We start from the raw sequence: 112,811 nt of genomic DNA on the forward strand, positions 1-112,811 counted from the left end.
GCACCGCTACCCGGGGTCCATGGCCAAGCGGATCCAGGAGCTGTGCCACTACCTCGTCGAGCACTACCACGGCGACCCCGAGGCCCTCTGGCGGGACGTCGACAGCGGCCGGGAACTACTGCGCCGGCTGGAGGAACTGCCCGGGTTCGGCAAGCAGAAGGCGCAGATCTTCCTCGCGCTGCTCGGCAAGCAGCTCGGCGTACGCCCCGAGGGCTGGCGGGAGGCGGCGGGACCGTACGGCGAGCCGGAGTCCTTCCGTTCCGTCGCCGACATCACCGGACCCGAGTCGCTGGCCAAGGTGCGGGCACACAAACAGGAGGTGAAGGCGGCGGCCAAGGCGGCGAAGGCGGCGAAGCCATCCGGGAAGTGACGGGACGGCCGCGGCCGTCCCGACCCGGGCGTCAGGACCCGGGCGTCAGGACCCTGGTGGCGCGACCCGGCCGTCCCCGACCCGGCCGTCAGCCGAGTGGCGCGTCTCCGGTGGCGGCACGCCGGGGGCCGGTCCAAGCATGGACCATGAGCGAGCCACCCAGCGGCGGCCCATGGGGCCCGGAGTACGACGACCGCCGCGTCCACGCCGCACGGGACCCCCACCCGCACGCCCCGCCACCGCACGACGAGCGAACGCTGGAGGGTCCCCTGCACCTTCTCTCCCGTGCCGCCTGGCAGGCCGTCCTGGTCACCGGCGCCGTCTCCCTGGTGCTGGGCATCGTGGTGCTGGTCTGGCCCGGTCCCTCGCTGGTCGTGGCGGGCGTCCTGTTCGGCCTCTATCTCCTCGTGGCCGGAGTGCTGCAACTGGTCTCCGCCTTCGGCACCCACCGGGCGACCTCGCTGCGGGTGCTCGCCTTCGCCAGCGGCATCCTCTTCATCCTGCTGGGTCTGTTCTGCTTCCGCGGCGCCATGCAGTCGATCCTGCTGCTGGCCCTGTGGATCGGCGTGGGCTGGCTCATCCGTGGGATCACGCTGACGATCGCCGCCGTGCACGACCGGACGGCACCCGCCCGGGGCTGGCAGATCTTCCTCGGGGTCCTCACCTTCGCCGCGGGCATCGTCCTGATCGACGCACCGCTGGAGTCGGTGGCCGTGCTCACCGTGCTCGCCGGCTGCTGGCTCGTCGTGGTCGGCGTCGTCGAGATCGTCACGGCCTTCCGCGTCCGCAGCCACGCCGCGCGGGTCCCGCGCACGCTGTGAGCCGTGAACGGCACCCGCCCACGCTCCCGCCCCCGCGCAGCGTCAACCCGGCGCCCATCCGGTACGCCGTGCGGGCGGTTCTCACGGCCGACGCGATGAACGGCCGCCCTGGCACGGGGAGGTGACCCCCCATGAGCACCGCATCGCACGCCCGCCGCGCCGCGCGCCGGAGTGCCTGCCTGCGGGTGCTCGTGCCGCTGTTCGTGCTGCCGCTCGCGCTGCTGGTCCCGGGCGTGCACGCCGAGGCACACGCGGCGCCCGTCACCGTGATGGCCGGCCAGGCGGGCGGGACCTCCGCCGAACAGGACGTCCTCGACGCGGGGCTGCGGCCCCCGGCCCGGGACGGCCGGCGTGCCGTCGTGCCGCCGCGGCCCGCGCCGCTGTCCGACCCGGCGCCCGCGCCGGCGGGCCGGCAGGCCGCCGCCCCGGCGCAGTGCGCCCCACACGGTCGGCACACCCTGCGCTCCATGGTCCTGCGCTGCTGACGGAAAGCGGCCCGCCCCGGTCCACTCGTCGGCACGATCCAAGGAACCACAGCCATGCCCAGCGACCCGTACGCGGTCCTGCGCACTCTCCTGCGCGCCGAGGCCGTCCGCCGCAGCACGCCCGAAACCCGCCCGTGGGAAGCCCGCCGCCCCGAGCCCGGTGAACCCCGGCCGTCCGCACCCGGAGAGCCCGAACGCGGCTGAACCGGAGGGACGGCAGCCGAACCCCGAAGGAAGCGGATCCGGGTGCCCACGGAGCGGGCCGGGGGACCCCGGACACACCGCTGCTCACGGTCCGGGGTCTCCGTACGCCGAGTCGCGGCCCACAGCCTGTGCACAAGGCGCCGGGGCCGGCGAGGCCTCCTCGGGGTGGATTCACCGTCGCTCATCCAGCCCCTGTTCAGCACCTCTTCCCGATTCGCCCTGGTTTGCTGCTGCATTTCCAACGTCGTACTCCGGCGGCGAGGCTGCGCCCGGAAGGTCCTGACCGGTAGGCTTTCCGTGTGATCTTCAAGCGCATCGGAAACGGCCGGCCGTACCCCGACCACGGCCGGGAAAGCACCCGGCAGTGGGCGGACGTCGCGCCGCGCCCGGTCCGCCTCGATCAGCTCGTGACCACCAAGCAGCAGCTCGACCTGGAGACCCTGCTCGCGGAGGACTCGACCTTCTACGGCGACCTCTTCGCGCATGTCGTGAAGTGGCAGGGCGATCTGTACCTGGAGGACGGCCTGCACCGCGCGGTACGGGCGGCGCTCCAGCAGCGCCAGGTCCTGCACGCCCGCGTGCTCGAGCTGGACTGAGCGCCGCGGGACGCCGCTGTTCGGCAACGGCTTGGACCTTTCGGGTTCTGCTGAGCGGTCTCCGATGATCATCTAGTAGGAAACACCGCTCGGTCGCACTACGCTGCGCCCATGAGCATGCTGACTCCCCCCGGCATGGGCGGGCAGTACAAGATCACGGGGCACAAGTACCCGCGGATGCGCAGGCCACGGCGACGCGGCAGGCTCGTGTTCCTGACCGTCGCGTCCGTCGCCGTGCTCGGTGTGATCGGCTGGGGGACGCTGCAGCTCATCGACGTCTTCACCGGCGGCGGCAAGAAGGCCGTGGCGGCCGGCACCAAGGGCGACTGCACCTCCAAGGCGGCGGGCCTCGCGTCCGCGCCGAGCCCCTCGGCGACGAGCCTGGCGCGGACGCTGCCCAAGCCGGGGCAGGTCACCGTGAACGTCCTGAACGCCACGACCCGCAAGGGGCTGGCCCAGCAGACCGCGGACGAGCTGAAGAAACGCGGCTTCCACATCGGCCAGGTGGGCAACGCGACCAAGGCGTTCGACAAGAAGGTCAAGGGCTCCGGGGTGCTGCTCGGCCCCGCCTCGTCGCTGAACACCTCGCTGCCCGTCCTCGCCACCCAGCTCACGGGGGCCGATCTCCGTACGGACACCCGCAGGGGCACGGACGTGGATCTGATCATCGGCACCGGTTTCAAGGGACTGAACCAGCAGGCGGCCGCCAACGACGCCCTGACGGCCCTGAGTGCCCCGCGGCCGAGCGCCACGACGATCAAGAAGCGGTGCTGAGGGGGCCGAAGCCCCACCTCGGGCCGTTGAAGCCCCACCGAGGGCCTGCTGGGGACCGCTGAGGACCTGCTGAGGGCCTGCTGGGGACCGCTGAGGACCTGCTGAGGACCTGCCGAACGCAAGGAAGGCGCTCAGCCCCCGCAGAGGGGCGGCCGGGCGCCTCCGTCACTTCGCCTACTCGGCGGCCCCGTACATCCGGTCGCCCGCGTCTCCGAGGCCCGGGACGATGTAGCCGTGCTCGTTGAGGCGCTCGTCGACCGATGCCGTCACGACCGTCACCGGGGTACCGGCCAGATGGCGCTCCATGACCTCGACGCCCTCGGGGGCGGCCAGCAGCACGACCGCGGTCACGTCGTCGGCGCCGCGCCGGATCAGCTCCTGGATCGCCGCGACCAGCGTGCCGCCGGTGGCGAGCATCGGGTCGAGGACGTACACCTGACGGCCGGAGAGGTCCTCCGGCATTCGGGTGGCGTAGGTCGAGGCCTGCAGCGTCTCCTCGTTGCGGATCATGCCCAGGAAGCCCACCTCGGCGGTCGGCAGCAGCCGGACCATGCCGTCCAGCATGCCGAGCCCGGCCCGCAGGATCGGCACCACCAGCGGGCGCGGGTGGGAGAGCTTGACGCCGGTGGTCTGCGCGACCGGCGTGGTGATGTCGACCTGTTCCGTGCGCACGTCCCGCGTCGCCTCGTAGGCGAGCAGCGTGACCAGCTCGTCGGCGAGCCGACGGAAGGTCGCGGAGTCGGTGCGCCGGTCGCGCAGCGTGGTGAGCTTGTGGGCGACCAGGGGGTGGTCGACGACATGGAGACGCATGTGCCAACAGTAACCGGGCCCCGAGTCCGCCCGCCCACCTCCCACCGCCTTTCCCGCGGCACCGCCGCCGGCCCCCGCACCCCGCACTGATCTGGCATCAAACCCGCCGTCCGAGGGAAAGTGGGAGGGACGGAACTGGGGTGGTGAACCAATGCCTGACCGGGAATCCCGCGCACCACGCGAGGATCCGTCGCCGCACGAGCAGCCGGAGACCGCGAACACGGCGGACACACCGGAGAACGAGAGCGAGACCCGTGGCGAGACCGAGCGGCGCCGTCGCCGGGCCCGGTTCCTGCGCGAACTCGCCGAGGCCCGTGAGCTGCGGGACCGCGTCCAGCCCCGGCGGGCCAAGGCCGCCCGGCTGCGGCACGCGATGCGCATGCGCACCTTCCGCTGGTAGGGCCCCACGGGGGAAGACCGACCCCCCGAGCGGACGTTGTCGAGGTGGGGGTGCGTGGCCGCCGGGCAAAGCCGCGTACGATCCGCAGGTGGCGGCAACGAGTGCGCTGGTGAGTCCTTCACGGACGTGCGATCAAAACTGCCGGACACAGGGAGCCGAAGACGTCCCCTGAACGCCTTGTTTCTGCCACGATTCCGAGTGGGTGGGGCTCGGAGCCCAGCTCTCTCCGCCCAGAACCTCCGCCGGGGGGACCCCCAACCGGCACGCCTAAGACCAGTGGGAGAGTCACGGTGTACTTCGCCGCACTGCTCGCGCGCACCGAAGACGGGTGGGAAGCGAGCGACACAGAGCTCGACGACGTGGAGACGCTGTCCGACCTGGCCGATCTGGCCCGGGAGGCCTCGCCCGACGACGACACGGTGCTCGTCCTCCTCGAGCAGGAGGACGCGTGGTTCGGCGTCGTCCGCGTGGACGGCGAGGACGACCCTCGCATCTACGTCTCGGACGCCGCCGCCGCTGCCCGCAGTTCGTACGGCGAGATCCTGCTCACCGACGAACTGCTCGGCCGGGAGCCCGGGGACGACGGCCCCGACCTGGACTCCCTCGACCTCGACGGCACGGAGGACGGCGAACCCGCGTCCGCCGGGGACGACGAGGAGGAGTCACCTTCCGCCGAGACCATCACACACGGCCCCCTGGGCGACGGCGAGATCCTCGACGACCTGGGCGTCAGCGCCAAGGAGCTGCGCGCCCTGGACGCGGAGGACGCGCTGAGCGCGATCGCCGAGGCCCTGGGCGCCTCGGAGGTGCTGGAGACCGTCCGCTGACCCCGCCCGACACGCCCGGCACACCAGGCAGCCCCGGCAGACCCGGCGCGCCCGAACCGCCGCCGGTTCCGGCCCGATCGCCGGACCCGGCCGACCCCCCGGGCCCGCCACCGACCCCGTCCCCGGACCCGGTGCGAGACCGGTGGCGGGCCGCGATGCGGCTCGCGCTGGACGAGGCCGGGCAGGCCGTGCGGGGCGGGGACGTGCCCGTCGGCGCCGTCGTGCTGGCCGGCGACGGTACGACCGTGCTCGGAGCCGGGCACAACGAGCGCGAGGCCGCCGGAGACCCCACCGCGCACGCGGAGGTGCTCGCGATCCGGCGGGCCGCGGCCGAGGTCGGCCAGTGGCGGCTGTCCGGCTGCACGCTGGTCGTCACGCTGGAGCCGTGCACGATGTGCGCGGGCGCCGCCGTCCTCTCCCGCCTGGACCGGGTGGTCTACGGCGCCCGGGACGAGAAGGCGGGCGCCGCCGGCTCGCTGTGGGACGTCGTACGGGACCGGCGGCTCAACCACCGGCCCGAGGTGATCGAGGGCGTGCTCGCCGGCGAGTGCGCCGCGCTGCTCACCGACTTCTTCCGCACCCGCTGACCCGGCCGGCCACGCCGCCGCCGAGGCCACGGAAACGGATTTCGGACCTCGGCCCACGTGCTGTAAGGTCTCCCTCGGTAGCGTGTCCGAGCGGCCGAAGGAGCTCGCCTCGAAAGCGAGTGTGGCGCAAGTCACCGAGGGTTCAAATCCCTCCGCTACCGCTGAAGAAGGGCCCCGTCCGACGGACGGGGCCCTTCGTGTGATCGGCCCTTCGTGCGATCATCGACAGCGCTCGGCTCGGAGTACCCGCGCCAGGCGGTCGACGACAGGGCAGTCAGCGACGCAGCAATCAGTGACAGGAGGAGACCGCGATGGCGGTGAACGCCAAGAAGATCGCCGTCTACGCGCTCGTGGTCTTCGTGCTGTATGTGATCATCACGGACCCGGCCAAGGCGGCCGCCTACGTCCAGATAGGGTTCGAGGGCATATCGGACGCCGCAAAGGCCATCGGCGACTTCATGACATGGGTCGCCAACGGAGGAAAATGATGATCCGCCACCTGGTCCTCTTCAAGCTCAACGAGGGTGTCGAGCGCGACGATCCGCGGGTCGTGGAGGGCGTCCGGGCCTTCCGCGCCCTGGGCGGCCGGATCGACGAGCTGAGCTTCTGGGAGTGCGGCTGGAACATCAGCGAGCGGCCCATCGCCCACGACTTCGCGATCAACTCCGCGGTCGAGGACGCCGACGCCCTGAAGCGCTACCTGGAGCACCCGGCCCACCAGGCGGGCGTCGCACTGTGGCGGGAGTTCGCCACCTGGGTGATCGCCGACTACGAGTTCTGATCCCTTCCGCCGTACGGCCGTACGCCGGGCCCCGCACCGCCAGGGTGTGGGGCCTTTTGGCATTTTATGGTCAGTTTCATACCTCAACACGTGCATATGCGGTGCTTGAACACGATGCACCTGTCTTGTGATGCTATGACCGCTTTTGACGGATGAGTTGATCGATGAAGAGGTGGCGTTGACCGTGTCGGCCAGTACTGCGCCGCCCCAGGAAGAGGCTCAACCCGTTCAGCCCCCGGCTCCGGAGAAGCGGCGCGGCGCCGACACCCGGGCCCTCACACAGGTGCTCTTCGCCCAGCTGAAGGAGCTCGAACCGGGCACGCCCGAGCACTCCCGCGTACGCGGGGCGCTCATCGAGGCCAACCTCCCGCTCGTGCGCTACGCGGCCGCCCGCTTCCGCTCCCGCAACGAGCCGATGGAGGACGTCGTCCAGGTCGGCACCATCGGGCTGATCAACGCCATCGACCGCTTCGACCCCGACCGGGGCGTGCAGTTCCCGACCTTCGCGATGCCCACGGTCGTCGGGGAGATCAAGCGCTACTTCCGCGACAACGTCCGCACCGTCCACGTCCCGCGCCGGCTGCACGAGCTGTGGGTGCAGGTCAACGGCGCCACCGAGGACCTGACGACCGCCTTCGGACGCTCCCCCACGACCGCCGAGATCGCCGAGCGGCTGCGCATCACCGAGGACGAGGTGCTGTCCTGCATCGAGGCGGGGCGGTCGTACCACGCGACCTCGCTGGAGGCGGCCCAGGAGGGCGACGGCCTGCCCGGCCTCCTCGACCGGCTCGGCTACGAGGACCCGGCCCTCGACGGAGTCGAGCACCGCGACCTGGTCCGCCACCTCCTCGTCCAACTGCCGGAGCGGGAACAGAGAATCCTGCTGCTGCGCTACTACAGCAATCTCACCCAGTCGCAGATCAGTGCGGAACTCGGCGTCTCGCAGATGCATGTCTCCCGGCTACTCGCACGTAGCTTTCAGCGGCTGCGATCCGCAAACAGGATCGAGGCGTAACCGTCACGAGCGAATCGCTCACCAGGGAGGATGCCGACACCTCCAGGATGAAAAGCCGTCAGACCCCTTCTTTCCAGGGCGGATTCGTGTCCTGCATGTCGACATGTCACTACAGCGTGTTGCCGACATGTGACATTCTTCCGGAAGCGCGTTTGCCGCGGCTTCGGCTCCGGTATTCAGGTGAAGGCTGAACTCTCCTCGCCGGAGAGCATCGGCCGCGACCGTCCCGCGACCCAGAGGGGGTGGCATGTCCGCAGATCAGGGCAGCTCCGAGGTGCTGACGCTCACCAAGAGCGAGACCCCTGCCAAGGAGCTCGAGGCGCTCGACGCGCTCGACGTGCTCGACGACGTTGCGGCCCTCGCGGCCGCTGAGGCCCCGGCTCTCCCGGCCGCGCCTGCCCCAGCCCTGCCGGCCTCGGAGGTCATCGACACCCGCACCCTGTCCCGCTCCCTGTTCCTGCGGCTCGCCGCACTCGGCGAGGAAAGCCCCGAACGTGGCTACGTCCGGGACACCCTGATCGAGCTCAACCTCCCCCTGGTCCGCTACGCGGCCGCCCGCTTCCGCTCCCGCAACGAGCCGATGGAGGACATCGTCCAGGTCGGCACCATCGGCCTGATCAAGGCGATCGACCGCTTCGACTGCGAGCGGGGCGTGGAGTTCCCGACCTTCGCGATGCCCACGGTCGTCGGCGAGATCAAGCGCTTCTTCCGCGACACGTCGTGGTCGGTGCGGGTGCCCAGGCGCCTGCAGGAGCTGCGCCTGGCGCTGACGAAGGCCAGCGACGAGCTGTCGCAGAAGCTGGACCGGTCGCCCACGGTTGCCGAACTCGCCGCCGTGCTGGGTGTGTCGGAGGAGGACGTGGTCGACGGCCTCGCGGTCGGCAACGCGTACACCGCCTCCTCCCTCGACTCCCCGGCCCCCGAGGACGACGGCGGCGAGGGCTCCCTGGCCGACCGCCTCGGCTACGAGGACACGGCACTGGAGGGCGTGGAGTACCGCGAGTCGCTCAAGCCGCTGCTCGCCAAGCTCCCGCCCCGTGAGCGGCGCATCATCATGCTCCGCTTCTTCGCCAACATGACCCAGTCGCAGATCGGCGAGGAGGTCGGCATCTCGCAGATGCACGTCTCCCGGCTGCTGACCCGCACCCTGGCCCAGCTGCGGGAGGGCCTCATCTCGGACTGAACCTCTTCGGGAGGCTTCCTATTTGACGGGGTGTCATACACCATGGCGCGATGCCATGGGTGACATCAACTCGTGGCCGTCGAGGCGCCGTTGTGGCCGCCTCGGCGGCCGCCGTGTGCATGGGCACGATCCTGGCCGCATGCGGGGCCGACGGCCCGGGCGGCGGATACGTCGCGGTGGGAGCGGCCGGCGGTTCGCCCCGGACGCCGGGTACCGCGGCACCGACGGAGGACGTCACGCTGGTACCGCTGGACGGCGCCGGCGCCGGCGCCGGCGAATCCGGCGACTCGGGCGGCTACACCCGTTCCGACGGCTCGGGCGGACCGGGCAACGCGGGGAGCTCAGCGGGTCCGGGTCCGGGTCCGGGCAACGCGCCAGGGCAGCCGGGGAGTCAGGGGGGCGGCGATCCCGGCGGGACCGGGACCGGGACCGGCATCGGGACCGGGACTGGGACTGGGAACGGGACCACGGCCGGCGGATCCTCCGGTGCACCGGACTCCGGCGGCCGGACATCTCCGGGCAGCGGCAGTTCGCACGCCCCGTCCGCCCCCTCGCCCCCCTCCGGCGGCAGTGGTCGTACGACACCCCCGGCGCCCCCGGCACCCCCCGCTCCCGCTCCCGCTCCCGCCGAACTGAGCGCCGGCGACCCCGTCCGGCAGGCCACGGACCGGCGGTGGTGCGAGAAGGTGACCGTGGCCTTCCGCAACTTCGGTGGCACGGCGGTGCGTTCGGGCACCGTGACCCTCGGGACGCACATCATCGGCGCGCTAGGGATCGACTGGGCCACGGTCGAGTCGACCGAGGAGCTTCCGGCTCCGATCGGAGCCGGCACGCGGAAGGACGGGAGCTGGACGGTGTGTGTGGATGCGTGGCAGGTGCCACTGGGCATGCACATCGAGACGCGGGACGTCTCGGTCCAGTGGAAGTAGTCCGGCCGGCGCCGCGACCTACTTGAGCGCGAGCCAGGCGACGGCCGCGACGACCGCCACCGCGATCACGATGCCGACGATCAGGCCGGTCCGCGGGCCGGAGGGAGCCTCCTGCTGCCTGCCCTGGGGGGCCGCCTCGTCGACGAACGCGCGGAACATCTGGGTGCTGCCGGCGGGGTCGTAGTTGCCCTGGGGGCCCTGGGTGTTAGCCATGGCCCGAGACCCTAGCGAAAAGGCGGGGGCTGCCCAACCCGGGGTCCGGTTGCCGTGGTCCGGGACGCGGCGGGAGTTGGCCCGGAAACACCTTTGGCTGACCGGTTCGAGTCGCCCCACCTGCGAATTTACGCATGTCAACACTTGCCTTTGCCAGGTTTTTGCACCGTCGCACCCTCGATCTATTTGCCTGCAGCAACCAACCGCCTCTATGGTTGCCCCAAGCAACGAATACGGGAGGTGTGATGGCTGGGCAGGCGCAGTACGAAGAGCTGGCGCGTCAGCTCAGTGCCGTCGGGGCCGTGAAGCGGGACATGGGGCGGATACTGCCGCACGACTGCCCGGCCGGTTCGGCCGCCGTGCTGACCCTGCTCGGCCGCCACGGCGACATGCGCATGAGCAAGCTCGCGGAGCTGCTCGCCGTGGACATGTCGGTCACCAGCCGGCATGTCGCGCACGTCGCCGCACGCGGCTGGATCGAGCGGCTGCCGGACCCCGCGGACAAGCGCTCGCGCATCCTGCGCCTGACGCCCGCGGGCGTGGCCCAGCTGGACGAGCTGTCCCGGCGGACCACCCAGCTGCTCGCCGAGCGGCTGAGCGACTGGACCGACGACGAGGTCGGTCAGCTCATCCGGCTGATGACGCGCCTGCGCGCCAGCTTCGGCGACTGCCGGTCCGCCCCGGCCCGGCACCCCGCACCCGTAGTCGAAGAGACCACCCGTACACCCGCAAGCACGTAAGAAAAGGAAGCCCATGGCAACGACCACACCAGCCGGTGTGCGGGCTCACGCCAAGCACGGGGGAGGCTCCCCGGGCGGTGCACCGATGACGCACCGGCAGATCATGGAGGCCCTGTCCGGGCTGCTGCTCGGCATGTTCGTGGCGATCCTGTCGTCCACGATCGTCTCCAACGCGCTGCCGCACATCATCGGCGACCTCGGTGGCGGCCAGTCCGCCTACACCTGGGTGGTCACCGCCGCCCTGCTGTCGATGACCGCGGCCACTCCCCTGTGGGGCAAGCTCGCCGACCTGTACAGCAAGAAGGCGCTCGTCCAGATAGCCCTCGTCATCTACGTCGTCGCGTCGATGGCCGCCGGGCTCTCGCAGAACCCCGGCATGCTGATCGCCTGCCGTGTGGTCCAGGGCATCGGCGTCGGCGGTCTGTCCGCCCTGGCGCAGATCGTCATGGCGGCGATGATCTCCCCGCGTGAGCGCGGGCGTTACTCCGGTTACCTCGGCGCCACGTTCGCCGTCGCCACCGTCGGCGGCCCGCTGCTCGGCGGTGTCATCACCGACACCTCCTGGCTGGGCTGGCGCTGGTGCTTCTACGTCGGTGTGCCGTTCGCGGTGATCGCGCTGATCGTGCTGCAGAAGACCCTGCACCTGCCCGTGGTGAAGCGGGACGCGAAGGTCGACTGGGGCGGCGCGTTCCTCATCTCCGCCGCCGTGTCGGTGCTGCTGATCTGGGTCACCTTCGCCGGTGACAAGTACGACTGGCTGTCCTGGCAGACCTACACCATGGTCGCCGGCTCGGTCGTCCTCGGACTGCTGTTCGTGCTGGTCGAGGCCAAGGCCGCGGAGCCGATCATCCCGCTGCGGCTGTTCCGCAACCGCACCATCACGCTGGCGTCGCTGGCCTCGCTGTTCGTCGGTGTCGCGATGTTCACCGGCACGGTGTTCTTCAGCCAGTACTTCCAGCTGGCCCGCGACAAGTCCCCGACGATGTCGGGTGTCATGACGATCCCGATGATCGGCGGTCTGTTCGTCTCCTCCACCGTCTCCGGTCAGTTCATCACCCGCACCGGGCGCTGGAAGGCGTGGCTGGTCAGCGGTGGTGTGCTGGTGACGGCCGGGCTGGGCCTGCTGGGCGGCATCCGGTACGACACGCCGTACTGGAAGCTGGCGGTCTTCATGGCCCTGCTGGGTCTCGGCATCGGCATGATGATGCAGAACCTGGTGCTGTGCACGCAGAACCAGGTCGACCCCTCCGACCTCGGCTCGGCCAGCTCCACGGTCACCTTCTTCCGTTCCCTCGGCGGTGCGGTCGGTGTCTCCGCGCTGGGCGCGGTGATGGTCAACCGGATCACCGACTACGTCAAGGACGGCCTGGCCGACCTCGGCCCGAGGTACGCACGGCTCGCGTCCGGTGCGGGCTCCGGCACCGACAGCATCCCGGACATGAACAAGCTGCCGAGGCCGCTGCGCACGGTCATGGAGAGCGCCTACGGCCACGGCATCGCCGACATCTTCCTGATCGCCGGCGCGCTGGCCGCGGTCGCCTTCCTGATCACGCTGTTCATCAAGGAGGTGCCGCTGCGCACCAGGGGCGGCCTGGCGCAGGCCGGCGAGGGCGCGTCCGCGCCGGTGGACCCGGCGGCGGCTCCGGCCGTCGCCGAGGCGCACGTCCCGGCCCCGGCCGCCGTGGTGGCCGCCTTCTCCCCGGCCGGCCCGGCCGGGGAGAAGGTGCCGAGCTGGGCGGTGGCCACCACCACCCAGGCGGGTGCCGAGGGCATGCAGAGGCCGGCCGCCCTCGCCACGGTGGCGCCCGGTGAGGCCGCTGCCGACGCAGGTGGCGGGATTCCGGTGCACGGCTTCGTCCGGGGCGCCGAGGGCGCCCCGGTGCCGCGGGCCGCGGTCACGCTGATCTCGCTGGCGGGCCGCCACCTGGGACGTTCGGTCGCGCAGGCCGACGGCGCCTACGCGGTGGACGCGCCGGGTGTGGGGTCGTACGTCCTGATCGCCGCCGCCGACGGCTTCCAGCCGCAGGCGTCCACGGTCGTGGTGAACGGCGAGCCGGTCGCGTACGACATCCTGCTCAGCGGCACCAGCGGGCTGAGCGGCGTGGTCCGGGCGAGCGAGTCCGGACTGCCGGTGAAGGACGCGATGGTGATCGTCACCGATGTGCGCGGTGACCTGCTGGCCACCGGGACCACCGGGGAGAGCGGCGAGTTCGCCTTCGCCGAGCTGGTGCCGGGCGCGGTGACCGTGGCGGTGAACGCCGCCGGGTACCGGCCGCGGGCGCTGCCGGTCGAGGTGGGCGGCACCGGGGTCACCCGGGTCGAGATCGACCTCGACTCCGGCGCCCGGCTCCTGGGCGTCGTCCGCGCTCCGCACGGGCCCCTCGCGGACGCCCGGGTGACGCTGGTCGACGCGGCGGGCAACGTGGTCGCAACGACCACCACCGGCACGGACGGCGCGTACGCCTTCACCGACCTGAACGCCGGCGAGTACACCGTCATCGCGACGGGCTACCCGCCGGTGGCGACGGCCCTGACGGTCACCGGCCGCGGCGTCGACGGCCACGACATCGAACTCGCCCATCCCGGCGAGTAGTTCGAACCCCGGCCCGTGCGGGGCGCGCTCCGAGCGGCGGTGCGCCCCGCACGGGCCGGTTCCATGCGACCGATTTGTAAGCCTCTGCATGCGAGTGAGCCATGGGGACGCGCCGGTGGCGAGGGGCCCCGGAGGCGAACGAGCAATGGGAAAAGGGAGAAAACGGGATGGGATTGACCGCGAGGATCCGCACCCGGGACGGATGGGCCGTGTCGCACGCGGTCGTCACGGTGACCGACATGGCTGGCACTCAGGTGCTGCGCGCGGAGGCGGACCACGAGGGCAGCGTGCGGGACACGACGGAGCTGGCGCCGGGGGCGTACACCGTCATCGTCACCGCCGTGGGTTACGCGCCCGCCGCCGCCGGCGCCATCGTGACCGCGAGCGGCCGGGCGGAGGTGGGCACGGTGACGCTGGCCCGGCAGGGCGGCACCGAGCTGCCGCCGCCGGGGCCGTGGACGATCGACCCGGCGCACTCCTCGGTCGCCGCCCTCGCCCAGCACCTGGGCATCTCCAGCGTGCACGGACGGTTCACGGAGTTCGCGGGCACGATCGAGATCGCCCCGGACGACGTCACCAAGTCCCGGGTGGCGGCGGTGATCCGCGCCGCCTCCATCGACACGGGCAACGGCATGCGCGACGGCCATCTGAAGTCCCCCGACTTCCTGGACGTCGAGAGCCACCCGGAGATCACCTACCGCTCCACGGGAGTGACGGCCGCCGGCGCGGACCGCTGGACCGTCCACGGCGAGCTGGGCATGCACGGTGTGCTCCGCCCGGTCGACCTGGACCTCGCCTACCTGGGCACCGGGGCCGACCCCTGGGGCGGCACCCGCGCCGCCTTCCGTGCGACGACGGAACTGCGCCGGGAGGACTTCGCCATGAACTACAACCAGGTCCTGCAGGCCGGTATCGCCGCGATCGGCACGACCCTGAAGGTGGAGCTGGACATCCAAGCCGTGCAGGGCGAGTACCCGTCGGCCGTCTGACGGCGGGCACCCTCCGTTCGCACACGTCCGGCGCCCGTCCCGGGGCTCATGAGGTTGGTTGCCTCTGTCCCCGGTTCGCCGATCGGCTCCCCACCCCTCATCCCCCACCCCTCATCCGGTGCTGTTCGCGTCGACGATGCGGCGGGCCAGATCCCGCAGTTTCACGTTCTCCCGCTGCGAGGCGCGCACCAGGCTGTCGAATGCCTCCGCCGCGTCGATGTTCATGCGCTCCATCAGGATGCCGGTGGCCTGGCCGATCAGGTCCCGGGTGCGCATCGCCTCGGTGAGCTGCTCGCGCACGGTCGCCGACTCCAGGGCGAGGCTGACGTGCGCGGTGAACAGCCGGCCGATCCGGGTGGCGGCCTCGTCGAAGGCGCGCGGCTTGCGGGCGTAGGCGGTGAGCACGGTCAGCCGCCGCTTGTCGGCGCGCAGCCGCAGCGCGAGCGCCGAGCGCAGACCCAGTCCGGCGAGCGTCTCGCCGCCGTCCTCGGCCTCGCTGTCCGCCATGCGCACCACGGGTGCCTGCCACAGGTGCTCCCAGTACGGCGGCTTGTCACGGCTCACGCCCGGCCCCTCGGCGGTGCGTACGACCTCGTCGGTCCAGGCGACCGTACGGCGGTGGCTGCCGCGTTCCAGCACGGAGATGCCCGCGTGCTCGGCGCCCGGCAGCAGCCGCACGGCGAGCCGCACCGCGGCCCCCATGGTGCTGTGCGGGGTGACCGTGTCGTGCAGTTGCTGCGCCGCCGCCGTCAGTGCTTCGGCCAGCTCGAAGCCCCCCGGAAAAAGGGGCAATTCAGAAAAGTCGGACGCAGGCACCACGAACCTCTTCGGCATGCACGGCGCTGAGCCATGCGCAGGAGAGCTCCGCAGCACATTCCCGACTGCGAGCACAGGACGAACAGAACCTTATCTCGTCCCTGCGCGGGGGTTCCGCCTGGTCGACGGTCGGCTTCCGCCCTATGAACCGGCGTGCGGAGATGGTGCAATGGAGCCGGACGGATCAGGAAGCGGCCTTGCTGAGACCGGATGGACCGCTGCCTTCTGTCAGGTGAGTGCCTCCCGGAAGGGCGGGCACAGGCAGGGTCGGCCGCCGTACGGCCCCGGGGCCCGGGCAGCCCCTGGGCCGCGGGCATGGCACCGCGGGCCAGGACCCGCAACGCCTGGGGGTACCACCCAGGCCGTCAAGGCACTGCGGAAGGGATGCGCGGGTCACCGTCGTCGTGCTGGGCGACGAGTGGAACGGCGGCCGCGGGTGCGATCGGCGGCACGGCCGAGGCCGTCGACGCGCCGGACTGCGTGGAGCCGCTCGTCGAGTCCGGGCGGGCGGGTCAGCCGCGCTCGACCATCGCCTCGATGCCGGCGACCAGCAGGTCCAGGGCGAAGGCGAAGTCCCGGTCCAGCATCTCCGCGACCGTGTCCCCGCCCCGGGCCGCCATCAGGTTCACGGACTCCCGCAGCCCCTGAGCCGCGTCCGGGGCCCGCCTCGCGGCGCGCATCGCATGCCGGAAGTAGTCGTCCGGGGCCATGCCCGCGTCGGCGCAGCGGGCGACGAAGTGGCCCTCGATCGTGCCGTAGCCGTAGACGAACTGGAAGACGGCGGAGATCGCCCCGGTCAGGCCGCGCTCGGGCAGTCCGGTGCGGCGGACGACCCGCTGCACCGTGCCGGAGAAGGCCAGCGCGTTCGGGCCGATGTTGAGGAACGTCCCGGCCAGCGGCGACAGCCAGGGGTGGCGCACCAGCAGCGCCCGGTACTCGGTGGCGAGCCGGCGCAGCTGCTCGCGCCAGTCCGCGCCGGCGTCCGCTGCGTCCGGCAGCCGCAGCTCGCCGAAGGCGGCGTCGAGGGCGAGTTCGAGCAGGTCGTCCTTGGTGTCCACGTACCAGTACACGGACATCGCGGTGACGTTCAGCTCGGCGGCGAGCCGGCGCATGGAGAACCCGGCCAGGCCCTCGGCGTCCAGCAGCCGCACCGTGACCTCGGTGATCCGCTCCCGGTCCAGCCCCGACGGCTGTCCGCCGCCGCGCCCGCCCCGGCGCGCCTTGCCCTCCAGCCAGACGCTGGTACGCGCCGCGCCCCTGGGTCCCCGGGCTCCCTGGGCTGCCTTCACCATGGCGCACCTTCCTCGACTTCCGAACGGGCGGTCCCACCGAGCGGGCCGTGAGGAGCGCGAGGGGCACGGAGCTGCACCGACGCGGGCCCGGCGGCCACCACCACCGAGTCTGCCCGCTCCGCCCCGCGCGGCAACAAGGACAGGCAGGAGCGGTGACCCCAAGGCCACCGCTCCTGCCTCGTCGGCGACGCGTCGGCGACGCGTCAGCTGTCACCCGCCGTCGTCGTCTTCTGCGTGAGGTCGTAGAAGGTCGCCGAACCGACCGTCACCTTCTTGAAGTTCTTCTCGACCCACGAGGTGATCCGGGAGGCGGTGCCGCCGCCGCTGCCGCCCATGCGGCCGCCACCCATGCCGCCGCCGGCGATGAAGTAGTGGACCCTTCCCTGGGCCACGTACTTCTGGAACTGGGCCGGCGTCGGGGACGGGTCGGTGCCGTTGAAGCCGCCGATGGCCATGACCGGTTCGCCGGTGGCGAGCTGGTAGCCGGCCGCGTTCTGGGAACCGATGGACGCGGCGGCCCAGGTGTACTCGGACGCGTCCTGCTCCAGCAGCTTCCTGGCCGCGGAGGAGACGGCGACGCCGTTGAGCAGGCCGCCCACGCCACCGCCGGCACCGCCAGTGCGGCCACCGTCGCCCTGCGCCATGCCTCCCCCGGCACCGGGGAAGCCGTTGCCGTTCGGCCGGCCCCGACCGTTCTGGTTGTTCTGGCCCGGCACACCGCCGCCCGGGAAGCCGCCGCCCGGCACACCGCCGCCCGGGAAGCCGTTGCCGTTCTGGCGCCCCTGACCGTTCTGGTTGTTCTGGCCCGGCATGCCGCCGCCGAAGCCGCCACGCATACCGCCGCGACCGCCCGGGCCGCCGCCCCGGCCACCGAAGCCCATCATGCTCGCGCCCGCCGGTCCGGCCGTCGGAATGGAACCGGTGTGCGCGGAGTTCACCGTGCTCAGTGTGTACGCCGTCGGACCGGCCAGGCCGGTCACGACGGCCGCGGCGACCGCCGCGAGGGCGAGCCGCCGGCCGAGCCGGGCCGCGAAGATCAGGCCGAGGGCCGCCGTGAGCCCGCCGACCAGGACCAGCCACTTCAGCCAGGGCACATAGGCGGGGGTGCGGTTGAGCAGGACGTAGCCCCAGGCCGCGGTCGCCGTGACGGCGGCGGCGAGGGAGAGCGACGCCCGGAGCCGGGAGCGTTCCTCCCACAGGACCGTCGCCCCCATGCCGACGACGGCGGCGATGTAGGGCGCGAGGGCGACCGTGTAGTACTGGTGGAAGATGCCCGCCATGTAGCTGAAGACGGCCACGGTCATCAGCAGCGAGCCGCCCCAGGCCAGGAAGGAGGCGCGGGCGAGGTCGGTGCGCCCGGCCACAGGGGTCCCCCCGCCGGAGCGGAGGCGAGAGCGGGGGACGGCCAGGACCAGCCCCGCGACCAGCAGGATCAGCGCGGCCGGGAGCAGCCAGGAGATCTGGCCGCCGATCTCGGCACTGAACATCCGGTCCCAGCCGGTCGCCCCCCAGCGGCCCGTGCCGCCGCCGCCCGGGCCCCCGCCGCCGCCTACGCTGCCGGTCTCGTCGCCGTTGATCCGGCCGAGGCCGTTGTAGCCGAAGGTCAGCTCCAGGAAGCTGTTGTTCTGCGAGCCGCCGATGTAGGGGCGCGAGGAGGCGGGCCACAGTTCGACGATCGCGACCCACCAGCCGCCGGAGACGACGATCGCCACCGTCGCGAGCGCCAGCTGGACCAGCCGCTTCCTCAACCGCACCGGCGCGCAGACGCCGTGGACGAGGGCGAGGGCCGGCAGGATCAGGAACGCCTGCAGGGTCTTCGTCAGGAAGGCGAGGCCGACGGCGGCGCCCGCCCACACCAGCCACTTGGTGCGGCCGTCCTCCAGGCCCCGGATCACGAGGTACACGGTGAGCGCCATCAGCAGCGCGAGCAGCGCGTCCGGGTTGTTGAACCGGAACATCAGCGCCGACACGGGGGTGAGCGCGAGCACCGCGCCCGCGATCAGACCCGCCGCGGGGCTGAACCGGCGGCGCACGGCCGCGTACACCACGGCGACCGTGAGGACGCCCATGATCACCTCGGGAACCAGGATCGCCCACGAGTTGAGCCCGAAGATCCTCACCGACAGCGCCATCGGCCACAGCGACGCCGGGGGCTTGTCGACGGTGATCGCGTTGCCCGCGTCCAGGGAGCCGAAGAAGAACGCCTTCCAGGACCTGCTGCCCGCCTGGACGGCCGCCGAGTAGAAGGAGTTGGCGTAGCCGGAGGCGCTCAGGTCGTAGAGGTAGAGCAGGCCCGTCGCGAGCAGCAGACCGAGGCACGCGGGGCGGGCCCAGCGCGGGTCCTCGGGCCGGCCGCGCCACAGGCGGCGCGCGAAGCGCTTCTTCGGTTCGCCACCCCCGCCCCCGGGCACGGGAGGAGGTGGGTCGGTCACGGCCTGGTGCGGGGCGGGAGACCCGGTGGCGGGGAGCGGCCCCCAGGAGGACGGCCCCGCACCTCCCGGCCGGCTCGTCCGGTCGTACTCAGTGGTCATCGGGAGTCCCTCGGATCGGTGTCGTGCGGACGCACCGGCTGCAACCGCACGGTCGCGTCCCCCCAGGGGGTGCCGTGGGCGTCGCAGGGGTTCTGCCGGTGCGGGCCGGGCTGCGGGTACGGACGGGTGGTGGTGTACGTCGGCGAGGACGGGCCCGGGGAGGCGGCGGCCACGGAGGACGGCCGGTCCTGGCGGTCGGGGAAGACCCAGGCGCGGAAGAGCAGGAAGCGCAGCACGGTCGCCGCGAGGTTGGCGGCGATGAGCACCGCGAGTTCCGTGGAGTGCGCCGGGTTGCCGCTCGCCGCGTTCAGGGCGGCCAGGGAGCCACTGGTCAGGGCGAGGCCGATACCGAAGACGACCAGGCCCTGCGCCTGGTGGCGGACGGCGCCGCCCCGGCCGCGCACGCCGAAGGTCAGCCGCCGGTTGGCGGCGGTGTTGGCGACCGCCGAGACCAGCAGGGCCAGCGCGTTGGCGATCTGCGAACCCGACACCTGCCGGAAGACGCTGTAGAGCAACAGGTAGAAGAGCGTGGACAGGCCGCCCACGACGCAGAAGCCGACGAGCTGGCGGGCCAGCCCCTTGGGCACGTTGGTCAGCTCACGGTCGCGGGGGTCGTCGCCGAACGGGCGGGTGAGCCGGTCCAGCGGCAGCGAACCGGTGGCCAGGGCCTTGCCCACCCGCCACACCCCCTTCAGGTCGTCGGTCGCCGTCTGCACGATGTGCACCGTGGAGTCGGGGTCGTCGACCCAGTCGACCGGTACCTCGTGGATGCGCAGGCCGGCCCGTTCGGCGAGCACCAGCATCTCGGTGTCGAAGAACCAGCCGGTGTCCTCGACCAGTGGCAGCAGCACCTGGGCGACGTCACGCCGGATCGCCTTGAAGCCGCACTGCGCGTCGGAGAACCGGGCCTGCAGCGAGCCGCGCAGGATCAGGTTGTAGGTGCGGGAGACGAACTCCCGCTTGGCGCCGCGCACCACGCGCGAGCTGGGGGCCAGGCGTGAGCCGATCGCCAGGTCGGAGTGACCGGAGATCAGCGGCGCCACCAGCGGCAGCAGGGCGTTGAGGTCGGTGGACAGGTCCACGTCCATGTAGGCGAGGACCGGCGCCCCGGACGCGGACCACACGGTCCGCAGGGCGCGACCGCGGCCCTTCTGCTCCAGGCGGAAGTTGCCGACCTCGTCGAGCTCCGCCTCCAGCCGGGCCGCCACCCGCGGGGTGGCGTCCGTGGACGCGTTGTCCGCGATCGTGATGCGGAACGCGTACGGGAAGGTACGGGTGAGGTGCTCGTGCAGCCTGAGCACACATGGCCGGAGGTCCTTCTCCTCGTTGTAGACGGGGATCACTACGTCCAGAACAGGCGTACCGGCGTCGCCGGCCGGGAGGTGCTCCCGCGCCGGCAGGGTGCCGGGAGAAGAGTCGGTTCGCATGGCACCGACTCTTCTCAAGCGCCCTGTCGCACCGATGTGGTGACGCTGTGCTGACCCTGTGAGTGCGATTGCCGGTCGGCGTCCGGCGCGGGCACGGCGGGGTGCGGCGCGGGCACGGGCAGGGCGGGGTGCGGCGCGGGCAGGTGCACGGTGAACACCGTCCGCCCCGGCACGCTGTCGACGGTCACGGCACCGCCGTGCGCGGTCGCCACGGCCTGCACGATGGCCAGACCGAGCCCCGTCGAACCGGTGGCGCGGGAACGCCCGGAGTCGCCGCGCGCGAACCGTTCGAAGACGTGCGGCAGCAGCTCCGCCGGGATGCCCTGCCCGTCGTCCTCGACGTCCACGCACAGCCACGCCCCGCTCCGCCGCACGCGCGCGGTGACGGTCGTACCGGGCGGCGTGTGCGTGCGGGCGTTGGCCAGCAGGTTGACGAGCACCTGCTGCAGCCGCGCGGCGTCCGCCGACACCAGGGCCGGTTCCTCGGGCAGGGCGAGCCGCCAGTAGTGGCCCCGCCCGGCCGCCCGCGCGTCGCTGATGGTGTCCACGACGAGCGGTACGAGATCGGTCTGCGCGAACTGCAGCGGCCGGCCCGCGTCCAGCCGGGCGAGCAGCAGCAGGTCCTCCACGAGCAGGGTCATCCGCCCGGCCTCGGACTCCATGCGCCCGAGGGCGTGCCGGGTGTCCGGCCCGACCTGTTCCCTTCCGCGGCGCGTGAGTTCGGCGTACCCACGGATGGAGGCGAGGGGGGTGCGGAGCTCGTGGCTCGCGTCCGCGACGAACTGCCGTACCCGCGTCTCGCTCTGCTGACGGGCCTGCAGCGCGCCGTGGATGTGGTCGAGCATGCGGTTGAGCGCCGCGCCGACCTGGCCGACCTCGGTGTGCGGATCGGTCTCGGACTCGGGGACGCGCTCGCTGAGGTTCACCTCGCCGGTGTGCAGGGGGAGCTCGGAGACGCGGGTGGCGGTGGCGGCGACGCGGCGCAGGGGGCGGGTGGCGACGCCGACCAGGACCGAGCCGGCGAGTGAGGCGGCGATGAGACCGGCGGCGGTGACGCTGATCTCCACCAGGATGAGCGTGTTGACGGTGCCGTCGGCGTAGCTGGTCGGGAGAGCGACGTAGAAGTTGCCGTTGGGACCGGTCCTGTACTCGACACGGTAGTCACCCAGGCCGGGCAGATCGACGGTCTGTACCGTGCGGTCGACCTGCGGAACGGAGGAGAGCGCGGCGAGCTGGGCCTGCGTCAGAGTCCTCGCACTCATCTGGAAGTTGGAGCGGGATTTCTGGCCGCGCCGGCAGTCGGTGATGCGGCCGTTGTCCACCTTGGCGGCGACCGTCGTACCGCTCGGCTGCGGGCCCTTGGTGACGAAGTCGGTCAGGTTGATCTGCTTCGGCTCCCGGTGCTGGTCGTCGGCAACGTCCTTGCCGGGCCGGTCCGGGGGTCTGAACTGGCCGGACGCCCGCGCCGCGACCTCGCTCAGCTGGTCGTCCAGCTGGTCGTACAGGTGGGACCGCAGCGCCAGCGTCGTCACCGTGCCGATCACCGCGCAGACGACGGCGATCAGCGCCACGGACGCGACGACGAGCCGCGTGCGCAGCGTGCGCGGCTTCCCCGCCCGTCGCTTCCGCGGACGCGGCCGCCGTCGCCCGCTCATGACGTCGCGGGCTTGATCAGGTAACCGGCCCCGCGTCGGGTGTGGATCATCGGCTCCCGCCCGGCGTCGATCTTCCGGCGCAGGTAGGAGATGTACAGCTCGACGACGTTGGCCTGCCCGCCGAAGTCGTAGGACCACACGCGGTCCAGGATCTGCGCCTTGCTGAGCACACGCCGTGGATTGCGCATGAGGAAACGCAGCAGCTCGAACTCGGTGGCGGTGAGGTGGATGTTCTCCCCGGCCCGGGAGACCTCGTGGCTGTCCTCGTCGAGGGTGAGGTCGCCGACGACGAGCACGGAGTCGGACCGCCGGTCGGCGGCACCCGACCGCCGGATCAGCCCGCGCAGCCGGGCGACGACCTCCTCCAGGCTGAACGGCTTGGTGACGTAGTCGTCGCCGCCCGCGGTGAGCCCGGCGATTCTGTCCTCGACGGCGTCCTTGGCTGTCAGGAAGAGGACGGGCACGTCGGGGAGCTCGCGGCGCAGCCGTCCCAGGACGGCGAGTCCGTCCATGTCGGGCAGCATCATGTCGAGGACGACCGCGTCGGGCCGGAACTCGCGCGCGGTCTGCAGGGCGCCGTGCCCGTCCCCCGCGCTGCGGATCTGCCAGCCCTCGTAACGCAGGGCCATGGACAGCAGTTCGGTGATCGACAGCTCGTCGTCCACCACAAGCACCCGGACCGGGCTCCCGTCCGGCCTCAGCAGTTCGGTGCGCCCCTGGGGCGAGGTCGTGGTCATGGTGCACACCATGTCGGGATCCGCTGAGAGCGCCCTTTCACCAGTCTGTGATTTCCCTGAGAAACCCACAGGTACCTCTCAGGGAACGCCTGGGAACGGCCCGGGAAGGGCCCGGGAAAGGCCCGGGAAAGGCCCGGGAAAGACTCGGCCATCCCCTCTCAGCGCAGGCCGAACAGCCGCGCCCCGTTGTCGTGGCACACCGCGCGCAGCCAGTCGTCGCCCAGGTCCAGCCGCTCCAGCGCGCGCACCTGCTCGACGTACGGATACGGGATGTTGGGGAAGTCCGAGCCGAGCAGGATCCGGTCGCCGAGAGCGGCCAGCCGGGGCAGGGCGCGCCGGGGAAAGGGGGCGAGCCGTTCGCTGAAGCCGGTGAAGGCCATGGTCGTGTCCAGTCGTACCTCCCCGTACCGCTCGGCCAGGTCGAGGAAGTCCTCGTACTCCGGCATGCCCATGTGGGCCACGACCAGCCGCAGCCTGGGGTGCCGGGCGAGCACCCGCCCGATCGGCTCCGGCCCGGTGTGCTTGCCCGGCGCCGGTCCGGACCCGCAGTGGATCACGACGGGCACCCCGGTGTCGGCGAGCAACCCCCAGACCGGATCGAGGAGTTCGTCGGCGGGGTCGTACCCCCCGACCTGGACGTGTGCCTTGAAGACACGCGCGCCGGTCTCGACGGCCTCCTGGACGTACGCGTGCACGCCCTCCTCCGGGAAGAGGGTCGAGGTATGCAGGCAGTCGGGCGTACGGCGGGCGAAGTCGGCCGCCCAGCCGTTCAGCCACCGGGCCATGCCGGGCTTGTGCGGGTAGAGCATGGCGGTGAAGGCACGTACGCCGAACTCCCGCAGCCGCGCGACCCGTCGGTTCTCCTCCTCCCGGTAGGTGATGGGCCACTCGAGGCCGCCGGTGAGCGGGCCGAGCCCGTCGAAGTAGTCCCAGACCTTGCGCAGCACCCGCTCGGGCATGAAGTGGGTGTGCACGTCGACGAGCCCGGGCAGCCCGAGCCGCCGCCAGAACCGCCGCACCGCTTCCGGCTCCGATTCCGCCGCCGCCTCCGCTTCCGCTTCCGTTCCCCACTCGGTCGCTGCGATCCGGGACTGTGGCTGATCACTCATACCGCCCACGATCGGCCCAGGACGCCCACGCGGTCCAGCCCGCTTCAGAACAACCCGCTTCAGAACAACCCGTCCTGCACCCCGGCAGGCTCCCGGAACTCCCGCACCGGAACGGTGAGTCCGGCAGGTCGGCCGGCCGAGGGCGGAACCGGCCGGAGCTCCCAGCCGGTCATCAGCCTGGTGTCCAGCACCACGGTGCCGCGCCCGGCCGCCAGGTGCAGATCCGGCCCTGCGGCCGCGACCAGCTCACCGCTCACCACCCCGCCGGCGACCAGCTCGGTCACCTCGCCGACTGCGGGTGACGGACCACCCAGACCGAAGACACCGGCGTGATCGACGGGCCGGAACGGCTCCCGCCCGAGCGACTCGGGCCAGCCGCCGAGCGCGACGGCCCGCGCGTGCAGCTCCTCGAGCTCGGCCGCCCGCTCCGCCGCCGAGGCGGGCAGCCCGGACCGTACGGCCCGCTTCTCGGCGTACGGAATCCGGTCCGGGACCCCGAGCGCGGCCCGCAACAGCTCCTCGCTCCGCCGCGCGGCCATCAGCGGCCCGGCGCCGAGCCAGGTGAAGCAGACGGCACCCTGCTCAAGCAGCCGCGCCGAACCCCGCTCGACCGCGGTGATCCCCACCTTGACCATGCCGGGCCCGAACCACGCCAGATATACGTGGTAGCGCCGCGGGTCGCCCGCGATGGTGTCCGCGGCCACCGAGTGCGCCCGCTCCAGCCGCGCGCACTCCTCGCACCGCGCCCCGGTGCTCCGCCCCGGCACCACCGCCCGGACCGGACACGCATGCCCCCGTGCTCCCGCACATGTCCGCACTCCCCCTTCCGCGACCCCGAAGGCCACCCGTTTCCCCCACGGCAGCGCGCTCGAACGGCCGCCCTGCCAAGCCAGCACGGGACCGTCGGCCGACCACCGCAGCCCCGAGCACTTCCAGTCCGCTGCCATCACCGTCGAGAGTACGAGCCCCCACTGACAACGCCCCCGAGCAGCGGCACAACGCAACGGCGGCGGCCGCTCCGGAATCCCATGGACCCCGGACCGGCCGCCGCCTCAGCGCTTACCGCTCACCTCTCATCGCCCATCTGCCTCGGCCATCGCCGAGGCAGCGGAGGTTCAGCGGACGTCGACGTAGTCGTAGGCGTCCGCGGTGGAGGAGGTGCTGTTGCCGGCGTAGTGGAAGCGCCAGGTGCCGTCCGCCGAGGCGGTCACCGTGGTCTTCAGGTAGCCGCTGGACGAGCCGGTGATCGTCTTGACGGTGCTGTAGGTGCTGCTGCCCGCCTTCTTGAACTGCAGCTGGACGGACTGGCTGCCGTAGCCGAAGTAGTTCAGGTAGGTCCAGCTGGCGCGCTTCAGGGTGCCGGTGACGGTGATGGTCCCGCCCTTGGAGACGGGCTCGGGACCGGCGTTGAAGCCGCTGAAGCTGGCGGCGCGCTTCACCCAGTGGTTCTTGTAGACGTCCTTCTGCACGTAGTCGCCGTCGTTGCCGACGGCCCAGGCGGCGACGTTCCACTTGCCGGCCAGGGCGCTGTCGTACAGGTCGGTCCCGGGCTCGGCCGTGATGGTGATCTTGCAGGTGGCGGAGGTGGCGCTCCAGTTGTCGCAGGTGGCGTCCTGGTCCGTGTAGAGCATCCCGTCCACGTCCGGGTTGTTCTCGTCCAGGCTGGTGCCGTGCCACAGGAAGGCACCGGCGCTGTAGATGCCGGACGGGTCGGTGGCCGTGACGTAGATGTTGAAGGTCTTCTTGCCGACACCGGCGACGATGTCCTTGTCGCCGTTGACGGTGACCTTGGTGATCGTGGTGTCGCCCTGGCTCTCGTCGGCCGGAGCGTTGCCCACCGACGACAACTTCGCGACGGCACCCGCCGGGTCGCCCGCCGCCTGCGCGGCCGGAGCGACAAGGGCGGTGAGCGCCACGGCACCGGACACGGTCGCGGCGGCCAGGCTGGCACGAATACGCATCTGTGTTCCCCAAGAGGAGAGAGGGCCTCACGCATGCATGGGGGTCACGTGGGCCCTGAAGGATCGAAGGAGTCTGTTGACTCGCAGGGGAGACCTGCGACGATGACGAACGGTTGTATGGGTGACGGAAATTCTTTGAACGGTGAATGACCAGTCTGTAAACCGCAAGTGAGCACGGGTCAGGTGAGCGTGACTCACAGCCCTGCCCCGGTAGCCAGCACCACCGGGGCCGCCAGGCCGCTCCCCGTGTGTCGTGGAGCGTGCCCGGCCTGCGGGCCTGCGGGCCTGCCCGGCAGGAGGCGAATTCCGTTGCGGCGGGCCCGTCGGGCGCGGCGAGGATACGTCCATGGAAGACGTGACGGACGACGTGAGGGACGACGTGACGGACGATGTGAACCGCGCGATCGCGGGCGATTTGCAGCTCATGGACCCATGTGTGCGCGCCTCGCGGGAACGCGCCGCACAGCTCCTCGACCCGGAGTTCGTGGAGGTCGGCGCGTCCGGGCGGCGGTGGACGCGTGAGGCCCCACGCGGCCGCGGACTCCGTCCCGCTCATGGCGCGCCGTGCCGGACGGTCCACTTGTCGGACCGGAGCGTCGGGTGCGCTGTGCAGCGGCGCTCCGGGCCCGTGCTGGGCGGGCTCGTACGCCGGGCGCCGGGTGCCGGGTGCCGGCCCTGCGCCGAGGCGCTGATACGCCGGGTCGGAACCCGCGCGCAGTGCGGCAGGGGCCCCTGTCGCTAACGCCAGATCGTCTGGATCGAGTCGAACTGGACCCAGGTGATCGGGTTGCCGCTGTTGGCGCCGTAGATGTTCACGGAGCCGGCGGTGTTCACCTCGAAGCGGCAGGCGTTGATGCCCTGGCTGTTGTTCCGGGGGGTCGTGGCGCGGACGTACCAGGTGGGCAGCGCCATGGTCGCCGGCAGCGTGGCGATCTTGGTGTCGGCGGTGAGGCTGCAGGTGATCGCGCCGCGGGCCTGGAGGAAGGTGGTGCCGAGGATGGTGACGGTGCGGACCTGCGGGGTCGCGCCGGTCTGCGGGGTGATGCCGGGCTCCAGCACCAGATCGGCCCACGCGGTGGCGTCGACGGCGGCGGCGGCCGCGGGGGTGGCGGTGGCGAGGCTGCCGACGGCGACAGCGGTGGGCAGGCCGAGAGCGGCACCGAGGATGCTACGGCGGCTGGACATGGTCGTTGGTCTCCTTGACGAGGCCGGGTGCGGAATGGCGGAGGGTGGCGGGTGGCGGTTCAGCGCCAGACGGCGCTGAAGTTGTCGAGCTGCGCCCAGGTGATGACGTTGGTGGAGCTCCCGCCGAACAGGCGCAGTTGGCGGTCGGTGCCGGCCTCGGCCCGGGCGACGCAGTAGCCGCCGACGTTGTTGCGCGGGACGTTGCAGCGGGTCGCCATGCTCGGGGAGAGCATGTCGGGCAGTGTGCCGATGACCGCGTCGGCGTCGAAGGTGCCCTTGATCCCGCCGCTGAGCTGGAGGGTCGTAACGCCGCTGACACTGATGAGGCGCCCCTTGGGGGCGTTCTGGTCGACGGTGACACCGGAGGCCAGGGGGATCGTCTGCCAGTCGGTGAGCACCTTGACGCCGTCGGTCTCGGGTGCCCCGGAGAGCGACACGATGGTGCAGGTGCGCGGCCCGGGGTCCTCGCAGGCGAAGCCGAAGTGGAGGTAGGACACGCCGCCCACCACTTCCACGGTCATGCCCTCGGGCTCGCGGTACTCGAGACCCGGCGCGGCGGTGATGAACTGCCGGTCCAGGACATTCCCGGTGGCCCACTCGACAGCGGTGATGTAGGTGTTGCCCGGCGGAGGGTTGTGCGGGGGACTGGGCGGACTGATGGTGCTGTCGTAGTGCTCCCCGTCGAGGAGGTACAGCACGCCGCTGTCGGACGTGTACCCCTGGAAGAGGCCCAGGCCAGTGGGCTGGGCCAGGCGCTGGAGGGGCTGGAAGACACCCGCCGCCGCCTGGGTCAGGTCGTACCGCTCGTAGTACTTCCCGTCGCTGATGCTGAACCGCACGACGAGCTCGTTGGCGCTGCGGTCGATGGTGGGGGTCACGGAGGTGGCGCCCGCCTCGGGCGTGTACGGCTGGTGTGCAGAGGGGAGCCGTAGTCCAGGACCGTCCCGGTCTGGAACTCGAAGTTGGTGATGGCGGTGCCGAAGCCCTCGTTGTTGCCGTCGGCCACGGATGCCGTCTCGGTCCACAGGCGGATGACGCCGCTACGGTTCTCGACGCCGAGGTTGACGCCGTGGCCGAATCCCCGCAGATACATGTAACCGACGATCGCGCCCGACCGGTTGAGGCGCGTCACGCACATGTCTCCATTGGCGAGCCGGTCAGTGCCGGAGACCGGCCCGGACTCCCCGCTGAGCGTCAGGCCTCCCTCCATCACCTGGAGCACGAAGACGTCGCCGGACACCGGGTCGATGCCGAAGGACTGCATCACGGTGCTGTTCTTGAGCGGGCGCCGGTGGAGCAGCTTGCCCACCGGTCCCGCGATGTCTATCTGTCCTGCAAGGGTTCCGCTCAACGACGCCGCTCCTTCTGGCACGTTCCTGTGCTGTCATGTTCAGGGCGGCGCAAGTGTCGCATGACCATTGCCGATTCAAGCATGTGGTGGCCGGTGGCGGTTCTGGCCCCCATCGAGAGCCGCCGCAGGCCGTCGGACACGCAGACCCAGCCGGGAGCCGGAGCGGAGCGCGGCGAAGCGCGGCGAAGCGCGGCGAAGCGCGGCGAAGCGCAGGGCCGGGCACAGCGGGCCGGGAGCGCCACCCCCGCCCCGGGCGGGACGGGACTGCAAGCCGACATCCAAGATCGCGGGCCCGGAGTGAAAGCCGAAGGAAGCGCAGCCGACGGCGCTCACCAGCACACGGCGTCGGCCGGCACGATGATCAACCAGCGCGGAGACGGCAGGCACGGCCGAAGGAGGCCGGACACGTACACGCCGGAGACGTACACGCTGGCGCCCGCAGTTGATCGACTGGAGGGCGCGCCGGGGCGGGACGACGACGAGGGTGACGCGGCCAACGGCAGCGCAGTCTGAATGACACCGCGCGAGGGCGTTGATGTCACCCGTTGACGCCGAAGGCCCCGCCGGTGGAACCGGCGGGGCCTTCGATCTGTGTGCACTCGGCAGGATTCGAACCTGCAACCTTCTGATCCGTAGTCAGATGCTCTATCCGTTAAGCTACGAGTGCTTGTTCTCTTTTTCTGTCTTCGCTCTCGGCCCTTCCGGTCCGCTGGCGGCGACAGGAAGAACATTACATGACTGCCGCCGCCATGTGAAATCCATTGCCCGCAGCCCTTGTGACCTGCGGAAATGAGGTCTGGAGGTGGAGTGGGGCAGATGGCCGGAACGGCGAAGCCCCGGTCGGATGGACCGGGGCTTCGGTGATCACGCGCGGAGGCGGAGGGATTTGAACCCTCGATGGGCTTTAAGGCCCAAACCGCATTAGCAGTGCGGCGCCATAGACCGGACTAGGCGACGCCTCCAGCACAACCGCTCACGCGAGCGCGCGAGTGGTGCGTGCAGATGATGACACAGTCGAGCGGGGTGCCACCAATCGCCACCCACGGTACTAGGCAGGCGGGGCCCAGGGCAAAGCCCTTGTCATGGTGGCGGGCGCGGTGCCGGGCGGGGCGCAACATCCGCGGGGCTGCCGCGTTAGTCCGGTCATGGTGCAGGTCAGCTCCCCCTCCCCGCGGTACTCCGGTGCGCGCCGCTCTCTGCGGCGGCTGCTGCTCGGCGGCTCCGCCCCCCTCTGTCTCTTCGCCCTCACGGCGCTCTCCGCCGTACCGGCCGCCGCCTCCGCCGGTGCGCCGCCGCCCGTCCGGGACGAGGACCGGGCCGGTGACCACCTCACCGTGACGGTGCGGAACGCGGGTGAGGGCAGGGACGGGACGTACGAGCTGTACTGCCATCCCGACGGCGGGAGCCACCCGGATGCGCGAGGTGCGTGCGGGGCGCTCGACCGGAACACGCGCTGGGGGCGGGACACCTTCGCGCCCGTGCCGGACGGCAGCATCTGCACCATGCAGTACGGCGGGCCGGCCACCGCCCATGTCACCGGGACCTGGGCCGGGCGCCCCGTGGACGCGAGCTACGACCGCGGCGACGGCTGCCGGATCGCCCGCTGGAACCGGCTCGTGCCGCTGCTGCCCGACCTCGGCTCCCAGGACGGCCGCTCCAGGTCGCCCGCACGGGCCACCTGCGTCCCGCCCCGGGCGGCACGGGGCTCGGACAGGGCGTGAACAGGGAGTCCGTAAAGGTCTCGCGAAGGTCGTGCGAAGCGAAATCGTACGGTCACAGGTTCGACCTCACTTCCTCGTGCGACCTCCCTCTCATCCGGCGTCGCTGGCGCAACCTCAGCGCTTAGACTCCCTCGCGTGACACGCCGCGGGCCGGTTGGCAAGATGGCCCCCGCGGTCGGCAAGGTGCGGTAACAGGGAGGAAGCGTCTCGTGAGCAGCAGGCCATCCCGAGGCGCTGCTCGCCTCGCTGCCATACTCGACGCGCTGCCCGACGCATTGCTGCTGGTCAACGCCAACGGGACGGTCGTCAACGCCAACACCATCGCCCTGGAGGCCTTCGAGACGCCGGGGACGGCGCTGGTGGGGCGCGGGCTGCTCGATCTGCTGCCCCAGTTCGACTCCAAACTCATCCCCGGTTCCATGCGCCGGCCCGACCACATCGACCCGCGCGGGCGGACCAGGCCGACCCGGATGATCGCCCGGCGGACCGACGGGACGGAGTTCCCGGTCGAGGTCACGAGCGCGAATCTGGAGAACGGCCAGCAGGCCTACGACGGCTACGGCTACACCGGCGACGAACTGCTGATGCTGGTGGTGCGCGACCTGTCCGGCACCGTCGACACCGAGGCCGAACTGGCCCGTTCGCAGCGGCAGACCGAGATGATCCTGCGGGCCGCGTCCGAGGGCGTCGTGGGGACGGACACCGACGGCCGCATCGTCCTCGTCAATCCGGCAGCCGCCCAGATACTGGGCTACCGGGCCGGCGAACTCGGCGGCCGGGAGCTGCACACCCTCGTGCTGCACTCGCGCGCCGACGGCTCGCCCTTCCCGTACGAGGAGTCCCCGCTCGCCGACACCCTGCGCTCCGGGCGCAAGCACCGGGTGCGCGGGCAGGTGCTGTGGTCCAAGGCCGGGGACAAGGTGCCCGTCGACCTGACCACCGCGCCGGTGCGCGACGGCGACCAGCTCGTCGGCGCCGTCATGACCTTCGCCGACCGGCGTCCCCACGACACGCTCGCCGAGGAGAAGGCCACCGCGGAGAAGCGGCACGAGGAGGAGCTCGAACGGCTCGCCGAGGACCACGCCTCCGAGCTCACCGCCCTGCGCCAGCAGCACGTCACCGAGGTCGAGGAGCTCACCGAGCGGCACGCGGAGGAACTCGCCGCGAACGAGGAGCGGTACGCCGCGCTCGGTGAGCGGGAGAAGGACCGCTACGAGGCGCTGGCCGCCCGGTACGAGCAGCTGCTGACCCTGCTCGGCGGCTCGCTGCGCGGGCCCCTCGACGAACTCCGCCGCGAGCTGTCCGCCCTCGCCGCCGACGACGCCGGACAGCTGTGGCCCGAGGCCAACCAGGTGCTGCACCACCTCTCGGCCGGCTACTCGCGGATCACCACCCTCATCGACAACGTCCTCGGCTATCAGCGCCTCGACGTCGGCAGTGAGGAGATCACCCGTACGAAGGTCATGCTCGACGCGGTCGTCGCCGCAGGTGTCGACGGGGCGGTCGAGCTGATCGGACCCGGACGCGTCCAGTTCGCCGTGCACGCGCCGCCCATCGAGGCGGAGGTCGACCCGCAGCGCCTCGCGACCGCTCTCGCGCATCTCGTCGCGGACGTCGCGGGTGTCGACGCGACCGGCAACGCGCCCGTGTCGGCGGGCGGTTACATGGACAACACCGTCGTGGTGGCGGCGGCACAGCGCGGCGAGGTCGTACGGATCGAGGTGCGCGGGCCGTACGCCGGGGGAGATCCGGTGCACGAGCCGATCGTGCGCGGGATCGTGCGGGCGCACGGCGGGGTGCTGCAGACGCACGAGGTGCCGGGGATGAGCGGCAGCGCGTACGTCCTCGAGGTGCCGCTCGGGGGCGGGGCGGGGGCCATCGCGGGGGCCGTCGCGGCCGACGCCGCCCTGGTGCTGCCGGCGGCTGCCGAGGCCGTGGGTCCCCAGGAGGGGGTCTCCGCGGAGGTCGCCGTGCGCGAGCCGGCTGCGGGCGGCGGTGGACGGCGGCGTGCCCGGCGGGCCTCCACGGACGCGTTCCTGGAGAGCGGCGGCGAGGGCGACGCCTCCGGTGCCGCTCCGGCACCGACCGGGCGACGCAGGAGGCGTGCGGAGGCGGAGCCCGCGGAGCCTGTTCAGCCTGGGCAGGCCGTGCAGCCCGTGCTGCCCGCGCCCCCCGCGCAGGTTCCGGCCCAGGGAGCCCACGCGGAGGTCTCCGGCGGTACGGGACGGCGACGCGGACGGCCCGCCGAGGGCGCTGCCGAGGACACGGGCGTGACCGAGGGTGCCGTGGTGACGGCGGCCGAACATGCCGCGGGGACGGCCGCGGTGGGCACCGGCCTGGGCGGTACGGTGCCGCCGCAGGGCGTGCCCGCTCCCACCGGACGGCGGGCCCGGCGCGAGAACGGCGAGCCGCACGCGCTGCCGCCGGCGCTGCCCGTTTCGTCGGGCGCGGCACCGGGGGCCGTACCGGAGGCGGCGGGCGAGACGACGCCTGCCCACCCTGCCCACCCTGGCAACCCCGCCCCACGGCCGACCGGCCGCCGTCGGCGTGCCCTGGCCGCGGCGAACGAGCGTGCCGCCGCGCAGGAGGCGGTCCCCCGCACGGTCTTCGCCCTGCCGCCCGCCGACGCCGACCGTCCGACCGACGGGCTCGGCGACGCGAAGGCCGACGGGATGGCCGACGGGGCCGATGTGCAGGAGCAGCAGGGCCGGGGCGCCCGCGTTCCGGGGCCGGGTCCGGCCGCAGGTGCGGCCACGGCTCCTGCCCGGGTACCGGCGCAGGGCGCCGCCGCCGTCGGCCCCGCGGGGGACGAGGGGCAGCACGACGCCGTGCCCCACGACCAGGCCGACGACCACACTCCGCCGCAGCCGCATCCCGCGAACGCGCCGACCGGACGGCGGCGGCGGGCGGCGGCCCAGTCGCCGGAGACCGCGGCGGCAGCGAGCGCCACACCCGCGCAGGGCATTCCCACGCAGGGCATTCCCACGCAGGGCATTCCCGCGCAGGGCGTTCCCGGTGCGCCGGCGCTTCCGCAAGCCGTTCCGCAACAGGCGGTTCCGCAGATGGCCCCCGGGCAGCCGGTGACGGGACCACAGGCTCCCGCGCAGCCGCCTCCGCAGCAGGGTGCCGCCCTCGTTCCCGGGCAGAACCCCACCGCCCCGGCCCAGGCGGGCCCCGGTGGACCGCTCCCGGCGCAGGCCGTGCCCGGCCAGGGGGTCCCCCCCGCCGTGCAGCCGGTCCCCGCCGCCGGCCCTGCGGCCCCGCAGCCGTGGCCCGGCGCCCACGACACCCCGGGTACGGGCACTCCCCTACCCGTGCCGCCGAATGCGCCCGGCACCCCTGTGCCCCCGAACGCACCCGGCCTCCCGGCCGCCCCCGCAGCAGCGGCAACAGCGGCAGCGGCAGCGGCAGCGGCAGCAAGCGGAGCCATGCCCCCCGCTCCCAGCACTCCGCCCCACGGCACCCCGGCCCCCGGCACCGCGCTCCCGCCCGAGCAGACGGGCGGCCACCAGGTCCCCGGGCAGACAGCCGGCCGGCCCGTCGCGCACCCCGGCGCCCGGGCCGCCGGACAGTCCGTCGCCGGCCCCGCCAACCCGCGCGCCGCTCAGCCCCTGCCCGCCGAGGCCGCCACGTCCGTCGACCCGAACTCGACGCAGGGGCGGGCGATCAGTGTGCGCACGCTCGGACAGGGCGTGCCGTTCAGCCGGCAGGCCGCACAGGTGCAGGCGCCGCAGGCGCCGTCGGCCACGCCGCCCCCACACGCAACCAGCGGTTCCGGCCGCCGTCGCAAGCTGGGCACCCCGCCCGACCCGGCCGCCGCACGCCCCGAGCAGCGCCCGGAACAGAGCGCCCGCCCGCACCCGCACGCCGAGCAGCCACTCGCGCAACCATCCCTGGGCGGATCCCCCGCGGCAGGCACGACACCCGCAACCCCCGCGGCCCCGGCAGCTTCCTCCCCTGCCCCGATGGCCCCCGGCGCACCCGCAGCCGGCGCTGTCCCAGCGGTCGCCGGACCCCCCGCGCAGCCGTCCCTGGGCGGGCAGCCGCCGTCCGGGCCGGCGCAGCCCACCGACGGCGCCGGGCGGTCGTACGCCATAGGGGCCCCGGACGAGAACGCCGCCGAGGGACCCGAGCCGCTGGACGGTCCGGGCGGCGCGGTGGAGATCGCGGACACCCCGCGGCCGCAGCCGATGGACGACGAACTGCCCCCCGAGCCGCTGGACAACCCGCGCCGGCTGCTGGTCTGGCCGGCCCCGGACGTCACCACCCAGCAGGAGCTCAGCGACCGCGGCTACCGGCCGGTCGTCGTGCACTCGCGTGAGGAGGTCGACGCGCAGATCGCCGCCTTCCCCGCCGCGCTGTTCGTCGACCCGCTGACCGGACCGATCACGCGCACCGCGCTGCAGTCCCTGCGGCAGGCGGCGGTCGCCGCGCAGGTGCCGGTGCTGGTGACGGCCGGACTCGGGCAGGCGACGCGCGAGGCGGCCTACGGCGCCGATCCCGCCGTGCTGCTGAAGGCGCTCGCGCCGCGCGACAGCGAGCAGCACCCGCCGCGCGTGCTGCTGATCGAGGAACACGCGGAGATCGCGCTGGCGCTGACGGCGACGCTGGAGCGGCGCGGGATGCAGGTGGCGCGGGCCGCGAGCGACAACGACGCGGTGACCCTCGCCGGGCAGTTCCGGCCGAACCTGGTCGTGATGGATCTGATGCAGGTGCACCGGCGCCAGGCCGGGATCCTGGACTGGCTGCGCACGAACGGGCAGCTCAACCGCACCCCGCTCGTGGTCTACACGGCGGCCGTCGACCAGGCCGACCTGCCGCGGCTGGCCTCCGGCGAGACGGTGCTGTTCCTCGCGGAGCGGTCCACCAGCAGCGAGGTGCAGACCCGGATCGTCGACCTGCTGGCCCGCATCGGCACCAATTGACGTCGGCCCGCACAGGCACCGATTGACGTCGGCCCGCGCGGCTACTTCGCCACGAGCCGCCGGGCCGCTTCCTTGATGGACGCCCGCAGCCGGTCCCGGTCGGGGTCCTCGCCGCCGACCAGTATGCGCTTCATCTGCGGCACGACGACGGCCCAGTTGGCCAGGGCCACCAGCAGGAACAACAGGTCCCGGGCGGGGATCGCGTCGGCGATGACGCCCCGGTCCTGGCCCTCCTGGATCGCGGCGACCTTGCGGGCGTAGTGGTCCTGGCGCTCGGCCTCGTCGGGCAGCTCGGCGGCGCCGTACTCGATGCCCTCCCAGAACAGCAGGCGCAGCAGTTCGGGGTGGGCGGCGTGGTAGTCCAGCAGCCGGTCCATCCAGCCCTCGATGTCGTCCGGGTCGACCGGGACGGCGGCCGCGAGGTCGACCATGCAGCGCCCGAGCACCTGGGAGAACAGCTGCGCCTTGTTGCCGAAGTAGGCGTAGATCAACTGCTTGTTGGCCTTGGCCTCGGCCGCGACGCGGTCGATCCGGGCGCCCGCGATGCCGTGGCGGGCGAATTCGGCGACCGCCGCCTCGAAGATCCGGGCCTTGGTGGCCTCGGGGTCCCTTGCTGCCATGGGGACAGGGTAGCGCGCAGGCAACCAACTATTTGGTTGACAGGGAATTCACTGCCGTCGCAGACTGTTCATCACTCCAACCAACCAGTTGGTTGTGGAAGCGCACGGAAGCACCGGAGGCCCTCAGCCCATGCCACAGCCGTTCACACCCACCCGCGAGGCACGCATCCCCGCCCGGCCGACGACGACCGGCACCCCTGCCGGCACCGACCGGTCGGCCACCGTCCTGCTGACCCTCATCGCCCTGTGCACCGCGGTCACCGCCGGCAACATCTACCTGGCGGCCCCGCTGCTCCCCCTCATCGCCCACGACTTCGGCTCGGTGCCCCCGGCCGTGGCCTGGATCGCCTCGGTCGCACAGTTCGGATACGCGCTGGGGTTGCTGTTCTTCGCCCCGCTCGGCGACCGCGTGAACCGGCGCCCCCTGGTCGCCGTGCTGTCCCTGGCGACCACGGCGGCGCTCGTCGCAGCCGCCGCGGCGCCCGGCACCGGCGCCCTCGCGGCCGCCGTGTTCGTCGCCTCCGCCGCGACCGTCGTCCCGCAGTTGCTCGTCCCTCTGGTCGCCGAACGCGCTCCCGCCGACCGCCGCGCCCGCCATGTCGCCGCGGTGATCGCGGGCCTGTTCACCGGCATCGTCGCCGCCCGGGTGCTCGGCGCTCTGGTCGGGCAGGCCTTCGGCTGGCGCTGGGTGTTCATGGGCGCGGCCGTGCTGACCCTCGCGCTCGGGGTGGCCACCGCGCTGGCCCTGCCCGCGGAGCGCCGCCGCCGCACCGGCCCCCTGCTGTCCGGCGTCACCGCGTTGCCGGGACTCGTCCGGCACTCGCCCGAGCTGTGGCGGGCGTGCCTGCGGCAGGCCGGGATGTTCGGCGCCTGGAGCGCCCTGTGGACCTCGCTCGCACTGCTGCTCACGGGCCGCTCCTACGGCCTGTCTACCGCGACCGCCGGGCTCTTCGGCCTCTTCGGCCTGGCGGCCAGCGCGGTGGCCCCGCTCGCGGGCGGGCTGGTCGACCGCTTCGGCGCCACGAAGGTCGTCCGGTCCGCATACGTCCTGGCCGCCGCGTCCGTGCCGCTGTTCTGGCTGGGCGGGCAGGTGATGGCCGCGCTGTTCGTGGCTGCCGTCGCGATACACGCGGCGCTGGTGGCCTCCCACGTGGCCAACCAGACCCTGGCCCTGACCACCACCTCCACCCCGGCGACCGCCAACACCGCCTATGTCGTCTCCGGCTTCGCGGGCGCCGCCCTGGCCTCCTCCGCGGCCGGCCCGGCCTTCGCCCACTGGGGCTGGCCGGGCGTGTGCGCGATCGCGGCGGTGTGGCTGGTGCTGGGGTGGGTGACCACTTCGGTACCGCCGGGCCGGCGGTAACGGGCCCTGGGGGCGGGGCCACTTGCGCGCCATGTACGTGCCATGTGCGTGCCGGCTGGCCACCGGGTGCGTGTGGTGGGGGGGGCGCCGGGTGCGCGTGGTGGGGGGCGCCGGGTGGCAGCCCCATGGCTGTCCATGGCTGTCCATGGCTGTCCATGGCTGTCCATGGCTGTCCACCCGGGCGTACCGCTGTGCGTGGCGGTCGGGGAGGGCGTCCTACCCGTCCGTGGCCGTCAGAGACTCGTGACGTCCAGTTCCCCGGCCGCGTACTGCCGGCGCAGCACCTTCTTGTCGAACTTGCCGACGCTGGTCTTCGGGACCGCCTCGATGACCGTCCAGCGTTCCGGGAGCTGCCACTTGGCGATCTTGCCCTCCTCGGCGAGGAAGGCGCGCAGGGTCTCGAAGTCGGCGGTGGCGCCCTCCTTGAGGACGACGGTGGCCAGCGGGCGCTCCCCCCACTTGTCGTCGGGCACGGCGACGACGGCGGCCTCGGCGACGTCCGGGTGGGACATCAGGGCGTTCTCCAGGTCGACCGAGGAGATCCACTCGCCGCCGGACTTGATGACGTCCTTGGCACGGTCGGTGAGGGTGAGGAAGCCGTCGGGGCTGATGGTGCCCACGTCACCGGTCTTGAGCCAGCCGTCCTCGCTGAACTTGTCGGCGGGGCGGAGCGGTTCGGCGTCGGGGCCGTTGTAGTAGGCGCCGGCGATCCAGGGGCCGCGGACCTCCAGCTCGCCCGCCGCCTCGCCGTCCCAGGGGAGGCGTTCGCCGCCGGGACCGGTGAGGCGGGCCTCGACGCCGGCCGGGAAGCGGCCCTGGGTGAGGCGGTAGGAGAACTCCTCGTCCGTGCCGATGGCGTGGGCCGGGGGACGGGCCACCGTGCCCAGCGGGGAGGTCTCGGTCATGCCCCAGGCGTGACAGACCCGCATGCCGAGCTCGTCGAAGGCCCGCATGAGGGAGGGCGGGCAGGCCGAGCCACCGATGGTGACCTGGGTGAGGGTGGAGACGTCCCGGGGGCGGGCGGTCAGCTCGCCGAGCAGACCCTGCCAGATGGTGGGGACGGCGGCCGCGTGGGTGGGCTTCTCGCGCTCGATCATCTCGGCGAGCGGGGCGGGCTGCAGGAAGCGGTCCGGCATCAGCAGATTCACGCCGGTCATGAAGGTGGCGTGCGGCAGGCCCCAGGCGTTGACGTGGAACTGGGGGACCACGACGAGCGAGGTGTCCTGGTCGGTCAGGCCCATGGACTGCGTCATGTTGACCTGCATGGAGTGCAGGTAGATGGAACGGTGGCTGTAGACGACGCCCTTGGGGTCGCCGGTGGTGCCGGAGGTGTAGCACATGGAGGCGGCCTGGCGCTCGTCCAGCTCCGGCCAGTCGTACGTGGTCGGCTTCGCCGCGATGAGCTCCTCGTACTCGTGCATCCGCGCGGGGGCGCCGGTGAGCAGCGAACGGTCGCCGGGGCCGGTGACGACCACGTGCTCGACCGTCTTCAGGTGCGGCAGCAGCGGGGCGAGCAGCGGCAGCAGGGAGCCGTTGACGATGATCACCCGGTCGGCCGCGTGGTTGACGATCCAGGCCAGCTGCTCGGCGGGGAGGCGGAGGTTGAGCGTGTGCAGGACCGCGCCCATGGAGGGGATCGCGAAGTAGGCCTCGAGGTGCTCCGCGTTGTTCCACATCAGGGTGGCCACGCGCTCGTCGTCCACGACTCCCAGGTCCTCGCGCAGGGCGTGCGCCAGCTGGGCCGCGCGGGCACCGACCTCGGCGAAGGAACGGCGATGCGGTTCCTCCTCACCGGTCCAGGTGATCACCTGCGACGAGCCGTGGATCGCCGACCCGTGGGTCAGGATCCTCGAGATCAGCAGCGGTACGTCCTGCATGGTGCTCAGCACGGCGGTCCTCCCGGGGCGACATTGCCTACGCGGTGGTAAGGGATGCGCTGATTCTGCGCACATACCACTTGGTATGTCACTAGGGGCGGGTCATCGATCACGTGACCTTTTGCACTGGCCGTCCGTGCCGCAGCACACACCGGCTAGCGCACGAGCCCCAGCTCGGAGTCCTCGCGCAGCTTGCCGAGCGCCCGCGACACCGCCGACTTCACCGTGCCCACGGACACGCCGAGCACCTCGGCCGTCTGCGCCTCGGAGAGGTCCTCGTAATACCTGAGGACGACCATCGCCCGCTGCCGGGCGGGCAGCTTCATGATCGCCCGCCACATGGCGTCGCGCAGCGCCTGCTGCTCCGCCGGGTCGGCCGCCTCACCGGGCGCCGGCTCCGGCTCCGGCATCTCGTCGCAGGCGAACTCTTCGACCCTGCGCTTGCGCCACTGCGAGGTGCGGGTGTTCAGCAGCGCGCGGCGGACGTAGCCGTCGAGCGCCCGGTGGTCCTCGATCCGCTCCCACGCGACGTAGGTCTTGGTGAGCGCGGTCTGCAGCAGGTCCTCCGCGTCGCTCGGGTTCGCGGTCAGCGACCGGGCGGTGCGCAGCAGCACCGGCCGGCGGGCCCGCACGTACGACGTGAACGACGGATACGCCAGGCTCTGCGTCGCCGGGACGGCCGCGGTCGACGCGCTGGTGCAGACGGGTGTGGTCATGGCTCCACGCTAGGAGCGGCACCGGCTCCCGCGGATCGGCCGCAGGTCCCGAAGCGGAGTCCGCCTCAGGTTGTAGGGGTGGGGTCGACCGCACCTACTGGAGGTGGACGAGGCGGGGCCGCGCACTGCGGGTTCACCCCTGGGTGGCGCCTTCGGTGAGGTCCGGGATGACGCCCGGGATGACGCCCGGGATGACGCCCGGGATGACACCCTGGGCGGCGCCGGAGAGAGCGGGGTACGGGGTGGCTTCAGCCGTCCGCCGTGAGGACCAGGCCCGACGTCGGCACGCCGGTGCCTGCCGTCACCAGGACCCGGGCCGCCCCCGGCACCTGGTTCACGGAGGTGCCGCGCAGCTGCCGTACGGCCTCCGCGATGCCGTTCATCCCGTGCAGATACGCCTCGCCGAGCTGTCCTCCGTGTGTGTTCAGCGGCAGCCGCTCCCCGGCCACGAAGTCCGCCGCCTCCCCCTTGCGGCAGAACCCGAACTCCTCCAGCTGCATCAGCACGAACGGCGTGAAGTGGTCGTACAGGATGCCGACGTCGATGTCGGCCGGGGTGAGTGAGGACGTCCGCCACAGCTGGCGCGCCACCACACCCATCTCCGGCAGGCCGGTCAGGTCGTCACGGTAGTAGCTGGTCATCTGCTCCTGGGCACGGCCCGCGCCCTGTGCCGCCGCCGCGACCACTGCGGGCGGGCGCGGCAGGTCGCGGGCCCTCTCGACGGAGGTGACGACGAGCGCCTGGCCGCCGTCCGTCTCCTGGCAGCAGTCCAGCAGCCGCAGCGGCTCGGCGATCCAGCGCGAGGCCGCGTGGTCGGCAAGGGTGATGGGCCTGCCGTGGAAGTACGCCGCCGGGTTGGCCGCCGCGTACTTGCGGCCGGTGACGGCCACGTGCCCGAACGCCTCCGGCGTCAGCCCGTAGGTGTGCAGATAGCGCTGGGCTGTCATCGCCACCCAGGAGGCCGGGGTGAGCAGACCGAACGGCAACGCCCAGCCGAGCGCCACGCCCTCCGCCGACGGCTCCCGGTGCTGTAGCCCGGCGCCGAACCGGCGGCCCGAGCGCTCGTTGAAGGCGCGGTAGCAGACCACCACCTCGGCCACGCCCGCCGCGACCGCGAGTGCCGCCTGCTGGACGGTCGCGCAGGCCGCCCCGCCGCCGTAGTGGATCCGGGAGAAGAAGGACAGCTCGCCCGCCCCGCAGGCCTGGGCCACGGTGATCTCGGGGCTGGTGTCCATCGTGAACGTGACCATTCCGTCCACGTCCCCGGGTGCGAGCCCCGCGTCGTCGAGCGCCGCCCGCACCGCCTCCACGGCCAGCCGCAGCTCACTGCGCCCGGAGTCCTTGGAGAACTCGGTCGCCCCGATCCCGGCGATCGCCGCGCGTCCGCCGAGGGCGTCCCGGGTGCGCGCGCTCATGACCCGCCCTCCGGGGGGAGGATGACGGTGACCGTGCCGGTCACGTGGGTGCCCAGGCGGTTCTCGCCGCGGACGCGGACCGTCGCCGTGGCGCCGTCCACCTCCTCGACCGTGCCGGACAGCACCAGGGTGTCGCCCGGGTGGCTGGGTGCCCCGAGCCGTATGGCCACCTTGCGGAGCACGGCCGCCGGGCCGAGCCGGTCGGTGAGGTAGCGGCCGACCAGGCCGTTGGTCGTCAGGATGTTCATGAAGACGTCCGGGGAGCCCCTGTCACGGGCCGCCTCCGGGTCGTGGTGCACGTCCTGGTAGTCCCGCGAGGCGATCGCACCCGCCACGATCAGCGTCCGTGTGACGGGGATCTCCAGCGGGGGCAGTCGCGTGCCCGCCCGCACCGTCTCCTTCATCGCCCCTCCCCGGCCCGGAAGACCGGCAGGACCAGGGCGCCGCCGTCGTCCTCGTACCGCCGGAACTCCACCCTGACCGGCAGCCCGATGCGCACCTTGTCGTACGGCACCCCCACCACGTTGCTCACCATCCGCACCCCCTCCGCCAGTTCGATCAGGCCGACCGCGTAGGGAGGGTCGAAGGCGGGGAAGGGCGGGTGGTGCATCACCACGTAGGAGTGGACGGTGCCCTCGCCGCTCGCCTCGACCGTGTCCCACTCCAGGCAGCCGCACGCGTTGCAGCCCGGCAGCCAGGGGTGGCGCAGGGTGCCGCAGCCGGTGCACCGCTGGATCAGCAGCCGGTGCCGGGCGACTCCCTCCCAGAAGCCGGCGTTGTCCCGGTTGACCACCGGGCGGGGGCGCCGGCCCTCGGCAGGCCGCTTCCGCGCGGGCGCGTACTTGAGGATGCGGAAGCGGTGGGTGCCGGCGAGTTCCGCTCCCGCCCTCACGTTCATCCGGGTCGTGACGAAGTACCCCGTGCCGAGCCTGGTGGTCTTGCGGTCCGAGACCGACTCGATCACCGCGTCGAAGGTGACCCGGTCCCCCGGCCGCAGGGGCCGCAGGTACTCCTGCTCGCAGTCGGTGGCGACCACGGAGGTGCAGCCCGCCGCGTCGAGCAGCGCGAGCAGTTCGCCGTAGGCGTCGGTGCGTCCCGCGTGACCGGACAGGCCGCCCATGGTCCACACCTGGAGCATCGTGGGCGGGGCGATCGCGTCCGGCCCGGTGTAGGCCGGGTTCGTGTCGCCCATTGCCTCGCACCAGTGCCGGATCATCGGCGCGTTCACGGGGTCCTTGCCGGTCCCGGCGACAGCGGCCGCGCGCCCCTCGAACTGCTTGAGCCGCGCGCCCAGTTCGTCCTCCTGCTGCTCGACCATTTTCTGACTGTCTGTCAGAACTGATGGGGTGTCAAGACCAGGGTGGTACCTGCGGCCGGGAGGTCAGGGGCCCCTGGGAAAACGTCTGCGCGGCGGTGCCGAAGCACCGCCGCGCAGACGTGTGTTGCGTCCCCAAAAGCACACCCGCAAGGGAGTTCAGGGCCGGCGGGTCCCCAGAATGCCCGCCGGCCCGCCCCGGCTCACCACAGACGGGTGAAGTGGATGGCGACGTTCTTGTTGCCCTGCTGGATGGCCGTGAACGCGGAGCCGTTGACCTGTGCGTTGTTGCTCTGGTTCGAGGCGCCGGAGCCTGCCGCCTGTTGCTGCGCGGTGGACGAGTTGCCGCTGTTGTTGTGGCCGACTCCGCTGCCCGCGAGGCTCGCGGCCCCCGCGTTCGATCCGCCGCCCGCGAAGGCGCCGTCGTCCGCGGCCGCGACCCCGGTGAAGAGGGCGGCCGCGAGTGGGACGGCCGCGACGGCGGCGAGAACGCGGGCGGTACGGATGCTTGCCATATTGCTCCTCCAGTAAGAGGTACACCTGCTGCCTGCCGGAAGCAGTGAAGCCGCGCAAAGCGGCGGAGACTTGCGTGAAATGGCGTGAAGTTGCGTGAACTACGGCTTTCACCAGGGCAGTTGGCCGACCGCCCGGGCTGTCTCTCTCGACGTCGCGAGATCAGGATTGCCCACGGGATCCCGGCGAACCACCCCGGAAGCCCTGATTCGCACGCAAGCGTGAGGACAAGTCGATAAACCCCTTTCGCCACCTTTCCTGCCCCGGAAGCGGCGACAGGGACCGACCAGGACCCTCACCCACGCAGCGCTGCAAGGGGAGGAACCGTTCCGCCACCTCCCGGCCGTACCCCGCGCCGGGGCCGCACCCCCGGGCGCGTCACATCCTCCCCTCTTCCCTTTTTCGAACGTACGTACGAAAATGAAGTCATGGCCACCATCGACCGGCAGGCCACGACCCTGGCCCTCGCATACGCGCTGTCAGCCGCCGAACGCGGACTGGCCGTCATTCCCCTGTCCCGGACGAAGCTCCCGGCCCTGCGCTCCCCGCACCGCGACGCCCCCGGCCCCGCCCCGGCCGTCCCTCCCTGCCACGGCGAGTGCGGCCGCTTCGGCCACGGCGTCTACGACGCCTCCACCGACCCCAGGCGCATCCGCGAGCTGTTCGCCGCCGCACCCTGGGCCACCGGCTACGGCATCGCCTGCGGACTGCCCCCGCACCACCTGATCGGCATCGACCTGGACACCAAGACCGGCACCGACTCCTCGGCCGCGCTGCGCGAACTCGCCCTGCGCCACCTGTTCACCATCCCCGCCACCGTGGTCGTCCTGACCCCCAGCGGCGGCCGCCATCTGTGGCTGAGCGGACCGCCGGACGTCGTCGTCCCCAACTCGGCCGGCCGCCTGGCCCCCGGCATCGACATCCGCGGCGCCGGCGGCTACCTGGTCGGCCCCGGCTCCCGCACCGAACACGGCGTGTACGCCACCGCCCCCGGCACCGCCCACCTCGCCCCCGCGCCCTGCCCACGATCCCTGCTGCGCCTGCTGCTCCCGCCGCCCCGCGTTCCCCACCACCCCGTGCCGCCGTCCGCCGGCCGGCACGGCCAGGGCCTGGTGCAGTTCGTCCTCGCAGCCCACGAGGGCCAGCGCAACACCCGCCTGTTCTGGGCCGCCTGCCGCGCCTACGAGGACGGCATCGGCCCCGCCCTCGTCGACCCCCTGGTCGACGCGGCCCTGAACACCGGCCTCACCGAACGCGAGGCCCGCGCAACCATCGCCTCGGCGGCCCGTCTGACGGGGCACCGGCCGTGAGCCCACGGCGGCGCGCTCGTCCGCCTTCGGCAGGTCCCGGCTCCTTGCGCTCTCAGAAGACCGGCCGGCGGCCGGAACCCCACTCGCTCCCTTGCGGTTGAGGCCGGTCACTCCTGCGTCGCGGCATGTGAGTGAAAGCCGTGCGCGTCCCGCGGTGGACAGGACCGCCCGGGTAGACATTCATATGTTTTCCCGACGATCAGGTTAAAAGCCTGTTTTCCGCAACAGAGGGAGCGCATGGAATGGAACTGAAGCGCAGGGTTGCCGCGTCGCTGGCCACCGCGGTCGTCATGACGTTCATCGGGGCCGGAGCTGCCGAAGCTCAGACGCGGCCCGGGGCCGAACAGTTGGTGCAGCTCGTCAACGCTCGGTCGACTCCGGAAGGGACGAAGCGCTGTCAGGACATCGACTCCGCAGGCAACGAGTACTACCTGCAACCCCCCACCGCGTACGTCTCGGCGGTGTGTGACGGCAGGCTGTACGTCTTGACGGTCGACGAGTCGACCAGCCCGCCCACCGCCATTGGCAACTGGCAGCTCGTGGGTGGCCCCACCGACGTCGTCGGCGCCACAGTGGCATCCAACATCGACGACGTCTACGGCGGCCCGGTGCTCATCACCGCGTTGACCAGGAGGGGAGACGTGTGGCACGGCACATGCGCAAACAGCCGGCCGATCGGGTCGTGCACGTTCACGTCGCTGCCCCACCCGCCTCAGTGATCCGAGGCGGCCTCCAGGCCCCCAACGGCGGGCCCGTCCTGGCGTAGCCGTTTCCCCGGCGGCGCCACGGCTCTCCCCGTCGCCGAACCCCGGCGCGTCCGACCCGCGCCGGGGTTCGCCGTCGTGCTCAGAACTGCAGCGCCCAGGAGTCGATCTTCCCGGTTTCGGACAGCCCGTAGTCACCGACCCTCAGTTTCCAGGTGCCGTTCGCCGTCTCCGAGGAGGCGTTGACCGTGTAGATGGTGTCGATGTCGTCCGAGCTGCCGCCGGTTCCGTAGGGCTTGAGCAGGTAGGCCGACCCGTCCGGCGCGATCAGCTGGATCCGGAGCTGACCGATGTACGTGTGCTTGATGTGCACCTCCACACCGAGGGCCGAGGGCGCGTTACCGGGAACCCCTGTGACGGTGATCGGCGACTGCGCGGTGGAGAAGTCGTGGATCGGGTAGTCCGCGGTGTTCTCGAAGCGCGGTCCGGTCGGGGGCGGCGGCGGGGGCGTCGCCGCACCGCCGACGACATTGAGCAGCCGGTTGGGGGAGCCGGGGCCGGGGCCGGACACCACGCCGGTGGACGCGGCGCCCGTCAGGGCCGAGGCGACCTGCGCGGGCGTCGCCGTCGGATGGTCCGCCAGGTAGAGAGCCGCCGCTCCCGTGACGTGCGGTGCCGCCATCGAGGTGCCGGACAGGACGGCCGTGGCCGTGTCGCTGGTGTTCCAGGTGGACGTGATCGACGAGCCCGGAGCGAAGAGGTCGAGGACCGGGCCGTAGTTGGAGTAGCCGGCCCGCACATCGCTCAAGGTGCTGGCACCGACCGTGAGTGCCTCGCTCACCCGGGCGGGCGAGGAGCCGGAGGCGTCCGTGTTGCTGTTGCCGGCGGCGACCGCGAAGGTCACGCCGGAGGCGATGGTGTTGCGGACGGCCGTGTCGAGCGCGCTGTCGGCGGGACCGCCGAGGGACATGTTGGCCACGGACGGGCCGCTGTGGTGCTGGGCCACCCAGTCGATGCCGGCGACCACCTGCTCGGTCGTGCCGGAGCCCGCGTCGTTCAGGACGCGGACGGCGACGACCTTCGCCTTCTTGGCGACGCCGTACGAGCTGCCGGCGACCGTGCCCGCGACGTGCGTGCCGTGGCCGTGGCCGTCCTGCGCAATGGGGTCGTTGTCGATGAAGTCGTAGCCGCTGGAGGCACGGCCACCGAAATCGTTGTGGGTGATGCGTACGCCGGTGTCGATGATGTACGCGGTCACACCCTGGCCCGCCGAGTCTGGGTACGTATACCTGCCGTCGAGCGGCAGGGTCTTCTGGTCAATGCGGTTCAGGCCCCAGGAGGGCGGGTTCGACTGGGTGGCGTCGAGGTGGAGCGTCCGGTTCTGGACGACGGAGGAGACGGCCGAATCGGCGGCGAACCGTTTGGCGTCGGCCGCCGTGGCGCGGATCGCGTACCCGTTGAGGGCCTTGGCGTAGATACGCCCAATGGTGGCTCGGTACTTCGCAGCAAGCGCCTGACCGTTGCCGGAGTCGGCCTTCATGGCGCCGTCCTTGAGGACGACGATGTAACTGCCAGGAACGGCGTTCGACGCGTCCGCGTACTGGACTTGGCCCTGCGGGCCCGGCGTCGGATCGGGGACGAAGGCCGAAACAAGGCCGACGGCCAGGGCCGCCGCACCGATCCCGGCCAGTCTCCGCCGGGCCTGAGGCATGAACGCCATCCGAGGATCCTCCTTTCACGGATACAGCACAGGCAGAAACTATGACATATCGTCACAAATACTAAGGACTAACGACCTTGGAAACAGTTGTTTCGGATGCGGTGGGCACCGTGACACGCGAAGGACCGCACGGGCTGGGAAGGGTGCGCAGCGGTCCTGGGGCCCGCGGGGCACACGGTCCGCGCCCGTTCCGCCCGTCCCCGCCGGCCGGCGTGCGCGAAGGTGCCGGCCCGGGGTGACGGTGCTGCCGAAGGGCCGGGGAGCGTGCCCCCTCCCGTGCCCGGTCGACCCGGTCGAGCGGGACATCACGGGGAACACCGGGCGATCACGGTAAGGGACCGCACCGACGGCCCCCGACCGGTCCACCAGGTCAGGGGCCGTTGAGCAGAGCGGTGGGTGTGGGATTCGAACCCTCGGCGACCTTCCGTTGTTCAGCAGTCGCAGCTGCCTTGTTGCGCTCTTCATGAGCGGTAGCGACGCGTGAAAGAAGAACGAATGGCCCGGTATTGGTCTTGCCATGCTTGCCATGCTGTCGTTGACTGCCTCCGCTTCGGCGGCCGAGCAAGGGCGTGATGCCTCTCAGCAGCCACTCCGTGCAGTTGAGGTCACGGTAAACGAGCACACCGAGACCAAGACCGTAATTGACGGAAAAGTGGCCAAGGTAGAGAAATCACCCGTACCGGGGGTCACGTACTTCTTTAGCCCGCAGGCGCCCGACTACAGGGGTGACTCGTAATACGGGCACTTCACTGGGCAAGTGCACTACTACGACCCTCACATGGCGTTAGCGTGGAGCATGAAGCTCCACGCTAACGTGGCCGCAACGGCAACTGGTCCAATGACGGAGAGTGCCACGGCAACGCGGAACGGTCGCAGTTTCGGCTACGCTGACAGCCATCCCTCCATAGCCGCGAACTACCTGGTGCATTCGTCGTTCCGGGTGGACACCAGTCACTACGTGCTCACGGTCAACGAGCACTTCCGTAGCGGTCGCAGTACGCAGTACATCACGACCGTTTTCGACTTCATCGTGACGCCAATTCTAGCCGTCAGAGGATATACTCATGACAAACCTGAAGGAACTTTCCGGGCGTGTTCTTCGCGACCTGTCGGTGGGTATTGAAGAAACACCAACCATCACCTTCTCCGCGCCGGACGGAGAAGGTTACGTGGAGATACTCCTACAAGACGAATCAGGAATGGGTGTGGGCTTCATTGTGAACCCCTCGGCACCGGAAGCGGAAATTCTATTTGAAATGGCCTATAGAATCCCCGACGTCTATGTCGAGCTGTACGCGGTCGGGCTACCCGTAGTTCCAGGTACCGAGCGACCCGCCACTCCGAAAATTCTGGCGGATGAGGTCGCTTGGGAAGATCCAAGCGAAAACGGCACATGGTCATGCGTGGTTGGGCAATATCGGCGTGCCTGGGAGCATTGGCGGGAGGACGAGCACAACTGACGGCAGTACGGATCCGTCCACGCCATCGAGCCACCTGATTCAACACCGACGCGTCGCCCGCCAACGTGTCTCAAGGGCGTTGAGGTGGCGATCGGCCCCGCCTGCTGAACAAGGGGGACGCCCCCGAAGAGGCCACGTCCGCAGCCGATCGCGTGCATCGCGGCGTAGTAGACGCACGCGAAGAACGCGACCAGGTGGGCCCCGCGAGGAACCTGTGCGCGGACGGCGTCCAACAGGGCGCGTGCCTGAGTCGGCTCAGCGCCGACCAGTGTGACCTCCCCGCGGAGGGGTGGGGGCGGCTCATGCTCGCCGGCGCCCGGCCGCAAGTGGGGTCGGCAGGACGGACGACGGCAAGCCGCACGAGGAGCAGCAGTTCAAGCATCGGGCGGGACACCGCCGAATCAGGGTGAGACAAGGTGCGCGCAGAGGGGGTGCCCCGGATGGCGGGCACCCCCTCTGACCTGCACTGTCTATGACCTGCGCGGTGGGTGTGGGATTTGAACCCACGGTGACATCGCTGCCACGACGGTTTTCAAGACCGTTCCCTTAGGCCGCTCGGGCAACCCACCCCGCGCCGGCCGTGATCGGCGGCGCGGGACAAGACTAACGGGTTCGCGGGCGCGTGTGGGGGTCAGCTGCTGTCGCCGGCGCGGGAGCCGAGGGTGAGGTCGACGGTGTGCTCCTTGCCGCCGCGCTGGTAGGTGATCGTGACCTTGTCGCCGGGCTTGTGGGTCCAGATCTCGCCGATGAGGGTGGGGCCGGAGTCGATCACCCGGTCGTCGAGCTTGCTGATGACGTCGCCGGGCTTGAGGCCGGCCTTGTCGGCGGGGCCGCCCGGTTCCACCGCGGCGGAGCCGCTGACGCCCTGGTCGGTGATCTTGGCGCCGTTGGTCGAGTCCTCCAGGGACACCGACGCGCCGATCTTCGCGTAGACCGGCTTTCCGGTCTTGATCAGCTGCTGGGCGACGTACTTGGCCTGGTTGATCGGGATGGCGAAGCCCAGACCGACCGAGCCGGACTGGCCGGAGCCGCCGAGACCACCGCTGCCCGTGGACTGGATCGCGGAGTTGATGCCGATCACCGCGCCGCGCGCGTCCAGGAGCGGGCCGCCGGAGTTGCCCGGGTTGATGGACGCGTCCGTCTGCAGGGCGCTCATGTAGGACGCCTTGCTGCCGGAACTGCCGTCGCTGGAGGCGACCGGGCGGTTCTTGGCGCTGATGATGCCCGTCGTCACAGTGTTCGACAGGCCGAAGGGGGCGCCGATGGCGATCGTCTCGTCGCCGACGGCCATCCGGTCGGAGTCGCCGAGGGGCAGCGGCTTGAGATCGGACGGGGGGTTCTTGAGCTTGATGACCGCGACGTCGTAGCCCTGCGCGTGGCCGACGATCTCGGCGTCGTACTTCTTCCCGTCCGGGAAGGTGGCGGTGAGTTTGCCCCCGTCGACGGCGTCGGCGACGACATGGTTGTTGGTGACGATGTGGCCCTGGGCGTCGAACACGAAGCCGGTGCCGGTACCGCCCTGGCCGCTGTTGTTCTCGGCCTCGATGGTGACCGTGCTCGGCAGCGCCTTGGCGGCCACGCCCGCGACCGAGTTCGGGTCGCGCTTGACCTGCGAGGCGCCTGTGTCCGAGGCGGAGACGGTGGTGGAGCCGCTGTCGTCGTTCCTGGCCAGGGTGTAGCCGATGCCGCCGCCCAGGCCGCCGGCGACCAGGGCGGCCACCAGGACCGCCGCGACCAGCCCGCGCCGGCCGCCCGGCTTCGGCGCCGGCTGCTGGTACGCCGTACCCCAGCCGGAGCCCGCGCCGGCGCCGCCGTCGGCGTAGGTGGGCGTGGCGGGGGCCGGGGGTGGCCAGGGGGCGCCGGTGGGAGTGCCGGGGCCCTGCGGTCCGTGGGTGTGCGGGCCCGGGCCCTGGGGTCCGTGGGCGGGCGCGCCGGTGTGCAGCGCGTCCTGCTGGGGCGCCCCGGGCGCGTACGGGGGCGTGCTGGGGGGTGGGGGCGTGGGGGCGCCGCTCTGGGGGACGGCCGGCTCCGGGGAAGCTGCGGGAGATTCCACCGGCACGGGAGGTGCGGACGGGGCCGGGGGTACCGCGGTGCCCTCGTTCTCGGTGCTCACAGCTCTTCTCCTCGATCCACGGCTGTTGTTGTCGGTCGCACTCGGTCACGCTCGCTCGTGCCTGCCGACGACCCGGCGTGCTCCAGCTGTGCATGTTCAGGTGTATGTCGTCAGCTTTTCCCATGGGCCGTCAGAGCACCATAAGCGGTGGCTGTGGGTCCAGGGTCATTCTTTATATGGGTCATCTCACATGAAACAGACACATTATCGACGCCCGTTCGCCGTCACGCGTACCCCCTGGCGGTGGCACCATGACGCGGTGACCCACGCACGACAGCACCACATCCAGGTCGTCGCCCACCGCGGAGCCTCCGAGGCCGCCCCCGAGCACACGCTCGCCGCCTACCGCAAGGCGATCGAGGACGGCGCGGACGCCCTCGAGTGCGACGTACGGCTGACCGCGGACGGCCACCTCGTCTGCGTGCACGACCGCCGCGTCAACCGTACGTCGAACGGCCGTGGAGCGGTGTCGGCCCTGGAGCTCGCCGATCTCGCCGCGCTGGACTTCGGGTCCGGCCGGAGCCGCGCCTTCTGGCGGGGCCGGGACGAGGAGCCCGACTGGGAGGTCCGGCCGGAGGACCCCGAGGACACCTCCGTCCTCACGCTGGAGCGGCTGCTCGAACTCGTCGCCGACGCCGGGCGGCGGGTGGAACTGGCCATCGAGACCAAGCACCCCACACGGTGGGCGGGGCAGGTCGAGGAGCGGCTGCTGGTGCTCCTGAAGCGGTTCGGCCTGGACGCCCCGGACTGCACCGACGCCTCGCCGGTACGGGTCATGAGCTTCTCGGCGCGCTCGCTGCACCGGGTGCGGGCGGCCTCGCCGACGCTGCCGACGGTCTATCTGATGCAGTTCGTCTCGCCCCGGCTCCGGGACGGGCGGCTGCCGGCGGCGGTCCGTATCGCGGGTCCCTCCATCCGGATCGTGCGCAGCAATCCGGGGTACGTCGAGCGGCTCAAGGAGGTGGGGCACCAGGTGCACGTGTGGACCGTCAACGAACCCGAGGACGTCGACCTCTGCGCCGACCTGGGCATCGACGCCATCATCACCAACCGTCCGCGCGCGGTCCTGCATCAGCTCGGCCGCTGATCGGTAGCCGATCGGCCACGATCGGCCCCAGCCCTTGACCGGGCCGGTCCACTGCACCATCCTCCGGTTTCGGCCACACCGAAGAAATCCAGCCAGATGATGCCAGAGAGTGCTCCGGCGCGTTCGTTGCGTGTTCGACCGTTCGAATGCGCCGCCTGACAGGGATTGGCCGGTTTCCGGTACAGGCCAATGGGGCATCCACACCGTGGCGTGGGGCGAAGGAGGTCTCGGGGGTGGCGTTGGTGGTGGCACAGGAGGTGCCCACGTCGTCGAGCATGGCCGTACCCCATGGCCCTGCGGGCGTGGGGGAAGCAAGACACCGGATGCGCGATCAGTTGCGCAACGGTGGCGTGACGGAATCGGTCATCGAAGATGCCGTGCTGATCCTTTCCGAACTTTTGAGCAACGCCTGCAAACACGGCCGGCCGCTCGGCGACGCCCTGGCCGGTGACGGCGACGTGCGGGCCGCCTGGCGTGTCGACGCCGGTGGCCGGCTGGTGGTCGAGGTGACGGACGGCGGGGGCCCGACCCGCCCGGCTCCGGCCACCCCCTCGGTCACCGCGCACGGCGGCCGCGGACTGAACATCATCACCGCGCTCTGTGACGACTGGGGTGTACGGGACGACGTCCGCGGCGAAGTCACCGTGTGGGTGGTCGTCCACGACGACGTGCACGACCCCGACGCCGGCCACCGCCGCGACGACTTCGCCACCCGCATCACCGCCCCGCCGGTGTCGGCCCTTGCCGAACTGGGCTTCGTGGACGCCTTCGACGACCTGGACTGAGCCCTGAAGCGCAGGCACGCACCCGCTTCCGGATCCGGCTCGGGTCCGGCTCGGGTCCGGCTCGGACTCTGCCCGATGAGCTCGGACTGCTGCCCGATGAGCTCGGACTGCTGCACGGACGGGCGGAGTCTCCGCGAGGGCCGTTGACCGCTGAGCGGCGGGGGCGACCGGCGACGGGTAGGTCGTGCCGCCCCCGCACCACCAGGCAGGTCCCGGCGGTCCGCCCCGCCCCTGACTCCGCGGTGCGAGAGCGCCGCGCGCGGCAGGGCGCGCCGCCCGGCCTCGACGCACCGCCCTTCCCCTCCCGCGCCGCCCCGGCTCCTGCGCCACCGCACCGCCCCGCCTTGTCCCGGCTTCCGGTCGTTGACCGCGTGAACGGCTAGGCTCCCGCCCGTACGAGACGAGCCGTAACCGGGAGACACCCAGATGGCCAAGAAGCGACCCCAGACGAAGGCCAAGCGCCCGCAGCTCACGAACGGGGAGATCCCGGTTGTCGGCGCCCGCGAGCCGTGCCCCTGTGGCAGCGGCCGCCGCTACAAGGCCTGCCACGGCCGGACCGCCGCACACGCGGCGACCGAGCTGGTGCAGCGGCCGTTCGAGGGACTGCCCGGCGAGTGCGACTGGGTGGCGCTGCGCGAGCTGGTCCCTGCCGCCACGGTCGAGCTGACGCTCGGGGAGGGCCTGCCGGAGGACGTCCCGTCGGTCACGCTCGCCACGGTGCTGCCGATGGCCTGGCCGGCGCTGCGGCGCGACGACGGCTCGGTGCTGATCGGCCTGCAGAACGACACGGCCTCCGGCGACATCAGCCGCGATCTCGCCGACACCCTCCGGCGCGCCCTGGAGGCCGAGCCCGGCACCCCGGTGCAGGGCCGCCGCGCCCCGGCCGACGGTCCGCGGCTGCAGGACCTGCTCGATCCGGCGGCCCCCTTCGAGCCGGTGGTGCACGCGGGCTTCGAGTTCTGGGTCCCGGACGCGGACAACGCCACCCCTGAGGTCGCCGCCTCCCTGGAGCGGGCCAACGCCGCGGCCATCCCGACGGTGCGCCTGGAGAGCGTGGACGCCGCCTACTGGTGCGAGACACCGGAGAAGAACCACCTGCGCTGGGTCATGCCGCACCCCGAGGAGCAGCTCCTCGACGCGCTCGCGCGGCTGCACGCTGCGGGCCGTTCGAACCTGGGCGAGGGCACCCGGCTCGTCGGCTCCTTCCGCGCCCACGGTCTGACCGTGCCCGTCTGGGACCTGCCAAGCGGGGTCGGCGCCCAGGACGTGGAGAAGGCCGCCGCCGAGTTCGCCGAGCGGCTGACCGGCGCGCTCGCCACGGACGCGCCGCTGACCGTGGACGAGCGGCGGGCCCGCGGCGGCCTGACCAACCGCCAGGTCACCCTCAGCTGACGCACGGGCCGACCGGCCCCGCCCGTCCCCGTCCACCGACAGCCGAGCCGCGGACCCGGCCGACAACAGACCGCCTCCGGCCGATCCGCAGCCCGGCACACCCACAGACCGCCTCCGGCCGCCCCCTCGAGACCGGTCGCCGTCAGCCGTCAGCCGTCCCCGGAACCGGTCGGCCGGCCGGCCGGCCGAGAGGTCGCTCCGGCCATTTCCTGATCCTGCAAGCACACTTGCCGGCCGTCTCCCGGCCATTCCCCGGATCCGGCACGCAAACCGGCAAACCACCTCCGGCCCGTCCCCCGACCCTGACACCCGGCACAGCCGACCTCCCGCCGATCCCCGCACCCGGGGGACCCGGCACCGGTCACCCCCGACCGACCCCGCCCCGGCACGCAACGGGTCACGTCAGCCGATTTCCGCACCCAGACGGTCACCCGGGTCGCCCCTCGGCCGCCCCCGGGCCCGGCCGACCCGCGCCTCTCCCTCCGCAGCCGATCCACCGCCCGGCTGACCGGCCGGTCAGCCGGACACCGTGCACGGAACAGGTGGTTCCGGCCGTAACTCCCGCTCCGCGTGGGCGAGTCGGTGTCCGGAAAGGCAGCCCACCCGGTGACCGGAAAGCCGAGATCGAATTTGCTAACCGCCGATCTCTTGTTACCGTTCCAGTAGCCCGGTTGCTGGTGCATCCCCCGTCGCCAGCAACCGGGTCTTTTCATCTGCGTCGCCGCTCACCGAGCGCAGCCCTCCCTCAGCCGCCCGTTTCCCGGGGCGAGTTGCTGCCCGAGCGCAGCAGCAACGGCCCGCTCCCGCCGTGTCCGGCGAACTCCGCGACGGCCGTGTACGCCGCCGGTGCCCCACGGATGTGCTCCCGGGGCGTCTCGCACGTCTCCGGCTCGTCGTCGCCGTCCAGCGCGCAGCGCATCTGCACGGTGCGGTCGCCGGGCCCCATGAGGGTCAGGGCCGCGTCCAGCGGCTCGCCGGTGGCGTTGCGGTAGTAGGTGCGCGCCCAGGTCTGTGCGCCCTGGGTCAGCACGCAGGTCTGCGCCTCGACGCCGTCGGGTGAGGTGACCTCCGGGCCGCAGCGTGCGGCGGTGGCCAGGCCCAGGCCGAGCAGCAGCGGGGAGCGGCTGGGCGCGGCGGAGGGCACCTTGTCGTCGCCCCGCGGCAACGGCGGTACCGCCAAATGGCCGGCGGAGCGGTCGGCGGCCCGGTTCTGATCGCCCACCTGACCCGCGGACGCCACGGCGAACGGCAGGACGACGGCGCCCGCCACCACGGCCATGAGGGCGAGCAGACGGACTCTTCGGGGGTCCGGCCGGTCGCGCAGTGGCGATCGGCTTCCGGCTCCCTCGGGATGACGCAGCATAAAGGGAAGATAACGACCAGAACGGGCGTCCGGCCGCGCCCGTGTCCGACACCCCCTACAACTCGGGCGCGCTCACACCCGTACGAGTGAGGGCCTCGACCACGGCGTCCACCACGGCCTCGACATCGGGCACCCAGGGCGAGGCGGAGCCGGGCAGCGGCGCACGTTCCCAGCGGATCGAGCCGGCGCCGGTCTCGGACGGCGGCAGGGCGAGATAGCCGCCCTCGCCGTGGAAGCGGAGGGAGCCGGGGACGAAGTCCTTGGCGTAGAGCAACTCGCCCAACTGCTCCATGGAGTACGGCTTCACGAGGATCGCCCAGCGTGCGGGCGAGGCGACGACGGGCCCGAGCCGCATGCCGACGCGGTCGAGCGCGCCGAGGGCGCGGGCGGCCGCGAGGGCCGGCAGGCTCACTGCGCAGGGCGCCCTGCCGCCGGTGGCCAGGACGATCGGCGCGGACGGCCGGTTGGTCCACCACCAGCGCACCATGCGGGGGTCCGTGGTGGCCGCGAGGAGACCGGGGTCGAAGGGATGCGCACCGGGCACCGTGCACTCCGGGTCGGGGCAGCCGCAGCGGCCGGGCCGCCGCGGATCCGGTGCCACGCCCGGGAGTACGGGCCACTGCCACTGGGACGCGAAGGTCAGCGCCGCGCCGATCAGCTCAGGCCTCCCGTCGCTGCGCTGGGACAGGAGCCTGCGTCGCCTTCCGGGGATCTCGCGCATGAGCGCTCGTCCTTTCCGTTGCACCGCTGGCAACACCGTGGGCCACATCACACCATGTGTCGATCACTTCACTGTGCGTACCTATTGGCGCATCACACCCCTGCCTTCAGGCACGGGGAACCCCTATGGGCCGAGCATTGGCTGCTTCCGCGGCAGCCCCGTCCATACTGCGTCTACCAAAAGCATGGGCGTGGCGTGGGGTGGCGGAGCATGGCGTTTTGCCGTCACGCGTTTTGCTCTCCGCCTCCACCGCGGAGGATGGGGCACGGTCGTCGGTGGATAGGACGCCCGGGTCCGTCACCAGGTTCCGGGTGACCCCCAACCACCCCTGGCCTTCTCCGAGTACGTACCCATCACGACCGCTGTGACGCTCTGTGGAGCAAACCCAGTCGACCGCAATAAGGCGTTACCCGAGGCAGTTTCAAGCCAACTTTGTTATTCCGCAAGAGGGCGGGGGGAAGACCCCAACCTCCCCTCTGACACCAGGAATCCCGGCAGGACAATGCTGGACATCCCCTCACGAGTGCGTGTACATGTGGAGACACTGCTGGCGGCGCAGAATGACATGGGGGCTCGCGATGCTTTTGAGCAATACGCACCGGTCGGAAAGCCGGACGCCATGAACTCCCCTCACCCCTCGAAAGTGGCCGGAATCGATTCAACGGTTCCCGCGCCCGCACACACTGTCGCGCCCGCGCCTGCCGCCCCGGGTACCTCCCCGGCCGCCTCACCAAACGGCGCGCACTCCCCCCACCCCGGGCACCCGCCGGGCGCCCTGCTGCAGGACCGTCTCGCGGGCTGGGTCTCCGACCTCACGACCCTGCACGAGCTCACCGAGCGGCTGGCCCGCACCAATGGACTCGACGCCGCTCTGAAGGAACTGCTCCGCGCCGGTGCCGCCCTCGTGGGCGCCCGGCGCGGTCTCGTCGTACTGGAACCGGACGACGGACTCGGCCCCGACACCACCATCGGCCTGGGCCTGGCCCGGTCCGATCTCGGTCACATCGAGACCGTGCCGCGCAGCGCGATGCCCCACGGCGCGCTCCTGGACACCGCCACCGGGCTGCCGGGCGGCGAGGGCGAGATCGTGCACCCCGACCTGTTCGCCGAGGACGGCCTCGACCCCCGCCACCGCGAGGTGGCCGCCCGCCTCGGCTACGCCGCCAGCTACGCGCTGCCCCTGTCCACCGAGGCCGCCGGCCGACTCGGCGCCGCGGTGTGGCTCTACGACGAGCCCGCCCAGCCGGTCGAGCGGCAGCGCCACCTCGCCGGCCTCTACGTCCGCTTCGCCACCGAACACCTGGCGCGCCTGCTGGAGGGCGAACGCACGCGCGCGTGCATGGCGACGATGTACGAGGAGCTGCTGCCCTCCCGGCTGCCCCGTGTGCCCGGCGTCCAGCTCGCGGCCCGGCACCGCACCAGCCGGCGGGGCGGCGGCGACTGGTACGACGCACTGCCGCTGCCCGACGCCGCGCTCGGCCTCGCGGTCGGCTCGGTCACCGGCTCCGGGCCCGGCGCGGTGGCCGCGATGGGCCGGCTGCGGGCGTCCCTGCGCGCGTACGCGGTGATGGAGGGCGAGGACCCCGTCGCCGTCCTGTCCGACCTGGAGCTGCTTCTGCGGCTGACCGAGCCCGCCCGCTCCGCCACCGCCCTGTTCGCCTACTGCGAGCCCGCGCTGCGCAGGATCACCCTGGCCGGCGCCGGACACAGCCCGCCGCTGGTGGTCGGCGAGCGGCGCACGGAGTTCGTGGAGACGTCGGTGTCCGCGCCGCTCGGCATGCTCGCCTGCTGGGAGGCGCCGAGCGTGGAGTTCCAGGTGACGGGCGGCGAAACGGTGCTGCTCTACACCGACGGGCTGCTGCACCGCACCGGCGACCCCGTCGACCGCGCCTTCACCCGGCTGCACGCCGCCGCAGCGAGCGTCCCGCGCGCGTTGCGCCACGACCCCGGGGCGGTCGCCGACCACGTGCTGCGCACGGTGCTGCCGGACGGCCTGGACGTGACCGCCGGCGCAAAGGACGTGGCGCTGCTGGCGGCCCGCTTCGAATAGCGGAGGCCGGTGACGGCAGCCGCCCGGCACAGGACCCGCCGGTAACAGGTGCTTCTGCCTCGGGCCCCCTTCCGCACGACCGTACGATGGGGGTGGTCCAGTGCCGTATCGAGGAGGAAGACCGTGGCGGAGGAGCTCCCGGCTGTGTCAGATTCTGCTGCTGACGCAGCGGGCCCGGAGACTGCTGAAGAAGAGTCGATCAAGCAGCGGAAGAACGGCCTGTACCCGGGCGTGTCCGACGAGCTCGCCGAGAACATGAAGTCCGGCTGGGCCGACACGGAGCTGCGCGACCTGAAGCCGGTCGAGCAGGCGGAGCACACCGCCCGCCGCCGCGCCGCGCTGTCCGCGCGTTTCCCCGGCGAGCGCCTGGTGATCCCCGCGGGCAACCTGAAGACCCGCTCCAACGACACCGAGTACCCCTTCCGCTCGTCGGTCGAGTACGCCTACCTCACCGGCGACCAGACGGAGGACGGCGTCCTGGTGCTGGAGCCCACCGCGGACGGCCACAGGGAGACGATCCACCTCCTGCCGCGCTCCGACCGGGAGAACGGCGAGTTCTGGCTCTCCGGCCAGGGCGAGCTGTGGGTCGGCCGCCGGCACTCGCTCGCCGAGTCCGAGGCGCTGTACGGCATCCCGGCCGGCGACGTGCGCGAGCTGGCCGGGCAGCTGCGCGAGGCCACCGGCCCGGTCCGCGTCGTGCGCGGCCACGACGCCGGCATCGAGGCCGCCCTGACCGACAAGGTCACCGCCGAGCGCGACGAGGAACTGCGCGTCTTCCTCTCCGAGGCGCGGCTGGTCAAGGACGACTTCGAGATCGGCGAGCTGCAGAAGGCCGTCGACTCCACCGTGCGCGGCTTCGAGGACGTGGTGAAGGTCCTCGACAGGGCGGAGGCCACCTCCGAGCGCTACATCGAGGGCACGTTCTTCCTCCGCGCGCGCGTCGAGGGCAACGACGTCGGCTACGGCACGATCTGCGCGGCCGGCCCGCACGCCTGCACGCTGCACTGGGTGCGCAACGACGGCCCGGTCCGCCCCGGCGACCTGCTCCTGCTGGACGCCGGCGTGGAGACGCACACCCTGTACACCGCCGACGTCACGCGCACACTGCCGGTCAGCGGCACCTTCAGCGAGCTCCAGAAGAAGATCTACGACGCCGTGTACGAGGCCCAGGAGGCCGGCATCGCGGCGGTGCGGCCGGGCGCCAAGTACCGCGACTTCCACGACGCCGCCCAGCGTGTGCTGGCCGAACGGCTCGTCGAGTGGGGCCTGGTCGAGGGCCCGGTCGAGCGGGTCCTGGAGCTCGGCCTGCAGCGCCGCTGGACACTGCACGGCACCGGCCACATGCTCGGCATGGACGTCCACGACTGCGCCGCCGCGCGCACCGAGACGTACGTGGACGGCACGCTGGAGCCGGGCATGGTCCTCACCGTGGAGCCGGGCCTGTACTTCCAGACCGACGACCTGACCGTGCCGGAGGAGTACCGCGGCATCGGCGTCCGCATCGAGGACGACATCCTGGTCACCGAGGACGGCAACCGCAACCTCTCGGCGGGCCTGCCGCGCCCCTCCGACGAGGTCGAGGCCTGGATGGCGTCGCTGAAGAGCTGATACGAGTGCGACGGCCGGGTACCTGAGGAGGTGCCCGGCCGTTCACGTGCCTAGGGGGAGGGTTTTCGTGGACGTGGACGACTTCTGGTCCGGTGTCGGGGTGGACCTGCATCTGGAACCGGACGCGGCGGCGGGCCGCCGGGTGGGCCTGGAGAAGGCGCTCAGGGACGCCGTACGGGACGGGCGGCTGTCGCCCGGGACACGGCTGCCGGCGACCCGGCGGCTGGCATCCGAGCTGGGCATCTCGCGGGGCACCGCGAAGGCCGCGTACGACCAGCTGGTCGCCGAGGGCTATCTGACGGCGCGGCAGGGCTCGGGCACCCAGGTCGCCGCGCTGCCCACCGTCGACGCCGAGGAACCGGGCGCGGCGGCACGGGCGCGTGCGCCCCGGTTCGACCTGCGGCCCGGCAGCCCGGACGTCGGGGCGTTCCCGGCGGCGGCCTGGCTGCGGGCGCTGCGCCGCGCCATCGCGACGGCGCCCTCGCTGGCGTACGACTACGGCGACCCGCGCGGCCGGATCGAGCTGCGCACGGCGCTGTCGGGGTATCTGGGGCGGGCGCGCGGCGTGATCGCACCGCCGGAGCGGATCGTCATCACCTCCGGGTACATCCAGGGACTGGCGCTCCTCACGCGCGTACTCGACGGTGCCGCGGTCGCCATGGAGGACCCCGGGCTGCCCTTCCACCGGGAGGTGGTGCGGCACAACGGCGGGCAGGTGGTGCCGGTGCGGGTCGACGAGCGCGGTGTCTGCGCCCAGGACCTGGGCGAGGAGCGGGCCGTCGTCGTCACCCCGGCGCACCAGTACCCGACCGGCGTGACCCTGCACCCCGAGCGGAGGCGGGCGCTGACCGACTGGGCACGCGCGCGTGGCGCCCTGATCGTCGAGGACGACTACGACGGCGAGTTCCGCTACGACCGCCAGCCCGTCGGCGCGCTCCAGGGCATGGCGCCCGGTCAGGTCGTGTATCTGGGCACCGCCTCCAAGACCCTCGGGCCCGCCCTGCGGCTGGGCTGGATGGTGCTGCCGCCGCACCTGGTCGACGCGGTTGCCGAGGTCAAGCTGCACAGCGACCACCACACCGAGTCCATCGGCCAGTTGGCGCTGGCCGAGCTCATCGGCAGCCACGCCTACGACCGGCACGTACGCGCGTGCCGGCTGCGTTACCGGCGCCGCCGTGACCAGCTCCTCGACCGGCTCGGCTCCCGGCGCGTGCGCGGGATCGCCGCCGGACTGCACGCCCTGCTCGACGTCGCCGACGAGGCCGGGGTGCTGGCCCGCGCGGAGGAGGAGGGGCTGGCGCTCGGGCGGCTGGGCGACCACTGGCACAGCCCGGGGCAGGAACGGCCGCAGGGCCTGGTCGTCGGGTACGGGACGCCTCGGGAGCGGGTGTACCCCGAGGCGCTGGAGGTGCTGTCGAAGGTCCTGGACCGGGTGTGAAACGTTCCGCCGGAAAAGCGGTGGCGGGGTGGAGTGGAGTGGGACGGGCACGGCCGGAAATGGGCCCTGCAGCCGCCCGGGAAATGGCCGGCGGCGCGGCGGGTCGCCGCCCGGGCGGGCCGATGGCCGCGAAACCCGCGCTCGCCGGCCGGTCCCGTCTCCCCCTACACCGCCATCAGCGGCGCGTCCTCACGCCACTTGAGAATCTTGTCGAAACTCACCACCGCGCCGCCCCGTCCCGGCTTGTTGCCGATGTGGACGTGGTCGGCGAGCTCCTGGATGAGGCACAGGCCACGGCCGTGCTCGGCCTCGGGGTGCGCGGCGCGGACCGGCGTGCGGCGGGCCCCGGACGGGAATCCGGGGCCCGCGTCGGCGACCTCGATGCGGCATTTCTCCCCGTCGAGATAGGCGGTGACGCGGTAGGCCTCGGAGGAGTCGGCGTCCCCGCCGTGTTCGACGGCGTTCGCGCACGCCTCGCTCAGGGCGACGGAAAGGTCGTAGGAGATGTCGGGGTCGACGCCCGCGGTCTCCATCGTGCCGAGGAGCAGCCTCCGGGCGAGCGGCACGCTCGCAGCGTCACGCCGCAGATGGAGAGACCACCAGATGCTCATGCTCCAGCCTCCCGGCCGCGGCTCGACATACCGTTACGTATTGCCCGGCGTGCCCGGTCGTAAGCACCGAGTTGACGCCATACCGCCCGATCGGCGGATGCGGCGGGAACGGAATCGGTGTATGTGCCGGTCACCGACGGCAGAAGGTGACCATCCGGGCGTACGGCACCTTGTGGACCTGCCGTACGGCGTCCGGGGGCCCAGTGGGATGATGGGGCCGCCATGACTGCCCCCCACCAGCGCACGGCGCCTGCCGGACGCGATCTGAGGATGCTCCGGGCCGCGGTGTTCGCCGCGGTCTGCGTCGTGTTGGCCGCGGCCGGTCACACGCTGGCCTCCTGTGCCACGGTGCCGCTGTGGACGCTGGGCGCGGGCTTCCTGAGTGCGCTCGTCGTCGTCGCGCCGCTCACGGGCCGGGCCCGCTCCCTGCCGGGGATCGCGGCGCTGCTCGCAGTCGGCCAGACCGTGCTGCACACACTCTTCGGGCTGGGGCAGCTCGGCACGGACGGCATGGTGTCCGGTGCGATGTCCATGCGGTCGGCGGGTTCCATGGGGTCCATGGGCGCGATGGGGTCCATGGACATGGGGTCGATGAGCTCCATGCCCGCGCTGTCCGACACCGCGCTCGCCGAACGGGCCGCGCGGCTGGTGTGCGGGACCACGGCGGCGGCGATCAGCCCGGCCCACGCCTACAGGCTTCTCGCCGGCGCCCACCTCCTCGACGGCGCCGGCCCGGACACCGGCGCCACACACCACCCGGCGGACGCCCTGACCGCCACGGGCCCGGCGGCCGCGCTGCTGCCCTCCCTGCCCATGCTGCTCGGCCACGTACTGGCCGCGGTCGCCGCGGGCTGGCTGCTGCGCCGCGGCGACCTCGCCCTGCTGCGGCTGATCGAACTCTCCGCGCACGGGGTCGCCGAGACCGCGTTCATGCGGTCCCTGCGCGGGGCGCTGGCGCTGGTGCGCGCCCTGTGCGCCGGGCTGCCGACGGCGCCCGCAACCGGCCCGCGCTTCTGGCGTGCCGCCGACTGTGCGCCTCTCGCGCCACCCCACACCGCCGCAATCCAGCACACGGTGATCCGCCGCGGCCCGCCGGCCGCCCCCGCCCACGTCCTCGCCGCCTGACGCGACGCGACCAACGCCCCACCGAGCGGGTTCCGCCGGAGGAGGTAGGCGGCCGCCGTCGCGCGGCACGCACGCGTGCCCGAATTCGGGAAGCCCGCAGTCGGCCATCCCGCGCACGCGCCTGCTCCTCACCACCGGAACTCACTCGAAGTGGAGTGCCTCCTGTCATGAAGTCCATCAAGGCGTCCCGTCTCACCGCCGCCGGCGCTCTCGCGGGCTCGGCCGTCCTCGCCCTGTCCGCGCCCGCGTTCGCCCATGTCACCGTCCAGCCGGAGACCACCCCCGCCAAGGGCGGCTACGTGGTCGTCGACTTCAAGGTCCCCAACGAGCGCGACAACGCCTCCACCACCAAGGTCGAGGTCAGCTTCCCTACCGACCACCCGCTGGCCTCGGTGATGCCGCAGCCGATCGACGGCTGGAAGATCGACGTCACCAAGTCCCGGCCGGCCAAGCCGCTCGAGATGCACGGCAAGAAGATCTCCGAGGCCGTCACCAAGGTCACCTGGACCGCCGACGGCAAGGGCATCGAGCCCGGCTACTTCCAGAAGTTCCCGGTCTCCGTCGGCGCGCTGCCCGAGGACGCGGACCAGCTCGTCTTCAAGGCGCTCCAGACCTACTCCGACAAGGAGGTCGTCCGCTGGATCGAGGTGCGGCAAAAGGGCCAGGCCGAGCCCGACAAGCCGGCGCCCGCACTGGACCTGGCCGCCGCACCGGCCGACGACCACCACGCCACGAGCGCCGCGGACGCATCCAGCGACGCGAAGTCCACCGCGCAGACCGCAGCCGCCGGCTCCTCCGGCTCGAAGAGCGGCAGCGACACCACCGCCCGCGTCCTCGGCGTCGTGGGAATCGTCGTCGGCGCGGCGGGTGTCGCCTACGGCGTACTCGCCGGCCGCCGGCGGACCACCGTCTGATCCCACTCGTCCGCCACGCGCACCAGGGGGTCGTACGACAGGTCGTGCGACCCTTGCGTACGACCCCGGTGCGCGCCGGAGTTCTCACATCTGGGACATTTTTCTATGCGCAAGAAGACGTTCGCCGCGGCCGTGCTGCTCGCCGCCGCCACGATGACCCTCTCCGCCTGCGGCAGCGGCGACGACAGCAACAAGCCCGTCGCCGTCGTCTCCGAGGACAGCTCGCAGAAGGCCGTGACGGTCCTCGACCAGCCGTTCGAGAAGCCGGACCTGGTGCTCACCGACACCCACGGCAAGAAGTACGACCTCCGCAAGGAGACGGCGGGCCGGCCGACGCTGGTCTACTTCGGCTACACGCACTGCCCCGACATCTGCCCGCTGACGATGAACAACATCGCGGTCGCCAAGAAGGCCCTGCCCAAGGCCGAGCAGGACAAGCTGCAGGTGGTGTTCGTCACCACCGACCCGGCCCGCGACACCCCCGCCGAACTCGGCAAGTGGCTCAAGGGCATCGACCCCCAGTTCATCGGCCTGACCGGGGACTTCGCCACCATCCAGGCCGGCGCGCGCAGCCTGGGCATCTCCATCGAGCCGACGGAGAAGGACAAGAACGGCAAACTCGTCTCGGTGCACGGCACCCAGGTGGTCGCCTTCTCCCCGAAGACCGACGGCGGCTACCTGCTCTACGGCGAGGAGGCCACCGTCGACGACTACACCAAGGACCTCCCCGAGATCATCAAGGGGAAGAACCCATGAGGCGTCCCGCGTCCGCGGCCCCGCTCCTGGCCGGTGTCCTGACCGGCACGGTCCTGCTCACCGGCACGGTCCTGCTCACCGGGTGCGGCGGCTCGGCCTCCGGCTCCCGGCCCGGACCATCCGGCTCCGGCTCCGGCTCCGGCGGGAAGGCCGAACTGTCCGTGAGCGCCGCCTACATGCCCCAGCCGGTCTCGGACTCGATGGCGGCCGGCTTCCTGACGATCACCAACAAGGGTGACGCCAAGGACGAGCTGACCTCGGTCACCAGCGACGCCGCGGGAGAAGTCACGGTGCACGAGACGGTCGGCGGCGCCATGCGGGAGGCCGACCGCCTCACCGTCCCCGCGCACGGCCGGCTCGTGTTCAAGAGCGGCGGCAACCACCTGATGTTCGACAAGCTGAAGCGCAAGCCCGAACCGGGCCGTACGGTCACCGTCGAACTGCACTTCGCCGAATCCGGCGACCTCAGGGTTGAGATGCCGGTGAAGCCGGCCACGTACAACCCCGCGACCGGACACTGAGGGAGGGACCACCTTGACGCAGACCACCACGCCCCGCGTCCGGACCCTGTTGCTGCTGCTCCTGGCCGTCGCCGGCATACTCCTCGCCGGCGCCGCCCCGGCCTCCGCTCACGCGGCGCTGACCGGCAGCGACCCCCAGCAGGGAGTGGTGGTCGACAAGGCGCCCACCCAGGTGTCGCTGACCTTCTCCGAGAAGGTCGCCATGAACGACGACTCGCTGCGTGTGCTCGACCCCGAGGGCAAGCGGGTCGACACCGGCAAGCCGGCCGACATCAGCGGGACGACGTACGCCGTGCAGCTGCGCGGCGGGCTGTCCAAGGGCACCTACACCGTCACCTACCAGGTGGTCTCCGCCGACAGCCACCCCGTCGGCGGCGCCTACACCTTCTCCGTCGGCGCCCCCTCCAAGACCTCCGTCGCGGTCGGCGGCCAGGACGTGGGCGGCGGGATCGTCGGCTTGCTGTACGGGTTCGGGCGGTACGTGTCCTACGCCGGCTTCATCGTCCTGGCCGGCGGCGCCGCCTTCGTGCTCGCCTGCTGGCAGCGCGGGGCGGGCGTACGCGCGGTACAGCGGCTGGTCGTCTCCGGCTGGGTCGCGCTCACCGCCGCCACGCTCGCGCTGCTGCTCCTGCGCGGCTCCTACACCACCTCCGGGAAGATCGCGGACATCTTCGACCTCACCCTGCTCGGGCAGGTGCTCCAGACGAAGACCGGCGCGGCCCTCGTCTCCCGGCTGCTGCTGCTTGCCGCGGCCGCGCTGTTCGTCGCCGTGCTCTTCGGGGCGTACGAGAAGCGCGAGGACGAGGAGAAGCGGGACCTGACCTTCGGGCTCGCCATCGGCGGGGCCGTGGTCGCCGCCGGGCTCGCGGCGAGCTGGGCGATGGCCGAGCACGCCTCCACCGGCCTGCAGCCGGGCATCGCCATGCCGGTCGACATCGTCCACCTGCTCGCCGTGGCCGTCTGGCTCGGCGGGCTCGCCGCCCTCCTGGTCGCGCTGTACCGGGCGCCCGCGGACAGCCCGATCGAGACCCCGGCCGTACGCCGCTTCTCCCGCGTCGCCTTCTGCTCCGTGCTCGCGCTGGTCGCCACCGGGATCTACCAGTCCTGGCGGCAGGTCGGCTCCTGGTCGGCGCTCACCGGCACGCGCTACGGGCAGCTGCTCCTGGTCAAGATCGGCCTCGTGGGACTGCTCATCGGCATCGCCTGGGTCTCCCGGCGCTGGACGGGGCGGCTGACGGAGACGGTGACCGCGAAGGCCGCGGCCAAGGCCCGCACGAAGGAACAGGCGAAGGACCGCGCCAAGGACCGCGCCAAGGAGAAGGAACCCGCGGGCGCGCGCAAGGGCCCGGCGGGCGCGAAGGCATCGGCCGACGCCGGTGCCGGCGCCGGCAAGAAGTCCGCGACCGGTGGGAAGACGGTCAACGGCGCCGGCACACGGCGGGCCGCCCAGCTCGCCCGGCAACGGGCCGCCGTGGACGCGGCCCGGCAGAAGCGGATGCGGGACGCCGACCCCGGCCGGTCCGGGCTGCGCCACTCGGTGCTGGCCGAGGCGGGAGTCGCCGTCGCGCTGCTCGCCGTCACCACCGTGCTGACGCAGACGGAGCCGGGGCGCACGGAGGAGGCCGCGGCGGCAACCTCGTCGGCGTCCTCGCCCTCTTCGTCGTCCTCGTCCTCCTCCTCGGGGGGCGCGGTCACCCTCGACATGCCCTTCGACACCGGCGGCCAGAACGGCAAGGGCATCGTCCGGCTCGACATCGACCCCGCGCGCGTGGGCGGCAACGAGATGCACGTCTATGTGCAGCGGCCCGACGGCCAGGCCTTCGACATCCCCGAGATCAAGGTCGCCCTCACCCTCACCGCCAAGAGGATCGGCCCCCTGCCTGTGGCCCCCGACCACATCACCACCGGGCACTGGGCGGCCAGTGGGGTGCAGATCCCCATGGCGGGCGACTGGAAGGTCGCCGTGACCGTGCGGACCTCCGACATCGACCAGGCGACCGTCACCAAGAACGCGCAGATCGGCTGAACCCCACCATGACCGACCAGTCCACCCCGGAGGCCACCACCCCGGACCTGCCCAGGCAGACCGTCCACGAGACCGACTCCGCAAGCGCGGGCATATCGCGCCGGCGGCTGCTCGGCACCGCCGGCGCCACCGGAGTCGTCCTCGGTGCGGCGGGCGCGGCCGTGGGGTACGGCACGGCACCCGCCGGAGCCACCCCGCTCACCTCGCTCGGCTCGGACCGGGCAATGTTTCACGGGAAACATCAGCCCGGGATCACCGACGCCCTGCAGGCCCGCGGCCATGTCGTCGCCTTCGACCTGACGGCCGGCGCGGGCCGCAAGGAGGCAGCCACCCTGCTGCGCCGCTGGTCGACGACGGCCGAACGGCTGATGGCGGGTGAGCCGGCCGCCCACGCCGACACCGATGTCGCCCGGGACGCGGGCCCCTCGTCGCTGACGATCACCTTCGGCTTCGGGCACGGCTTCTTCGACCGGACCGGCCTGCAGAAGCAGCGGCCGGCCGCCCTCGACCCGCTGCCGGACTTCTCCTCCGACCGGCTCGACAAGGCCCGCAGCAACGGCGACCTGTGGGTGCAGATCGGCGCCGACGACGCGCTGGTCGCCTTCCATGCCCTGCGCGCGATCCAGAAGGACTCGGGTGGCGCCGCCCGGATCCGCTGGCAGATGAACGGCTTCAACCGCTCCCCGGGCGCCACCGCCCGTCCCATGACCGCCCGCAACCTCATGGGCCAGATCGACGGCACCCGCAACCCGAAGCCGTCCGACACCGACTTCGACCGGCGCATCTTCGTCCCGGCCGGCGGCGAACCGGCCTGGATGGCGAACGGCTCCTACGCCGTCGTACGCCGTATCCGCATGCTCCTGGACGACTGGGAGAAGCTCTCCCTCGCCCAGCAGGAGAACGTCATCGGCCGCCGCAAGCCGGACGGGGCGCCGCTCAGCGGGGGCACCGAGACGACCCCGATGGACCTGGAGAAGACGGGCAAGGACGGCAGCTACGCCGTCCCGGTCAACGCGCACGCCCGCATCACCCGGCCCGACCAGAACGGCGGCGCGGCCATGCTCCGGCGCCCCTTCTCCTACCACGACGGGTTCGACCCGGACGGCACGCCCGACGCCGGACTGCTGTTCATCTGCTGGCAGGCGGACCCGCTGCGGGGCTTCGTGCCGGTGCAGCGCAAGCTGGACCGCGGCGACGCGCTGTCGCAGTACATCCGGCACGAGGCGAGCGGGCTCTTCGCGGTGCCGGGCGGGACGGCGAAGGGCGAGTACGTGGGGCAGCGGCTGCTGGAGGGATGAGCGGCGCCGGCCGGCTAGGTCACGCCGGTTCACCCGCGGGAGGGGCTCTCGTGAGACGGACGGGCCGGGTCCGCGTGCGCCCATTAGGGTGAGGTCATGCCAGCGAGCTACGCGTATCTCGGCCCCGAGGGCACATTCACCGAAGTCGCCCTGCGCACGCTTCCCGAGGCGGCCACGCGGGAGCTGATCCCGTACGTGTCCGTGCAGTCCGCGCTCGACGCCGTCCGCACCGGCGACGCCGAGGCGGCTTTCGTTCCGATCGAGAACTCGGTCGAGGGCGGCATCACCACCACGCTCGATGAGCTGGTCGCGGGCACACCTCTGATGATCTACCGCGAGGTGCTGCTGTCGATCACCTTCGCGTTGCTGGTCAGGCCCGGCACCAAGCTGTCGGACATCAAGACCGTCACCGCCCACCCGGCCGCCCAGCCGCAGGTGCGCAACTGGCTGAAGGCGAACCTGCCGGACGCCGTCTGGGAGTCGGCCGCCTCCAACGCGGACGGAGCCCGACTGGTCCAGGAGGGCCGCTACGACGCCGCCTTCGCGGGCGAGTTCGCGGCCGCCCGATACGGCCTGGAGGCTCTGGAGACGGAGATCCACGACGCGGAGAACGCGCAGACACGGTTCGTCCTGGTCGGCCGTCCCGCCCGGCCCGCCGCTCCGAGCGGTGCCGACAAGACGTCCGTGGTCCTGTGGCAGCGCGACGACCACCCCGGCGGCCTGCGAGACCTGCTGGGCGAGTTCGCCACCCGCGGCATCAACCTCATGGTGCTGCAGTCCCGCCCGACCGGGGCCGGCATCGGCAACTACTGCTTCTGCATCGACGCCGAGGGCCACATCACCGACCGCCGGATGGCCGAGGCGCTGATGGGGCTGAAGCGGATCTGTCTGCAGGTGCGTTTCCTCGGCTCGTACCCGCGTGCGGACATCGGGGTGACGGATGTCCGGACCCCGCCGCCCGGGACGTCGGACGAGGAGTTCGTGGCCGCTGCGGACTGGGTTGCGCGCTGCCAGGACGGCCGTTTCTAGCCGGTTCCACGTTATCCACAGAAGTTATCCACAGGTCCCCATCTCGACCTGAGGACAAGTCGACATCAAAGGGCGGCCAGGTCGACAAATCACCCCGCGCTCCCCAAGCGGGGAGACGGAGACACGGATCCGCCTTCGTCCACTCGTTTCCTTTGGTTCATCTTTTGGGGCGACCTCTTTCCACCCGAAAGTGGGTGTCGGGGCGGTTTGAGCCGGGAATTCTTCCGTCCACCCGCCGGTAGCGGAGTGATCAATTCCGAAGTCCACAGATCTTTCGCACAGCCTGTGGATAACTCTCGGCGGCATGGGGACTCCTGTGGACAACATCAGGCCCAAGTCCCGCTCCGTACAAGGAAATCCAGTCAACCGGACAGCCGTCCAGTGCCTCCTTCCAGTTAGCGGGACGCTCTTTATTGACACAAGGCGCAATTCCGCCATAACGGTACGTAGTGCGCGGTTCGGAATACTGGGTCGTGAGGCGCAACGCCGCACCGGTAGCCTTGACCGCGTGATTGACCTTCGCCTGCTCCGTGAGGACCCCGACCGTGTGCGCGCCTCGCAGCGCGCCCGTGGAGAGGACGTCGCGCTCGTCGACGCTCTCCTGTCTGCCGACGAGCGGCGCAGGTCGTCCGGCGTCCGCTTCGACGAACTGCGCGCCGAGCAGCGGAACCTGGGCAAGCTCATCCCGAAGGCCGCCGGCGACGAGAAGGCCGAGCTGCTGAAGAGGGCGAGCCAGCTGGCCGCCGACGTCAAGGCGGCCGACGCCGAACGCGACGCGGCCGACACGGAGACCCAGGAGCTGGCGCTCCAGCTCGGCAACCTCGTGCACCCCGACGTGCCGGTCGGCGGTGAGGAGGACTTCGTCACGCTGGAGACGCACGGCACCATCCGCGACTTCGCCGCCGAGGGCTTCGAGCCCAAGGACCACCTGGAGCTCGGCCAGCTGCTCGGCGCGATCGACGTGGAGCGCGGCGCGAAGGTCTCCGGCTCCCGCTTCTACTTCCTCACCGGTGTCGGCGCCCTGCTGGAGCTGGCGCTGGTGAACGCGGCGATCGCCCAGGCCACCGCGGCCGGCTTCACCCCGATGCTCACCCCCGCGCTGGTCCGCCCGCAGTCGATGGCGGGCACGGGCTTCCTCGGCCAGGCGGCCCAGGACGTCTACCACCTCGACAAGGACGACCTCTACCTGGTCGGTACGTCCGAGGTGCCGCTGGCGGCCTACCACATGGACGAGATCATCGACGCCGACCGTCTGCCGCTGCGCTACGCGGGCTTCTCGCCGTGCTTCCGCCGCGAGGCCGGCTCGCACGGCAAGGACACCCGCGGCATTTTCCGCGTGCACCAGTTCGACAAGGTCGAGATGTTCTCCTACGTCGCCCCCGAGGAGTCGCAGGAGGAGCACCACCGTCTGCTGGAGTGGGAGAAGCAGTGGCTGACGTCGCTGGAGCTGCCGTTCCGGGTCATCGACGTCGCCACGGGTGACCTGGGTGCCTCGGCCTCGCGCAAGTTCGACTGCGAGGCCTGGGTCCCGACCCAGGGCAAGTACCGCGAGCTGACCTCGACCTCGGACTGCACCGAGTTCCAGTCCCGCCGCCTCAGGATCCGCGTCCGTGACGGCAAGACCGTCCGTCCGCTGGCAACGCTCAACGGCACGCTGTGCGCCGTCCCGCGCACCATCGTCGCGATCCTGGAGAACCACCAGCAGGCCGACGGCTCCGTGCGCGTGCCGGAGGTGCTGCGCCCCTACCTCGGAGGCCGGGAGGTCCTGGAACCGGTGGCCAGGTGACCTCCGCCGCTCCCGAAGCCTCCGGCGAAACGGCCGGGGGCTTCCCCTACAGGCTGATCGCGACCGACCTCGACGGAACGCTTCTGCGCTCCGACGAGTCGGTCTCCCGGCGAACCCGTGAGGCGCTCGCCGCGGCCACCGCCGCGGGTGCCGCCCACCTGGTGGTCACGGGCCGCGCGGTGCCCTGGACCCGGCACATCCTCGACGATCTCGGCTACCGGGGCCTCGCCGTCTGCGGCCAGGGCGCGCAGGTCTACGACGCCGGGGCGCACCGCCTGCTGACGTCGGTGACCCTGGACCGGCAGCTGGCCGGGGTGGCTCTGGCCAAGATCGAGGCGGAGGTCGGCCCGCTGTACCTGGCGGCGAGCCGTGACGGCCTGGAGGGCGAAGTGCTGGTGGGCCCCGGGTACGCGGTCACGGGCACGCTCCCGGCGACTCCGTTCACGGACGCCTCGGATCTGTGGAGCGCCCCTCTCAACAAGCTCTACGTCCAGCACCCGACCCTCACGGACGACGAACTGGCCGACGTGGCCCGCCGCACCGCGGGCGGCTTCGTCTCGGTCACCATGGCGGGTGAGGGCATCGTCGAACTCCTGCCGCTGGGCCTGTCGAAGGCGACCGGTCTCTCACTGGCCGCCCGTCGGCTGGGTCTGAAGGCGGCCGACACACTTGCCTTCGGCGACATGCCCAACGACATCCCGATGTTCGCCTGGGCGTCCCATGGCGTGGCGATGGACAACGCTCACGAGGAACTGAAGGCGGTCGCGCACGAGGTGACGGCCTCCAACGAGGAGGACGGCATCGCGGTGGTGCTGGAGAAGTTGCTGGGCTGACGGCTCACCGCTGTGGGCCGTCGTTCCGGCCGGGTCACGGTGACAGGGTCTTGCGGAGGATGCACGGATCGAACGTGCGCGGGCTGTTCAGGCCCGACCACGGCTTAGCAAACCGGTGCCTTACCACTCGGCCAATCCTCCGGGTGGGCGGCCCACGCGATGGGATTCGCGTGCTCGAAGCGGCCGCCCCGGGCAGCTCCCCGTGCGGGCGGGCTCGACGGAGTGGTGGCGACTACTCCGAAGCCCGCCGCGGGCTGCCCTGTCGGGAGCTCGGCGTACTGCCGTGCATCGACATCGCCCAGCTCCTCTCCCAGAACGTGACGCCGATTCGATCCGGCGTTCGTGGACACCACCACTGTGCCGTTGCGCCGGCTGGGGCGCCACTGAATTTGCGGGCGGACCGGCCGGGTCACCGCCGCCGCCACCTGCGGCGGCGCACCTTGCTGAAGAACCATCCGGCGGGCGGCTCGTCGGAGCGCCACGGCTGCGGCTCGGGCTGCTCGCGGCGCCAGCGCGCGGCGAGCATCCGCGCCCGGGCGGACGGCTCGGCGGTCTCGGCGGCCCGTATGAAGTCGGCGTCCAGGACGACGTCGTCCCACGCGTCCCCGGTGCTCCCCCGGCCGTCGCTCTCCGGCGCCTCGCCCGCCATTCCCGTCCTCCCGGTGTCCCTTCCGCCCTGCCCAGTCTGCCCGGACGGAGGTGAAGCCCCCGTCAAGGCCGTCGAGCCCGCCCGCCGCCACGGCGGGGCATCACTCCTCGCCGGCGAGTGTCAGCGACCGCAGCTTCTGCCCGGCGTACCAGGTGGCCAGCACGGTCACCACCACCAGCAGCACCGTCGCCGTCGGCAACCCTACGTCGGAGGTCACCAGGTCTCCGCCGGCCATCTTGTGCGCCACGGCCAGCGCCCACTGCTGGACGCTCAGTGTGCGCGCCCCGGGCACCAGGGAGCCGAACAGCGCCTCCCAGACCAGCGCGTAGACGAGCCCGAAGACCACCGCGTGCCGGGAGACCGTGCCCAGCAGGAGGAAGAGAGCCGCATACGCGATGGAGGCGACCAGCGCGGCCACCGTGTAGGCCACGGCTATCTGCTGCCCGTTGCCGTTGAGGATCAGCCCGGCGACCAGGGTCGGCACCGCGGAGAACACCATGGTCACCGCGACGGCCACGATCAGCTTGGTGAAGATGATCGTCGGCCGCTTGAGCGGCTTGGACAGCAGGTACACCACCGAACCGTCGTCGATCTCCGGCCCGATCGCGCCGGTGCCGGCGATCACGCCGATGATCGGCACCATGGTGGCGAGCGCGAACCCGCCCAGGACGTTCACCGCTGTCTGGTCGTCGGCGCCGGTGAGGGCGCGGACCACCACGGCGATCACGATGAGCAGGAGCGGCAGCGCGCCGAGGATGAGGGCGCGGCGGCGGCCGAGCAGGGCCCGGTAGGTGAGCCGGGCGACTGTGGGGTCATACATATTCGGCCTCCTACGCCGCGACCAGGTACGAGAAGACGGACTCGAGGGACTCGTCGGAGGGCGAGACCGTGTGCAGCCGGATGCCGTTGTCCCGCGCCACCCGGGGCAGGAGGGCGGTGAAGCGGCCGAAGTCGACGGCCTGGATGCGCAGCGCGCCCTCGGCGAGGTCGACCTCGATGCCGGACGTCGACGGGTCGGCGATCAGCGCGGCCGCGAGCGCGCGGTCGTCGCTGGAACGCACCAGGTAGCGGTGCGGGCGGTCGGTCATCAGACGGCGGATCCTGCGGAAGTCGCCGCTGGCCGCGTGCCGTCCGGCGACGACGACCTCGATGTGCCAGGCGAGCTGTTCGACCTCCTCCAGGATGTGGGAGGAGAACAGGACCGTGCGGCCCTCGTCGCCCATGCGCCGCAGCAGCTCCATCAGCTGCATGCGCTGACGCGGATCCATGCCGTTGAACGGCTCGTCGAGCAGCAGCAGCGAGGGGTCGTGGACGAGCGCGGAGGCCATCTTCACGCGCTGCCGCATGCCCTTGGAGTACGTGGAGATCTTCCGGTCCTGCGCGTACTCCATCTCGACGGTGGCAAGCGCCTTCTGCGCCGCCTTGGCGCCCAGGCCGTGCAGCTCGGCGTTGGCGACGACGAATTCGCGTCCGGTGAGGAAGTCGTACATCGCCTCCCGTTCGGGGACGACGCCGATGTGCTTGTAGATCTGCTCGTTGCGCCACACCGGCTGCCCGTCCAGGGTGACCGATCCGGTCGAGGGAGCGAGGAAGCCTCCCATCATGTTGATCAGAGTGGACTTGCCTGCGCCGTTGGGACCGAGCAGGCCGGTGACGCCGGGGCCGATCGTCATGGTGATGTCGTTGACGGCGACCACGTTGCCGAACCAGCGCGAGACGTGGTCGATGCTGAGAGTCGTCACAGTCCCACCTTCTTGTAGCGGCGCAGCAGGAGGCCGTATGCGGCGGCGATGAGACCCAGGACGGCGAGGACGTAGACGACGCCCTCCCCGCTGCCGGGGCCGACGGCGCCGGGGGCCGAGGAGGTCGCGCCCAGGAACGCGGTCTGCACGCCGTCGATCAGCGTGATCGGCGAGAAGAGGCCGATCCATGGGATGGCGCTGGTGTTGCTCTGGGCGTCCGCGATGGCCTGGAGGGTGGAGACCGCGCCGTAGGAGATGACCAGCACGGCGATCACGGCGGCGATGCCGAAGCCACGGCGCGGGGTGACGGCGGCTATGACCAGGCCGAGGCCGGCGAAGAGCAGTGAGAGCAGTGCCACGGAGACGAGTCCTTCGGCGAATCCCTTGGTCTGGTCGGCGAAGTCCAGCTTGGCCAGCAGCGCGCCCACGTAGAGCACGAGCAGCGGGGCGGCGGTCAGGATGAACAACGCCGAGGCCAGCGCCGCGTACTTGGCGCGTACGTAGTCGGCGGTCTCGATGGGTCGCGAGAAGTACAGCGGCACGGTCTTGAAGCGCAGGTCGCGCGAGACGGACTGGGGTGCCTGCGAGGCGACGTACAGGCTGATGACGCCCTGCATGATGATGGCGTAGCGCGTGTAGTCGACGGGCAGGTCCTTGGCCTTGGTGGCGACCGCGACGGCGACCATGATGGCCGCCGGCACGCACATCACCACGAACAGCAGCATCGGCAGCACCTTGGACTTCACCGAGCGGCCGAGGCCGTAGGCACCGCGCAGGGACTGCGAGTACAGCGAGCGGCGGGCGTAGGCGCGGCCGAGGCGGGGGCCGTCGTAGTTGCGGTAGCCGATGTTGTGGATGCGGGTCTGGTCACCCGAGGGCGGTGCCGCGGAGTGCTCAACTGCCATGGCCGACCGCCTCCTTCCGCTGTGCGTCGCGCTGTTCGTCGCTGTCCCGGAAGACCTCCGAGATGTGGTGCCGGCGCTGCTCCATGCGCACCAGGCCGAGGCCGAGGTCCGCGATGACGTCCCGTACCAGGTCGTACGTCTCCTCGCCCTGTGCGGTGAGCAGCAGGACGTGCCCCGCGCCCGGCAGGCCGGTGCCGTCCTGGGTCTCCACCCCGCGCGCGTGGAGCGCGTCGCGCACCGAGCGGGTGCCGTCCGGGTGCTCGTCGCTGTCGGTGACCTCGATCGCGAGGGTGGTGGTGGTCTGGGTGAAGTCGGTGGTGGAGCTGGAGCGCAGGAGCTTGCCGCCGTCGACGACGACAACGTGGTCGCAGGTGCGCTCGAGCTCTCCCAGCAGGTGGGAGGTGACCAGGACCGAGATGCCGAAGTCGGTGTGGATGCGGCGGATCAGACCGAGCATCTCGTCTCGGCCGACCGGGTCGAGGCCGTTGGTCGGCTCGTCGAGGAAGACCAGCTGCGGGTCGTGCACCAGGGCCTGGGCGAGCTTCACCCGCTGCTTCATGCCGGTCGAGTAGCCGCCTATGGGGCGGTAGCGCTCCTCGTGGAGGCCGACGTGGCGCAGGGTGTCCGCGGTGCGCTCGCGCGCGGCGGTCGGGGGCAGGCCGGACATGCGCGCCATGTGGACGACGAACTCGGTGGCCGAGACGTCGGGCGGCAGGCAGTCGTGCTCCGGCATGTAGCCGACGCGCTCGCGGATGGCGGCGCCCTTGGTGGCGACGTCGAGGCCGAGCACCTCGGCGCGGCCCTCCGTGGCGGGGGACAGACCCAGCAGGATCTTGATCAATGTGGACTTGCCGGCTCCGTTGGCGCCGACGAGTCCGGTCACACCGGGTCCGACGTCCACGGAGAGCCGGTCAAGCGCGGTCACCCGGGGGAACCGCTTGCTCAGGCTTTCGGTCGCGATCACAGTCACGTCTTCGACGGTAGTGACGCGCGCCACGCCAGTCGTCAGACCGCAGAGCCGTCTTGGCGTCCGACTCGAGTATTACGGCGCCTTAGGGGTCCCAGCTCTCAGGTCTTACCCCGGGCTGGGAGATCCGGCCCCCTGCACCTCCCTATTGACGCTTGGTCTAACAACTGCCACAGTCGCCGGGGTCGAGTTACGGGCACGTATTGCATCCGGAAGCGGACGGTGGGCGGTGGCGACGGCGGTGACCCGCGAACTCCGTCCGGATCTGGGGGGTTTCAGGGCGGTGCGGCGGCCGGTGTGCGCGTGCGCACAGCCCGTGGCCGCCCTGCTCGGGCCGAGGGTGACGGATCCGGCGGACAGCGCCTTCCACCTGGACGACAATCGGCCGTGGGGGCCGCCGGGCGGGAGCGAAGGCGAGCGTGCGGGAGTGCGGCGCCGGACGGAGGAGAGGTGACACGCGTGACGTTGCTGAAGGGGGCGCGGGAGCGCTGGGTGCGGACCGGCGGGGTCGAGCTGCGCGTCGCCGAACTGGGCGACCCGCAGCAGCCGACGGTCGTGCTCCTGCACGGCTACCCGGACAGCAAGGAGGTCTGGTCGCAGGTGGCCGGGCGCCTCGCCGGCCGCTTCCACGTCGTGCTGTACGACGTGCGGGGCCACGGCCACTCCACCGCGCCGCAGCCGCTGCGTGGGGGCTTCACCCTGGAGAAGCTCACGGACGACTTCCTGGCGGTCGCGGACGCGGTCAGCCCGGGCAGGCCGGTGCATCTGGTGGGGCACGACTGGGGCTCGGTGCAGTCCTGGGAGTTCGTCACCGTCAAGCGCACGCAGGGCCGGATCGCCTCCTTCACGTCCATCTCGGGGCCCTCCCTCGACCACTTCGGCCACTGGATCGACAAGCGCGTCAGGCGCCCCACCCCACGCCGGGTGGGCCAGCTCCTCGGCCAGGGCGCCAAGTCCTGGTACGTCTACCTGCTGCACACTCCCACCCTGCCCGAACTGGCCTGGCGCGGACCGCTGGGCAAGCGCTGGCCGAAGATCCTCCAGCGGGTCGAGAAGGTGCCCGGCGGCGACTACCCGACCTCGTCGCTGCCCCAGGACGCGGCGCACGGCGCCTGGCTGTACCGGGACAACGTACGGGCCCGGCTGCGCAGGCCTCGGACGGACGCCTTCGCACACGCGCCCGTACAGCTCATCACCCCTCTTCAGGACGCGTTCCTGTCGGAGCGGCTGTACGACGAACTGGAGCTGTGGGTCCCGCACCTGGTGCGCCGCACGCTCCCGGCCAGGCACTGGGTTCCGCGCACCCGGCCCGACCAGCTGGCGGCATGGATCACCGAGTTCGTGACGGCCGTCGAGGGCGGGCGGCCCGAATCCGCCGCCACCGGGAAGCACGCCGACCGCTTCGCCGGGCAGCTCGTGCTGGTCACCGGCGCGGGCAGCGGCATCGGGCGGGCCACGGCCTGCGCCTTCGCCGAGGCCGGCGCGCGCGTGGTGGCCGTCGACCGGGATGCGGAGGCCGCGGTCCGCACTGCCGAGCTGTCCCGGCGGGCCGGCGCGCCGGCCGCCTGGGCCGAGACGGTGGACGTAGCCGACGAGCAGGCCATGGAGAAGCTCGCCGGGAAGGTCGCCGCCGAGTACGGCGTGGTGGACGTGCTGGTGAACAACGCGGGCATCGGCCTGTCCGGGTCGTTCTTCGATCACACCCCGGAGGACTGGAGGAAGGTCCTCGACGTCAATCTCTGGGGCGTGATCCACGGCTGCCGGCTCTTCGGGAAGCAGATGGCCGAGCGCGGGCAGGGCGGCCATGTCGTCAACATCGCGTCCGCGGCGGCGTACCAGCCCTCGAAGGCGCTGCCCGCCTACAGCACCTCCAAGGCGGCGGTGCTGATGCTGAGCGAGTGTCTGCGCGCCGAGCTGGCCGGGCAGGGGATCGGCGTCACGGCGATCTGTCCCGGCTTCGTCAACACCAACATCACGTCGACGGCGCACTTCGCGGGGGTCGACGCGGAGGAGGAGAAGCGCCTCCAGAAGCGCACGGCCCGTCTGTACGGGCTGCGCAACTACCCGCCGGAGAAGGTTGCCGACGCCGTCCTGCGCGCCGTCGTCCGCAACGAGGCGGTGGTGCCGGTGACACCGGAGGCCCGCCTCTTCCACGCGATGTCCCGCTTCACTCCGCGTGCCCTGCGCAGGCTGGCGCGGGTGGAGCCGCCACTGTGAGCCGTCGCGGTGTGCCGCCGCGGTGTGCCGCCGCGGTGTGCCGCCGCGGTGTGCCGCCGCGGTGTGCCGCCGCGGTGTGCCGCCGCGGTGTGCCGCCGCCGTCCATCGCCGTGCTGTGCCTGCGCTCCGGGCCAACGTCTGTGGATCACTGACCAGTTGTCCACAGCTTCGGCAATTGAGCTGTGGACAACGTTACTTGGCTGTGGATCAAACCTCCGGAGCGAAATTGACCTGCGTGATCCGCGTCTCTCCCGGCACCCTTGGGGCATGGACGACAGACGCACCGTGAAGGTGTCGAAGTACCTCTCCAAGCACCTTCGCCACCAGCCCGAGCGGATCGGGCTCACACTCGGCGAGGGCGCCTGGGTCGAGATCGACACGCTGATCGCGGCGGCGACCGCGCACGGCTTCCGGTTCACCCGCGAGGAACTGGAGCACGTGGTCGCCACCAACGACAAGCGGCGCTTCGCGATCGAGGGCACCCGAATCCGCGCCAGTCAGGGCCACAGCATCGAGGTGGACCTCGGGCTGCCGGCCGCGACCCCGCCGCCGTACCTCTACCACGGCACCGTGGCCCGCAGCCTGGAGGCGATCCGTACCGAGGGGCTGCGGCCCATGAACCGGCACGATGTGCACCTCTCGCCCGACCGCGAGACCGCGACGCGCGTCGGCGCCCGCCGCGGCCGCCCGGTCGTGCTCGCCGTGGATGCCGCCGCGATGCACCGCGACGGGCACGTCTTCCACGTCAGCGCCAACGGTGTGTGGCTGACGAAGGCCGTACCGGCGCGCTATCTCCGGTTTCCCGAAAGCCACCGACGGCCGATCCACTGACGTCGGTCACTGGTGGTCGATCCGCTGACGGCCGGCCCACCGGCCGCCGGGACCACCGACCGCCGGTCCACCGGCGTCCGGTTCGGCATGATCGTCGGTATGGACCACGACATGGAGCACCTCCCCACCACCGAGGCGGCCGTCGCCGTCTGCCGCACCATCGCAGCCGAGTACGCGCGCGAGGTGGAGGTGACCCACGACATCGGCGCCGACCAGACCTCACGCCGCAGTGCCGCGGGTGTCGGTGTCACCACCGACCCGGACGGCTCGTTGCCGCACGAGGCCTACGTCGAGTTCGGCGGCCTGCCCCGGGTGACCGTGCGGCTCTATCCCGAGGACGACGCACTGATCACCGTGGAAGGCGTCGAGTGTCACGACATCGCGCGCGACGACGTACCCGCCTTCCTCCGTGCCGTCTTCGGCGGCAGGGCGTATGTCAAAGGGCGCCGCTTCCCGCCCGGCTACCGCCTCGTCGTGCCGCTGCCCCGCGACCGCACGTACAAGGAGCATGTCTCCATGATCCGCCTCACGCCGTGGCTGAGCGGCCGCCTACGGTGACCGTTTCACGTGAAACACCCTCGGCCGCCTGAGCGGCTCGCGGCGCGGGCACCCCGCTGTGCATCGCGGGGTTCGGAGCCGGGAATCCGGGCATTCCCGGGTTCGCCGGGCACCACCGTTAGGCTCTCAGGCATGAGTCTGCGCCTGAGCACCGTGATCCTTCCGTACCGCCGCTGGCACGAGGGCGGCCGTTCGGCATGGACGCGGGCGGAGCAGCTGGGCTTCGACACCGCCTACACCTACGACCATCTGTCGTGGCGCAGCTTCCGGGACGGCCCGTGGTTCGGTGCCCTGCCGACGCTGACCGCCGCCGCGGCGGCGACCGAACGGCTGCGGCTGGGCACCCTGGTCACCTCGCCGAACTTCAGGCACCCGGTCACCCTCGCCAAGGAACTGATCTCCCTCGACGACATCTCCGGCGGCCGGATCACTCTCGGCATCGGCGCGGGCGGCACCGGCTTCGACGCCACCGCGCTCGGGCAGGAGCCGTGGACCCCGCGGGAGCGGGCAGACCGCTTGGCCGAGTTCGTTCCGCTGCTCGACCGGCTGCTGACCGAGGATGCGGTGTCGTACGAGGGCGACTTCTACTCGGCGCACGAGGCGCGCAACATCCCCGGCTGTGTACAGCGGCCCCGGCTGCCCTTCGCGGTGGCCGCGACGGGCCCGCGCGGGCTGCGGCTCGCCGCGCGGTACGGGCAGGCGTGGGTGACCACCGGCGACCCGAAGCTGTACGAGAACGGCACCCCGGAGCAGTCGGTTCAGGCCATCCGCGGACAGGCCGAGAAGCTCGCCGACGCGTGTGCGGCGGCCGGCCGGGACGTCTTGGGGCTCGACAAGGTCCTGCTCACCGGCTTCACTCCCGACCGCGGGCGCCCGCTCGAGTCCCTCGACGCGTTCGTCGACTTCGCGGGCCGGCACCAGGAGCTGGGCTTCACCGAGATCGTGATCCACTGGCCGATCCCGGACTCGGACTTCGCCGCGGACGAGAAGGTCTTCGAGCTGATCGCCATGGAAGCGCCCGCCCAGCTGAGGTGACCGGGCGACCCCTCAGATGTGCGCAGTAGCGCACGGTCGTGCGGGCATATGCGGGACAATGCCCCGGTGACCTCAGCAACTCGACAGCCCGAGACCCAGGCCGCCGCCCTGCCGCCGCGGCTGATCGCCACCGATCTCGACGGAACTCTGCTGCGCGACGACAAGTCGGTGTCCCCCCGCACGGTCGCCGCCCTCGCCGCGGCCGAGGAGGCGGGCATCGAGGTCTTCTTCGTCACGGGCCGCCCGGCCCGCTGGATGGATGTCGTCAGCGAGCACGTGCACGGCCACGGCCTGGCCATCTGCGGCAACGGCGCCGCCGTGGTCGACCTGCACGGCGGCCCGGGCGCCCACCGGTTCGTGGAGGTGCGGGAGCTGGCGCGCGGGAACGCGCTGGACGCGGTCCAGCTGGTGCGGGAGGCCGCGCCGGGCACGGTGTACGCGGTCGAGCAGACATACGGCTTCTACCAGGAGCCGGCCTATCCCAAGCTGCACATGGAGATACCGGACACGCTGGCGCCGGCGGAGGAGTTGCTGGCACCGGACGGCGCCGGCGTCGAACAGCCGATCCTCAAGATCCTCGCCTACCACCCCACGCTGGACCCCGACGCCTTCCTCACCGTCGCCCGCCTGGCCGTCGGTGAGCGCGCCAACATCACCCGGTCCAGCCCCAGCGCCCTGCTGGAGATCAGCGGCCCCGGCGTCTCCAAGGCCAGCACGCTCGCCCTGTGCTGTGCCGAACGCGGCATCTCGCACGAGGAGGTCGTCGCCTTCGGCGACATGCCGAACGACGTGGAGATGCTCACCTGGGCCGGCCGGTCCTACGCCATGGGCAACGCGCACCCCGACGTGATCGCCGCGGCGTCCGGGCGGACGGTCGCCAACAACGACGACGGGGTCGCGGTCGTGATCGAGCGGCTGCTGGGGGAGCGGCTGTAAGGAACGCCGCCGCCCCGGTCGTACCCGGGACGGCAGGGGCAGCGCTGCGGCGGTCGCTGCCCCACCGACGGGACCGCGCGCGGAGGAGCCGCTACCCCGCTCCCACCAGCAGCTCTGTCTCCTCCTCGCGCTCGATCATCCGGCGCAGCGGCCCCGGCAGCGCGGCGAGCTCCGCATACGGGCCCCGCTGGATCACGTGTCCCTCGCCCAGCACGAGCACCTCGTCCACGGCCTCCAGCCCGGCCAGGCGGTGGGTGATGAGCAGCGTCGTACGGCCCTCGGTGGCGGCCAGCAGATCGGCGGTGAGCGCGTCGGCGGTGGCGAGGTCGAGATGCTCGGCGGGCTCGTCGAGCACGAGGACCGGGAAGTCGGCGAGCAGTGCGCGGGCCAGTGCCAGCCGCTGCCGCTGCCCCCCGGACAGCCGCGCACCGTGCTCGCCGACGAGTGTGTCGAGCCCGTCGGGGAGGGTGTCGGCCCAGACGAGCAGCCGGGCCCGCGCGAGCGCGTCCCGCAGCTCGGCCTCGGTCGCATCCTTCCTTGCGAGCAGCAGGTTCTCCCGCACCGAGCTGTCGAAGAGGTGCGCGTCCTGGGCACACAGCCCGACCAGCCGCCGTACGTCGTCACCGTCCAGCGCGTGGGCGTCGACCCCGCCCAGCGTGTACCCGCCCGCCTGCGCGTCGAGGAACCGCAGCAGCACCTGGGCGAGCGTCGTCTTGCCGGACCCGGAGGGACCGACCACGGCGACCCTGCGGCCCTCCTCCAGCGTCAGGTCGAGTCCGGTGAGCGCGTCCCGGTCCTGCCCCGGATGGCGGGCCGTGAGGCCCCTGACGGTGAGCGGGAAAGGCGAGGCGGGCGCCTGCCGCGGGCGCTCCGGCTCACGGACGGGCTCGGGGGCGTCCAGAACCTCGTACACCCGCTCCGCGCTGCGGCGCACCCGTTGCCGGTGCTGCACCGCGAGCGGCATGCCGAGGACGGCCTCGAACGCGGCCAGCGGGGTGAGGACGACGACGGCCATGGCCACGCCACCGAGCCGCCCGTCGACGACCGCCTGGGCGCCGACGAGGGCCGCGGCCGCGACGGTCAGCCCCGACACCAGCGCGGTGAGCCCGTCCCCGAGAGCGGTGGCGGTGGCGGTGCGCGAGGCGATCCGGGTGAGCACGGAGTCGGCGCGCCGCGCCGCGGCGACACGTACGGGCAGGGCGCCGGCGACCGTCAGCTCGGCGGTCCCGGTGAGCAGGTCGGTCACGTGGGTCGCGAGGGCTCCGCGCGCGGGGGCGAGCCGGTGCTCCGCGCGCCGCGCCACCGCTCCGGTGACCAGCGGGACGCCCACCCCGGTCGCGATCAGCCCGGCGCCGAGGACCGCCCCGGCCTCGGGCAGCAGCCATGCGGTGAAGGCGACGGAGGCGGCGGATACGGCCAGTGCGGCACCTGCGGGCAGCAGCCAGCGCAGCCAGTAGTCCTGCAGCGCGTCCACGTCGGTCACGAGCCGCGTCAGCAGATCACCCCTGCGGGTTCGGCGCAGTCCGGCGGGTGCCAGCCGCTCCAGCCGCCGGTAGACGGCCACCCGGGTGTCGGCCAGCATCCGCAGCACCGCGTCGTGCGACACCAGCCGCTCCCCGTAGCGGAAGACGGCCCGTCCGATGCCGAAGGCGCGCGTCGCGGTCACGGCCACCATCAGATACAGCACGGGCGGCTGCTGCGACGCGCGCGAGATGAGCCATCCGGAGGTGGCCATCAGACCGACCGCGCTGCCCAGCGCGAGACTGCCGAGCAGCAGGGCGAGGGCGAGGCGGCCGCGCCGGGCGCCGGACATCGCCCGGACCCGGGCGAGGACGCTCCCCACGGCCGCCGTGGGTTCGGTTCCGGGCCCGGCCGGAGCCAAGCGGCCCGGTTCTGCCCCGGCCTCCGCCGGGCGTGCAGCGGGGCTCCTGGTCGTGGACGGTGCGGGCACCTGGGACTCGGCGTCGTCGAGCCGCACGACCCGGTCCGCCACCTTCAGGAGGGCGGGCCGGTGCACCACGAGCAGCACCGTCCGCCCGGCGGACAGCCGCCGTACCGCCTCCACGACCTCGGCCTCGGTCGCTCCGTCGAGAGCGGCCGTCGGCTCGTCGAGCAGGAGAACCGGCCGGTCGGCGAGGAAGGCCCGGGCCAGCGCGAGCCGTTGCCGCTGCCCGGTGGACAGTCCCGCGCCGTCCTCGCCGAGCACGGTCTGCGGCCCCTGCGGCAGCGCGTCGACGAACTCCAGGGCACCGGCGTCGGCCAGCGCGCGTCGCACGGCGCCGTCGTCCGCGTCGGGCCGTGCGAGCCGTACGTTCTCGGCGATCGTCCCGGCGTACAGATGCGGTCGCTGCGGCACCCAGGCGACGCGCGAGCGCCACTGCTCCAGATCGATGTCGGCGAGATCCACTCCCCCGACCCGTACCCGGCCCGCGCTGGGCCGGACGAACCCCAGCAGGACGTTCAGCAGCGTCGACTTGCCCGAACCGCTCGGGCCGACGAGCGCGACTGTCTCCCCGGGGGCCACGGCGAAGGACACGTCGGTCACCGCGTCCGCGGACCGTCCGGGGTAGCAGACGCTCACGCCCTCGAAGGCCGGGGCCCCGGCGGGGACGGCCGCCGTGCCGGACTTCGGCACCGGTGTCTCCAGCACGGCGAAGATCTCCTCGGCCGCAGCCAGCCCCTCCGCGGCCGAGTGGTACTGCGCGCCCACCTGACGCAGCGGCAGGTAGGCCTCAGGGGCGAGGACGAGGACGACCAGGCCGATGTACAGGTCCATGTCACCGCTCACGAGCCGCATGCCGATCGTCACGGCGACGAGCGCCACGGACAGGGTGGCGAGCAGCTCCAGGGCGAAGGACGACAGGAAGGCGATCCGCAGGGTACGCATGGTCGCCCGCCGGTACTCGCCGGTGATGCGCCGGATGGACTCCGCCTGGGCCTTGGCCCGGCCGAACACCTTCAGGGTCGGCAGGCCCGCGACCACGTCCAGGAAGTGCCCCGACAGCCGGGACAGCAACCGCCACTGGCGGTCCATGTGGGACTGCGTGGCCCAGCCGATCAGCATCATGAAGACGGGGATGAGGGGCAGGGTGCCGACGATGATGGCCGCCGAGACCCAGTCCTCGGTGACGATCCGCGCAAGCACCGCCACCGGGACGACCACCGCAAGTCCCAACTGCGGCAGATAGCGCGAGAAGTAGTCGTCAAGGGCGTCGACGCCCCGGGTGGCCAGCGCGACCAGCGAGCCGGTCCGCTGTCCGCCCAGCCAGCCGGGACCGAGTGCCGCCGCGCGCTCCAGCAGCCGGCCGCGCAGCTCGGACTTCACCGCCGCGCCGGCCCGGTGCGCGGCGAGCTCGGTGAGCCAGGAGACCAGCGCCCGGCCGCCGGCGACGCCCGCCAGCAGCAGCAGGGGAGTACGGAGTTCGGCGACCGGCAGCCGGTGCTGGAAGGCACCCACGACCACCTCGGCGATGAGCATCGCCTGCGCGATGACCAGCCCCGCACCGAGTGCGCCCAGGCCGACGACCGCCATCAGGAACAGCCGGGTGGCCCGGGCGTAGCGCAGGAGACGCGGATCGATCGGTTTCACGTGAAACATGCCCTTCGGTCCACAGGGGTGTGTTTCGCGTGAAACACACCCCCGGACGGACTCAGTGCGCGGCCTCGGCTATGTGCTGCGTGCCGATCCGCTTGCGGAACACCCAGTAGGTCCACCCCTGGTAGAGCAGGACGATCGGCGTGGCGATCCCCGCGCACCAGGTCATGATCTTCAGGGTGTACGGGCTGGAGGAGGCGTTGGTGACCGTCAGGCTCCAGTCGGCGTTGAGCGTGGACGGCATGACGTTCGGGAAGAGAGAGAGGAACAGCATCGCCACGGCGGCCACGATCGTGACCCCCGACAAGGCGAACGACCACCCCTCCCGTCCCGCCTGGTTGGCGGCGAGCGCGGCCACCAGGGCAGCCACGGCCACGACCAGCGCCACCAGGCTCCTGCCGTTGCCCGTGTCGGCCTGCGTCCACAGCAGGAAGGCCAGCGCCAGCGCGGCGGTCACCAGGCCCACGCGCAGGGCCAGCTTCCGCGCCCGCTCCCGGATGTCACCGACGGTCTTCAGAGCCGTGAACACCGCCCCGTGGAAGGTGAACAGGGTCAGGGTGACCAGCCCGCCGAGGAGAGCGTACGGGTTGAGCAGGTCCCCGACACTGCCGACGTACTCGAAGTTCCGGTCGATCTTCACGCCCCGCACGATGTTGCCGAAGGCCACACCCCACAGGAAGGCGGGAATCAGCGAGGTCCAGAAGATGGCCGTCTCCCAGTTGCGCTGCCACATCTCCTCGGGCCGCTTGGCCCGGTACTCGAAGGCGACGCCCCGCACGATCAGGCAGACCAGGATGACGAGCAGCGGCAGGTAGAAGCCGGAGAACAAAGTGGCGTACCACTCGGGGAAGGCCGCGAAGGTCGCGCCGCCCGCGGTGAGCAGCCAGACCTCGTTGCCGTCCCAGACCGGGCCGATGGTGTTGATCAGCACCCGCTTCTCGGACCGGTTGCGGGCGAGCAGCTTGGTGAGGATGCCGACCCCGAAGTCGAAGCCCTCCAGGAAGAAGTAGCCGGTCCACAGGACGGCGATGAGGACGAACCAGACGTCGTGCAGTTCCATGACTGTGCAGCTCCCTGGGCCTAGTACGAGAAGGCCATCGGCTTGTCGGCGTCACGGGAGTCGCCGCCGATCTTCGTGGGCGGGTTGAGGTCGGCCTCCGTGAGCTCGGGCGGGCCGGCCTTGACGTACTTCACGAGCAGCTTCACCTCGACGACGGCGAGGATCGCGTAGAGCAGGGTGAAGACGGTCATCGAGGTGAGGACCTCACCCTGGGAGACCCCGGGGGAGACCGCGTGCCGGGTCTGCAGCACGCCGTAGACGACCCACGGCTGGCGGCCCATCTCGGTGAAGATCCAGCCCCAGGAGTTGGCGATCAGCGGGAAGGCCAGGGTCCAGACGGCGATGCGCCAGAACCAGGTGGTGAGCTTCGGGCTGAGCGCCTTGTCCTTGAACAGGACCAGGTGTGGCACCTCGTCGTCACCGACCCGCAGATGCTGCGGCAGCAGGAACTTCTTGCGGGTCAGCCAGAGCCCGGCCAGGCCGAGGGCGAAGGACGCCATGCCGAAGCCGATCATCCAGCGGAATCCCCAGAAGGTGACAGGGATGTTGGGCCGGTAGTCGCCGGGCCCGAACTTCTGCTGCTCGGCCTTGTTGACGTCGTTGATGCCCGGGACGCGCGAGGTGAAGTCGTCGTTGGCCAGGAAGGACAGCAGGCCCGGAATCTCGATGGCGACGGTGTTGTGGCCCTTCTCCACATCGCCGTAGGCGAAGATCGAGAACGGCGCGGAGTCCTGGCCGTTCCAGAGGGCCTCGGCGGCGGCCATCTTCATCGGCTGCTGCTTGAACATGACCTTGCCGAGCACGTCACCGCTGACGGCGGTGAGCAGACCGGCGATCACGACGGTGATCAGGCCGAGCCGCAGCGAGGTCTTCATCTCCCGGATGTGCTTCTTGCGGGCCAGGTGGTAGGCGGCGATGCCGACCATGAAGGCCCCGCCGGTGAGGAAGGCCGCGGAGAGCGTGTGGAAGACCTGGCTGAGCGCCGTGTTCTGGGTCAGGACCGCCCAGAAGTCGGTGAGTTCGGCCCGCCCCCTGGCCGGGTTGATCCGGTAGCCGACGGGGTGCTGCATCCACGAGTTGGCCGCGAGGATGAAGTACGCCGACAGGATCGTGCCGATCGCCACCAGCCAGATGCACGCCAGGTGGATCTTCTTGGGCAGCTTGTCCCAGCCGAAGATCCACAGTCCGATGAACGTGGACTCGAAGAAGAACGCGATCAGGGCCTCGAAGGCGAGCGGGGCGCCGAAGATGTCACCGACGAAGCGGGAGTAGTCCGACCAGTTCATGCCGAACTGGAACTCCTGCACGATGCCGGTGACCACACCCATCGCGATATTGATCAGGAAGAGCTTGCCCCAGAACTTCGTGGCTCTGAGGTACTTCTCCTTCTCCGTGCGCACCCAGGCCGTCTGCAACCCGGCCGTCAGGGCGGCCAGCGAGATCGTCAGGGGGACGAACAGAAAGTGGTAGACGGTGGTGATGCCGAACTGCCAGCGCGCCAGTGTCTCCGGCGCCAAAGCCAGGTCCACGTCGTCACTCTCCTTACCTCGCCGCGGTCACAGCTTGCCGTCCGATCGGATGTAACGCACATCACGGGAGCAATCAGACGCGCTTGTGAACGCGTTCACATTCACAAGCAATTATGACGCATGGCCGTTCGAGGTGAGGGATGGGGGGTCCCAGGGGCGGGACGGAAGGTCCCTGACGCTTGGGCCCCCGCACCTGACCAGGCGACTTCCCGGTCACCATGTCCTCGACCGGGCCGACGGCACCTCCGCCTCCTGGCGGCGGCCCGCACCGACGACCCGGTCGTGTTGTGAAACCGCGGCGCTCAGGCCTCCTTGCGGAACGCCTCCGCCGCCTTCAGGAAGATGTCGTTTGCCTCGGCCTCTCCGACGGTCACTCGCACGCCTTCACCCGCGAACGGCCGGATCACCACGCCGGCCTGCTCGCAGGCCTCGGCGAAGGCGACCGTGCGCTCCCCCAGCCGCAGCCACACGAAGTTGGCCTGCGTCTCGGGCACCGTCCAGCCCTGTGCGCGCAGCCCGTCGACCACGCGTGTGCGCTCGCACACCAGTGAGCCGACGCGGCCCAGCAGTGCGTCCTCGGCGCGCAACGAGGCGATCGCGGCCTCCTGCGCCAGCTGGCTGACGCCGAACGGCACCGCCGTCTTGCGCAGCGCCGCGGCCACCGGCTCATGGGCGATCGCGAAGCCGACCCGCAGCCCGGCGAGACCGTACGCCTTGGAGAACGTGCGCAGCACGCAGACGTTGGGCCGCTCCCGGTACAGCATCACGCCGTCGGGCACCTCGGGGTCACGGATGAACTCGCGGTACGCCTCGTCGAGGACCACGAGTACATCGCCGGGGACGCGGTCGAGGAAGCGCTCGAGCTCGGCCCGCCGCACCACCGTGCCGGTCGGGTTGTTCGGGTTGCAGACGAAGATCAGGCGGGTGCGGTCGGTGATCGCGTCCGCCATCGCGTCCAGGTCGTGCACATCGCCCGGCGTGAGCGGCACCTGCACGGAGGTCGCCCCGCTGATCTGCGTGATGATCGGGTAGGCCTCGAAGGACCGCCAGGCGTACATGACCTCGTCGCCGGGACCGCTGGTGGCCTGGATCAGCTGCTGCGCCACGCCGACGGAACCGGTGCCGGTGGCCACGTGGGAGGCCGGCACACCGAAGCGCTCGGCCAGCTCGTTTATCAGGGCCGTGCACGCCATGTCCGGGTAGCGGTTGAAGGAGCCGGCGGCCGTCGTCACCGTCTCCATCACACCCGGCAGCGGCGGGTAGGGGTTCTCGTTGGAGGACAGCTTGTACGCCACCGGACCGTCGGCCGCGGCGGGCTTGCCCGGCTTGTAGGTGGGAATACCCTCCAGCTCGGCACGCAGCTTCGGGCTCGTCTCGCTCACCGCAGTCCTCCTTGTGACCACCACCGGCTTTTCAATACTGCTCACCTTATGAGGATTGGGCGCCGCTGCGAATGGGTCGGCGGCCATCACCCGTGGGCGAGCACGACCCCACTGGTCACTCTGGCATCAGGGGCACCGCTGTACGAACGTGTACGAATTGGGGGGCGCACCACACATATATCTACGCGCCGGTGGCTCACGCCGTGGCGCGCATCCCCCGTGCAGGTGAGTTGAGACCTCTTCGAGACATCGCAGGCTAGGCAGGCCCATGCGCGCCACCACACCACGTCTTGGTCTCGGATCGCTTAACTTCCTTACTTTCTAAAGAAGTTGAACCGTAATGACCATGCAGAAACGTGCCTGTCAATGCGTGCATATGCGTCCGCACTACCCCACCGCATGAGCCCTACTATCGGCTCGCCATGACAGCAGCAGGGAAGCACCAGGTGAGCCGCGCGGAAACCTCACGTCGAGGCAGTCGGCCGGGCCGGGCGGGCATCAGAGACGTGGCCGCCGCCGCCGGAGTCTCCATCACGACCGTCTCCGACGCCCTAAACGGCAAGGGCCGGCTCCCGGACGCCACCCGGCGCCATGTCCGCGAGGTCGCCGACCGGCTGGGGTACCGACCCTCGGCCGCCGCCCGCACGCTCCGTACCGGCAAGTCGGGCCTCATCGGCCTCACCGTGACGACGTACGGGGATGAACCTTTCACCTTCACCGAGTTCGCGTACTTCGCCGAGATGGCCCGCGCCGCCACCTCGGCCGCGCTCGCCCGCGGCTACGCCCTCGTGATCCTGCCCGCGACCTCGCGCCACGACGTGTGGTCGAACGTCGCCCTGGACGGCACGGTCGTCATCGACCCCTCCGACCAGGACCCGGTCGTCAGCGAACTGGTCCGGCAGGGCTTACCGGTGGTCAGCGACGGCCGCCCGGCCGGCTCGCTCCCGGTCACCGCCTGGGTCGACAACGACCACGAGGCCGCCGTCCTCGGCATCCTCGACCACCTCGCCGAGGCCGGCGCCCGCCGCATCGGCCTGCTCACGGGCACCACGACCGACACGTACACCCATCTGTCGACCACCGCCTACCTGCACTGGTGCGAGCGCGTCGGCCAGGACCCGGTGTACGAGGCCTACCCCGCTCACGACCCGTGCGCGGGCGCCGTGGCCGCCGACCGGCTGCTGGCGCGCCCGGACCGCCCCGACGCGGTCTACGGGCTGTTCGACCCGAACGGCACCGACCTGCTCGCCGCGGCCCGCCGCTACGGCCTGCGCGTCCCCGAGGACCTGCTGCTGGTGTGCTGCAGCGAGTCCACGGTGTATGCCAACACCGAGCCGCCCATCACCACGCTCTCCCTGAAGCCGCGCCGCATCGGCACGGCGGTGGTCCAGCTCCTCATCGACGCGATCGAAGGGGTCGACTCGGATCACCCGGTCGAGCAGGTCATACCGACCGAGCTGATCGTGCGCACCTCGTCCCAGCGGCGCCCGCCGCGCACGACGGTCAGCCCGCCTCGGACACCCGAGGGCCGGTAGGACACGGCCGTCGCGGGGCCGCCGAAGACCGCCCAATAGGGGCGAAAGCCCCGGTGAACCGGAGTCCTGCTCCGATTCACCACCCCTGGGTCATCACATGGCGCGATCCGCATTCCTATGATGGGCCCACGACACCGCGGGCCGCTGCGACCAGGCAGTCCGAAGCGGTGCAGCTGCGGCGCGATGGTGGAGGGGTCGATGACTCAGGGGGCCGGTCAGGGACCCGAGGTGGAGCGGACGGCGACGCTGCGCGACTTCCGGGTGCCCGCGTACGTGAACGAGACCGGTCCGTACGCCCACAGCGCGCACCCCGCCGAAACCGTCCGACCGGCCGAGGAGGGCCACCCGGCGGTCGAGGAGGGCTATCCGGACGCGTACACGCCCACCCAGCGCGACCTGCCCGTCATCAACCGCGGTGACACGGTTCAGGTGACCGTGGACCCGGCTGCCGCACCGGCCCCGCAGCCCGCCACCGGCCCCGGCCCCCTCTACGTCGTCGGCGACGTGCACGGCTATCTCGACCAGCTGGTCGACGCCCTCCAGGAGAAGGGGCTCGTCGACTCCGCGGGCCAGTGGTGCGCGGGTACCGCGCGGCTGTGGTTCCTCGGCGACTTCACCGACCGCGGCCCGGACGGCATCGGCGTCATCGAGCTGGTGATGCGGCTGTCCGCCGAGGCGGCCGCGGCCGGCGGCTACTGCAAGGCACTCATGGGCAACCACGAACTGCTGCTGCTGGGCGCCAAGCGGTTCGGCGACACCCCCGTCAACTCCGGTGCGGGCACCGCCACCTTCCAGGCGGCCTGGCTGCTCAACGGCGGCCAGAAGTCCGACATGGACCGGCTCCAGGACCACCATCTGCAGTGGATGGCCCGCCTCGACGCGGTCGAGGAGGTCGACGGCTACCTGCTGGTCCACTCCGACACCACCGCCTATCTCGACTACGGCGACTCGATCGAGGCGGTCAACGACACCGTCCGCGAGACACTCACGCGCAACGACGCGGACGAGGTGTGGGACCTGTTCCGCAAGTTCACCAAGCGCTTCTCCTTCCGCGACGAGGGCGGCGCCGACGCCGTACGCTCCCTGCTCGATACGTACGGCGGCACCCGCATCGTTCACGGCCACAGCCCCATTCCCTACCTGCTGGGCGAAGTCGGCTCCGAGGACGGCGAGGAGACGGCGGACCCGGTGGTGGAAGGACCGCACGTCTACGCCGACGGACTCGCCATCGCCATGGACGGCGGCGTGACCATGGCCGGAAAGCTGCTGGTCCAGCAACTTCCCCTGGAAAGCTGACCGTTCACCGGACGGCCGCCTCATGGTGACGGCCTGTGCAGGTCGGCACCCAATTTGTGGAAACCCCCTGTCACCGCGCGCCGTCACGGCTCTACCATCGGCTTATCCGTAGCAGGCTCCCCTCCGTTTCTGCCCGACGGCTCGCCGCCATGCGAGCCCCAAGCCCTACGGAGCATCGGGGGATGCACATGAACAGCGTTCCGCAGCACCTGCTGAACGAGGACCGCCAGGAATACGAGCGGATCCTCGATGAGGCGCTGCGCTCCGCCCCACACCGCCCGGAACTGGCCGCCGTGGGAAAGCGGCTCAACCCGGAACAACTACGCACCATGGCGCTCAACGCCACCGCTCTGATCACCGCGGCCGCGTCGACCGAGTACCACCACTATGTGAAGATCCGTGAGGAGCTGCGCCGTCCGGCGCCCGCCGCTCCTTCCTCCATGCAGGAGACCTCTCCCGCCGAGCCCGGCGGGACCGCGGCGGGACTGGCCGCCACGGTGGGAGAGGTCGCGGAGACCAGCGGCGCGGGCGCGGGCGCCGTCGTCGCGGTACTCGCTCCCGTCCTCGCCGGCATCGCCGCGGCCCTCTTCCTGCTCGTCGGCTACGTCCTGAGGATGCTCGACCCGGCCCCGGCGTTCGCCCAGACCATGATCACTGCCGGCTGGGTGTTCGGCGCCGTGACCGCGGCCGCGATCCTCGCCGCCGCCGTCGGACTGCTGCTCACCGCCCTGCGCAACCGCCCCTCGCTCGAGGCCGGGCCGTACGGCGGACTGGGCGAGGAGGTCACCCGCGCCCGGGAGGCCTGGCACGACGCCCTGCTCGAACGCGGGATCCTGCCGTTTCTGCGCGAGGCGCTCGCCGACCCCGACCCAGCCGCACTCCACCGCGGGGCCCCGTCGGCACCGACCAGCCGCATGCCGCAACTCGGGTACGACCGGCCCGGGTTCAGCAGCCCCGACGACGGAGTCCCGAGCCGCCGCCCGAGCTACAGCAGCCCGGACTTCACCAGCCCGGACTTCGGAGGACCGGAACACCAGCCGGAGTGAGCCGCCCGCCGCGCCCGCAGGGGCCGCGCAACCCGGGGCACCCGTCCCGTCCCTGCGGACGACGGCCGGGGCCGCCGGGACGCCCACATGCCATGAGCGTCCCGCCCGGTCGCCGCCCCACCGTCCCGCCTCGCCACCCCGGAAGGCTCGCCTGCCCCCGGGACCGTCCGGGAAGCGGGCGCGGACCTCACGGAGCGCCGGATGGCCGGATGGCCGGGCAAGAGTCAGTCCGCGATCGGCAGGTACACCCGGTTGCCCGCGGCGGCGAACTCCTTCGACTTCTGCGCCATGCCCTCCTCGACCTCGGTCTGTGTGGTGCCGTGCTCACGCCGGATGTCCTGCGAGATCTTCATCGAACAGAACTTCGGCCCGCACATCGAGCAGAAGTGGGCGGTCTTGGCGGGTTCCGCCGGAAGCGTCTCGTCGTGGAACTCCCGTGCCGTGTCCGGGTCGAGGGCGAGGTTGAACTGGTCCTCCCACCGGAACTCGAAGCGGGCGTCGGACAGCGCGTCGTCCCAGTCCTGGGCACCAGGGTGCCCCTTGGCGAGGTCGGCCGCATGGGCTGCGATCTTGTAGGTGATGACGCCGGTCTTGACGTCGTCCCGGTTGGGCAGGCCCAGGTGCTCCTTGGGCGTGACGTAGCAGAGCATCGCCGTGCCCCACCAGGCGATCATCGCGGCACCGATGCCGGAGGTGATGTGGTCGTACGCCGGCGCGACGTCCGTCGTCAGCGGGCCGAGCGTATAGAACGGAGCTTCATCGCAGATCTCCTGCTGAAGGTCGATGTTCTCCTTGATCTTGTGCATCGGGACGTGTCCCGGGCCCTCGATCATGGTCTGTACGTTGAAACGCTTGGCGATCGCGTTGAGTTCCCCGAGCGTGCGCAACTCCGCGAACTGCGCCTCGTCGTTGGCGTCCGCGATGGAGCCGGGCCTGAGGCCGTCGCCGAGGGAGTACGTGACGTCGTAGGCGGCGAGGATCTCGCAGAGCTCCTCGAAGTTCTCGTAGAGGAACGACTCCCTGTGGTGCGCGAGGCACCAGGCCGCCATGATCGAGCCGCCGCGCGAGACGATGCCGGTCTTGCGGTTCGCGGTCAACGGCACGTACGCCAGACGCACGCCGGCATGGACGGTCATGTAGTCCACGCCCTGCTCGGCCTGCTCGATGACCGTGTCCTTGTAGATCTCCCAGGTCAGCTCCTCGGCCCGGCCGTCGACCTTCTCCAGGGCCTGGTAGAGCGGCACCGTGCCGATGGGCACGGGGGAGTTGCGCAGCACCCACTCGCGGGTGGTGTGGATGTTGCGACCGGTGGACAGGTCCATGACCGTGTCGGCGCCCCAGCGGGTCGCCCAGGTCATCTTCTCGACCTCCTCCTCGATGGATGACGTCACCGCGGAGTTGCCGATGTTGGCGTTGACCTTCACCAGGAACCGCTTGCCGATGATCATCGGCTCGATCTCCGGATGGTTGACGTTGGCGGGCAGCACCGCGCGGCCCGCCGCGATCTCCTCACGGACGACCTCGGGAGAAACGTTCTCCCGGATCGCCACGAACTCCATCTCCGGAGTGATCTCGCCGCGGCGTGCGTACGCCAGCTGGGTCACCGCCTGGCCCTCACGGCCACGGCGCGGCTGGCGCGGCCGTCCCGGGAAGACCGCGTCGAGATTGCGCAGGCCCCCGCGCGGCGAGGTGTGCTTGACGCCGTCGTCCTCGGGACGCACGGGACGGCCCGCGTACTCCCCGGTGTCGCCACGGGAGATGATCCAGTTCTCCCGCAGCGGCGACAGGCCCCTGCGGACATCGGTGTCGACGAGTGGATCGGTGTACGGGCCCGATGTGTCGTACAGCGTGACCGACTGCCCGTTGGTGAGGTGCACCTGACGGACCGGCACGCGCAGATCGGGGCGTGAACCCTCGACGTACGCCTTGTGCCAGCCGATGGACTTCCCGGCCTCCCCGCTGGGAGCGGTGTGCTCCCCGTCGCTGGAGATCTGCGTGGAGGCAGGCGTGCGTGCGTCCTTGTTGGTCATGAGACCTACTCCCTACGCCGGCATTACCCGGTAACAGGTTCGGCGGTCGACGCAGCGGTTCCCGTCTGTCGGCGTTTCATGTGAGACACCACTCGTTCCACGTGAAACATCGCAAAGACGGAGGTCAGCGCCCTCTCAGCCCGGTGCTCCGAGCTCCCGCGTGTGCAAAGGTGTCTCCACGCTAGCGTCATTTGTGGCGCGGTGAACAGTGGGCCTCTGCCGTTGTTGCGATGATCTGGCGGTGAGCACGACCCAGCAGTTCCCCCATCCACCTCCCGACCCGCGCCACGGACAAGGCTCCTGGCACGGCGAAGGGCAGGGCCAGGCATACGGTCGAGAGCACGGCTACGGCCCGGAGGGCGGGCACGGCCCCGAGACCGATGCCGTGCCCGCGCACCCGCACGGGCACGGACCGGGGACTGGAGACGGGCTCGCGCACGGGCACGCACCGGGGGCCGGGGGCGGTCACGGACACTCGCACAGCCATGGCCACGGGCCCGCCACCCCCGTCTCCAAGCACCTCCGCAAGGTCATCGCGGCGATCCTGATCCCGTTCGCCGCGGTTGTGCTGGTCGGCCTGGCCGTACTGTGGCCCGGCGGCGCCCCCTCGCGCGAGCGCACCGGTGTGGGCTTCGACCGGCAGACGCAGCAGGCCACGGTCGCCAAGGTGGTCCAGGTGAGCTGCAAGTCGGTGAACGCCTCGGGAGGCACGCCCATCGGCGACACCTCCACCGCCGAGGGCTCCTCCGCGCAGGCGAAGGCTTCGGGCAGCTGCAAGAAGGCCACGATCCGGGTGGACACCGGCAAGGGCAAGGGCCGTACGTTCACCGAGATCGTGCAGCCGGACCAGTCAAGGCAGTTGCACCAGGGCGAGAAGGTCGTGGTCGCCTACGAGCCCTCCGCCCCCAAGGATCTGCAGTACTCGGTCACCGACGTCAACCGGCGTTTCCCGGTGGCGCTGCTGGCCGGCATCTTCGCACTCGCCGTCGTGGTCGTCGGGCGGATGCGCGGCGTCATGGCTCTGATCGCGTTGGCCATCAGCTTCCTGGTGCTGGACCTCTTCGTCCTGCCCGCGATCCTGCAGGGCTCGAACCCACTGGTAGTGGCGGTGGTGGGCTCGAGCGCCATCATGCTGATCGCCCTGTACATGTGTCATGGCCTGTCCGCCCGCACATCCGTGGCGGTGCTCGGCACGCTCATCTCACTGGTGCTGATCGGCGTTCTGGGCTCGCTGTTCATCGAGTGGGCCGCGCTGACCGGCAACACCGATGACAGCACCGGCCTGATCCATGGCCTGTATCCGTCGATCGACATGAGTGGTCTGCTGCTCGCCGGAGTCATCATCGGCTCGCTGGGTGTCCTCGACGACGTGACGGTGACGCAGACGTCTGCGGTCTGGGAACTGCACGAGGCCAATCCGGCCATGGGCTGGCGCGGGCTGTACCGCGCCGGCATCCGCATCGGACGCGACCACATCGCCTCCGTCGTCAACACCCTCGTCCTCGCGTACGCGGGCGCCGCGCTTCCGCTGCTGCTGTTGTTCTCCATCGCGCAGAGCAGCGTGACGACTGTCGCCAACAGCGAACTCGTCGCGGAGGAGATCGTAAGGACGTTGGTGGGCTCGATCGGCCTGGTCGCCTCGGTGCCGGTCACCACGGCGCTCGCGGCTCTCGTGGTCTCGGCCGACCGCCCGGCGGAGCAGACCGCGGCGTCGGCCGCCGTGCCGGCTCCGGCGCGCGGCACAAGAGGGAGACGCCGCAAGCGGTGACGCGGTGTCGCCGCCGGCGGTGACGCGGTCTCGGGCGCGGGGTGTTGTCGCTCAGCGTCCCCGGCGCTGAGGTGAAGCGTTACGCCACCGCACTCGTCGTTGCCGTAACGCTTCAGCCCGCGCTCTGTTCCTCCGCCAGGATGCGGTCCAGGGCCTCGTCGAGGTGGGCGTCGAAGTCGGCCAGAGCCCCCTCCTGTCCCAGGGGCACCAGCTTGTCCGTGCGGTCGAGGAACGCCACGAGCGGCGCCGTGGAGGAGCGGAACAGCGCGCGGTCGCAGCCCACCTGAAGCCGGATCAGGACCTCGCTCAGCGAGTCGGTGTCGGCGGGCGAGATCCGCACGTCGCCGTCCCCGCACGGCGTGCCCACCCCGTCGATCAGCAGCTCCCGCCCGAAGGCCCAGGTCACCGGGGCGTCGCCGGGAAGATGGAAGGTCAGCCGCACGGCATAGGGATCACAGGTCTCGTACCGCAGCTCCACCGGGATGCGGAAGGAGAGCTCCTCGGACACGAGAAAGCTCATCATGACCTCTGCCTGTACGGACTCGCGCATCGCTACCCCGTCATCTGCCGTCGACTGGCCGGGAATCATCCCCATGACACTGGTGGCATCTTGCTGAACGTACACAGCAGATCACAAGGAGTGAGTTTTCAGATACTGATAGAGAGCGCGAGGGTGCCCAGACTCCGCCCCACCTCGCTCTGCAGCTGCCGAGCCGCGGGTAGCAGCCGGTCAGCCTGATGGACGGGCAGGGAGAGGGCCATGGTGGCCGCCGCGGTGCCCACCGTGATCGGGACCGCCGCGCAGACCGTCCCCAGCGCGTACTCCTGCCGCTCGGTCACCGGCTCCATCCGCCGCATCCGCTCCAGGCGGCGGAGCAGGGTGTGGTCGTCGCGCACGGTGTACGGGGTCAGGGACTGCACCGGATAGCGGTCGAGATGGTCACGGCGGGCGCTCTCGTCCAGCTGGGACAGCAGGCACTGGCCGATCGCATGCGCGTGCCCGGTCTCACGGAAGTCGGCCCACTCCTCGACCGCCGGGGTGCCCGGGGCGTCGGAGACGCAGATGACCTCGATCTCGCCGTCGCGGTACATCGCGTAGTACACCGGGGCACCGATCGAATCTCGCCACCGCGCGAGCGTGTCGACGACCGTGCTGCGACGTTTCTGCGCAGCTCCGCTGCTGCTCAGCCGCTCGGCCGCCTCACCGAGGAAGAACAGGCCCCGGTCGCGGTACAGATACCCCTCGTGAACGAGTGTGCGCAGCAGGTGATAAGCGGTGGGAAGCGCAAGTCCGGTCTCGCGGGCGAGCTGTTTGGCGGGGGCCCCGTGCTCGTGCCGGGCGACGGTTTCCAGCAGGCGCAGCGCGCGCTGCACGGATCCGATGAGGGTCTGGGGCGCCTCGGACGCCCGGGACCGCTGCTGCTCCGGCACCTTGGCGCGGGGCTGCTCCACGGGGGCCGCGGAGCGCGGCTGCGCGGGAAGTGCAGTGGAGGCGGACGGCGCCCTGGGTGCGGGCGGCGTGTGCCGTTCTGCGGGTGCGGTGTCAACCGTGGCCAAGGGTCACTCCCGTAGCGCGAGGGGGCAGCCCGTGCGGGGAACACGGGTGGGGTTACGCCGCCCGCGGGGGCCAGCCCCCGCGTCGATTTCCGGACCCTATCCGCCTGTCACCGCTCACAGACGGCCCGTGCGGAAAACTTCCCCCCCGCGAGGGAACCGGCGATTCCCGTTACCGGTCACCGGTGTCCCTCGGTGCTCACCAGTCGCCGCGCGAGGACGAGCTGGACATGAACTTCCGCACGATGTAGATCAGCCCGCCGACGAGGGCCACGAAGATCAGCACCTTGAACAGCAGGTAGACCACGAAGCCGACCACGCTCGCTATCACGCCGCCGAAGACGACCAGGGCGATGACCGGCACCGCGATCCACTTCACCCACCACGGCAGACCCGCGAAGATCTCTCGCATTGCCCTCGTCCTTACCTCTCCGCCCGCCCTGTGCCGGGTCCTGTCGGTGCCCCGCACCGTCCGGTGCCGGGCCCTGTCGATGTCCTGCACTCGATGCTAGGGCCGGGAGGGGGCCCGACGGGGGCTCCGCATCCCTTGTCCTCCCCTGACCGTTCCCCTAGGGAACCCCGAGACGGCGCCTCAGGCTTCCGGTGGAGAGAACACCACCAGGACCCGCAGATCCTCGCTGATGTGATGGAACTTGTGCGCGACTCCGGCCGGCACGTACACCACGCTGCCGCGCGCCACCTCGGTCGTCTCAAGACCGACCGTGATCGAGGCGCGGCCGCTCACGACGAAGTACACCTCGTCCTGGTTGTGCGGCCGCTGCGGGTCGTGGTCGCCCGCGCCGAGCGCGTACAGACCGACCGACATGTTCCGCTCCCGCAGGAACTGGAGGTAGGCGCCCTCGTTGGCGGCCCGCTCCGCCTCCAGTTCGTCCAGCCGGAATGCCTTCATCGTCCTCGCCCGTGTTCGTAGTCGATCTGGTCTGCCACGATCAGACACATGAAGAATTTCGTAGTCAAGACGATCGCCAACGCGGGCGCCCTGGCGGTCGCCGTCTGGCTGCTCGACAAGATCACCCTGACCGGTGACAGCACCGCCAAGAAGGCCGGCACACTGATCGTCGTCGCCCTGGTGTTCGGCCTGGTGAACTTCCTGGTCAAGCCGATCCTGAAGGTGCTCACCTTTCCCCTGTTCATCCTGACGCTCGGCCTGATCACGCTGGTGGTCAACGCGCTGATGCTGCTGCTGACCTCGTGGGTGTGCGGCAAGCTCCAGCTCAGCTTCCACGTCGAGGGCTTCTGGACCGCCGTCGTCGGCGGCCTGATCATCTCGGTCGTCTCCTGGGCGCTGAACATGGTGCTCCCGGACGAGGACTGAGCCACCCGATGACCTACCGCGTCTGCTTCGTCTGCACGGGCAACATCTGCCGGTCCCCGATGGCCGAATCCGTCTTCCGCGCCCGGGTCGGGGAAGCCGGCCTGGACCACCTGATCGAGGCCGACAGCGCCGGCACGGGCGGCTGGCACGAGGGTGACGGCGCCGACCCGCGCACCGTGGCCGTCCTGGAGGAGCGGGGTTACGGCAGTGATCACACCGCACGGCAGTTCCAGCCGTCCTGGTTCGCCCGTCTCGACCTGGTGATCGCCCTCGACTCCGGTCATCTCCGGGCGCTGCGTCGCATGGCGCCCACGGAGCAGGACGCGGCGAAGGTGCTGCTGCTGCGCTCCTACGACCCTTCCGCAGGTCACGATCTCGATGTGCCGGACCCGTACTACGGGGGCCCGGACGGCTTCGAGGAGTGCCTTGAGATGGTTGAGGCGGCGAGCGCCGGCCTGCTCGCCGCAGTACGAGAGCTTGTGAAGGGACGGGCGGCATGAACGATTCCGCTGCGGACGACCGGGACGGCACGCGGAAGGAGACCTGCCTTCCCCTCGTCGCCGGTGACGGCACGCGCGCGGTGCGGGCCGGGCTGCCCGAGCCGGTCAAGCACGAGCCGGCCCACCCGGGGCCCGTCTTCGCCGCCCACTTCCACCTGCCGGGCGACCCGACGGGCCCGTACACCTACGGCCGGGACGAGAACCCGACCTGGACGCTGCTGGAGCGGGCCATCGGCGAGCTGGAGGCGCCCGGGCGGGACGGCGTCGAGACACTGGTGTTCGCCTCCGGCATGGCTGCCATCTCCTCGGTGCTCTTCTCCCAGCTGCGCACGGGCGACGCGGTCGTGCTGCCCGACGACGGCTACCAGGCGCTGCCGCTGGCACGGGAACAGCTTCAGGCCTACGGCATCGAGGTGCGCACCGCGCCGACCGGCGGGGACGCCCAGCTCGATGTGCTGGACGGTGCGCGGCTGCTGTGGATCGAGTCCCCGTCGAACCCCGGACTCGACGTGTGCGACATCCGGCGGCTGGTCGAGGCGGCACACGCGCGTGGAACCCTGGTCGCGGTCGACAACACCCTCGCGACGCCGCTCGGGCAGCGGCCTCTGGCGCTCGGCGCGGACTTCTCCGTGGCCAGCGGCACCAAGCAGCTCTCGGGGCACGGCGACATCCTGCTGGGTTACGTCGCCGGGCGCGACGGCGAGGCCATGGCGGCCGTACGCCGCTGGCGCAAGATCGTGGGTGCGATCCCGGGACCGATGGAGGCCTGGCTCGCACACCGTTCGATCGCCACCCTGCAGCTGCGCGTCGACCGGCAGAACGCCTCCGCCCTGGCACTCGCCGAGGCGCTGCGCGGCCGTTCCGAGGTGACGGGGCTGCGCTATCCGGGGCTGCCCGACGACCCCTCGCACAAGATCGCCTCACAGCAGATGCGGCGCTACGGGTGCGTGGTGTCCTTCACTCTGCCCTCGCGCGCGCGTGCCGAGCGTTTCCTCGGCGCGCTGCGGCTCGTGGACGACGCGACGAGCTTCGGTGGGGTGCGCTCCACGGCCGAGCGGCGCGGTCGCTGGGGCGGGGACGCGGTGCCGGACGGCTTCATCCGCATGTCCGTCGGTGCCGAGGACCCCGAGGACCTGGTGGCGGATGTGCTGCGTGCGCTGGACGAGTCGGCCACCTGACCGTCTCCCGGACACCGTCCGTTGTCCGGCTACGCACAACGGACGGTCCGAGCCTCCCCCCTCGTGGCTCGGACCGTCCTCGGTTCCGCGCGCGAAGAACCGCGCGAACAAGGCTAGTTGACTCTGTGTCAGTGTCCAATCACGGTAGCGACAGAGACCTATCGACATATTTATAGTTGGGCGCGTCCCGGGGGGCTGGGGGGAAGGGCACCGAGAGGGGAGGGCGCGCCGTGGATCTGGCGTTGCTGCGTACGTTCGTGACCGTGCACCGGGCGGGTTCCTTCACCCGGGCCGCCGCGCTGCTCGGCCTGTCCCAGCCGGCGGTCACCTCTCAGATCCGCACCCTCGAACGGCAGCTGGGCCGCCCCCTGTTCCTGCGCCAGGCCCGCGGTGTGACACCGACGACCATCGGCGACGAGCTCGCCCACAAGGCCGCGCCGCACCTGGACGCACTGGTGGAGATCACCGAGTCGGGCCTGGACGAGGAGTCCTCCTTACGGACGCTGCACCTGGCCGGGCCACCGGAGTTCACCGCCGAACGGGCGCTTCCCGCGTTGACCGAACTGGCCGGCGACGACGGACAGGGGTTCGCGCTGCGGGCCTCCTTCGGAACCGCCGAGGAGACCCTGGAAGGACTGTCCGCCGGACACCACGATCTGGCCATCAGCACGGCCCGGCCGCGCGGAGCGCTGCTCACCGCCGCGTCGCTGTGCGACGAGGAGCACGTCCTGGTCGCCGCCCCGCGCTGGGCGGAGGAGGCCGGCTCCACCAGGCTGCGCGGCAAGGACGTGCCCGCCCTGGAGAACGTCCCCGTTGTCGAGGTCCACGAGTCACTGCCCTTCGTCTCCCGCTACTGGGCCTCGGTCTTCGACTCCCGTCCGGCCGCGTCCGGAACCGTGATCGTCCCCGATCTGCGCGCGGTCCTCGCCTGCGCGGTCGCCGGCGCCGGGCTGGCGGTGCTGCCCCGCTATCTGTGTGCCGCCGCGCTCAAGCGCGGTGACGTGGTGGCCCTGTATGAACCGGCGGTGCCGCCCCTGCGGACGTACTTCCTGGTGGTGCGCACCGGCACGCTGGCGATGCCCCACATCGCGCGGGCCCACGAGTGGCTGCTGCGTGCGGCTGCGGCATGGTGCTGAGCCCACCCGGGGCGGCCCGTCACCCGACGAGCTCACTTGGTGACGTTTCGCGATGTTTCACGTGGAACCAGCCGGGCCACATTTCTCCCATGACCGTCCGACCCGTGGTCAAGCGCACCGCCCGCGCCGTCCTTCTCGACGGCGACGACCTGATCCTGATCAAACGCACCAAGCCCGGCGTCGATCCCTACTGGGTCACTCCCGGCGGCGGGGTCGAGCCCGGGGACACGACTGTCGTCGACGCCCTGCACCGTGAGGTGTACGAGGAGCTCGGCGCCAAGATCACCGACGTGGTGCCCTGCTTCGTGGACACCGTGGAGCACATCGGCGAGGACGGCGGCGCGACCGGCGTCAAAGTGCAGCACTTCTTCGTGTGCCGCCTGGAGTCCATGGACCCGTCCCTGCGGCACGGCCCCGAGGTGGACGAACCCACCGGCGAGTACGAGATCGTCCGGGTGCCGTTCACCCGCGTCGGGATCGCCTCCGTCCATCTCGTCCCGTTGTCGCTGCGGCACTATCTCGACGGAAACATCGAGGGCGTACGCGCGATGCACGCTCCCGACCTGGGCTGACGACAGGGCAAGTCACTCGGCTGGTGCGTCGGCGCGCACCTCGGGCCGTTACGGAGCGCTTCACACCGCGCGCACCAGGGTGTAGGCATCCCACAGGTCACACCCGACGTACGAGTGGGTCGCGAGGCCCGACAGGTGCCGGTCGGCATTGACCGCGACCGACACCGGCACCACACCGAACAGGTCCTTGTCCGAGGACGAGTCGCCGTAGGCGATGCAGTCGTCCCTCCTCACCCCGAATTCCGCGCACAGCAGGTCGGCGATCCGCACCTTGGCCGCGGCGTTCAGAACCCCGGCGGGGTCCAGGGGCTCGGTGAAGGGCACGGCCGGAAAGCGGGAACTGTGTGCCGCATGCGCGCCCCAGCCGGTGAGCCAGCCGTTCCACGAAGAAGGAGGGCGACAGGGAGACGACGGCGCAGTAGTCCCCCCGCCTCCTGATCTCCGCCCAGACCTCGCGGACACGGTCCAGCCACGGGGCTTTCTCGAAGGCCGCCGTCACATGTGCCTCGGTGAGCCCCGCCCACAGGGCGTGTACCTGCCTCGCGTACTCCGGCGGCTCGATGTGTCCGGCCGAGATCGCCCGGTCGAGCGCCACCGTCTTGGCCTCCAGGCCGAGTTGACGGGGGATCTCCACCGGTGCGCTGGTTCCCCACAGCAGCGTGCCGTCGAGGTCGAAGAGACGAAGGGTCCCCATGGCCCCTGAGGGTAAGGCGGCCGCCAACGTTTCACGTGAAACGTACGGCATCTGTCCACAGGTTGAGCGGGCCGCCACGACATGGCCAAAACCACATCCGTCTCCCCCGAAACGGCTGGACGGCGAGGGCGCCCGTCGGACAGCCTGACCTGCGTGTCGACTCCTTCCCCAGCCGCTTCACCCATTCGCCGTCTGACGCTTCGTGATCTCACCGCCTGCGCCGACTTGTCCGAGGACCGGGGGTGGCCGCGCGAGGAGCACAAGTGGGGCCTTCTCCTCACGGCCGGGAGGGGATACGGCATCGACGACCCGGAAGGGGGACTCGTCGCCGCCTGCGTCGTCACCGAGTACGGGCCACAGGGCCGCCCGGATCTGGGCGCCATCGGCATGGTCCTGGTCGCCGAGCGGCACGCCCGCAAGGGCATCGGGCGCCGGCTGATGCGTCACGTCGTCTCCGCGATGGACACCACGCCACTGACGCTCCACGCGACACCGAACGGCCTCCCGCTCTACGAGCAACTCGGCTTCAAGGTCACCGGCCGGGCGGAGATGGTCCTCGGGCACTTCGCTCCCGCCGAACCCCGGCCCCGCATCGCCACGAGGGCCGCCACCGCCGAAGACCTTCCCGGCATCATCCGGCTCGACGAGGAGGTGTTCGGCGCCGACCGGACACCTCTGGTCATCCGACTGCCCGCGTTCGCCGACCAGTTGCGCATCGCCGAGGAGGGGGGCCGCACCATCGGGTACGCGGCGGCCTGGCCGAACATGGACACCCACGTCGTGGGTCCGCTGATCGCCCGCGACTCGGAGACGGCGAAGGCCCTCATCGCCTCCCTCGCCGCCCACACCGACCGCCCGCTGCGCACCGACATCGACGTACGCCACGAGGAACTGCTGGCCTGGGTGAAGGATCGGGGGCTCGCGTCGGTGGCCTTCAACGCCGTCATGACGTACGGGATCGGGGAGCTGCCCGGGGACTGGTCCCGCCGGTTCGCTCCGCTGACCGTGGCGGCGGGCTGAGCGTCCCGGACTGTCCCGGGCTAGGAGGACGCCGGTCCCCGGCCTGGACCGGGACCGGCGTCATCGCTGTGCGAGCCGGGTCAGGCGAGCGTCTCCACGGCCGTGAGGGCGAAGGAGTGGTCCTGATCCGGTGCCCCGCCGCCGACCCCGATCGCCCCGACCAGCCGGCCACCGCGCCGCACCGGCACACCGCCGGCGATGAACAGCAGCGGGCGGTCGAGCACGGTGGGCAGTGTGTGGAGGAGACCTCCCGGCTGCACGGCGTCGACGAGGTCCGCGGTCGGGGCGTCCAGTTGAAGGGCCGTGTAGGCCTTGCGGGTGCTCGTCTCCCCTGAGATCAGCACGGCGCGGTCGTCACGCCGGAAGAAGAGCAGATGGCCGGCCGCGTCCAGCACGGTGACGCTGACTGCGACCCCGGCGGCCTCCGCCGCGCGCCGGACGGAGGCGACGAGCGTCTCGGCGTCCTGGATCGTGAGCGGGGTGGCGGCGGTGGTGGTGCTCATCGGGGAGTTCTCCTTGTGAGTGGCGCGAAGTGGGTTGCCGCCCTGTGGGCTCCGGGAGCCGCGGACGGCCTTGGTGAGCCGCGGGTTCGCGCTCCGCGGCCGTTCGTACGCGGGGTCAGTGGTGGACGGCCGTCCGCTGCCCGGCCGGAGTGGCGGTAGCGGTTGCGACGACCTTGCTGGCAGCCGTGTTCCGGCGCTCCAGGGGGGAGGAGAGGACGGCGAGGACCAGAGCGCCCGCGGCGAGCACGGCGCCGACCCAGTTGGGCGCCGTGTAGCCGAGGCCGGCCGCGATCACGAGGCCGCCGAGCCAGGCGGAGAGCGCGTTGCCGAGGTTGAAGGCACCGATGTTCACCGCCGATGCCAGCGTCGGAGCGCCGTGCGCCTGGTCGAGGACGCGCTTTTGCAGCGGCGGAACGGTGGCGAATCCGAGGGCGCCGATCAGCGCGATGGTGACCGCGGCCGCGATCTTGTTGTGGGCGGTGAGCGTGAAGAGCGCGAGGACGACGGCGAGGGCGCCGAGCGAGACGTAGAGCAGGGGCATCAGGGCACGGTCGGCGAACCTGCCGCCGAGGAGGTTGCCGCCGACCATGCCGAGGCCGAAGAGGACCAGCAGCCAGGTGACGGAGCCGTCGGCGAAGCCGGCGACCCGGGTCATCATCGGCGCGATGTAGGTGATGGCCGCGAAGACACCGCCGAAGCCGAGGACGGTCATCGCCATGGCGAGCAGTACCTGGGTGTTCTTGAAGGCAGCCAGTTCGTGGCGCAGGTGAACGCCTTCCGGCCTGGGCATGTCCGGGACGAGCCTGGCGATGCCCACCAGGCCGAGGACTCCGAGCGCCGCGACGACGGCGAAGGTGACGCGCCAGCCGGCGGACTGTCCGATCAGGGTGCCGAGCGGGACGCCGACGACGTTGGCGACGGTCAGACCGGTGAACATCATCGCGATGGCACCGGCCTTCTTGTCAGGGGCCACCAGGTCCGCCGCCACGACGGAGCCGATGCCGAAGAACGCGCCGTGGGCGAGCGAGGCGACGACCCGGCCGATCAGCATGACCGAGAAGGCGGGTGCCAGCGCGGAGAGCAGGTTCCCGGCGATGAACAGGCCCATCAGCAGCATCAGCATCCGCTTGCGGGAGATCTTGGTGCCGAGCACGGTCATCAGCGGAGCGCCGAACACGACGCCCAGTGCGTAGCCGGTCACCAGGAGGCCGGCCGTGGGGATGGAGACCCCGAAGTCGCCGGCGACTTCGGGCAGCAAGCCCGTGATCACGAACTCGCTCGTTCCGATCCCGAAGGCCCCGATCGCGAGGGCCAGAAGCGCGAGAGGCATGTGGGTAACACCTTCCAGACAGTTGCAGATGCGCTTTGCGTGCATCGACAATAATTGCAGACGCTGGCTATATGCAACCGCAGGCTATTGCGAAGCTGCCCTATCCTGGATGAAGCCACCCCGGGACGGAGGAAAAGCCAATGACAGCGACGGACCCGGCGCTCACCGCCCTCGCCCAGGGCTGGTGCGCCCTCTCCCTGCTGCACGGGAGGATCGAGGCCCGCATCGAGCGCGCCCTGCAGGCCGGGCACGGCTTGAGCATGCGCGAGTACTCCCTGCTCGACGTGCTCAGCCGGCAGCACGACGGTGAGGGCGGTCATCTGCAGATGAAGCAGGTCGCCGACGCAGTCGTCCTCAGCCAGAGCGCCACCACCCGGCTCGTCACCCGGCTAGAGGACCGCGGTCTGCTGGAGCGCTATCTGTGCCCCACCGACCGCCGCGGCATCTACACCAACGTCACGGAAGCCGGACTGAGACTCCTGGAGGAGGCCCGGCCCAGCAACGACGCCGCCCTGCGCGAGGCGCTCGACCAGGCCGCCAGGAACCCGGAGCTGACCCCGCTGGTCCGGGCCGTGGAGTCGTTGCACGCGCCCGCCCCGGCATGACGCCCGCAGCGGCCACCCGCTCCGCATAGGGTGCGGAGCATGGGAGATCTCGAGATACGGGACGCCGTCGCCGACGACGTGCCCGCCATCGTCGCCATGCTCGCGGACGACCCGCTGGGTGCCCGGCGCGAGTCGCCGGACGATCCGACCCCGTATCTGGCCACGCTGGAGCGGCTCGACGCCGACCCCAACCAGCATCTGGTGGTCGCCGTGCGCGAGGACCGTGTCGTGGGCACGCTGCAGCTCTCGATCATTCCCGGACTGTCCCGCCGTGGCTCCACCCGCTCGGTCATCGAAGGCGTTCGTGTCCACGCCGAGGAGCGCGGCAGCGGCCTGGGCACACGGCTCATCGAGTGGGCGATCGACGCGTCACGGCGTCAGGGCTGCCAACTGGTCCAGCTGACCTCGGACAGGACCCGCACCGACGCACACCGCTTCTACGAGCGGCTCGGCTTCGAGGCCTCACACGTGGGTTTCAAGCTCCACCTCTGAAGCCGCCCGCTCCGACGGCTTCAGCCGTGAACGCCGGAGGGCGGGCGAGGCACCGCAGGGCGGTTGACCCCGGGCAGCGAGCACCGAGGGATGCCGTAGACACCGAGGGGGTGTCCGTTTCACGTGAAACGGACACCCCCTCAGGCAGTAGCGGCCTCCCGGGGCCCTAGCCGATACCGCGCCATCCCTCGGGGTCCACGCCCCCGGGCACGGAGGCCCGCACGTCGTACGGCTGACGCGTGAACACGAACGATCCGAGGTCCAGGTGGTCCACGGTCCCGTCCGGCCGCCGTACGGCCCTCAGTACCTCCCCCGCGTAGTAACCCTCCAGCCCCGTCCAGGTGCCGTCATCGTTCGGCCGGAACCGCGAACGCCGGCCGCTGCCGGACAACGGCTCCAGTGAGACGAGCCCGTCGGCGGTCAGCCGCAGACCGAACCCGTACGTGCCCCAGTACCACTGCCCCGCCAACTCCAGCGCCGACGGGTCGACGTCCCGCAGCGGCCGCCAGGGCTCGGGAATCCGCGGCTCGGCGTCGGCGACGATGCGGACGAGGTCGGCACCCAGCGTGGCCGGCAGCGGGCCGGAGGTGCAGTTGGCCAGCACGACGGCGGCGACGTCCTCCTCCACGCCGATGGTGAGGGAGGCCAGAAAGCCCGGCAGCGACCCCGTGTGCCCCACGAGGAGCCGTTCACCCCACCGCCGCAGCTCCAGGCCCAGGCCGTAGGCGTACCCCGACACCACGTCCACGGCCTCGGGCGGAGCCGCCGGAGTTCGCATCTCCCGCAGCGAATCGGCGCTCAGCACCCGGTCGTCCCCCTTGGCCAGGAAGGCGGCGAACCGGGCCAGATCGCCGGTCGTGGACCAGAGTTGGCCGGCCGGGGCCATCCGGCCGAGGTCCTCGGCGGGCTCGGACAACATCACATCGGCCCACGGATGCACCGCCCAGCCACCCGCGTGCGGCGCCCGGGGCCGGGCGCTCGTGCGGTGCAGCCCCAGCGGTTCGAGCACCTCGCGGCGCAGGACGTCCTCCCACGCGGCGCCGCGCAACTCCTCGACGAGCGCACCCAGCAGGGTGTAGCCGGGGTTGGAGTAGTGGAACCGCCGGCCGACCGGATGCCGCAGCGGCTCCTCGCCCAGCACGTCGGCGAGTTCGGGGCGCAGCGCACCCGGGGTCCTCTCCCACCACGGCGCGGGCGACTCGGCGGCCAGCCCGCCGGTGTGCGCCAGCAGGGAGGCGATCGTGGCCTCCCGCGCACCCGTACCGGGCAGATGCTTCTCCAGCGGGTCCCCGAGGCCGAGTACACCCTCGTCACGCAGCCGCAGAACAAGCACGGCGGTGAAGGTCTTGGTGATCGAGCCGATCCTGTACTGCGTGTTCTCGTCCGGCCCGTGGCCGTCCACCGACGTGCGCGCGCCGTGCCAGACAGTCCGCCCGTCCCGTACGACCGCCGCGACGAGCGACGGCGCCCGGCCTTCGGTCTGGGCCACGGCGATCCGGTGCAACAGTGCCCGGCGGGTGGCGGCAAGCAACTCGTCCTGAGATGTCGTCATGTTCCCAGTCCATCCGGTGGACCCGCGTACGTCGAGCCGATTTCGCCGGACGTTCCGGTGTCGGGGTGCCGGTCCGACCGCGGGGCCCCGGTCAGGTCTGCGCCATGTCCACGAACCGCGAGTAGTGGCCCTGGAAGGCGACCGTGATCGTCGCGGTCGGGCCGTTGCGGTGCTTGGCGACGATGAGGTCGGCCTCACCGGCGCGGGGCGACTCCTTCTCGTAGGCGTCCTCGCGGTGGAGCAGGATCACCATGTCGGCGTCCTGCTCGATGGAGCCGGACTCACGCAGGTCGGAGACCATCGGCTTCTTGTCGGTGCGCTGTTCGGGACCACGGTTGAGCTGGGAGAGCGCGATGACCGGGACCTCCAGCTCCTTGGCGAGGAGCTTGAGGTTCCGGGACATGTCGGAGACCTCCTGCTGACGGCTCTCGGCGCGCTTGGAACCGCCGGACTGCATCAGCTGGAGGTAGTCGATGACCACCAGCTTGAGGTCGTTGCGCTGCTTGAGACGGCGGCACTTGGCGCGGATCTCCATCATCGACAGGTTCGGGGAGTCGTCGATGTAGAGCGGGGCGGCCGACACATCGGGCATACGGCGGGCCAGCCGCGTCCAGTCCTCGTCGGTCATCGTGCCCGAGCGCATGTGGTGGAGGGCGACGCGGGCCTCCGCGGACAGCAGGCGCATCGCGATCTCGTTGCGCCCCATCTCGAGCGAGAAGATCACGCTCGGCAGGTTGTGCTTGATGGACGCTGCCCGGGCGAAGTCCAGCGCGAGCGTCGACTTGCCCATCGCGGGGCGGGCAGCGATGACGATCATCTGTCCGGGGTGCAGGCCGTTGGTCAGCGAGTCGAAGTCGGTGAAGCCGGTGGGCACACCGGTCATCTCCCCGCTGCGCGAGCCGATCGCCTCGATCTCGTCGAGCGCGCCCTCCATGATGTCGCCCAGCGGAAGGTAGTCCTCGCTGGTGCGCTGCTCGGTGACCGCGTAGATCTCGGCCTGGGCGCGGTTGACGATCTCGTCGACGTCGTCGTCCGCCGCGTATCCCATCTGGGTGATCCGCGTGCCGGCCTCGACGAGGCGGCGCAGGACCGCGCGCTCGTGGACGATCTCGGCGTAGTACGCGGCGTTCGCCGCCGTGGGCACGGTCTGTACGAGTGAGTGCAGGTAGGACGCGCCGCCCACCTTGTTGATCTCGCCCCGCTTGGTGAGCTCGGCGGCGATCGTGATGGGGTCGGCCGGCTCGCCCTTGGCATAGACGTCGAGGATCGCCTGGTAGATCGTCTCGTGCGCCGGCTTGTAGAAGTCGTGGCCCTTGAGGATCTCGACGACGTCGGCGATGGCGTCCTTGGACAGCAGCATTCCGCCGAGGACGGACTGCTCCGCGTCGAGGTCCTGCGGGGGCACCCGCTCGAAGGACGAGCCCGCACCCTCCCACGCACCGCTCTCCGGCCCTCGTTCGTGCTGCTCGTCGCGGCCGCGGCCGCCGTCGGGCCGCCGGCGGGAGGCGGGCAGACGATCACCGGGCCCGCTGTCGGCCCACGGGTCGTCCAAGGGCTCGGAAATGCTCACCGAGCAGCCTCCTCCCGTCCGCCGAGCGGACCTCGCCGTGCCTCTCTTTTCTACGGCACGGCACTGACAAATGAGAGGCCCAACTCCACTTGTGCCGCGTCAGGTTTGTGATGGTTTGGAAGTCGGCGGACGGAGCGGGCGCCGGACCACGGTAGGCCCCAGGGCTCCGTCAGCCAATCTGGTTATCCACAGGCCATGTGGACGACGGCCCGGATGCTGTGGAGAACTCCGCGAAACCTGTGCACGACCCGGTGGACAGCGCTGTGAACAAGACCTCGCCACTCTCCGGAGACAAGGCTTGACCTGGGACTTTCCCGTCCACCGGCTGTGCAGAAGAAAAAACTCCCCAGTCGGATCAAGATCGCTTCGAACGGTACGCACAAGTGCGCACCACGAGACGCTAAGTAAGGGTCACTATGACTTTGCATCTCTTACCTGTGGACGATTAGATTGGTGCTCATGACACAGGCCCCCGCGCGCCCTTCGCCGACCCGGCGGCAGCACGACCGAGAGATCGTCGCACTGGCCGTCCCGGCCTTCGGCGCACTCGTCGCCGAGCCGCTCTTCGTGATGGCCGACAGCGCGATCGTCGGTCACCTCGGCACGGCCCAGCTCGCCGGCCTCGGCGTCGCGTCGGCCCTCCTGACGACCGCCGTCAGTGTCTTCGTCTTCCTCGCCTACGCCACCACGGCGGCCGTCGCCCGGCGTGTCGGCGCCGACGACCTCCAGGCCGCCATCCGCCAGGGCATGGACGGCATCTGGCTGGCGCTGCTGCTGGGCGCCGTCGTCATCGCGGTCGTCCTGCCCACCGCGCCCTCTCTGGTGGACCTCTTCGGCGCCTCGCACACGGCCGCCCCGTATGCGACCACGTATCTGCGCATCTCCGCCCTGGGCATCCCGGCCATGCTCGTCGTGCTCGCCGCCACGGGCGTCCTGCGCGGACTGCAGGACACGAGGACACCGCTCCATGTCGCCGTCGCCGGCTTCGTCGCCAACGCCGTCCTCAACGCCGCGCTGGTCTACGGCGCCGGACTCGGCATCGCGGGATCGGCCTGGGGCACCGTCATCGCGCAGTGCGGCATGGCCGCGGTCTATCTCACCGTGGTCCTCCGTGGAGCCCGCAGGCACGGCGCCTCACTTCGCCCGGACACCGTCGGTATCAGGGCCTCCGCGCAGGCCGGTGCTCCGCTGCTCGTCCGTACGCTGTCCCTGCGGGCGATCCTGATGATCGCCACAGCGGTCGCGGCACGCCTCGGCGACGCGGACATCGCAGCCCACCAGATCATCCTGTCCCTATGGAGCCTGCTCGCCTTCGCCCTCGACGCCATCGCGATCGCCGGGCAGGCCATCATCGGCCGCTTTCTGGGCTCAGGCGACACCGGCGGCGCCCGCGCAGCCTGCCGCCGCATGGTGCAGTGGGGCATCGCGACCGGGGTGGTCCTCGGCCTGCTCGTGATCGTGGCACGGCCGGTGTTCCTGCCCCTGTTCACCAGCGACTCCGCAGTGCAGGACACGGCCCTTCCGGCGCTGCTGACAGTGGCGCTCTCCCAGCCGGTCTGCGGCGTCGTCTTCGTCCTCGACGGAGTACTGATGGGCGCCGGCGACGGCCCCTACCTGGCCTGGGCGATGCTGCTCACCCTGGCGGTCTTCACCCCCGCCGCGCTTCTTGTTCCGGTGCTCGGCGGAGGGCTCGCCGCCCTGTGGGGAGCGATGACGCTCATGATGACCGTGCGGATGCTGACCTTGGGGCTGCGCGCCCGTTCGGGCCGCTGGCTGGTGACCGGCGCGACGCGCTGAGCGGTGTTTCACGTGAAACACGGAAGGGCCGTGCCCGGTGGGCACGGCCCTTCCGTCAGCTGTTCAAGCCGACCGCGGCGATCAGCCCGCGACGACCTCGATGTTGACCTTGGCGGCAACCTCGGGGTGCAGACGCACGGACGTCTCGTGGGCGCCCAGGGTCTTGATCGGAGCGGACAGTTCGATGCGCCGCTTGTCGACCTCGGGGCCACCGGAGGCCTTGATCGCCGAAGCGATGTCGGCCGGGGTGACGGAACCGAAGAGACGGCCGGAGTCGCCGGAGCGGACGGCCAGACGGACCTTCACGCCCTCGAGCTGGGCCTTGACCTGGTTGGCCTGCTCGATGGTCTGGATCTCGTGGATCTTGCGAGCGCGACGGATCTGCTCGACGTCCT

General features: G+C 71.4%; 102 protein-coding genes, 5 tRNA genes, 1 pseudogene and 1 riboswitch (2 of these 109 cut by a window edge). Of the genes and pseudogenes, 58 read left to right on the forward strand and 50 right to left on the reverse strand.

All coding sequences use genetic code 11. The features are described 5' to 3' along the window. The 6 genes from ACH4UM_RS14395 to ACH4UM_RS14420 all read left to right on the forward strand — a co-directional run. Window positions 1-370: the 3' portion of an HhH-GPD-type base excision DNA repair protein gene (locus ACH4UM_RS14395; protein ID WP_398177826.1), read on the forward strand. The gene continues 233 nt to the left of window position 1, outside the view; the window shows 370 of its 603 coding nt (coding positions 234-603); its start codon lies beyond the left edge, outside the window; the stop codon is at window positions 368-370. Between the two features lie 146 nt (window positions 371-516). Then, window positions 517-1,191 (forward strand): HdeD family acid-resistance protein, encoded by a 675-nt coding sequence (locus tag ACH4UM_RS14400; protein ID WP_398177829.1) that lies wholly within the window; start codon window positions 517-519, stop codon window positions 1,189-1,191. Window positions 1,192-1,322: 131 nt separating this feature from the next. Further along, a complete protein-coding gene (locus tag ACH4UM_RS14405; RefSeq protein ID WP_398177832.1) occupies window positions 1,323-1,676 on the forward strand; it encodes a hypothetical protein in 354 nt (117 codons plus the stop codon). A gap of 54 nt (window positions 1,677-1,730) precedes the next feature. Next, a complete protein-coding gene (locus tag ACH4UM_RS14410) occupies window positions 1,731-1,880 on the forward strand; it encodes a hypothetical protein (RefSeq protein ID WP_398177834.1) in 150 nt (49 codons plus the stop codon). A 299-nt stretch (window positions 1,881-2,179) separates the two neighbouring features. Next, entirely contained in the window at window positions 2,180-2,476 is a 297-nt protein-coding gene (locus ACH4UM_RS14415; protein WP_004943146.1) for a type II toxin-antitoxin system VapB family antitoxin, read from the forward strand. A 135-nt stretch (window positions 2,477-2,611) separates the two neighbouring features. Next, on the forward strand, window positions 2,612-3,250 hold the full coding sequence (locus ACH4UM_RS14420) for a LytR C-terminal domain-containing protein (protein WP_398178636.1): 639 nt from the start codon (window positions 2,612-2,614) through the stop codon (window positions 3,248-3,250). 174 nt (window positions 3,251-3,424) lie between these two features. Here ACH4UM_RS14420 and upp read toward each other — a convergent pair whose 3' ends face one another. Continuing rightward, window positions 3,425-4,060 (reverse strand): uracil phosphoribosyltransferase, encoded by a 636-nt coding sequence (upp, locus tag ACH4UM_RS14425; RefSeq protein WP_398177836.1) that lies wholly within the window; start codon window positions 4,058-4,060, stop codon window positions 3,425-3,427. A gap of 151 nt (window positions 4,061-4,211) precedes the next feature. Between upp and ACH4UM_RS14430 the strand changes: the two genes are divergently transcribed. The 9 genes from ACH4UM_RS14430 to ACH4UM_RS14470 all read left to right on the forward strand — a co-directional run bounded on the left by ACH4UM_RS14430 (window position 4,212) and on the right by ACH4UM_RS14470 (window position 9,782). Further along, on the forward strand, window positions 4,212-4,460 hold the full coding sequence (locus tag ACH4UM_RS14430) for a hypothetical protein (protein WP_398177839.1): 249 nt from the start codon (window positions 4,212-4,214) through the stop codon (window positions 4,458-4,460). Window positions 4,461-4,750: 290 nt separating this feature from the next. Next, a complete protein-coding gene (locus tag ACH4UM_RS14435; protein ID WP_398177841.1) occupies window positions 4,751-5,287 on the forward strand; it encodes a hypothetical protein in 537 nt (178 codons plus the stop codon). A gap of 155 nt (window positions 5,288-5,442) precedes the next feature. Continuing rightward, window positions 5,443-5,874: a tRNA adenosine(34) deaminase TadA gene (gene tadA / locus ACH4UM_RS14440; protein ID WP_398178638.1), complete on the forward strand. Its 432-nt coding sequence runs from the start codon at window positions 5,443-5,445 to the stop codon at window positions 5,872-5,874. Window positions 5,875-5,950: 76 nt separating this feature from the next. Next, a tRNA-Ser gene (locus ACH4UM_RS14445) sits at window positions 5,951-6,035 on the forward strand. A 150-nt stretch (window positions 6,036-6,185) separates the two neighbouring features. Then, complete coding sequence (locus ACH4UM_RS14450; protein WP_398177844.1) at window positions 6,186-6,362, forward strand: hypothetical protein; 177 nt, start codon at window positions 6,186-6,188, stop codon at window positions 6,360-6,362. Next, the gene (locus ACH4UM_RS14455) at window positions 6,362-6,655 is read left to right on the forward strand and encodes a Dabb family protein (protein ID WP_398178641.1); all 294 of its coding nucleotides are present in this window, start codon (window positions 6,362-6,364) and stop codon (window positions 6,653-6,655) included. The genes ACH4UM_RS14450 and ACH4UM_RS14455 overlap by 1 nt, the downstream gene beginning before the upstream one ends. Before the next feature lie 145 nt (window positions 6,656-6,800). Beyond that, a complete protein-coding gene (locus tag ACH4UM_RS14460) occupies window positions 6,801-7,670 on the forward strand; it encodes an RNA polymerase sigma factor SigF (protein ID WP_398177847.1) in 870 nt (289 codons plus the stop codon). Between the two features lie 247 nt (window positions 7,671-7,917). Next, window positions 7,918-8,853: an RNA polymerase sigma factor SigF gene (locus ACH4UM_RS14465; RefSeq protein ID WP_398177850.1), complete on the forward strand. Its 936-nt coding sequence runs from the start codon at window positions 7,918-7,920 to the stop codon at window positions 8,851-8,853. 692 nt (window positions 8,854-9,545) lie between these two features. Then, complete coding sequence (locus ACH4UM_RS14470; protein WP_398177853.1) at window positions 9,546-9,782, forward strand: hypothetical protein; 237 nt, start codon at window positions 9,546-9,548, stop codon at window positions 9,780-9,782. 18 nt (window positions 9,783-9,800) lie between these two features. Here the strand turns inward: ACH4UM_RS14470 and ACH4UM_RS14475 are convergent, their stop codons facing one another. Further along, on the reverse strand, window positions 9,801-9,995 hold the full coding sequence (locus ACH4UM_RS14475; RefSeq protein ID WP_398177856.1) for a hypothetical protein: 195 nt from the start codon (window positions 9,993-9,995) through the stop codon (window positions 9,801-9,803). Window positions 9,996-10,240: 245 nt separating this feature from the next. On the opposite strand from ACH4UM_RS14475, the gene ACH4UM_RS14480 reads away from it, so the two are divergent. The 3 genes from ACH4UM_RS14480 to ACH4UM_RS14490 all read left to right on the forward strand — a co-directional run bounded on the left by ACH4UM_RS14480 (window position 10,241) and on the right by ACH4UM_RS14490 (window position 14,317). Continuing rightward, a complete protein-coding gene (locus ACH4UM_RS14480; RefSeq protein ID WP_398177859.1) occupies window positions 10,241-10,735 on the forward strand; it encodes a MarR family winged helix-turn-helix transcriptional regulator in 495 nt (164 codons plus the stop codon). A 13-nt stretch (window positions 10,736-10,748) separates the two neighbouring features. Further along, on the forward strand, window positions 10,749-13,328 hold the full coding sequence (locus ACH4UM_RS14485) for an MFS transporter (RefSeq protein WP_398177862.1): 2,580 nt from the start codon (window positions 10,749-10,751) through the stop codon (window positions 13,326-13,328). 167 nt (window positions 13,329-13,495) lie between these two features. Beyond that, window positions 13,496-14,317 carry a YceI family protein gene (locus tag ACH4UM_RS14490; RefSeq protein ID WP_398177864.1) on the forward strand — a complete coding sequence of 274 codons (822 nt, stop codon included), beginning with the start codon at window positions 13,496-13,498 and terminating at the stop codon, window positions 14,315-14,317. 111 nt (window positions 14,318-14,428) lie between these two features. On the opposite strand, the gene ACH4UM_RS14495 is transcribed toward ACH4UM_RS14490, so the two are convergent. From ACH4UM_RS14495 to ACH4UM_RS14550, 12 genes are all read right to left on the reverse strand, one after another. Then, a complete protein-coding gene (locus tag ACH4UM_RS14495) occupies window positions 14,429-15,151 on the reverse strand; it encodes a GAF and ANTAR domain-containing protein (protein ID WP_398177867.1) in 723 nt (240 codons plus the stop codon). A gap of 494 nt (window positions 15,152-15,645) precedes the next feature. Then, window positions 15,646-16,425: a TetR/AcrR family transcriptional regulator gene (locus ACH4UM_RS14500; RefSeq protein ID WP_398177869.1), complete on the reverse strand. Its 780-nt coding sequence runs from the start codon at window positions 16,423-16,425 to the stop codon at window positions 15,646-15,648. 203 nt (window positions 16,426-16,628) lie between these two features. Next, a complete protein-coding gene (locus ACH4UM_RS14505; RefSeq protein ID WP_398177872.1) occupies window positions 16,629-18,956 on the reverse strand; it encodes a glycosyltransferase family 39 protein in 2,328 nt (775 codons plus the stop codon). Continuing rightward, the gene (locus ACH4UM_RS14510) at window positions 18,953-20,383 is read right to left on the reverse strand and encodes a glycosyltransferase (RefSeq protein WP_398177874.1); all 1,431 of its coding nucleotides are present in this window, start codon (window positions 20,381-20,383) and stop codon (window positions 18,953-18,955) included. The genes ACH4UM_RS14505 and ACH4UM_RS14510 overlap by 4 nt, the downstream gene beginning before the upstream one ends. Before the next feature lie 14 nt (window positions 20,384-20,397). Then, window positions 20,398-22,038 carry a sensor histidine kinase gene (locus ACH4UM_RS14515; protein ID WP_398177877.1) on the reverse strand — a complete coding sequence of 547 codons (1,641 nt, stop codon included), beginning with the start codon at window positions 22,036-22,038 and terminating at the stop codon, window positions 20,398-20,400. Then, window positions 22,035-22,775 (reverse strand): response regulator transcription factor, encoded by a 741-nt coding sequence (locus ACH4UM_RS14520; protein WP_398177880.1) that lies wholly within the window; start codon window positions 22,773-22,775, stop codon window positions 22,035-22,037. The genes ACH4UM_RS14515 and ACH4UM_RS14520 overlap by 4 nt, the downstream gene beginning before the upstream one ends. Window positions 22,776-22,933: 158 nt before the next feature. Continuing rightward, window positions 22,934-23,884, reverse strand: coding sequence for an amidohydrolase family protein (locus tag ACH4UM_RS14525; protein ID WP_398177883.1), 951 nt, complete (start codon window positions 23,882-23,884; stop codon window positions 22,934-22,936). A gap of 59 nt (window positions 23,885-23,943) precedes the next feature. Beyond that, window positions 23,944-24,831 carry a DUF2797 domain-containing protein gene (locus tag ACH4UM_RS14530; protein WP_398177886.1) on the reverse strand — a complete coding sequence of 296 codons (888 nt, stop codon included), beginning with the start codon at window positions 24,829-24,831 and terminating at the stop codon, window positions 23,944-23,946. 168 nt (window positions 24,832-24,999) lie between these two features. Further along, the gene (locus ACH4UM_RS14535) at window positions 25,000-25,845 is read right to left on the reverse strand and encodes a DUF5707 domain-containing protein (RefSeq protein WP_398177888.1); all 846 of its coding nucleotides are present in this window, start codon (window positions 25,843-25,845) and stop codon (window positions 25,000-25,002) included. 738 nt (window positions 25,846-26,583) lie between these two features. Then, window positions 26,584-27,030: a hypothetical protein gene (locus ACH4UM_RS14540; RefSeq protein WP_398177891.1), complete on the reverse strand. Its 447-nt coding sequence runs from the start codon at window positions 27,028-27,030 to the stop codon at window positions 26,584-26,586. Window positions 27,031-27,089: 59 nt separating this feature from the next. After that, window positions 27,090-27,908 carry a hypothetical protein gene (locus ACH4UM_RS14545; protein ID WP_398177894.1) on the reverse strand — a complete coding sequence of 273 codons (819 nt, stop codon included), beginning with the start codon at window positions 27,906-27,908 and terminating at the stop codon, window positions 27,090-27,092. Continuing rightward, window positions 27,905-28,381: a hypothetical protein gene (locus tag ACH4UM_RS14550; protein ID WP_398177896.1), complete on the reverse strand. Its 477-nt coding sequence runs from the start codon at window positions 28,379-28,381 to the stop codon at window positions 27,905-27,907. Before ACH4UM_RS14550 ends, ACH4UM_RS14545 begins: the two co-directional genes overlap by 4 nt. A gap of 297 nt (window positions 28,382-28,678) precedes the next feature. Here ACH4UM_RS14550 and ACH4UM_RS14555 point away from each other — a divergent pair, with 297 nt between their 5' ends. Next, on the forward strand, window positions 28,679-28,894 hold the full coding sequence (locus ACH4UM_RS14555) for a hypothetical protein (protein ID WP_398177899.1): 216 nt from the start codon (window positions 28,679-28,681) through the stop codon (window positions 28,892-28,894). Between the two features lie 81 nt (window positions 28,895-28,975). On the opposite strand, the gene ACH4UM_RS14560 is transcribed toward ACH4UM_RS14555, so the two are convergent. Continuing rightward, window positions 28,976-29,048: transfer RNA gene (locus ACH4UM_RS14560), tRNA-Arg, on the reverse strand. Window positions 29,049-29,252: 204 nt separating this feature from the next. Then, a tRNA-Ser gene (locus ACH4UM_RS14565) sits at window positions 29,253-29,343 on the reverse strand. A 183-nt stretch (window positions 29,344-29,526) separates the two neighbouring features. On the opposite strand from ACH4UM_RS14565, the gene ACH4UM_RS14570 reads away from it, so the two are divergent. After that, window positions 29,527-30,102 carry an SSI family serine proteinase inhibitor gene (locus tag ACH4UM_RS14570; RefSeq protein WP_398177902.1) on the forward strand — a complete coding sequence of 192 codons (576 nt, stop codon included), beginning with the start codon at window positions 29,527-29,529 and terminating at the stop codon, window positions 30,100-30,102. A gap of 209 nt (window positions 30,103-30,311) precedes the next feature. Continuing rightward, a complete protein-coding gene (locus ACH4UM_RS14575) occupies window positions 30,312-35,027 on the forward strand; it encodes a PAS domain-containing protein (RefSeq protein WP_398177905.1) in 4,716 nt (1,571 codons plus the stop codon). Between the two features lie 41 nt (window positions 35,028-35,068). On the opposite strand, the gene ACH4UM_RS14580 is transcribed toward ACH4UM_RS14575, so the two are convergent. Then, window positions 35,069-35,647, reverse strand: a complete 579-nt coding sequence (locus ACH4UM_RS14580) for a TetR family transcriptional regulator (protein ID WP_398177908.1) — start codon at window positions 35,645-35,647, stop codon at window positions 35,069-35,071. 130 nt (window positions 35,648-35,777) lie between these two features. Here ACH4UM_RS14580 and ACH4UM_RS14585 point away from each other — a divergent pair, with 130 nt between their 5' ends. Continuing rightward, window positions 35,778-37,010: an MFS transporter gene (locus tag ACH4UM_RS14585; RefSeq protein ID WP_398177911.1), complete on the forward strand. Its 1,233-nt coding sequence runs from the start codon at window positions 35,778-35,780 to the stop codon at window positions 37,008-37,010. Between the two features lie 233 nt (window positions 37,011-37,243). On the opposite strand, the gene ACH4UM_RS14590 is transcribed toward ACH4UM_RS14585, so the two are convergent. From ACH4UM_RS14590 to ACH4UM_RS14615, 6 genes are all read right to left on the reverse strand, one after another. Continuing rightward, window positions 37,244-38,899 (reverse strand): long-chain fatty acid--CoA ligase, encoded by a 1,656-nt coding sequence (locus ACH4UM_RS14590; protein ID WP_398177913.1) that lies wholly within the window; start codon window positions 38,897-38,899, stop codon window positions 37,244-37,246. 143 nt (window positions 38,900-39,042) lie between these two features. Further along, complete coding sequence (locus ACH4UM_RS14595) at window positions 39,043-39,603, reverse strand: SigE family RNA polymerase sigma factor (RefSeq protein WP_398177916.1); 561 nt, start codon at window positions 39,601-39,603, stop codon at window positions 39,043-39,045. Window positions 39,604-39,851: 248 nt separating this feature from the next. Beyond that, window positions 39,852-41,018, reverse strand: coding sequence for a lipid-transfer protein (locus tag ACH4UM_RS14600; protein WP_398177919.1), 1,167 nt, complete (start codon window positions 41,016-41,018; stop codon window positions 39,852-39,854). Then, window positions 41,015-41,422, reverse strand: coding sequence for a MaoC family dehydratase (locus ACH4UM_RS14605; protein ID WP_398177921.1), 408 nt, complete (start codon window positions 41,420-41,422; stop codon window positions 41,015-41,017). The genes ACH4UM_RS14600 and ACH4UM_RS14605 overlap by 4 nt, the downstream gene beginning before the upstream one ends. Beyond that, on the reverse strand, window positions 41,419-42,336 hold the full coding sequence (locus tag ACH4UM_RS14610; RefSeq protein ID WP_398177924.1) for a bifunctional MaoC family dehydratase N-terminal/OB-fold nucleic acid binding domain-containing protein: 918 nt from the start codon (window positions 42,334-42,336) through the stop codon (window positions 41,419-41,421). The genes ACH4UM_RS14605 and ACH4UM_RS14610 overlap by 4 nt, the downstream gene beginning before the upstream one ends. A gap of 200 nt (window positions 42,337-42,536) precedes the next feature. Then, on the reverse strand, window positions 42,537-42,848 hold the full coding sequence (locus tag ACH4UM_RS14615) for a hypothetical protein (protein WP_398177927.1): 312 nt from the start codon (window positions 42,846-42,848) through the stop codon (window positions 42,537-42,539). A 426-nt stretch (window positions 42,849-43,274) separates the two neighbouring features. Here ACH4UM_RS14615 and ACH4UM_RS14620 point away from each other — a divergent pair, with 426 nt between their 5' ends. Together ACH4UM_RS14620 and ACH4UM_RS14625 are read left to right on the forward strand one after the other, a co-directional pair. Further along, entirely contained in the window at window positions 43,275-44,156 is an 882-nt protein-coding gene (locus ACH4UM_RS14620; protein ID WP_398177930.1) for a bifunctional DNA primase/polymerase, read from the forward strand. A 242-nt stretch (window positions 44,157-44,398) separates the two neighbouring features. Beyond that, on the forward strand, window positions 44,399-44,875 hold the full coding sequence (locus tag ACH4UM_RS14625) for a hypothetical protein (protein ID WP_398177933.1): 477 nt from the start codon (window positions 44,399-44,401) through the stop codon (window positions 44,873-44,875). Window positions 44,876-45,002: 127 nt separating this feature from the next. On the opposite strand, the gene ACH4UM_RS14630 is transcribed toward ACH4UM_RS14625, so the two are convergent. Beyond that, the gene (locus ACH4UM_RS14630) at window positions 45,003-46,580 is read right to left on the reverse strand and encodes a S8 family peptidase (RefSeq protein WP_398177935.1); all 1,578 of its coding nucleotides are present in this window, start codon (window positions 46,578-46,580) and stop codon (window positions 45,003-45,005) included. Window positions 46,581-47,644: 1,064 nt separating this feature from the next. Between ACH4UM_RS14630 and ACH4UM_RS14635 the strand changes: the two genes are divergently transcribed. After that, window positions 47,645-48,040: a hypothetical protein gene (locus ACH4UM_RS14635; protein ID WP_398177938.1), complete on the forward strand. Its 396-nt coding sequence runs from the start codon at window positions 47,645-47,647 to the stop codon at window positions 48,038-48,040. A 482-nt stretch (window positions 48,041-48,522) separates the two neighbouring features. Here the strand turns inward: ACH4UM_RS14635 and ACH4UM_RS14640 are convergent. After that, window positions 48,523-48,609 (reverse strand) — tRNA-Ser (locus tag ACH4UM_RS14640). Between the two features lie 62 nt (window positions 48,610-48,671). Continuing rightward, on the reverse strand, window positions 48,672-50,153 hold the full coding sequence (locus tag ACH4UM_RS14645) for a S1C family serine protease (protein ID WP_398177941.1): 1,482 nt from the start codon (window positions 50,151-50,153) through the stop codon (window positions 48,672-48,674). 259 nt (window positions 50,154-50,412) lie between these two features. On the opposite strand from ACH4UM_RS14645, the gene ACH4UM_RS14650 reads away from it, so the two are divergent. From ACH4UM_RS14650 to ACH4UM_RS14660, 3 genes are all read left to right on the forward strand, one after another. Beyond that, window positions 50,413-51,240 carry a glycerophosphodiester phosphodiesterase gene (locus tag ACH4UM_RS14650; protein ID WP_398177944.1) on the forward strand — a complete coding sequence of 276 codons (828 nt, stop codon included), beginning with the start codon at window positions 50,413-50,415 and terminating at the stop codon, window positions 51,238-51,240. Between the two features lie 146 nt (window positions 51,241-51,386). Then, window positions 51,387-52,025 carry an ATP-binding protein gene (locus tag ACH4UM_RS14655; RefSeq protein WP_398177947.1) on the forward strand — a complete coding sequence of 213 codons (639 nt, stop codon included), beginning with the start codon at window positions 51,387-51,389 and terminating at the stop codon, window positions 52,023-52,025. A gap of 426 nt (window positions 52,026-52,451) precedes the next feature. Continuing rightward, window positions 52,452-53,417, forward strand: coding sequence for a DUF5926 family protein (locus tag ACH4UM_RS14660; RefSeq protein WP_398177950.1), 966 nt, complete (start codon window positions 52,452-52,454; stop codon window positions 53,415-53,417). Between the two features lie 745 nt (window positions 53,418-54,162). Here ACH4UM_RS14660 and ACH4UM_RS14665 read toward each other — a convergent pair. Beyond that, entirely contained in the window at window positions 54,163-54,696 is a 534-nt protein-coding gene (locus ACH4UM_RS14665) for a hypothetical protein (protein WP_398178644.1), read from the reverse strand. Window positions 54,697-54,835: 139 nt separating this feature from the next. After that, the gene (locus ACH4UM_RS14670; protein WP_398177952.1) at window positions 54,836-55,501 is read right to left on the reverse strand and encodes a bifunctional DNA primase/polymerase; all 666 of its coding nucleotides are present in this window, start codon (window positions 55,499-55,501) and stop codon (window positions 54,836-54,838) included. A gap of 502 nt (window positions 55,502-56,003) precedes the next feature. On the opposite strand from ACH4UM_RS14670, the gene ACH4UM_RS14675 reads away from it, so the two are divergent. The 3 genes from ACH4UM_RS14675 to ACH4UM_RS14685 all read left to right on the forward strand — a co-directional run bounded on the left by ACH4UM_RS14675 (window position 56,004) and on the right by ACH4UM_RS14685 (window position 60,597). Next, complete coding sequence (locus ACH4UM_RS14675) at window positions 56,004-57,551, forward strand: SpoIIE family protein phosphatase (RefSeq protein WP_398177955.1); 1,548 nt, start codon at window positions 56,004-56,006, stop codon at window positions 57,549-57,551. A gap of 123 nt (window positions 57,552-57,674) precedes the next feature. After that, on the forward strand, window positions 57,675-59,159 hold the full coding sequence (locus ACH4UM_RS14680; RefSeq protein ID WP_398177958.1) for an aminopeptidase P family protein: 1,485 nt from the start codon (window positions 57,675-57,677) through the stop codon (window positions 59,157-59,159). Window positions 59,160-59,232: 73 nt separating this feature from the next. Further along, window positions 59,233-60,597: a PLP-dependent aminotransferase family protein gene (locus ACH4UM_RS14685; RefSeq protein ID WP_398178646.1), complete on the forward strand. Its 1,365-nt coding sequence runs from the start codon at window positions 59,233-59,235 to the stop codon at window positions 60,595-60,597. Window positions 60,598-60,761: 164 nt separating this feature from the next. On the opposite strand, the gene ACH4UM_RS14690 is transcribed toward ACH4UM_RS14685, so the two are convergent. Then, window positions 60,762-61,208 (reverse strand): ATP-binding protein, encoded by a 447-nt coding sequence (locus ACH4UM_RS14690; RefSeq protein ID WP_398177961.1) that lies wholly within the window; start codon window positions 61,206-61,208, stop codon window positions 60,762-60,764. Between the two features lie 222 nt (window positions 61,209-61,430). On the opposite strand from ACH4UM_RS14690, the gene ACH4UM_RS14695 reads away from it, so the two are divergent. From ACH4UM_RS14695 to ACH4UM_RS14735, 9 genes are all read left to right on the forward strand, one after another. After that, window positions 61,431-62,333, forward strand: coding sequence for a hypothetical protein (locus ACH4UM_RS14695; protein ID WP_398177964.1), 903 nt, complete (start codon window positions 61,431-61,433; stop codon window positions 62,331-62,333). 176 nt (window positions 62,334-62,509) lie between these two features. Then, window positions 62,510-63,247: a YcnI family protein gene (locus ACH4UM_RS14700; protein WP_398178649.1), complete on the forward strand. Its 738-nt coding sequence runs from the start codon at window positions 62,510-62,512 to the stop codon at window positions 63,245-63,247. 105 nt (window positions 63,248-63,352) lie between these two features. Then, window positions 63,353-64,003: an SCO family protein gene (locus ACH4UM_RS14705; RefSeq protein ID WP_398177967.1), complete on the forward strand. Its 651-nt coding sequence runs from the start codon at window positions 63,353-63,355 to the stop codon at window positions 64,001-64,003. Further along, on the forward strand, window positions 64,000-64,524 hold the full coding sequence (locus ACH4UM_RS14710) for a copper chaperone PCu(A)C (RefSeq protein ID WP_398177970.1): 525 nt from the start codon (window positions 64,000-64,002) through the stop codon (window positions 64,522-64,524). The genes ACH4UM_RS14705 and ACH4UM_RS14710 overlap by 4 nt, the downstream gene beginning before the upstream one ends. Window positions 64,525-64,537: 13 nt before the next feature. Beyond that, window positions 64,538-66,550, forward strand: a complete 2,013-nt coding sequence (locus ACH4UM_RS14715) for a copper resistance CopC/CopD family protein (protein WP_398177972.1) — start codon at window positions 64,538-64,540, stop codon at window positions 66,548-66,550. A gap of 8 nt (window positions 66,551-66,558) precedes the next feature. Then, window positions 66,559-67,848 (forward strand): iron uptake transporter deferrochelatase/peroxidase subunit, encoded by a 1,290-nt coding sequence (gene efeB / locus ACH4UM_RS14720; RefSeq protein ID WP_398177975.1) that lies wholly within the window; start codon window positions 66,559-66,561, stop codon window positions 67,846-67,848. Window positions 67,849-67,944: 96 nt separating this feature from the next. Continuing rightward, window positions 67,945-68,877 (forward strand): prephenate dehydratase, encoded by a 933-nt coding sequence (pheA, locus tag ACH4UM_RS14725; RefSeq protein WP_398177978.1) that lies wholly within the window; start codon window positions 67,945-67,947, stop codon window positions 68,875-68,877. Between the two features lie 508 nt (window positions 68,878-69,385). Further along, on the forward strand, window positions 69,386-70,663 hold the full coding sequence (gene serS, locus ACH4UM_RS14730) for a serine--tRNA ligase (protein ID WP_398177981.1): 1,278 nt from the start codon (window positions 69,386-69,388) through the stop codon (window positions 70,661-70,663). Next, a complete protein-coding gene (locus ACH4UM_RS14735; RefSeq protein ID WP_398177984.1) occupies window positions 70,660-71,496 on the forward strand; it encodes an HAD family hydrolase in 837 nt (278 codons plus the stop codon). Before serS ends, ACH4UM_RS14735 begins: the two co-directional genes overlap by 4 nt. 53 nt (window positions 71,497-71,549) lie before the next feature. On the opposite strand, the gene ACH4UM_RS14740 is transcribed toward ACH4UM_RS14735, so the two are convergent. The 6 genes from ACH4UM_RS14740 to ACH4UM_RS14765 all read right to left on the reverse strand — a co-directional run bounded on the left by ACH4UM_RS14740 (window position 71,550) and on the right by ACH4UM_RS14765 (window position 75,756). Further along, window positions 71,550-71,637, reverse strand: a tRNA-Ser gene (locus ACH4UM_RS14740). Window positions 71,638-71,905: 268 nt separating this feature from the next. Further along, window positions 71,906-72,145, reverse strand: a complete 240-nt coding sequence (locus ACH4UM_RS14745) for a hypothetical protein (RefSeq protein WP_398177987.1) — start codon at window positions 72,143-72,145, stop codon at window positions 71,906-71,908. Window positions 72,146-72,245: 100 nt separating this feature from the next. Next, entirely contained in the window at window positions 72,246-72,965 is a 720-nt protein-coding gene (locus tag ACH4UM_RS14750; protein ID WP_398177990.1) for an ABC transporter permease subunit, read from the reverse strand. A gap of 10 nt (window positions 72,966-72,975) precedes the next feature. Continuing rightward, complete coding sequence (locus ACH4UM_RS14755) at window positions 72,976-73,887, reverse strand: ABC transporter ATP-binding protein (protein WP_398177993.1); 912 nt, start codon at window positions 73,885-73,887, stop codon at window positions 72,976-72,978. Beyond that, the gene (locus ACH4UM_RS14760; protein ID WP_398177996.1) at window positions 73,884-74,792 is read right to left on the reverse strand and encodes an ABC transporter permease; all 909 of its coding nucleotides are present in this window, start codon (window positions 74,790-74,792) and stop codon (window positions 73,884-73,886) included. The genes ACH4UM_RS14755 and ACH4UM_RS14760 overlap by 4 nt, the downstream gene beginning before the upstream one ends. Further along, window positions 74,782-75,756 carry an ABC transporter ATP-binding protein gene (locus tag ACH4UM_RS14765; protein WP_398178652.1) on the reverse strand — a complete coding sequence of 325 codons (975 nt, stop codon included), beginning with the start codon at window positions 75,754-75,756 and terminating at the stop codon, window positions 74,782-74,784. The genes ACH4UM_RS14760 and ACH4UM_RS14765 overlap by 11 nt, the downstream gene beginning before the upstream one ends. Window positions 75,757-76,218: 462 nt before the next feature. On the opposite strand from ACH4UM_RS14765, the gene ACH4UM_RS14770 reads away from it, so the two are divergent. The 5 genes from ACH4UM_RS14770 to ACH4UM_RS14790 all read left to right on the forward strand — a co-directional run bounded on the left by ACH4UM_RS14770 (window position 76,219) and on the right by ACH4UM_RS14790 (window position 81,336). After that, window positions 76,219-77,976: an SDR family oxidoreductase gene (locus tag ACH4UM_RS14770; RefSeq protein WP_398177999.1), complete on the forward strand. Its 1,758-nt coding sequence runs from the start codon at window positions 76,219-76,221 to the stop codon at window positions 77,974-77,976. Window positions 77,977-78,243: 267 nt separating this feature from the next. Continuing rightward, the gene (locus ACH4UM_RS14775; protein WP_398178001.1) at window positions 78,244-78,807 is read left to right on the forward strand and encodes an RNA 2'-phosphotransferase; all 564 of its coding nucleotides are present in this window, start codon (window positions 78,244-78,246) and stop codon (window positions 78,805-78,807) included. A gap of 99 nt (window positions 78,808-78,906) precedes the next feature. After that, the gene (locus ACH4UM_RS14780) at window positions 78,907-79,365 is read left to right on the forward strand and encodes a hypothetical protein (RefSeq protein WP_398178004.1); all 459 of its coding nucleotides are present in this window, start codon (window positions 78,907-78,909) and stop codon (window positions 79,363-79,365) included. Between the two features lie 132 nt (window positions 79,366-79,497). Further along, window positions 79,498-80,400, forward strand: a complete 903-nt coding sequence (locus ACH4UM_RS14785; protein WP_398178006.1) for an LLM class flavin-dependent oxidoreductase — start codon at window positions 79,498-79,500, stop codon at window positions 80,398-80,400. A gap of 48 nt (window positions 80,401-80,448) precedes the next feature. After that, a complete protein-coding gene (locus tag ACH4UM_RS14790) occupies window positions 80,449-81,336 on the forward strand; it encodes an HAD hydrolase family protein (protein ID WP_398178008.1) in 888 nt (295 codons plus the stop codon). A gap of 91 nt (window positions 81,337-81,427) precedes the next feature. Here ACH4UM_RS14790 and cydD read toward each other — a convergent pair whose 3' ends face one another. The 4 genes from cydD to hisC form a co-directional block, all read right to left on the reverse strand. After that, window positions 81,428-84,934 carry a thiol reductant ABC exporter subunit CydD gene (gene cydD / locus ACH4UM_RS14795; protein WP_398178011.1) on the reverse strand — a complete coding sequence of 1,169 codons (3,507 nt, stop codon included), beginning with the start codon at window positions 84,932-84,934 and terminating at the stop codon, window positions 81,428-81,430. Window positions 84,935-84,986: 52 nt separating this feature from the next. Continuing rightward, the gene (gene cydB, locus ACH4UM_RS14800; RefSeq protein ID WP_398178014.1) at window positions 84,987-85,991 is read right to left on the reverse strand and encodes a cytochrome d ubiquinol oxidase subunit II; all 1,005 of its coding nucleotides are present in this window, start codon (window positions 85,989-85,991) and stop codon (window positions 84,987-84,989) included. Window positions 85,992-86,011: 20 nt separating this feature from the next. Beyond that, window positions 86,012-87,520: a cytochrome ubiquinol oxidase subunit I gene (locus tag ACH4UM_RS14805; RefSeq protein WP_398178017.1), complete on the reverse strand. Its 1,509-nt coding sequence runs from the start codon at window positions 87,518-87,520 to the stop codon at window positions 86,012-86,014. A gap of 302 nt (window positions 87,521-87,822) precedes the next feature. Beyond that, entirely contained in the window at window positions 87,823-88,902 is a 1,080-nt protein-coding gene (hisC, locus tag ACH4UM_RS14810) for a histidinol-phosphate transaminase (RefSeq protein ID WP_398178020.1), read from the reverse strand. A 422-nt stretch (window positions 88,903-89,324) separates the two neighbouring features. Here hisC and ACH4UM_RS14815 point away from each other — a divergent pair, with 422 nt between their 5' ends. The 3 genes from ACH4UM_RS14815 to ACH4UM_RS14825 all read left to right on the forward strand — a co-directional run bounded on the left by ACH4UM_RS14815 (window position 89,325) and on the right by ACH4UM_RS14825 (window position 92,779). Next, window positions 89,325-90,437: a LacI family DNA-binding transcriptional regulator gene (locus ACH4UM_RS14815; protein ID WP_398178023.1), complete on the forward strand. Its 1,113-nt coding sequence runs from the start codon at window positions 89,325-89,327 to the stop codon at window positions 90,435-90,437. Between the two features lie 183 nt (window positions 90,438-90,620). Next, window positions 90,621-91,733 (forward strand): metallophosphoesterase, encoded by a 1,113-nt coding sequence (locus tag ACH4UM_RS14820; RefSeq protein WP_398178026.1) that lies wholly within the window; start codon window positions 90,621-90,623, stop codon window positions 91,731-91,733. 182 nt (window positions 91,734-91,915) lie between these two features. Next, window positions 91,916-92,779: a hypothetical protein gene (locus tag ACH4UM_RS14825; protein ID WP_398178029.1), complete on the forward strand. Its 864-nt coding sequence runs from the start codon at window positions 91,916-91,918 to the stop codon at window positions 92,777-92,779. Window positions 92,780-93,003: 224 nt separating this feature from the next. Here ACH4UM_RS14825 and thiC read toward each other — a convergent pair whose 3' ends face one another. Next, window positions 93,004-94,809 (reverse strand): phosphomethylpyrimidine synthase ThiC, encoded by a 1,806-nt coding sequence (gene thiC / locus ACH4UM_RS14830; protein WP_398178032.1) that lies wholly within the window; start codon window positions 94,807-94,809, stop codon window positions 93,004-93,006. Beyond that, a riboswitch (TPP riboswitch) is annotated at window positions 94,802-94,979 on the reverse strand. It overlaps the preceding gene by 8 nt. Window positions 94,980-95,050: 71 nt before the next feature. Between thiC and ACH4UM_RS14835 the strand changes: the two genes are divergently transcribed. Continuing rightward, a complete protein-coding gene (locus ACH4UM_RS14835) occupies window positions 95,051-96,577 on the forward strand; it encodes a YibE/F family protein (protein ID WP_398178035.1) in 1,527 nt (508 codons plus the stop codon). A 112-nt stretch (window positions 96,578-96,689) separates the two neighbouring features. Here the strand turns inward: ACH4UM_RS14835 and ACH4UM_RS14840 are convergent, their stop codons facing one another. The 4 genes from ACH4UM_RS14840 to ACH4UM_RS14855 all read right to left on the reverse strand — a co-directional run bounded on the left by ACH4UM_RS14840 (window position 96,690) and on the right by ACH4UM_RS14855 (window position 99,041). Beyond that, window positions 96,690-97,127, reverse strand: coding sequence for an SsgA family sporulation/cell division regulator (locus ACH4UM_RS14840; RefSeq protein ID WP_398178038.1), 438 nt, complete (start codon window positions 97,125-97,127; stop codon window positions 96,690-96,692). Window positions 97,128-97,225: 98 nt separating this feature from the next. Then, window positions 97,226-98,134 (reverse strand): IclR family transcriptional regulator, encoded by a 909-nt coding sequence (locus tag ACH4UM_RS14845; protein WP_398178041.1) that lies wholly within the window; start codon window positions 98,132-98,134, stop codon window positions 97,226-97,228. Between the two features lie 196 nt (window positions 98,135-98,330). Then, window positions 98,331-98,543, reverse strand: a complete 213-nt coding sequence (locus ACH4UM_RS14850) for a DUF5326 family protein (protein WP_398178044.1) — start codon at window positions 98,541-98,543, stop codon at window positions 98,331-98,333. Between the two features lie 180 nt (window positions 98,544-98,723). After that, window positions 98,724-99,041, reverse strand: a complete 318-nt coding sequence (locus ACH4UM_RS14855; RefSeq protein ID WP_398178047.1) for a cupin domain-containing protein — start codon at window positions 99,039-99,041, stop codon at window positions 98,724-98,726. A 48-nt stretch (window positions 99,042-99,089) separates the two neighbouring features. On the opposite strand from ACH4UM_RS14855, the gene ACH4UM_RS14860 reads away from it, so the two are divergent. The 5 genes from ACH4UM_RS14860 (at window position 99,090) to ACH4UM_RS14880 (ending at window position 102,853) form a co-directional block, all read left to right on the forward strand. Beyond that, window positions 99,090-99,467 (forward strand): phage holin family protein, encoded by a 378-nt coding sequence (locus ACH4UM_RS14860; protein ID WP_398178049.1) that lies wholly within the window; start codon window positions 99,090-99,092, stop codon window positions 99,465-99,467. Window positions 99,468-99,475: 8 nt separating this feature from the next. Next, on the forward strand, window positions 99,476-99,967 hold the full coding sequence (locus ACH4UM_RS14865; RefSeq protein ID WP_398178052.1) for a low molecular weight protein-tyrosine-phosphatase: 492 nt from the start codon (window positions 99,476-99,478) through the stop codon (window positions 99,965-99,967). Further along, on the forward strand, window positions 99,964-101,145 hold the full coding sequence (locus ACH4UM_RS14870; protein ID WP_398178055.1) for a cystathionine gamma-lyase: 1,182 nt from the start codon (window positions 99,964-99,966) through the stop codon (window positions 101,143-101,145). The genes ACH4UM_RS14865 and ACH4UM_RS14870 overlap by 4 nt, the downstream gene beginning before the upstream one ends. 230 nt (window positions 101,146-101,375) lie before the next feature. Then, a complete protein-coding gene (locus tag ACH4UM_RS14875) occupies window positions 101,376-102,281 on the forward strand; it encodes a LysR family transcriptional regulator (protein WP_398178058.1) in 906 nt (301 codons plus the stop codon). Window positions 102,282-102,370: 89 nt separating this feature from the next. Then, window positions 102,371-102,853: an NUDIX domain-containing protein gene (locus ACH4UM_RS14880; protein ID WP_398178061.1), complete on the forward strand. Its 483-nt coding sequence runs from the start codon at window positions 102,371-102,373 to the stop codon at window positions 102,851-102,853. A 60-nt stretch (window positions 102,854-102,913) separates the two neighbouring features. Here the strand turns inward: ACH4UM_RS14880 and ACH4UM_RS14885 are convergent. After that, window positions 102,914-103,547, reverse strand: a pseudogene (locus ACH4UM_RS14885) (HAD family hydrolase). Window positions 103,548-103,700: 153 nt separating this feature from the next. On the opposite strand from ACH4UM_RS14885, the gene ACH4UM_RS14890 reads away from it, so the two are divergent. Next, complete coding sequence (locus ACH4UM_RS14890) at window positions 103,701-104,567, forward strand: GNAT family N-acetyltransferase (protein ID WP_398178064.1); 867 nt, start codon at window positions 103,701-103,703, stop codon at window positions 104,565-104,567. 80 nt (window positions 104,568-104,647) lie between these two features. Here ACH4UM_RS14890 and ACH4UM_RS14895 read toward each other — a convergent pair whose 3' ends face one another. Together ACH4UM_RS14895 and ACH4UM_RS14900 are read right to left on the reverse strand one after the other, a co-directional pair. Next, window positions 104,648-105,070: a heme-binding protein gene (locus tag ACH4UM_RS14895; RefSeq protein WP_398178067.1), complete on the reverse strand. Its 423-nt coding sequence runs from the start codon at window positions 105,068-105,070 to the stop codon at window positions 104,648-104,650. Between the two features lie 115 nt (window positions 105,071-105,185). Continuing rightward, window positions 105,186-106,400 carry an MFS transporter gene (locus tag ACH4UM_RS14900; RefSeq protein ID WP_398178070.1) on the reverse strand — a complete coding sequence of 405 codons (1,215 nt, stop codon included), beginning with the start codon at window positions 106,398-106,400 and terminating at the stop codon, window positions 105,186-105,188. A 140-nt stretch (window positions 106,401-106,540) separates the two neighbouring features. Here ACH4UM_RS14900 and ACH4UM_RS14905 point away from each other — a divergent pair, with 140 nt between their 5' ends. Next, window positions 106,541-107,005, forward strand: coding sequence for a MarR family winged helix-turn-helix transcriptional regulator (locus ACH4UM_RS14905; RefSeq protein ID WP_398178072.1), 465 nt, complete (start codon window positions 106,541-106,543; stop codon window positions 107,003-107,005). Between the two features lie 39 nt (window positions 107,006-107,044). Beyond that, on the forward strand, window positions 107,045-107,497 hold the full coding sequence (locus ACH4UM_RS14910) for a GNAT family N-acetyltransferase (protein ID WP_398178074.1): 453 nt from the start codon (window positions 107,045-107,047) through the stop codon (window positions 107,495-107,497). A 166-nt stretch (window positions 107,498-107,663) separates the two neighbouring features. On the opposite strand, the gene ACH4UM_RS14915 is transcribed toward ACH4UM_RS14910, so the two are convergent. Both ACH4UM_RS14915 and dnaB read right to left on the reverse strand, forming a co-directional pair. Beyond that, window positions 107,664-109,049: a serine hydrolase domain-containing protein gene (locus ACH4UM_RS14915; RefSeq protein WP_398178077.1), complete on the reverse strand. Its 1,386-nt coding sequence runs from the start codon at window positions 109,047-109,049 to the stop codon at window positions 107,664-107,666. Window positions 109,050-109,140: 91 nt separating this feature from the next. Further along, window positions 109,141-110,619 (reverse strand): replicative DNA helicase, encoded by a 1,479-nt coding sequence (gene dnaB / locus ACH4UM_RS14920; protein WP_398178080.1) that lies wholly within the window; start codon window positions 110,617-110,619, stop codon window positions 109,141-109,143. Between the two features lie 459 nt (window positions 110,620-111,078). On the opposite strand from dnaB, the gene ACH4UM_RS14925 reads away from it, so the two are divergent. Further along, window positions 111,079-112,416, forward strand: coding sequence for an MATE family efflux transporter (locus tag ACH4UM_RS14925; protein ID WP_398178083.1), 1,338 nt, complete (start codon window positions 111,079-111,081; stop codon window positions 112,414-112,416). 81 nt (window positions 112,417-112,497) lie between these two features. On the opposite strand, the gene rplI is transcribed toward ACH4UM_RS14925, so the two are convergent. Beyond that, a protein-coding gene (gene rplI, locus ACH4UM_RS14930; RefSeq protein WP_398178085.1) for a 50S ribosomal protein L9 crosses the window boundary here: on the reverse strand, window positions 112,498-112,811 show its 3' portion. The gene runs 133 nt beyond the window's last position; the window shows 314 of its 447 coding nt (coding positions 134-447); its start codon lies beyond the right edge, outside the window; the stop codon is at window positions 112,498-112,500.

The sequence above is a fragment of the Streptomyces sp. NPDC020801 genome, assembly GCF_044334385.1.
Taxonomy (GTDB): Bacteria; Actinomycetota; Actinomycetes; order Streptomycetales; family Streptomycetaceae; genus Streptomyces.

Excerpts from the sequence above, each read along its gene's own strand:
- ACH4UM_RS14785 (WP_398178006.1), top strand. The coding sequence starts at position 79,498 with ATGAGTCTGCGCCTGAGCACCGTGATCCTTCCGTACCGCCGCTGGCAC.
- ACH4UM_RS14535 (WP_398177888.1), bottom strand. The coding sequence starts at position 25,845 with ATGCGTATTCGTGCCAGCCTGGCCGCCGCGACCGTGTCCGGTGCCGTG.
- ACH4UM_RS14655 (WP_398177947.1), top strand. The coding sequence starts at position 51,387 with ATGCGCCGCCTGACAGGGATTGGCCGGTTTCCGGTACAGGCCAATGGG.
- ACH4UM_RS14570 (WP_398177902.1), top strand. The coding sequence starts at position 29,527 with ATGGTGCAGGTCAGCTCCCCCTCCCCGCGGTACTCCGGTGCGCGCCGC.
- ACH4UM_RS14855 (WP_398178047.1), bottom strand. The coding sequence starts at position 99,041 with ATGAAGGCATTCCGGCTGGACGAACTGGAGGCGGAGCGGGCCGCCAAC.
- ACH4UM_RS14500 (WP_398177869.1), bottom strand. The coding sequence starts at position 16,425 with ATGGTGAAGGCAGCCCAGGGAGCCCGGGGACCCAGGGGCGCGGCGCGT.
- ACH4UM_RS14850 (WP_398178044.1), bottom strand. The coding sequence starts at position 98,543 with ATGCGAGAGATCTTCGCGGGTCTGCCGTGGTGGGTGAAGTGGATCGCG.
- ACH4UM_RS14825 (WP_398178029.1), top strand. The coding sequence starts at position 91,916 with ATGCACATGAACAGCGTTCCGCAGCACCTGCTGAACGAGGACCGCCAG.
- ACH4UM_RS14675 (WP_398177955.1), top strand. The coding sequence starts at position 56,004 with ATGCTGGACATCCCCTCACGAGTGCGTGTACATGTGGAGACACTGCTG.
- ACH4UM_RS14705 (WP_398177967.1), top strand. The coding sequence starts at position 63,353 with ATGCGCAAGAAGACGTTCGCCGCGGCCGTGCTGCTCGCCGCCGCCACG.
- ACH4UM_RS14485 (WP_398177862.1), top strand. The coding sequence starts at position 10,749 with ATGGCAACGACCACACCAGCCGGTGTGCGGGCTCACGCCAAGCACGGG.
- ACH4UM_RS14520 (WP_398177880.1), bottom strand. The coding sequence starts at position 22,775 with ATGACCACGACCTCGCCCCAGGGGCGCACCGAACTGCTGAGGCCGGAC.
- ACH4UM_RS14860 (WP_398178049.1), top strand. The coding sequence starts at position 99,090 with ATGAAGAATTTCGTAGTCAAGACGATCGCCAACGCGGGCGCCCTGGCG.
- efeB (WP_398177975.1), top strand. The coding sequence starts at position 66,559 with ATGACCGACCAGTCCACCCCGGAGGCCACCACCCCGGACCTGCCCAGG.
- ACH4UM_RS14750 (WP_398177990.1), bottom strand. The coding sequence starts at position 72,965 with ATGTATGACCCCACAGTCGCCCGGCTCACCTACCGGGCCCTGCTCGGC.
- ACH4UM_RS14480 (WP_398177859.1), top strand. The coding sequence starts at position 10,241 with ATGGCTGGGCAGGCGCAGTACGAAGAGCTGGCGCGTCAGCTCAGTGCC.
- ACH4UM_RS14635 (WP_398177938.1), top strand. The coding sequence starts at position 47,645 with ATGACAAACCTGAAGGAACTTTCCGGGCGTGTTCTTCGCGACCTGTCG.
- ACH4UM_RS14690 (WP_398177961.1), bottom strand. The coding sequence starts at position 61,208 with ATGAGCATCTGGTGGTCTCTCCATCTGCGGCGTGACGCTGCGAGCGTG.
- ACH4UM_RS14405 (WP_398177832.1), top strand. The coding sequence starts at position 1,323 with ATGAGCACCGCATCGCACGCCCGCCGCGCCGCGCGCCGGAGTGCCTGC.
- thiC (WP_398178032.1), bottom strand. The coding sequence starts at position 94,809 with ATGACCAACAAGGACGCACGCACGCCTGCCTCCACGCAGATCTCCAGC.
- ACH4UM_RS14625 (WP_398177933.1), top strand. The coding sequence starts at position 44,399 with ATGGAACTGAAGCGCAGGGTTGCCGCGTCGCTGGCCACCGCGGTCGTC.
- ACH4UM_RS14420 (WP_398178636.1), top strand. The coding sequence starts at position 2,612 with ATGGGCGGGCAGTACAAGATCACGGGGCACAAGTACCCGCGGATGCGC.
- tadA (WP_398178638.1), top strand. The coding sequence starts at position 5,443 with ATGCGGCTCGCGCTGGACGAGGCCGGGCAGGCCGTGCGGGGCGGGGAC.
- ACH4UM_RS14915 (WP_398178077.1), bottom strand. The coding sequence starts at position 109,049 with ATGACGACATCTCAGGACGAGTTGCTTGCCGCCACCCGCCGGGCACTG.
- ACH4UM_RS14880 (WP_398178061.1), top strand. The coding sequence starts at position 102,371 with ATGACCGTCCGACCCGTGGTCAAGCGCACCGCCCGCGCCGTCCTTCTC.
- ACH4UM_RS14610 (WP_398177924.1), bottom strand. The coding sequence starts at position 42,336 with ATGGTCGAGCAGCAGGAGGACGAACTGGGCGCGCGGCTCAAGCAGTTC.
- ACH4UM_RS14605 (WP_398177921.1), bottom strand. The coding sequence starts at position 41,422 with ATGAAGGAGACGGTGCGGGCGGGCACGCGACTGCCCCCGCTGGAGATC.
- ACH4UM_RS14710 (WP_398177970.1), top strand. The coding sequence starts at position 64,000 with ATGAGGCGTCCCGCGTCCGCGGCCCCGCTCCTGGCCGGTGTCCTGACC.
- ACH4UM_RS14760 (WP_398177996.1), bottom strand. The coding sequence starts at position 74,792 with ATGGCAGTTGAGCACTCCGCGGCACCGCCCTCGGGTGACCAGACCCGC.
- ACH4UM_RS14905 (WP_398178072.1), top strand. The coding sequence starts at position 106,541 with ATGACAGCGACGGACCCGGCGCTCACCGCCCTCGCCCAGGGCTGGTGC.
- ACH4UM_RS14505 (WP_398177872.1), bottom strand. The coding sequence starts at position 18,956 with ATGACCACTGAGTACGACCGGACGAGCCGGCCGGGAGGTGCGGGGCCG.
- ACH4UM_RS14530 (WP_398177886.1), bottom strand. The coding sequence starts at position 24,831 with ATGGCAGCGGACTGGAAGTGCTCGGGGCTGCGGTGGTCGGCCGACGGT.
- ACH4UM_RS14840 (WP_398178038.1), bottom strand. The coding sequence starts at position 97,127 with ATGCGCGAGTCCGTACAGGCAGAGGTCATGATGAGCTTTCTCGTGTCC.
- ACH4UM_RS14580 (WP_398177908.1), bottom strand. The coding sequence starts at position 35,647 with ATGGCAGCAAGGGACCCCGAGGCCACCAAGGCCCGGATCTTCGAGGCG.
- ACH4UM_RS14585 (WP_398177911.1), top strand. The coding sequence starts at position 35,778 with ATGCCACAGCCGTTCACACCCACCCGCGAGGCACGCATCCCCGCCCGG.
- ACH4UM_RS14670 (WP_398177952.1), bottom strand. The coding sequence starts at position 55,501 with ATGCGCGAGATCCCCGGAAGGCGACGCAGGCTCCTGTCCCAGCGCAGC.
- ACH4UM_RS14595 (WP_398177916.1), bottom strand. The coding sequence starts at position 39,603 with ATGACCACACCCGTCTGCACCAGCGCGTCGACCGCGGCCGTCCCGGCG.
- cydD (WP_398178011.1), bottom strand. The coding sequence starts at position 84,934 with ATGTTTCACGTGAAACCGATCGATCCGCGTCTCCTGCGCTACGCCCGG.
- ACH4UM_RS14430 (WP_398177839.1), top strand. The coding sequence starts at position 4,212 with ATGCCTGACCGGGAATCCCGCGCACCACGCGAGGATCCGTCGCCGCAC.
- ACH4UM_RS14490 (WP_398177864.1), top strand. The coding sequence starts at position 13,496 with ATGGGATTGACCGCGAGGATCCGCACCCGGGACGGATGGGCCGTGTCG.
- ACH4UM_RS14620 (WP_398177930.1), top strand. The coding sequence starts at position 43,275 with ATGGCCACCATCGACCGGCAGGCCACGACCCTGGCCCTCGCATACGCG.
- ACH4UM_RS14900 (WP_398178070.1), bottom strand. The coding sequence starts at position 106,400 with ATGCCTCTCGCGCTTCTGGCCCTCGCGATCGGGGCCTTCGGGATCGGA.
- ACH4UM_RS14695 (WP_398177964.1), top strand. The coding sequence starts at position 61,431 with ATGACTGCCCCCCACCAGCGCACGGCGCCTGCCGGACGCGATCTGAGG.
- ACH4UM_RS14820 (WP_398178026.1), top strand. The coding sequence starts at position 90,621 with ATGGTGGAGGGGTCGATGACTCAGGGGGCCGGTCAGGGACCCGAGGTG.
- ACH4UM_RS14815 (WP_398178023.1), top strand. The coding sequence starts at position 89,325 with ATGACAGCAGCAGGGAAGCACCAGGTGAGCCGCGCGGAAACCTCACGT.
- ACH4UM_RS14910 (WP_398178074.1), top strand. The coding sequence starts at position 107,045 with ATGGGAGATCTCGAGATACGGGACGCCGTCGCCGACGACGTGCCCGCC.
- ACH4UM_RS14455 (WP_398178641.1), top strand. The coding sequence starts at position 6,362 with ATGATCCGCCACCTGGTCCTCTTCAAGCTCAACGAGGGTGTCGAGCGC.
- cydB (WP_398178014.1), bottom strand. The coding sequence starts at position 85,991 with ATGGAACTGCACGACGTCTGGTTCGTCCTCATCGCCGTCCTGTGGACC.
- ACH4UM_RS14745 (WP_398177987.1), bottom strand. The coding sequence starts at position 72,145 with ATGGCGGGCGAGGCGCCGGAGAGCGACGGCCGGGGGAGCACCGGGGAC.
- pheA (WP_398177978.1), top strand. The coding sequence starts at position 67,945 with ATGCCAGCGAGCTACGCGTATCTCGGCCCCGAGGGCACATTCACCGAA.
- ACH4UM_RS14925 (WP_398178083.1), top strand. The coding sequence starts at position 111,079 with ATGACACAGGCCCCCGCGCGCCCTTCGCCGACCCGGCGGCAGCACGAC.
- ACH4UM_RS14450 (WP_398177844.1), top strand. The coding sequence starts at position 6,186 with ATGGCGGTGAACGCCAAGAAGATCGCCGTCTACGCGCTCGTGGTCTTC.
- ACH4UM_RS14865 (WP_398178052.1), top strand. The coding sequence starts at position 99,476 with ATGACCTACCGCGTCTGCTTCGTCTGCACGGGCAACATCTGCCGGTCC.
- ACH4UM_RS14895 (WP_398178067.1), bottom strand. The coding sequence starts at position 105,070 with ATGAGCACCACCACCGCCGCCACCCCGCTCACGATCCAGGACGCCGAG.
- ACH4UM_RS14600 (WP_398177919.1), bottom strand. The coding sequence starts at position 41,018 with ATGAGCGCGCGCACCCGGGACGCCCTCGGCGGACGCGCGGCGATCGCC.
- ACH4UM_RS14515 (WP_398177877.1), bottom strand. The coding sequence starts at position 22,038 with ATGAGCGGGCGACGGCGGCCGCGTCCGCGGAAGCGACGGGCGGGGAAG.
- ACH4UM_RS14475 (WP_398177856.1), bottom strand. The coding sequence starts at position 9,995 with ATGGCTAACACCCAGGGCCCCCAGGGCAACTACGACCCCGCCGGCAGC.
- ACH4UM_RS14630 (WP_398177935.1), bottom strand. The coding sequence starts at position 46,580 with ATGGCGTTCATGCCTCAGGCCCGGCGGAGACTGGCCGGGATCGGTGCG.
- ACH4UM_RS14790 (WP_398178008.1), top strand. The coding sequence starts at position 80,449 with ATGCGGGACAATGCCCCGGTGACCTCAGCAACTCGACAGCCCGAGACC.
- ACH4UM_RS14495 (WP_398177867.1), bottom strand. The coding sequence starts at position 15,151 with ATGCCGAAGAGGTTCGTGGTGCCTGCGTCCGACTTTTCTGAATTGCCC.
- ACH4UM_RS14525 (WP_398177883.1), bottom strand. The coding sequence starts at position 23,884 with ATGAGTGATCAGCCACAGTCCCGGATCGCAGCGACCGAGTGGGGAACG.
- ACH4UM_RS14780 (WP_398178004.1), top strand. The coding sequence starts at position 78,907 with ATGGACCACGACATGGAGCACCTCCCCACCACCGAGGCGGCCGTCGCC.
- ACH4UM_RS14775 (WP_398178001.1), top strand. The coding sequence starts at position 78,244 with ATGGACGACAGACGCACCGTGAAGGTGTCGAAGTACCTCTCCAAGCAC.
- ACH4UM_RS14665 (WP_398178644.1), bottom strand. The coding sequence starts at position 54,696 with ATGGCCGTGGTGGCGGGCGCCGTCGTCCTGCCGTTCGCCGTGGCGTCC.
- ACH4UM_RS14410 (WP_398177834.1), top strand. The coding sequence starts at position 1,731 with ATGCCCAGCGACCCGTACGCGGTCCTGCGCACTCTCCTGCGCGCCGAG.
- ACH4UM_RS14870 (WP_398178055.1), top strand. The coding sequence starts at position 99,964 with ATGAACGATTCCGCTGCGGACGACCGGGACGGCACGCGGAAGGAGACC.
- ACH4UM_RS14615 (WP_398177927.1), bottom strand. The coding sequence starts at position 42,848 with ATGGCAAGCATCCGTACCGCCCGCGTTCTCGCCGCCGTCGCGGCCGTC.
- upp (WP_398177836.1), bottom strand. The coding sequence starts at position 4,060 with ATGCGTCTCCATGTCGTCGACCACCCCCTGGTCGCCCACAAGCTCACC.
- ACH4UM_RS14400 (WP_398177829.1), top strand. The coding sequence starts at position 517 with ATGAGCGAGCCACCCAGCGGCGGCCCATGGGGCCCGGAGTACGACGAC.
- ACH4UM_RS14510 (WP_398177874.1), bottom strand. The coding sequence starts at position 20,383 with ATGCGAACCGACTCTTCTCCCGGCACCCTGCCGGCGCGGGAGCACCTC.
- ACH4UM_RS14465 (WP_398177850.1), top strand. The coding sequence starts at position 7,918 with ATGTCCGCAGATCAGGGCAGCTCCGAGGTGCTGACGCTCACCAAGAGC.
- ACH4UM_RS14540 (WP_398177891.1), bottom strand. The coding sequence starts at position 27,030 with ATGTCCAGCCGCCGTAGCATCCTCGGTGCCGCTCTCGGCCTGCCCACC.
- ACH4UM_RS14660 (WP_398177950.1), top strand. The coding sequence starts at position 52,452 with ATGGCCAAGAAGCGACCCCAGACGAAGGCCAAGCGCCCGCAGCTCACG.